General features: G+C 56.5%; 101 protein-coding genes, 2 tRNA genes, 1 pseudogene and 1 riboswitch (2 of these 105 only partly in view). Of the genes and pseudogenes, 63 read left to right on the top strand and 41 right to left on the bottom strand.

What is annotated here, in order from left to right; translation table 11 throughout:
* The 11 genes and pseudogenes from ctaD to rnhA all read left to right on the top strand — a co-directional run.
* Nucleotides 1-83, top strand: partial view of a cytochrome c oxidase subunit I gene (gene ctaD, locus FHW17_RS11680; RefSeq protein WP_112525012.1) — the 3' portion only. The gene continues 1,570 nt to the left of window position 1, outside the view; only the last 83 of its 1,653 coding nucleotides appear in the window; the start codon falls outside the window, past its left edge; the stop codon is at nucleotides 81-83.
* A 75-nt stretch (nucleotides 84-158) separates the two neighbouring features.
* On the top strand, nucleotides 159-1,103 hold the full coding sequence (cyoE, locus tag FHW17_RS11675) for a heme o synthase (protein ID WP_113097487.1): 945 nt from the start codon (nucleotides 159-161) through the stop codon (nucleotides 1,101-1,103).
* Nucleotide 1,104: 1 nt separating this feature from the next.
* Nucleotides 1,105-1,260 carry a hypothetical protein gene (locus tag FHW17_RS11670; protein WP_091880905.1) on the top strand — a complete coding sequence of 52 codons (156 nt, stop codon included), beginning with the start codon at nucleotides 1,105-1,107 and terminating at the stop codon, nucleotides 1,258-1,260.
* Nucleotides 1,260-1,901 carry a cytochrome c oxidase assembly protein gene (locus FHW17_RS11665; protein WP_091880904.1) on the top strand — a complete coding sequence of 214 codons (642 nt, stop codon included), beginning with the start codon at nucleotides 1,260-1,262 and terminating at the stop codon, nucleotides 1,899-1,901. Before FHW17_RS11670 ends, FHW17_RS11665 begins: the two co-directional genes overlap by 1 nt.
* Before the next feature lie 58 nt (nucleotides 1,902-1,959).
* A complete protein-coding gene (locus FHW17_RS11660; RefSeq protein ID WP_112525008.1) occupies nucleotides 1,960-2,838 on the top strand; it encodes a cytochrome c oxidase subunit 3 in 879 nt (292 codons plus the stop codon).
* 175 nt (nucleotides 2,839-3,013) lie between these two features.
* Nucleotides 3,014-3,115 (top strand): annotated as a pseudogene (locus FHW17_RS25450) (L,D-transpeptidase family protein); the annotation flags it as partial.
* On the top strand, nucleotides 3,112-3,507 hold the full coding sequence (locus FHW17_RS11655; RefSeq protein ID WP_113097485.1) for a DUF983 domain-containing protein: 396 nt from the start codon (nucleotides 3,112-3,114) through the stop codon (nucleotides 3,505-3,507). The pseudogene FHW17_RS25450 and the gene FHW17_RS11655, both read left to right, overlap by 4 nt.
* 7 nt (nucleotides 3,508-3,514) lie before the next feature.
* Nucleotides 3,515-4,282, top strand: a complete 768-nt coding sequence (locus FHW17_RS11650) for an SURF1 family protein (RefSeq protein ID WP_227987105.1) — start codon at nucleotides 3,515-3,517, stop codon at nucleotides 4,280-4,282.
* Nucleotides 4,283-4,334: 52 nt separating this feature from the next.
* Entirely contained in the window at nucleotides 4,335-5,342 is a 1,008-nt protein-coding gene (gene ispH, locus FHW17_RS11645; RefSeq protein WP_162700342.1) for a 4-hydroxy-3-methylbut-2-enyl diphosphate reductase, read from the top strand.
* Between the two features lie 2 nt (nucleotides 5,343-5,344).
* Nucleotides 5,345-6,325, top strand: coding sequence for a homoserine kinase (locus FHW17_RS11640; protein WP_182509904.1), 981 nt, complete (start codon nucleotides 5,345-5,347; stop codon nucleotides 6,323-6,325).
* A complete protein-coding gene (gene rnhA / locus FHW17_RS11635; RefSeq protein ID WP_182509903.1) occupies nucleotides 6,322-6,765 on the top strand; it encodes a ribonuclease HI in 444 nt (147 codons plus the stop codon). Before FHW17_RS11640 ends, rnhA begins: the two co-directional genes overlap by 4 nt.
* Here rnhA and FHW17_RS11630 read toward each other — a convergent pair.
* From FHW17_RS11630 to FHW17_RS11620, 3 genes are all read right to left on the bottom strand, one after another.
* Nucleotides 6,762-7,628 (bottom strand): rRNA adenine N-6-methyltransferase family protein, encoded by an 867-nt coding sequence (locus FHW17_RS11630; protein ID WP_182509902.1) that lies wholly within the window; start codon nucleotides 7,626-7,628, stop codon nucleotides 6,762-6,764. The genes rnhA and FHW17_RS11630 overlap by 4 nt on opposite strands.
* A gap of 150 nt (nucleotides 7,629-7,778) precedes the next feature.
* Nucleotides 7,779-8,264 carry a peroxiredoxin gene (locus FHW17_RS11625; protein ID WP_091880888.1) on the bottom strand — a complete coding sequence of 162 codons (486 nt, stop codon included), beginning with the start codon at nucleotides 8,262-8,264 and terminating at the stop codon, nucleotides 7,779-7,781.
* A gap of 81 nt (nucleotides 8,265-8,345) precedes the next feature.
* Nucleotides 8,346-9,149 carry a protein-disulfide reductase DsbD domain-containing protein gene (locus tag FHW17_RS11620; protein WP_182509901.1) on the bottom strand — a complete coding sequence of 268 codons (804 nt, stop codon included), beginning with the start codon at nucleotides 9,147-9,149 and terminating at the stop codon, nucleotides 8,346-8,348.
* 172 nt (nucleotides 9,150-9,321) lie between these two features.
* On the opposite strand from FHW17_RS11620, the gene FHW17_RS11615 reads away from it, so the two are divergent.
* On the top strand, nucleotides 9,322-9,924 hold the full coding sequence (locus FHW17_RS11615) for a YqgE/AlgH family protein (RefSeq protein WP_112524993.1): 603 nt from the start codon (nucleotides 9,322-9,324) through the stop codon (nucleotides 9,922-9,924).
* Nucleotides 9,925-9,954: 30 nt separating this feature from the next.
* On the opposite strand, the gene FHW17_RS11610 is transcribed toward FHW17_RS11615, so the two are convergent.
* The 4 genes from FHW17_RS11610 to thrC form a co-directional block, all read right to left on the bottom strand.
* The gene (locus FHW17_RS11610; RefSeq protein ID WP_246706814.1) at nucleotides 9,955-12,792 is read right to left on the bottom strand and encodes an EAL domain-containing protein; all 2,838 of its coding nucleotides are present in this window, start codon (nucleotides 12,790-12,792) and stop codon (nucleotides 9,955-9,957) included.
* A gap of 79 nt (nucleotides 12,793-12,871) precedes the next feature.
* Nucleotides 12,872-13,453 (bottom strand): GNAT family protein, encoded by a 582-nt coding sequence (locus FHW17_RS11605; RefSeq protein WP_091880884.1) that lies wholly within the window; start codon nucleotides 13,451-13,453, stop codon nucleotides 12,872-12,874.
* 13 nt (nucleotides 13,454-13,466) lie between these two features.
* Nucleotides 13,467-14,762: a pitrilysin family protein gene (locus FHW17_RS11600; RefSeq protein ID WP_182509900.1), complete on the bottom strand. Its 1,296-nt coding sequence runs from the start codon at nucleotides 14,760-14,762 to the stop codon at nucleotides 13,467-13,469.
* Nucleotides 14,763-14,772: 10 nt separating this feature from the next.
* Nucleotides 14,773-16,170, bottom strand: a complete 1,398-nt coding sequence (gene thrC / locus FHW17_RS11595) for a threonine synthase (protein WP_113097478.1) — start codon at nucleotides 16,168-16,170, stop codon at nucleotides 14,773-14,775.
* A 127-nt stretch (nucleotides 16,171-16,297) separates the two neighbouring features.
* Between thrC and FHW17_RS11590 the strand changes: the two genes are divergently transcribed.
* Nucleotides 16,298-16,891, top strand: coding sequence for a hypothetical protein (locus FHW17_RS11590; protein ID WP_246706797.1), 594 nt, complete (start codon nucleotides 16,298-16,300; stop codon nucleotides 16,889-16,891).
* A gap of 83 nt (nucleotides 16,892-16,974) precedes the next feature.
* On the opposite strand, the gene FHW17_RS11585 is transcribed toward FHW17_RS11590, so the two are convergent.
* The gene (locus FHW17_RS11585) at nucleotides 16,975-17,661 is read right to left on the bottom strand and encodes an HAD family phosphatase (protein ID WP_112524987.1); all 687 of its coding nucleotides are present in this window, start codon (nucleotides 17,659-17,661) and stop codon (nucleotides 16,975-16,977) included.
* Nucleotides 17,662-17,880: 219 nt separating this feature from the next.
* Here FHW17_RS11585 and FHW17_RS11580 point away from each other — a divergent pair, with 219 nt between their 5' ends.
* Nucleotides 17,881-19,014 (top strand): site-specific DNA-methyltransferase, encoded by a 1,134-nt coding sequence (locus tag FHW17_RS11580; protein ID WP_112524985.1) that lies wholly within the window; start codon nucleotides 17,881-17,883, stop codon nucleotides 19,012-19,014.
* A gap of 87 nt (nucleotides 19,015-19,101) precedes the next feature.
* Here the strand turns inward: FHW17_RS11580 and FHW17_RS11575 are convergent, their stop codons facing one another.
* Nucleotides 19,102-19,713, bottom strand: a complete 612-nt coding sequence (locus FHW17_RS11575; RefSeq protein WP_182509899.1) for an HAD family phosphatase — start codon at nucleotides 19,711-19,713, stop codon at nucleotides 19,102-19,104.
* Entirely contained in the window at nucleotides 19,710-20,789 is a 1,080-nt protein-coding gene (mutY, locus tag FHW17_RS11570) for an A/G-specific adenine glycosylase (RefSeq protein ID WP_182509898.1), read from the bottom strand. Before mutY ends, FHW17_RS11575 begins: the two co-directional genes overlap by 4 nt.
* 87 nt (nucleotides 20,790-20,876) lie before the next feature.
* Between mutY and FHW17_RS11565 the strand changes: the two genes are divergently transcribed.
* The 8 genes from FHW17_RS11565 (at nucleotide 20,877) to FHW17_RS11530 (ending at nucleotide 33,269) form a co-directional block, all read left to right on the top strand.
* Complete coding sequence (locus tag FHW17_RS11565; protein ID WP_182509897.1) at nucleotides 20,877-22,187, top strand: O-antigen ligase family protein; 1,311 nt, start codon at nucleotides 20,877-20,879, stop codon at nucleotides 22,185-22,187.
* A 31-nt stretch (nucleotides 22,188-22,218) separates the two neighbouring features.
* Nucleotides 22,219-23,193 carry an SDR family NAD(P)-dependent oxidoreductase gene (locus FHW17_RS11560; RefSeq protein ID WP_112524977.1) on the top strand — a complete coding sequence of 325 codons (975 nt, stop codon included), beginning with the start codon at nucleotides 22,219-22,221 and terminating at the stop codon, nucleotides 23,191-23,193.
* 33 nt (nucleotides 23,194-23,226) lie between these two features.
* Entirely contained in the window at nucleotides 23,227-23,727 is a 501-nt protein-coding gene (locus tag FHW17_RS11555) for a DciA family protein (RefSeq protein ID WP_113097472.1), read from the top strand.
* 680 nt (nucleotides 23,728-24,407) lie between these two features.
* The gene (locus tag FHW17_RS11550) at nucleotides 24,408-24,710 is read left to right on the top strand and encodes a hypothetical protein (protein ID WP_182509896.1); all 303 of its coding nucleotides are present in this window, start codon (nucleotides 24,408-24,410) and stop codon (nucleotides 24,708-24,710) included.
* 399 nt (nucleotides 24,711-25,109) lie between these two features.
* A complete protein-coding gene (locus FHW17_RS11545) occupies nucleotides 25,110-25,823 on the top strand; it encodes a DsbA family protein (protein ID WP_112524971.1) in 714 nt (237 codons plus the stop codon).
* 72 nt (nucleotides 25,824-25,895) lie between these two features.
* The gene (gene smc, locus FHW17_RS11540) at nucleotides 25,896-29,354 is read left to right on the top strand and encodes a chromosome segregation protein SMC (RefSeq protein WP_182509895.1); all 3,459 of its coding nucleotides are present in this window, start codon (nucleotides 25,896-25,898) and stop codon (nucleotides 29,352-29,354) included.
* Between the two features lie 411 nt (nucleotides 29,355-29,765).
* Nucleotides 29,766-32,429 (top strand): pyruvate, phosphate dikinase, encoded by a 2,664-nt coding sequence (gene ppdK / locus FHW17_RS11535; protein WP_182509894.1) that lies wholly within the window; start codon nucleotides 29,766-29,768, stop codon nucleotides 32,427-32,429.
* A gap of 126 nt (nucleotides 32,430-32,555) precedes the next feature.
* Nucleotides 32,556-33,269: a polysaccharide deacetylase family protein gene (locus tag FHW17_RS11530; protein ID WP_227988183.1), complete on the top strand. Its 714-nt coding sequence runs from the start codon at nucleotides 32,556-32,558 to the stop codon at nucleotides 33,267-33,269.
* A gap of 246 nt (nucleotides 33,270-33,515) precedes the next feature.
* Here the strand turns inward: FHW17_RS11530 and FHW17_RS11525 are convergent, their stop codons facing one another.
* Nucleotides 33,516-34,553 (bottom strand): calcium:proton antiporter, encoded by a 1,038-nt coding sequence (locus FHW17_RS11525; RefSeq protein ID WP_227987091.1) that lies wholly within the window; start codon nucleotides 34,551-34,553, stop codon nucleotides 33,516-33,518.
* A gap of 321 nt (nucleotides 34,554-34,874) precedes the next feature.
* On the opposite strand from FHW17_RS11525, the gene gnd reads away from it, so the two are divergent.
* Nucleotides 34,875-35,897: a phosphogluconate dehydrogenase (NAD(+)-dependent, decarboxylating) gene (gene gnd, locus FHW17_RS11520; protein WP_112527594.1), complete on the top strand. Its 1,023-nt coding sequence runs from the start codon at nucleotides 34,875-34,877 to the stop codon at nucleotides 35,895-35,897.
* Between the two features lie 414 nt (nucleotides 35,898-36,311).
* Nucleotides 36,312-37,307, top strand: a complete 996-nt coding sequence (locus FHW17_RS11515) for an OmpA family protein (protein WP_112527596.1) — start codon at nucleotides 36,312-36,314, stop codon at nucleotides 37,305-37,307.
* A gap of 71 nt (nucleotides 37,308-37,378) precedes the next feature.
* Here FHW17_RS11515 and FHW17_RS11510 read toward each other — a convergent pair whose 3' ends face one another.
* Together FHW17_RS11510 and FHW17_RS11505 are read right to left on the bottom strand one after the other, a co-directional pair.
* The gene (locus FHW17_RS11510) at nucleotides 37,379-37,795 is read right to left on the bottom strand and encodes a hypothetical protein (protein ID WP_348643726.1); all 417 of its coding nucleotides are present in this window, start codon (nucleotides 37,793-37,795) and stop codon (nucleotides 37,379-37,381) included.
* 220 nt (nucleotides 37,796-38,015) lie between these two features.
* Entirely contained in the window at nucleotides 38,016-39,101 is a 1,086-nt protein-coding gene (locus FHW17_RS11505) for a citrate synthase/methylcitrate synthase (RefSeq protein ID WP_112527598.1), read from the bottom strand.
* Nucleotides 39,102-39,188: 87 nt separating this feature from the next.
* Between FHW17_RS11505 and FHW17_RS11500 the strand changes: the two genes are divergently transcribed.
* Nucleotides 39,189-40,337 carry a citrate synthase gene (locus tag FHW17_RS11500; RefSeq protein WP_112527600.1) on the top strand — a complete coding sequence of 383 codons (1,149 nt, stop codon included), beginning with the start codon at nucleotides 39,189-39,191 and terminating at the stop codon, nucleotides 40,335-40,337.
* 11 nt (nucleotides 40,338-40,348) lie between these two features.
* Here the strand turns inward: FHW17_RS11500 and FHW17_RS11495 are convergent, their stop codons facing one another.
* Nucleotides 40,349-40,750 carry a GNAT family N-acetyltransferase gene (locus tag FHW17_RS11495; RefSeq protein WP_246706813.1) on the bottom strand — a complete coding sequence of 134 codons (402 nt, stop codon included), beginning with the start codon at nucleotides 40,748-40,750 and terminating at the stop codon, nucleotides 40,349-40,351.
* A gap of 590 nt (nucleotides 40,751-41,340) precedes the next feature.
* Between FHW17_RS11495 and FHW17_RS11490 the strand changes: the two genes are divergently transcribed.
* On the top strand, nucleotides 41,341-42,699 hold the full coding sequence (locus FHW17_RS11490; protein WP_182509892.1) for an esterase-like activity of phytase family protein: 1,359 nt from the start codon (nucleotides 41,341-41,343) through the stop codon (nucleotides 42,697-42,699).
* Nucleotides 42,700-42,748: 49 nt separating this feature from the next.
* Here the strand turns inward: FHW17_RS11490 and FHW17_RS11485 are convergent, their stop codons facing one another.
* Together FHW17_RS11485 and FHW17_RS11480 are read right to left on the bottom strand one after the other, a co-directional pair.
* Nucleotides 42,749-44,143, bottom strand: coding sequence for an aminotransferase (locus FHW17_RS11485; RefSeq protein ID WP_182509891.1), 1,395 nt, complete (start codon nucleotides 44,141-44,143; stop codon nucleotides 42,749-42,751).
* Between the two features lie 91 nt (nucleotides 44,144-44,234).
* Complete coding sequence (locus FHW17_RS11480; RefSeq protein ID WP_227987085.1) at nucleotides 44,235-44,576, bottom strand: hypothetical protein; 342 nt, start codon at nucleotides 44,574-44,576, stop codon at nucleotides 44,235-44,237.
* Nucleotides 44,577-44,996: 420 nt separating this feature from the next.
* Here FHW17_RS11480 and FHW17_RS11475 point away from each other — a divergent pair, with 420 nt between their 5' ends.
* Nucleotides 44,997-45,797 carry a DUF1499 domain-containing protein gene (locus FHW17_RS11475; RefSeq protein ID WP_210275864.1) on the top strand — a complete coding sequence of 267 codons (801 nt, stop codon included), beginning with the start codon at nucleotides 44,997-44,999 and terminating at the stop codon, nucleotides 45,795-45,797.
* On the opposite strand, the gene FHW17_RS11470 is transcribed toward FHW17_RS11475, so the two are convergent.
* Nucleotides 45,782-46,687, bottom strand: coding sequence for an MBL fold metallo-hydrolase (locus FHW17_RS11470; RefSeq protein WP_182509890.1), 906 nt, complete (start codon nucleotides 46,685-46,687; stop codon nucleotides 45,782-45,784). The two genes, FHW17_RS11475 and FHW17_RS11470, sit on opposite strands and share 16 nt — an antisense overlap.
* A gap of 104 nt (nucleotides 46,688-46,791) precedes the next feature.
* Between FHW17_RS11470 and FHW17_RS11465 the strand changes: the two genes are divergently transcribed.
* From FHW17_RS11465 to uraH, 7 genes are all read left to right on the top strand, one after another.
* On the top strand, nucleotides 46,792-47,379 hold the full coding sequence (locus FHW17_RS11465) for a biotin transporter BioY (RefSeq protein ID WP_112527610.1): 588 nt from the start codon (nucleotides 46,792-46,794) through the stop codon (nucleotides 47,377-47,379).
* Nucleotides 47,380-47,590: 211 nt separating this feature from the next.
* Nucleotides 47,591-48,508 (top strand): allantoinase PuuE, encoded by a 918-nt coding sequence (puuE, locus tag FHW17_RS11460; protein WP_182509889.1) that lies wholly within the window; start codon nucleotides 47,591-47,593, stop codon nucleotides 48,506-48,508.
* On the top strand, nucleotides 48,505-49,005 hold the full coding sequence (locus FHW17_RS11455) for an ureidoglycolate lyase (RefSeq protein ID WP_112527614.1): 501 nt from the start codon (nucleotides 48,505-48,507) through the stop codon (nucleotides 49,003-49,005). The genes puuE and FHW17_RS11455 overlap by 4 nt, the downstream gene beginning before the upstream one ends.
* Before the next feature lie 253 nt (nucleotides 49,006-49,258).
* Nucleotides 49,259-50,674: a xanthine dehydrogenase small subunit gene (gene xdhA, locus FHW17_RS11450; protein ID WP_113097458.1), complete on the top strand. Its 1,416-nt coding sequence runs from the start codon at nucleotides 49,259-49,261 to the stop codon at nucleotides 50,672-50,674.
* Nucleotides 50,675-50,870: 196 nt separating this feature from the next.
* On the top strand, nucleotides 50,871-53,228 hold the full coding sequence (gene xdhB / locus FHW17_RS11445) for a xanthine dehydrogenase molybdopterin binding subunit (protein WP_348643725.1): 2,358 nt from the start codon (nucleotides 50,871-50,873) through the stop codon (nucleotides 53,226-53,228).
* Entirely contained in the window at nucleotides 53,215-53,718 is a 504-nt protein-coding gene (uraD, locus tag FHW17_RS11440) for a 2-oxo-4-hydroxy-4-carboxy-5-ureidoimidazoline decarboxylase (RefSeq protein ID WP_182509888.1), read from the top strand. Before xdhB ends, uraD begins: the two co-directional genes overlap by 14 nt.
* 10 nt (nucleotides 53,719-53,728) lie before the next feature.
* Complete coding sequence (uraH, locus tag FHW17_RS11435; protein ID WP_182509887.1) at nucleotides 53,729-54,085, top strand: hydroxyisourate hydrolase; 357 nt, start codon at nucleotides 53,729-53,731, stop codon at nucleotides 54,083-54,085.
* Between the two features lie 227 nt (nucleotides 54,086-54,312).
* Here the strand turns inward: uraH and FHW17_RS11430 are convergent, their stop codons facing one another.
* A complete protein-coding gene (locus FHW17_RS11430; protein ID WP_182509886.1) occupies nucleotides 54,313-55,485 on the bottom strand; it encodes a DUF2793 domain-containing protein in 1,173 nt (390 codons plus the stop codon).
* Nucleotides 55,486-55,737: 252 nt separating this feature from the next.
* Here FHW17_RS11430 and FHW17_RS11425 point away from each other — a divergent pair, with 252 nt between their 5' ends.
* Nucleotides 55,738-57,606, top strand: coding sequence for a nucleoside-diphosphate sugar epimerase/dehydratase (locus tag FHW17_RS11425; protein WP_182509885.1), 1,869 nt, complete (start codon nucleotides 55,738-55,740; stop codon nucleotides 57,604-57,606).
* Between the two features lie 88 nt (nucleotides 57,607-57,694).
* Complete coding sequence (locus FHW17_RS11420; protein ID WP_210275863.1) at nucleotides 57,695-58,618, top strand: glycosyltransferase; 924 nt, start codon at nucleotides 57,695-57,697, stop codon at nucleotides 58,616-58,618.
* Here FHW17_RS11420 and FHW17_RS11415 read toward each other — a convergent pair whose 3' ends face one another.
* Nucleotides 58,619-59,620, bottom strand: coding sequence for a glycoside hydrolase (locus FHW17_RS11415; RefSeq protein WP_210275862.1), 1,002 nt, complete (start codon nucleotides 59,618-59,620; stop codon nucleotides 58,619-58,621).
* A gap of 174 nt (nucleotides 59,621-59,794) precedes the next feature.
* Between FHW17_RS11415 and FHW17_RS11410 the strand changes: the two genes are divergently transcribed.
* Nucleotides 59,795-59,869: transfer RNA gene (locus FHW17_RS11410), tRNA-Gln, on the top strand.
* 61 nt (nucleotides 59,870-59,930) lie between these two features.
* Here the strand turns inward: FHW17_RS11410 and FHW17_RS11405 are convergent.
* Nucleotides 59,931-60,869, bottom strand: coding sequence for an NAD-dependent epimerase/dehydratase family protein (locus FHW17_RS11405; protein WP_182509884.1), 939 nt, complete (start codon nucleotides 60,867-60,869; stop codon nucleotides 59,931-59,933).
* 430 nt (nucleotides 60,870-61,299) lie between these two features.
* Here FHW17_RS11405 and FHW17_RS11400 point away from each other — a divergent pair, with 430 nt between their 5' ends.
* The 7 genes from FHW17_RS11400 to FHW17_RS11370 all read left to right on the top strand — a co-directional run bounded on the left by FHW17_RS11400 (nucleotide 61,300) and on the right by FHW17_RS11370 (nucleotide 68,528).
* Nucleotides 61,300-62,343, top strand: coding sequence for an autoinducer 2 ABC transporter substrate-binding protein (locus FHW17_RS11400; RefSeq protein ID WP_182509883.1), 1,044 nt, complete (start codon nucleotides 61,300-61,302; stop codon nucleotides 62,341-62,343).
* A gap of 223 nt (nucleotides 62,344-62,566) precedes the next feature.
* On the top strand, nucleotides 62,567-64,066 hold the full coding sequence (locus tag FHW17_RS11395) for a sugar ABC transporter ATP-binding protein (protein ID WP_182509989.1): 1,500 nt from the start codon (nucleotides 62,567-62,569) through the stop codon (nucleotides 64,064-64,066).
* Complete coding sequence (locus tag FHW17_RS11390; protein WP_112527634.1) at nucleotides 64,063-65,040, top strand: ABC transporter permease; 978 nt, start codon at nucleotides 64,063-64,065, stop codon at nucleotides 65,038-65,040. The genes FHW17_RS11395 and FHW17_RS11390 overlap by 4 nt, the downstream gene beginning before the upstream one ends.
* 10 nt (nucleotides 65,041-65,050) lie before the next feature.
* Nucleotides 65,051-66,046, top strand: coding sequence for an ABC transporter permease (locus FHW17_RS11385; RefSeq protein WP_182509882.1), 996 nt, complete (start codon nucleotides 65,051-65,053; stop codon nucleotides 66,044-66,046).
* A gap of 72 nt (nucleotides 66,047-66,118) precedes the next feature.
* Entirely contained in the window at nucleotides 66,119-67,048 is a 930-nt protein-coding gene (rbsK, locus tag FHW17_RS11380; RefSeq protein WP_182509881.1) for a ribokinase, read from the top strand.
* Nucleotides 67,049-67,064: 16 nt separating this feature from the next.
* Nucleotides 67,065-67,520, top strand: coding sequence for an RbsD/FucU family protein (locus tag FHW17_RS11375; RefSeq protein WP_112527640.1), 456 nt, complete (start codon nucleotides 67,065-67,067; stop codon nucleotides 67,518-67,520).
* 798 nt (nucleotides 67,521-68,318) lie between these two features.
* Nucleotides 68,319-68,528 (top strand): hypothetical protein, encoded by a 210-nt coding sequence (locus tag FHW17_RS11370; protein ID WP_182509880.1) that lies wholly within the window; start codon nucleotides 68,319-68,321, stop codon nucleotides 68,526-68,528.
* A gap of 240 nt (nucleotides 68,529-68,768) precedes the next feature.
* On the opposite strand, the gene FHW17_RS11365 is transcribed toward FHW17_RS11370, so the two are convergent.
* The 5 genes from FHW17_RS11365 to FHW17_RS11345 form a co-directional block, all read right to left on the bottom strand.
* Nucleotides 68,769-69,740: a LacI family DNA-binding transcriptional regulator gene (locus FHW17_RS11365; protein WP_182509879.1), complete on the bottom strand. Its 972-nt coding sequence runs from the start codon at nucleotides 69,738-69,740 to the stop codon at nucleotides 68,769-68,771.
* Nucleotides 69,741-69,796: 56 nt separating this feature from the next.
* A complete protein-coding gene (locus tag FHW17_RS11360) occupies nucleotides 69,797-70,798 on the bottom strand; it encodes an ABC transporter permease (protein ID WP_182509878.1) in 1,002 nt (333 codons plus the stop codon).
* Complete coding sequence (locus FHW17_RS11355) at nucleotides 70,785-72,344, bottom strand: sugar ABC transporter ATP-binding protein (RefSeq protein WP_182509877.1); 1,560 nt, start codon at nucleotides 72,342-72,344, stop codon at nucleotides 70,785-70,787. The genes FHW17_RS11360 and FHW17_RS11355 overlap by 14 nt, the downstream gene beginning before the upstream one ends.
* Nucleotides 72,345-72,414: 70 nt before the next feature.
* Nucleotides 72,415-73,350 carry a sugar ABC transporter substrate-binding protein gene (locus tag FHW17_RS11350; protein ID WP_091880811.1) on the bottom strand — a complete coding sequence of 312 codons (936 nt, stop codon included), beginning with the start codon at nucleotides 73,348-73,350 and terminating at the stop codon, nucleotides 72,415-72,417.
* A 603-nt stretch (nucleotides 73,351-73,953) separates the two neighbouring features.
* On the bottom strand, nucleotides 73,954-74,751 hold the full coding sequence (locus FHW17_RS11345; protein WP_182509876.1) for a hypothetical protein: 798 nt from the start codon (nucleotides 74,749-74,751) through the stop codon (nucleotides 73,954-73,956).
* 487 nt (nucleotides 74,752-75,238) lie between these two features.
* Here FHW17_RS11345 and cysD point away from each other — a divergent pair, with 487 nt between their 5' ends.
* Genes cysD through cysQ form a run of 3 tightly spaced genes read left to right on the top strand, consistent with a single transcriptional unit; the run spans nucleotide 75,239 to nucleotide 78,896 of the window.
* Nucleotides 75,239-76,144: a sulfate adenylyltransferase subunit CysD gene (gene cysD, locus FHW17_RS11340; protein ID WP_112527649.1), complete on the top strand. Its 906-nt coding sequence runs from the start codon at nucleotides 75,239-75,241 to the stop codon at nucleotides 76,142-76,144.
* Complete coding sequence (cysN, locus tag FHW17_RS11335) at nucleotides 76,144-78,081, top strand: sulfate adenylyltransferase subunit CysN (protein ID WP_210275861.1); 1,938 nt, start codon at nucleotides 76,144-76,146, stop codon at nucleotides 78,079-78,081. Before cysD ends, cysN begins: the two co-directional genes overlap by 1 nt.
* A gap of 5 nt (nucleotides 78,082-78,086) precedes the next feature.
* Nucleotides 78,087-78,896 (top strand): 3'(2'),5'-bisphosphate nucleotidase CysQ, encoded by an 810-nt coding sequence (gene cysQ / locus FHW17_RS11330; protein WP_348643731.1) that lies wholly within the window; start codon nucleotides 78,087-78,089, stop codon nucleotides 78,894-78,896.
* On the opposite strand, the gene FHW17_RS11325 is transcribed toward cysQ, so the two are convergent.
* From FHW17_RS11325 to FHW17_RS11300, 6 genes are all read right to left on the bottom strand, one after another.
* Entirely contained in the window at nucleotides 78,891-79,274 is a 384-nt protein-coding gene (locus FHW17_RS11325; RefSeq protein ID WP_113096632.1) for a type II toxin-antitoxin system VapC family toxin, read from the bottom strand. The genes cysQ and FHW17_RS11325 overlap by 6 nt on opposite strands.
* A gap of 11 nt (nucleotides 79,275-79,285) precedes the next feature.
* Nucleotides 79,286-79,522 (bottom strand): AbrB/MazE/SpoVT family DNA-binding domain-containing protein, encoded by a 237-nt coding sequence (locus tag FHW17_RS11320; protein WP_113096531.1) that lies wholly within the window; start codon nucleotides 79,520-79,522, stop codon nucleotides 79,286-79,288.
* Nucleotides 79,523-79,587: 65 nt separating this feature from the next.
* The gene (locus FHW17_RS11315) at nucleotides 79,588-80,580 is read right to left on the bottom strand and encodes an iron ABC transporter permease (protein WP_113096633.1); all 993 of its coding nucleotides are present in this window, start codon (nucleotides 80,578-80,580) and stop codon (nucleotides 79,588-79,590) included.
* 27 nt (nucleotides 80,581-80,607) lie between these two features.
* Nucleotides 80,608-81,555 (bottom strand): ABC transporter substrate-binding protein, encoded by a 948-nt coding sequence (locus FHW17_RS11310; protein ID WP_182509874.1) that lies wholly within the window; start codon nucleotides 81,553-81,555, stop codon nucleotides 80,608-80,610.
* Complete coding sequence (locus FHW17_RS11305; protein ID WP_182509873.1) at nucleotides 81,555-82,364, bottom strand: ABC transporter ATP-binding protein; 810 nt, start codon at nucleotides 82,362-82,364, stop codon at nucleotides 81,555-81,557. The genes FHW17_RS11310 and FHW17_RS11305 overlap by 1 nt, the downstream gene beginning before the upstream one ends.
* Nucleotides 82,365-82,494: 130 nt before the next feature.
* Nucleotides 82,495-82,848, bottom strand: a complete 354-nt coding sequence (locus tag FHW17_RS11300) for a DUF1636 family protein (RefSeq protein WP_182509872.1) — start codon at nucleotides 82,846-82,848, stop codon at nucleotides 82,495-82,497.
* A gap of 104 nt (nucleotides 82,849-82,952) precedes the next feature.
* Nucleotides 82,953-83,166, bottom strand: a riboswitch (cobalamin riboswitch).
* Between the two features lie 140 nt (nucleotides 83,167-83,306).
* Here FHW17_RS11300 and FHW17_RS11295 point away from each other — a divergent pair.
* The 12 genes from FHW17_RS11295 (at nucleotide 83,307) to FHW17_RS11240 (ending at nucleotide 101,517) form a co-directional block, all read left to right on the top strand.
* Nucleotides 83,307-86,639, top strand: coding sequence for a transglutaminase family protein (locus FHW17_RS11295; protein ID WP_113096534.1), 3,333 nt, complete (start codon nucleotides 83,307-83,309; stop codon nucleotides 86,637-86,639).
* A gap of 265 nt (nucleotides 86,640-86,904) precedes the next feature.
* Nucleotides 86,905-89,301: a circularly permuted type 2 ATP-grasp protein gene (locus FHW17_RS11290; RefSeq protein ID WP_182509871.1), complete on the top strand. Its 2,397-nt coding sequence runs from the start codon at nucleotides 86,905-86,907 to the stop codon at nucleotides 89,299-89,301.
* An 11-nt stretch (nucleotides 89,302-89,312) separates the two neighbouring features.
* Nucleotides 89,313-90,191 (top strand): transglutaminase family protein, encoded by an 879-nt coding sequence (locus FHW17_RS11285; protein ID WP_182509870.1) that lies wholly within the window; start codon nucleotides 89,313-89,315, stop codon nucleotides 90,189-90,191.
* A gap of 301 nt (nucleotides 90,192-90,492) precedes the next feature.
* Entirely contained in the window at nucleotides 90,493-91,602 is a 1,110-nt protein-coding gene (locus FHW17_RS11280; RefSeq protein WP_246706796.1) for an alanine--glyoxylate aminotransferase family protein, read from the top strand.
* A gap of 13 nt (nucleotides 91,603-91,615) precedes the next feature.
* Nucleotides 91,616-93,232 (top strand): ABC transporter substrate-binding protein, encoded by a 1,617-nt coding sequence (locus FHW17_RS11275; RefSeq protein WP_182509869.1) that lies wholly within the window; start codon nucleotides 91,616-91,618, stop codon nucleotides 93,230-93,232.
* A 445-nt stretch (nucleotides 93,233-93,677) separates the two neighbouring features.
* A complete protein-coding gene (locus FHW17_RS11270; protein WP_112527671.1) occupies nucleotides 93,678-94,658 on the top strand; it encodes an ABC transporter permease in 981 nt (326 codons plus the stop codon).
* On the top strand, nucleotides 94,655-95,473 hold the full coding sequence (locus FHW17_RS11265) for an ABC transporter permease (RefSeq protein ID WP_112527673.1): 819 nt from the start codon (nucleotides 94,655-94,657) through the stop codon (nucleotides 95,471-95,473). Before FHW17_RS11270 ends, FHW17_RS11265 begins: the two co-directional genes overlap by 4 nt.
* Nucleotides 95,470-96,276, top strand: coding sequence for an ABC transporter ATP-binding protein (locus tag FHW17_RS11260; protein ID WP_112527675.1), 807 nt, complete (start codon nucleotides 95,470-95,472; stop codon nucleotides 96,274-96,276). Before FHW17_RS11265 ends, FHW17_RS11260 begins: the two co-directional genes overlap by 4 nt.
* Entirely contained in the window at nucleotides 96,273-97,055 is a 783-nt protein-coding gene (locus tag FHW17_RS11255; RefSeq protein WP_182509868.1) for an ATP-binding cassette domain-containing protein, read from the top strand. The genes FHW17_RS11260 and FHW17_RS11255 overlap by 4 nt, the downstream gene beginning before the upstream one ends.
* Nucleotides 97,056-97,509: 454 nt before the next feature.
* The gene (locus FHW17_RS11250) at nucleotides 97,510-98,613 is read left to right on the top strand and encodes a diguanylate cyclase (protein WP_182509867.1); all 1,104 of its coding nucleotides are present in this window, start codon (nucleotides 97,510-97,512) and stop codon (nucleotides 98,611-98,613) included.
* Between the two features lie 320 nt (nucleotides 98,614-98,933).
* The gene (locus FHW17_RS11245) at nucleotides 98,934-100,289 is read left to right on the top strand and encodes an MFS transporter (RefSeq protein WP_182509866.1); all 1,356 of its coding nucleotides are present in this window, start codon (nucleotides 98,934-98,936) and stop codon (nucleotides 100,287-100,289) included.
* 67 nt (nucleotides 100,290-100,356) lie between these two features.
* On the top strand, nucleotides 100,357-101,517 hold the full coding sequence (locus FHW17_RS11240) for a M20 aminoacylase family protein (protein WP_182509865.1): 1,161 nt from the start codon (nucleotides 100,357-100,359) through the stop codon (nucleotides 101,515-101,517).
* Nucleotides 101,518-101,640: 123 nt separating this feature from the next.
* Here FHW17_RS11240 and FHW17_RS11235 read toward each other — a convergent pair whose 3' ends face one another.
* The 3 genes from FHW17_RS11235 to FHW17_RS11225 form a co-directional block, all read right to left on the bottom strand.
* Nucleotides 101,641-102,270, bottom strand: a complete 630-nt coding sequence (locus tag FHW17_RS11235; protein ID WP_182509864.1) for a hypothetical protein — start codon at nucleotides 102,268-102,270, stop codon at nucleotides 101,641-101,643.
* Nucleotides 102,271-102,297: 27 nt separating this feature from the next.
* Nucleotides 102,298-102,942, bottom strand: a complete 645-nt coding sequence (locus tag FHW17_RS11230; protein ID WP_112527687.1) for an FMN-binding negative transcriptional regulator — start codon at nucleotides 102,940-102,942, stop codon at nucleotides 102,298-102,300.
* A gap of 122 nt (nucleotides 102,943-103,064) precedes the next feature.
* The gene (locus FHW17_RS11225; RefSeq protein ID WP_112527689.1) at nucleotides 103,065-103,658 is read right to left on the bottom strand and encodes a TetR/AcrR family transcriptional regulator; all 594 of its coding nucleotides are present in this window, start codon (nucleotides 103,656-103,658) and stop codon (nucleotides 103,065-103,067) included.
* A gap of 126 nt (nucleotides 103,659-103,784) precedes the next feature.
* Here FHW17_RS11225 and FHW17_RS11220 point away from each other — a divergent pair, with 126 nt between their 5' ends.
* Nucleotides 103,785-104,249, top strand: a complete 465-nt coding sequence (locus FHW17_RS11220; protein WP_246706795.1) for a PaaI family thioesterase — start codon at nucleotides 103,785-103,787, stop codon at nucleotides 104,247-104,249.
* A 208-nt stretch (nucleotides 104,250-104,457) separates the two neighbouring features.
* Nucleotides 104,458-104,724 (top strand): hypothetical protein, encoded by a 267-nt coding sequence (locus FHW17_RS11215; RefSeq protein ID WP_227987057.1) that lies wholly within the window; start codon nucleotides 104,458-104,460, stop codon nucleotides 104,722-104,724.
* 30 nt (nucleotides 104,725-104,754) lie between these two features.
* Here the strand turns inward: FHW17_RS11215 and FHW17_RS11210 are convergent, their stop codons facing one another.
* The 3 genes from FHW17_RS11210 to FHW17_RS11200 all read right to left on the bottom strand — a co-directional run bounded on the left by FHW17_RS11210 (nucleotide 104,755) and on the right by FHW17_RS11200 (nucleotide 106,303).
* Nucleotides 104,755-105,339, bottom strand: coding sequence for a mobile mystery protein B (locus tag FHW17_RS11210; RefSeq protein ID WP_182509862.1), 585 nt, complete (start codon nucleotides 105,337-105,339; stop codon nucleotides 104,755-104,757).
* The gene (locus FHW17_RS11205) at nucleotides 105,339-105,803 is read right to left on the bottom strand and encodes a mobile mystery protein A (protein WP_182509861.1); all 465 of its coding nucleotides are present in this window, start codon (nucleotides 105,801-105,803) and stop codon (nucleotides 105,339-105,341) included. The genes FHW17_RS11210 and FHW17_RS11205 overlap by 1 nt, the downstream gene beginning before the upstream one ends.
* A 423-nt stretch (nucleotides 105,804-106,226) precedes the next feature.
* Nucleotides 106,227-106,303, bottom strand: a tRNA-Pro gene (locus FHW17_RS11200).
* Between the two features lie 246 nt (nucleotides 106,304-106,549).
* On the opposite strand from FHW17_RS11200, the gene FHW17_RS11195 reads away from it, so the two are divergent.
* Nucleotides 106,550-108,796 carry an AGE family epimerase/isomerase gene (locus FHW17_RS11195; protein WP_182509860.1) on the top strand — a complete coding sequence of 749 codons (2,247 nt, stop codon included), beginning with the start codon at nucleotides 106,550-106,552 and terminating at the stop codon, nucleotides 108,794-108,796.
* Here the strand turns inward: FHW17_RS11195 and FHW17_RS11190 are convergent.
* Nucleotides 108,793-109,434, bottom strand: a complete 642-nt coding sequence (locus tag FHW17_RS11190; RefSeq protein WP_182509859.1) for a TetR/AcrR family transcriptional regulator — start codon at nucleotides 109,432-109,434, stop codon at nucleotides 108,793-108,795. The two genes, FHW17_RS11195 and FHW17_RS11190, sit on opposite strands and share 4 nt — an antisense overlap.
* Nucleotides 109,435-109,519: 85 nt before the next feature.
* On the opposite strand from FHW17_RS11190, the gene FHW17_RS11185 reads away from it, so the two are divergent.
* The gene (locus FHW17_RS11185; protein ID WP_182509858.1) at nucleotides 109,520-110,713 is read left to right on the top strand and encodes a serine hydrolase domain-containing protein; all 1,194 of its coding nucleotides are present in this window, start codon (nucleotides 109,520-109,522) and stop codon (nucleotides 110,711-110,713) included.
* Nucleotides 110,714-110,747: 34 nt separating this feature from the next.
* On the opposite strand, the gene betB is transcribed toward FHW17_RS11185, so the two are convergent.
* The 3 genes from betB to betC all read right to left on the bottom strand — a co-directional run.
* Complete coding sequence (betB, locus tag FHW17_RS11180; RefSeq protein WP_112527840.1) at nucleotides 110,748-112,211, bottom strand: betaine-aldehyde dehydrogenase; 1,464 nt, start codon at nucleotides 112,209-112,211, stop codon at nucleotides 110,748-110,750.
* A gap of 172 nt (nucleotides 112,212-112,383) precedes the next feature.
* Nucleotides 112,384-114,033 (bottom strand): choline dehydrogenase, encoded by a 1,650-nt coding sequence (gene betA, locus FHW17_RS11175; protein ID WP_182509857.1) that lies wholly within the window; start codon nucleotides 114,031-114,033, stop codon nucleotides 112,384-112,386.
* A 9-nt stretch (nucleotides 114,034-114,042) separates the two neighbouring features.
* Nucleotides 114,043-115,343, bottom strand: partial view of a choline-sulfatase gene (gene betC, locus FHW17_RS11170; protein ID WP_182509856.1) — the 3' portion only. Its footprint extends 223 nt past the window's final position; the window shows 1,301 of its 1,524 coding nt (coding positions 224-1,524); the start codon falls outside the window, past its right edge — the gene reads right to left on this strand; its stop codon occupies nucleotides 114,043-114,045.

Genomic DNA, 115,343 nt, shown 5'->3' with positions numbered 1-115,343 from the left:
GTCCTGGTGCAACCACTCTGGAATGGCAGCTGTCATCACCGCCGCCCTTCCACCAGTGGGAACAGCTTCCACGCATCAAGTAAGTAAAATCCGGGCCGCTGAACCCCAGCGGCCCCGATACCTTCAAGTTGAAACGACTGAGTAACAAGACTGAGCGAATGGCCGTACTGAAGAAAAATGCAACTGTAGAAACCGCGATTGGCCTGTCTGAAGCCAGTGCGTCGGACTACATTGCCTTGCTCAAGCCGCGCGTCATGTCACTGGTGGTTTTCACCGCCGTTGTTGGTCTGATGGCTGCGCCCGGCCATATCAATCCTGTTCTGGCCGTTATCGCCATCCTGAGCATTGCCGTCGGTGCCGGTGCCTCCGGTGCGCTCAATATGTGGTACGATTCCGATATTGACGCGATCATGAAGCGCACCGCCAACCGTCCTATTCCAGCGGGCCGGATCACGCGCGAAGAAGTACTGACCTTTGGTCTGCTGCTGTCCGCATTCTCGGTGGTCACGCTTGGCCTCTTCGTCAATCTCCTGTCGGCTTTCCTGCTGGCCTTCACGATTTTCTTCTACGCGGTCGTCTATACAATGTGGCTGAAGCGCTCGACGCCGCAGAACATCGTTATCGGCGGTGCCGCCGGTGCGTTCCCGCCCATGATCGGCTGGGCCGCCGTGACCAATTCGGTCAGCGTTGAAAGCATTGTGCTTTTCCTCATCATCTTTCTGTGGACGCCGCCCCATTTCTGGGCGCTGTCGCTGTTCATGTCCGATGATTACGAGAAGGCGAAAATCCCGATGATGCCCAATGTGATGGGCGAAGCATCGACAAAATTCCAGATTTTCCTCTATACGCTTCTGGTGGTTCCTGTCGCGGTGCTGCCATGGATCATGGGTTTCGCCGGTATCGTGTACGGCGTCTTTTCCATCGGTGTGGGCGCCATGTTCACCTATTACGCTTGGACTGTCTGGCGCGTGCCTGTTGGTCCAGCAATGATCAAGCCTGCGAAAAAAATGTTCGCTTTCTCGATCTTTTATCTTTTCAGCCTTTATGCGGTGCTTCTTGGCGAGATCCTCGTGCGCAAGGCGCTTTTCCTGGCAGGTGCATGACATGAGTGATGATCGCGTAACACTGACACCAAAGCAGAAGCGCGCGCAGCGCAGCCGATCCATAGCACTGGCGCTGGCATTGGCGGCCTTTGTGATTCTTGTCTATGTCGGCACCTGGGCCAAGCTCGGTGCGAAGATTCTCGAACGGCAGATGTGATGAGCGCTCCAGTGGAAGAGAACCAGACACCAGCCACCGATAGCGCAGCAACGCCGAAGCGCCGGGTTTCGGACCGCACGATTGCGATCTCCTGCATTGCCTTCTTCTTCGGCATGGTTGGCATGGCTTTTGCGGCGGTGCCGCTTTACGCGATGTTCTGTCAGGTTACTGGTTATGGCGGCACGACGCAGCGCGTTGAGCAGATGTCCGATACGATCCTCGATAAGAAGATCACGGTTCGCTTCGATGCCAATACGTCAGATGGCCTGCCTTGGCAGTTCAAGCCGGTGCAGCGCGAAGTGACGATGAATATTGGCGAAACCAAGCTCATCCACTACGAAGCCAAGAATATTCTGGATAAGCCAACCGCTGGCCGCGCCGCGTTCAACGTAACGCCGCAGGCAGCAGGTGCCTACTTCAACAAGGTTGAGTGCTTCTGCTTTACCGATACGGTTTTGAAGCCGGGCGAAGACATGCAGATGCCCGTCGTGTTCTTCGTTGACCCTGATATCGTCAACGCGGAAGAATTGAAGGGCGTCAATACAATCACCCTGTCCTACACCTTCTTTCCGATTGCGATGCCGGCACCCGTTGCCGCCAGCGCCAATGTGAAGAAAGACAAGGCGTCAGGACAGCTTTGAACTTGCGCTGACGGTTTGTCAGTGATGAAACAGATGAATAGAACTTGCGGGGGTTAAAATGGCCGAAGCGCACACAAAGAACCACGACTACCATATCATTGATCCAAGCCCATGGCCGTTCCTCGGTTCGGTCGGCGCTTTTGTCATGGCTATCGGCGGCATTGCTTATATGCGCTACCACAATGGCGGTGAGTTGCACCTGTTCGGCCATAATCTGGCACAGCCCTGGCTGTTCCTGATCGGTCTCGCCATCGTTCTCTACACCATGTTCGGCTGGTGGTCGGATACGATCAAGGAGAGCAAGGAAGGACACCACACCCGCGTTGTCTCGCTGCATCTGCGCTATGGCATGATCATGTTCATCGCGTCGGAAGTGATGTTCTTCGTTGCCTGGTTCTGGGCATTCTTTGATGCCAGCCTTTTCCCCGGCGAAGCAGAGCAGGTTGCCCGTGCTGCCTTCACTGGCGGTATCTGGCCTCCCAAGGGCATCGAGGTTCTCGACCCGCTCCACCTGCCGCTTTACAACACGATCATCCTGCTTCTGTCAGGCACAACCGTGACATGGGCGCACCATGCCTTGATCCACAATGATCGCAAGGGTCTGATCAGCGGTCTTACACTCACCGTCCTGCTCGGCATGCTCTTCTCATTCGTGCAGGGCTATGAATACGCACACGCACCGTTCGCGTTCAAGGATTCGATCTACGGCGCAACCTTCTTCATGGCCACGGGTTTCCACGGCTTCCACGTAATCATCGGAACGATCTTCCTGCTGGTTTGCCTGCTGCGCTCCATGCGCGGTGACTTTAGCCCGCAGAAGCATTTCGGCTTCGAAGCTGCCGCCTGGTACTGGCACTTCGTGGACGTGGTCTGGTTGTTCCTGTTCTTCTCGATCTATGTGTGGGCCTCATGGGGCGCACCGATGGCTGTTGAATAAACAGGTCATCAGATCAGGACATTACAGGGGGCGGTTATGGCAACATGACCGCCCTCATTCTTTTGGCGCAATCCTACATCATGCATTGGATATGATAAGGCATCTGATTATATCGTCGGCATTGCTCGTGGCACTGTTCCCGCTCTTTGCGGCAAAGGCGCAGGCGATACTCTAACTTATCGACTGGACAGATGGGTGTATTGCCGTCACTAATCGCGAAATGGATGAAATCTGGGCATTGGTCCAGGATGGAACACCGATCGAGATCAACCCATGACTGAAGATAAAGCCCTTTATCCGCCAGTTGACCCTTTCGCGGCTGGTGTAAAGGCACGCTGCCCCCGCTGCGGACAGGGGAAACTCTTTGACGGTTTCCTGACGCCCGCAAGACAGTGCTCAAGTTGCGGCCTCGATTATTCCTTTATTGATTCGGGCGATGGTCCGGCGGTGCTGGTGATGCTGCTTATCGGCTTTATCGTTGTCGGGCTTGCGCTGTGGATGGAAGTAACGCTTGATCCGCCGCTATGGGTCCATTTCATCCTGTGGATTCCACTGGCGCTGGTGCTTTGCCTGTTGGCCCTGCGTTGGATGAAAGGTGTTCTGATCGCCCTTCAATACAGAAATAAAGCTGCGGAGGGGCAGCTTGATATGCCCGCTGCTCATGAGTGATGTTACAATGCCCGTAAGACCAACCCGGTTTCCATGGATCACCCTGATCCTCAGCACGCTTCTCTTCGCCATCCTGATCGGACTTGGCACATGGCAGGTGGAGCGCCTGCAATGGAAGGAAGCGCTGCTGGCGACCATCGCCGCACGGACCCATTCCGCGCCGCAGCCGCTGGCTGATATCGAAAAAATCTGGGCGCAGGAGCATGATGTCGAATACCGTCCGGTTACGGTTACCGGGCGTCTGCTCAATGATCGCGAGCGGCATTTTTTCTCGACCTATGATGGTTACTCCGGCTACTTCGTCTATACGCCCCTGCAACTCGACGATGGGCGAGCCGTTTTTGTTAACAGGGGTTTCGTGCCCTATGACCAGAAGAATTCCTCAACGCGCCAGCAGGGTGAAGTTGCGGGGCCAGTGACAGTCACCGGGCTTGCCCGCAACCCGCTCGATGGAAAGCCATCCTCGATCTTGCCGGACAATGATCTCGTCAAGAACATCTACTTCTGGAAGGACCTGCCTACCATGGCAGCGCAGTCCAGCATCAATCCGGAGCAGTTGGTGCCGTTCTTTATCGATGCGGACAAAACGCCCAACCCCGGCGGTTTTCCCATTGGCGGCGTCACGATCATCGATCTGCCCAACAGCCATTTGCAATATGCGGTGACCTGGTATGGGCTTGCTGCGACTTTGCTGGCGATTGTCATCATCTCCATGATCAGGCGAAAGCGGGTTGCCGAACCACAAACTGAACCTTCGGACTTGACTTCCCGCTGATTGCCGCCCAATTCCAAGGTGCATATCAAAAGCTTTGAATTCCGCGAGACCTGTGACCATGGCTGACAAGAAACCACTGACAATCCGCCTGTGCGGACCGCGCGGATTCTGCGCCGGGGTGGATCGCGCCATTCAGATCGTGGTTCTGGCGCTGAAGAAATACGGTGCGCCAGTCTATGTCCGGCATGAGATCGTCCACAATCGTTATGTGGTGCAGGGTCTACAGGCGCGCGGTGCCGTTTTCGTCGAAGAACTCGACGAAATCCCGGCAGAGCACCGCAGCCAGCCCGTGGTCTTCTCTGCTCACGGCGTACCGAAATCGGTGCCTGAAGATGCAGAGCAAAAGAATTTGTTTTATCTCGATGCGACCTGTCCGCTTGTCTCCAAAGTGCATAAGCAAGCCATGCGCCATCAACGGCTTGGGCGGCATGTCATTCTGGTCGGCCATTCCGGTCATCCTGAAGTCATCGGAACGATGGGACAATTGCCTGAGGGCGCGGTAACTTTGATCGAGACCATCGAGGATGCCGAGAATTATCAGCCTGCTGATCCGAAGAATCTGGGCTTCGTCACGCAGACGACGCTATCCGTCGATGACACTGCGGGTATCATCGCTGCCCTGCAGAACCGGTTCCCGGATCTGACGGCACCGGCAGCCGAATCCATCTGCTATGCCACGACAAACCGGCAGGACGCGGTGAAGGCGGCAGCGCCGGGCTGCGACCTGTTTCTGGTGGTTGGGGCGCCGAATTCATCCAACTCCAAGCGTCTGGTGGAAGTGGCTGAGCGCTCGGGTGCCTCGCAATCGCTTCTCGTGCAACGGGCGGTGGATATCGATTGGGATGCCATTGGCGATATTTCGACGGTTGGCCTTTCCGCCGGTGCATCTGCACCTGAAATCATTGTCGATGAAATCATTCAAGCCTTTTCGGAGCGCTATTCCGTGTCGATCGAACTTGCCGAAACAACCATTGAAACCGAAAATTTCCACGTCATGCGCGATCTGCGCGATGTGGAACTGACCAGTGGCGATATGGCTTTCGTCAACGGAACCCACTGATTATGGCTGTCTATACCGATATCAACGAAATCGATCTCGCGCATTTTCTCAAGAACTATGACATCGGCGAACTGCTCTCTTACAAGGGCATTGCCGAAGGCGTTGAGAATTCCAATTATCTGGCTCACACCGGCAAAGGCTCGTTCATCCTGACGCTGTATGAGAAGCGGGTGAACAGCAACGACCTGCCGTTCTTTCTGGGCCTAATGCAGCATCTTGCAGGAAAGGGGATCAGCTGTCCTTTGCCCGTGGTGCAGAAAAGCGGTTCCAGCATTGGCGAGCTTGCAGGACGCCCGGCGGCGATTGTGACCTTCCTTGAAGGTATGTGGATGCGCAGACCCACCGTGCAGCATTGCCATGCTCTGGGCGAGGCGCTGGCGCGTATGCATCTGGCGGGCGCGGATTTCCCCATGCGCCGCAAGAATTCGCTCTCCGTCGATGGCTGGCGGCCATTGTGGAACAATTCGAAGGACAATGCGGACCGCGTTGAACCCGGACTGGCAAACGAGACCGAGGCAGACCTCGCATTCTTCGAGGCGCATTGGCCAAAGCATCTGCCAACCGGCGTCATCCACGCCGATCTCTTCCCGGATAATGTTTTCTTTCTCGGTGACAAGCTTTCCGGCCTCATCGATTTTTATTTCGCCTGTACCGATCTGCTCGCCTATGACGTGGCGGTCTGCCTGAATGCCTGGTGTTTTGAAAAGGACCATTCGTTCAATCTGACCAAGGGCACCGCCTTGCTTCGCGGATATAATTCCGTGCGCCCGCTTTCGGCAGAGGAAGCGGAAAGCCTGCCGATCCTTGCACGCGGTTCGGCCCTGCGTTTCATGCTCACACGGCTTTATGATTGGCTGACGGTTCCCGAAGGCAGTTTCGTCGTCAAGAAAGACCCGATGGAATATGTGCGCCGCATGCGCTTCCATCGCCAGATCAGATCAGCCGAAGAATATGGCCTGCTGCCGGTGAGTGCTGCCTCGTGAAGTCCATCCAGATTTTTACCGATGGTGCCTGCTCAGGCAATCCCGGCCCCGGCGGCTGGGGCGCGGTATTGCGCTGGAACGGCAATGAGAAAGAGCTTTCGGGCGGCGAAGCGGATACAACAAACAACCGTATGGAGCTGATGGCCGCCATTGCTTCGCTCAATGCGCTCAAAGAGCCATGCTCCGTCGATCTCTATACGGACTCTGTCTATGTCCGCGATGGCATTTCCGGCTGGATTGAAGGCTGGAAGCGCAATGGCTGGAAAACAGCGGCCAAGAAGCCGGTGAAGAACGCCGAGCTGTGGCAAGCCCTTGACGAGGCGCGCAAGCGCCACAAGGTCATCTGGCATTGGGTCAAAGGCCATGCGGGGCATCCGGAAAATGAACGCGCTGATGAGCTTGCCCGCGCTGGCATGGCGCCGTTCAAGAACAAGTCCTAGTCATAGGCGAGGGACCAGCCGGGCGCACGAACCCAGCACCGTTCTGCCTCTATATCATCCGTCCGGTAGAGGCGCGTGACCCGCGTGTAATCGCCCTGCTCGAATGCCCTGGCGAGAGCCTTTTCCGATGCCTCGTCGCGCATGCCGACGCAGGGAAATATGCCGACGGGCGATATCCATTTGGCGCGGAACTCATCCGCTTCGCGTGTTATCAGAAACATGGCGCCGCGCTGTTTGATCTTGCTCCAGTCGCTGCTGAAACCATTGTCGGTTGTCAGCGGCAGGATCAGCCTTCCGCCTTCTTTGAGGTTGTCGAGCCAGTTATCAGCGGGCCGCGTCGCTCCGGCGTTCACGTAGATCAGGTCGGCAGCGTCGAATGCAACAGTGCTTCCGTCACCTTGGACCACAGTCACATTGGAATAGGCGGCAAGGTTTGCGCGTGACTTTTCAGCTAGTTCCGGATCATATTCAATGGCCGTGACTTTGCCCGAGGGGCCGACCAATTGCGCCATGATTGCCGAGTAATAACCCACGCCAGCACCCACATGCACGACATGCTCACCCTGCCGGGGAGCACCCTGCGCAAGCAGGAAAGCATGCAATGATGGTTCGCCATTGTTGATGTGCCGTTCGGGCAGGATGCCAACAAGGTCATTGGTATAAAGATAAACCGGATCGGCACTTGGTGTTGGTGTGTAGGAGCGGCGTTGCCAACGCAGGATTTGCCATGGCCCCCGCCCAAGGAACGCCTCACGCGGCACCTTGGCGAAAGCGTCTTCCACGCCTTGGTCAGCAGCCCCGGCAATGGCCGCGATCTGCATTGCATAGGCACGGCGTACGATCTTCAACTCATCTGGTGTCATCGGTGCGAACACTCCCAAGATATGAAAGTGCGATTGTACGCGGCAGCATTCCCAAATCAAATGACATCGTGGGAAGGAGGCCTAAAATTCTTGCCGAAATCAAAAAGGGCCGGAAAACCGGCCCTCTGAATATCCCGTCAATGCAGTTGATTAGAGCTGGCCGAGCAGGGTCGCCGCGCTCGAAGTTACCGCCTGACCCGGCGAATCCTCGATGTTCAGTTCCTTGACCACACCGTCTTCAACGAGCATGGAATAGCGCTTGGAGCGCACGCCCATTGTGCCTGCAGCAAGGTCGATATCGAGGCCGACAGCCTTGGTGAAAGTTGCATTGCCATCGGAGAGATACTGGATCTTGCCTTCGCCATTGGTGGCCTTGGCCCATGCGCCCATGACATGCGGATCATTCACGGCAACAACGGCAATGGTATCCACGCCCTTTGCCAGAATGGCATCGCGGTTCTCAAGATAACCGGGCAGGTGATTCATGCTGCAGGTCGGGGTGAAAGCACCCGGCACGGCAAACAGCACGACCTTCTTGCCCTTGAACAGCGCATCGGAGCGCACTTCGCTGACACCGTCATCGGATTTCGTCTTGAACGTGGCGTCCGGCAAACGCTCGCCTACCTTGATTGTCATGAATTGGCTCCCTGATGAAATGAGGAATTGAGACCTAAGGCAGATAGGGTGTGCGGGGCGAAAAGTCGAGGGCGTTTGGTGCTATTCCTGCGCGTCGAGTTTACCCGAAACAGCCTTTTCCCCCTGAACCAGCGTATAGTTCAGCGTGACAGACTTCTTGTCCTTGCCCGAAAGAACAGGAACGGAAAACACGGCGCTTGAGGCTTCGTGGCTTTTCAGCTTTGCCATGCCGAATGTAACACCGCCTTCGCCGGCAACGAAAAGGTCCGTTGGCGGCTGATCCACCGGAAGCTGGACTGTTACCTTGACGTGATCATCTCGGCGCACCGCGCTTTTGATACCGAAGGCGGCAGAAGCCTTGTCAGGCAAAGCGGCAAACGCATCGCTGACGAGCGTCTTGGTCAATGCATCTGTCGGGTCATTGTCAACGGTAATGTCAAAATCAGCCGTAACCGGAATGCAGATTGCTTCGCAGATACCGAGAAATGCGTGGCCCTTCAATTGCGCCGGTTTGGATGGATCAGTCAGCGTCAGAATAACCGGAAAGGAAACGGACTTTTTGTAGCCAGCCGATTTCGCTCCACCATTTTCAAACCGGTGCGGCGCCGGGAAGCCCAGCGAATAGCTCTTGATATTGCCTTCCTGCGAAAGTGCCAGTTCCGGCGGCACACCCGCATCGCCGGGTTCGCGCCAATAGGTTTTCCAGCCCGGATCAAGATTGATCTGGACGGCACCACGCACCTCGCTTGCACCCTTCTGCGGATTATCGACAATCAGCCGGACACTGCCGCCGGCTGTCCTTGTCCAGTCCGAATTTCCGGCAAGTGTTGGCGAAACAAAAGCCAGCATGGCAATGGCAGCTGTAAAAATTATGTTCATTTTCATGCACGGACATTTGCAGGGCTTCAGGGCCTTATCAAGGATATGATAGAATTTGCTCATCATTTCTGTGTGAGGAACGTGTTATTTGGAAGCGGAAAGGGCCCGGATTGGGCTCTTTTTACATTTCCTTGCGCAAGACCGTTGTCATTTACGCAATCCTTGATACCTTTATTTGATGGAGATTTTCAGAACGGCGAACAAAGAGACCGGATTTCTGAATGGTCAATTCCTTCTGGCGATGCCGGGAATGGATGACAGCCGGTTTGCGCGCTCGGTCATTTATGTCTGTGCGCACTCGGAAAAGGGGGCGATGGGACTGATCATCAATCGCCCGCAGGAAATGGAATTCTCCGAAATTCTTGTTCAACTCGGCGTTCTTGATGAGCATCAGGCGATCATGCTGCCAGATTGCACGCGGGATTTCATCGTGCGCAATGGCGGGCCGGTTGAGATGCGCCGTGGCTTCGTCCTGCATTCCGACGATTATCTGACCGATTCAACCATGCCCGTCTCGGAAGAGATTTGCCTGACCGGAACGGTGGATATTTTACGCGCTATATCAGGCGGTCGTGGTCCGCGCTGTGCCCTGATGACATTGGGCTATTCAGGCTGGGCTTCAGGCCAGCTCGAAAACGAGATTGCCAATAATGGCTGGCTGACCTGCCGTGCGCCGCAGGATTTGCTTTTTGATACGGATCTTGAAAGCAAATATGATCGGCTTCTGGCGCATATGGGCGTTGACCCTTCGCGCCTTGCCACCGTGGCGGGACACGCTTGAGTGGCCGGACACGCCTGATCCATTAATTTCCTAAGAAGCCTTCGACTGCTGGAACTGCTCGCGCAGCAGCTTTGTTGCCACATCAAGCGTCAATGGCGGGCTGAACATGAAGCTCTGGGCATATTCGCAGCCCATCTGGCGCAGTTGCAGCGCATCGCTTTCGTTCTCGATACCTTCCGTGACAACCGAAAGCCCAAGGTCATGCGCCATGCTGATCATGGAGCGCAGCAGCGTCACCTTCTGTGGCTGTTCGGCCTTGAGGAACGACCGGTCGATCTTGATCATGTCGAAGGGGAACGAGGTGAGATAGGAGAGGGACGAATAGCCCGTGCCGAAATCATCCAAGGAAACACCGACGCCCATCGCCTTGATGCTCGAAAGCACGTGGGCGGAACGCTCAGGATTTTCCATCATCAGGGATTCGGTCAGTTCGAGTTTGAGGCTCGCCGGATCGATCTGGGTTTTCGTTAGCACCGACCGCACATCGTCAATCAGGTCCTGACGGATCAGCTGGCTGCTCGAAATATTCACCGAGACGAACAGCGGCGTCGCGCCAATGGTGCGCTGCCAATTGACGAGATCTTCGGTCGCGTGCTGCATGACAAACAGGCCAAGCTGCACGATTAGGCCGGAACTTTCGGCAATTGGGATGAATTCGGACGGTGGTATCGAGCCCCGGCGCGGGTGATCCCAGCGCATGAGGGCTTCAAACCCGGCAATCGTATTGTCCTCAAGCCGCACGATCGGCTGGTAGGCAATGTGAATTTCGCTGCGTTCCAGCGCCCGGCGCAGATCGGATTCCAATTGCAGTTTGTCACTGCCAACAGCGCGGAAGGCGGGGCGGAATGGCTCGATCCGGTCGCCGCCAAAGCGTTTTGCCTGGAACATGGCAAGCTCGGCATCTTTCACCAGATCCTCAGGCGAGGCGGAACTGCCCGATGTCCAGGTGATCAGACCAAGCGAAGCGGTCAGCACAATCTCGCGCTTGGCAAAGGCAATCGGTGCGCGGATCGCCTGTTTGACCGCTTCGGCAAAGGCGGCAATGCGCGCCGGTTCAACTTCCGATACCAGAATGAGGCCGAACTGATCGGCGGACAGGCGGCTGAGCGTGTCCTGCGGGCGCAACAGACGATGCAGGCGGCGTGATACGGTCAAAAGGAACGTATCCCCAGCTGACATGCCAAGCCCGTCATTCACCTGCTTGAAGCGGTCAATGTCGATGATGAAGACAGTTGGGCGAATCTTGCTTTCGGTCTGCGCCATGGTGATGACAGAACCAAGGCGATCAAGAAACAGCTCGCGGTTGGGCAGGCCGGTCAGATTGTCATGCACCGCATCGTGCAGCAGGCGTTCTTCCGCCTTTTTCTGCTCGGTCACATCAATCAATGTGCCTACACAACGGACAATTTCACCATCCGAACCGATAACAGGCCGGGCTTTCAACGTGTACCAGTAATAATGGCCATCATTGGCGCGCAGGCGGAATGTCTGCGAAATGCGCCCGCGCCGGTTTTCAAGAATGACATCGAGCGTGGTGCGAAACCGGTCGCGATCATCGGCGTGCAAGGTCGGCAGCCAGTTGCGTACAGCGCCATGCAGTGAGCTTGCCGAAGCACCGAGAAAATTGGTGAGATCAGGCGTGGTGACAACGCGGTCGCGCGGTACATCCCAATCCCAGACGATATCGCCCGAACCGATAATGGCGAGCGCCTGCCGCTCCACATCGGAGAACAGACCCTGCTGCAGAGCGCCGCCGGAAAAGGCGTGTTGCATGACCGTGAAGCCAATGAGCAGGACGATCAGCACCAGACCGCCGCCAAGTGCAGGCTGGACAATATCATTGGCGAGAATACCAGATACGGTCAGCCAGCTTCCCATCATCCAGACAAGCAGAAGCAGCCATGTCGGTATGAGCATGATTGCCCGGTCATAACTTCGGAACGAAAAGAAGCCGATCAGCACAATGCCGGCAATAATGGTCAGCGCAAACGAGAAACGCGCGATACCCGAAGCAATGGGCGGATCAAAAATCGCCACGCCGGAAAGGATACCAAGACCTAAAATCCACGTCAGAGCGCCATAGCTGAAATTGTCATGCCATCGGTTGAGATTGAGATAGGTGAACAGGAAGATCACCAGTGTCGCCGCCAGCGCCACTTCGGTGCCCGCTCGCCACATCTGCTCATTGCCGGGTGTTATCTCGATAAGCTTGTTCCAGAAGCCGAAATCCACGCAGATATAGGCAAGAACCGCCCAGGCCATGGCCGCAGTCGCCGGGAAAAGCGAGGTGCCCTTGACGACGAAAAGGATGGTCAGGAACAGCGCGAGAAGACCGGCGATGCCGAGCAGGATACCGCGATACAGCGTATAGGAATTGACCGTATCCTTATAGGCATTCGGCTCCCACACATAGACCTGCGGCAGGTTTGGGGAAGCAAGTTCAGCGACAAAAGTAATAACCGAACCGGGATTGAGCGTGACAAGAAAGATGTCGGCATCTTCACTGGCCTGCCGGTCAAGCGCAAAGCCCTCGCTCGGGGTAATCGAGGTGATACGCGTCGAACCAAGATCGGGCCAGATGAAACCCGATCCGACCAAACGGAAATGCGGCGCGACGATCAGACGGTCGATCTGTTCATCGGTGGGATTGGCCAGCGAGAATGCCGCCCAGTCACCCGTCGAGCGGCTGTCATTGGCCTGCACCTCGATGCGGCGGACAATGCCATCCGTGCCGGGGGCTGTAGAAATCTGGAAGGTCTCGCCCTGATTCCGGTAAATCTCCACGGCCTTGGAGAGATCGAGAGCGGTGCTTTCCTTGGTGATCTTGATGGTTTCGAACGCGTTGGCGGCGGAGAGCATGGACGTCATCAAAAAGATGAGGACAAAAATCCTCGATAAGCCTTTCAGCATGAGTCCGGTCAATGATGCCACGAATGTAACCTTTATTTTAGCGTCGCACATCGTCTTCTAAGAGCGAGAAGAGCAGATGGTCTTGCCACATACCATTTATTTTGAGGTAGGAGCGTAGCAGTCCTTCCCTCTGAAATCCGGCTTTTTCGAGAAGGCGGATCGATCTTTCATTGCTTGGAATACAGGCCGCTTCCAGCCGGTGCAACCTTACTTTGGTAAAAGCATGGGATATCAGCAGGCTCAGGGCCTCGCCCATATAGCCCTGTCCGGCATAGGGCGCGCCCGTCCAGTAGCCAATCATGCCATTCTGGCCGACACCACGGCGGATATTGCCAAGCGTGATGCCGCCGAGAAGACGTGAATCAGAGTTGTGGAAAAGGAAAAAGGGATGCGCCGTTCCTGCCGCCGCCTCTTCGTCGTAGTGACGGATACGGTGCCGGAATGAACTGCGCTCCAGATCATCATCGGCCCAGAGCGGCTCCCACGGCGTCAGAAAATCCCGGCTCTGGGCGCGCAGATGGGCCCAGGCCCGATAGTCGGAAACCTGCGGGGCTCGCAAATAAAGCCTTTCGCCCTGCAGTGAGAGCGAAGCGCTTTTCAGGAAGGGCAGGGCGATCATGGCGCTTGAGCCGTTAGACCGCTATTTTTCGCTGGCTCGGCGTTATCGGTGCCAACCCATGACGAATATCCTGATATTTCATCAAAGGTGCGATGGGACCAACCGCAGCCAAGGTCGGCGACGAGTCGATGAAAAGCCGTCCGGCAAGATCGGTCAGGCGCTCGGTCGTGATCTTGGACAGGCGCTCCACCAGTTGTTCGGTCGAAACCGCATGACCGTAAAGCAGCAACTGGCGGGCAATCTGGCCGGCGCGGCTTGCAGCGCTTTCATGCGACATCAGGAGGCTGGCACGATATTGCGCCCGCGCACGGTTTAGCTCGTCCTGTCCGATATTGCGGGCCGCTTCGTGCAGCTCATTGATGATGACAGGCACAAGCTTCTTCAGGTGATTGCGGCCCGTAGCCGCGTGGATACCGAATACGCCGGTATCCGAGAAGCCCCAGTGGAAGGCATAGACCGAATAGCAGAGCCCGCGCTTTTCGCGCACTTCCTGAAACAGCCGCGATGACATTCCGCCACCAAGGATCATGGCGAGAAGTTGCGAGGCATAGAAGTCGCGCACATGATAGGCACGGCCCTCAAAGCCGAGAACGACCTGAGCATCCATCAATTCGCGCTGTTCGCGGAAATCACCACCGACATAATGCGCGATATCCGGCTCTGGCGCCGTTGTCTTTGCCCGGAAAGAGCCAAGACGGCTTTCGACTTCGCGGACAAAATCATCATGTTTGACGCCGCCTGCAGCGACTACCACCATGCGCTCGGCGCTGTACTGGTCATCCATATAGCTGCGCAGATTGGCGGAGGAAAAGGACTGGACGGTTTCCGGTGTGCCGAGAATGGTCCGGCCAATGGTCTGATTCTTGAATGCGGTTTCGGTGAACCGGTCGAAAACAACATCATCGGGCGTGTCATGCGCCGCACCGATTTCCTGCATGATGACGTTTTTCTCGCGTTCCAGCTCTTCCTCATCGAATTTGGAACTGTTGAGAATGTCGGCGAGAATATCGATCGCCAATGGCATGTCATCGCGCAGAACGCGGGCGTAGAAGGAGGTTGTTTCAACGCTTGTAGCGGCATTGATCTCGCCGCCCACATCTTCAATATCCGCGGCTATTTTCCAGGCGGAGCGGTTTTCCGTCCCTTTGAAAGCCATATGTTCGAGAAGATGGGCAATACCGTGCTGATTGCTCGCCTCGTTACGTGATCCTGCCTTGACCCAGATGCCAAGGGCTACACTCTCCACATGCGGCATCGTCTCTGTCGCAATCGTCAGACCGTTGGAGAGGCGACTGATTTCAACGCCCATGCAATGCTCCTTACTTCGCCGCTCTTGAATGACGGCTTACATACTCTTCCACATTTTTAAGGTCGTTGGGAAGTACCGTATAGTGTTCTTTTCGCTGCATGAGGTCGCCAAGCCAGAGCGGAAGCGCCGGATGGATGCCGCTTGCAGCCTCAACAGCATCCGGAAATTTGGCCGGATGAGCGGTCGCAAGAACGACACTCGGTGTTCCAGATTGAACCTTTTCACGCGCGACTTTGATGCCGATCGCCGAATGCGGATCAAGCAGATAACCTGATTGATCGAGAACATCCTTGATAGCCACAGCCGTTTCGGCCTTTGTCGAGCGTCCCGCGTCAAATTCGGCGCGGATTTTGTTCAAAGGCGCATCAGCAATGGTGAAACTGCCCGATTGCGTCAGCCCACCCATCAGGCGGCGCAGCGCTTCGGCATCCCGGTCATGGGCTTCAAACAGGAGACGCTCAAAATTGGAGGAGACCTGAATGTCCATGGACGGAGAGGTCGTGTGCATCACACCGCGTGTTTCATATCTGCCTGTTTCCAGTGTCCGGGTCAAAATGTCATTATCGTTGGTGGCAATCACCAGCCGGTCGATGGGAAGGCCCATGCGCTTGGCAACATAGCCAGCAAAAATATCGCCGAAATTGCCCGTGGGAACCGTGAATGACACCTGACGTTCAGGACTGCCGAGGGAAACAGCCGCAGTGAAATAATAGACGATCTGCGGCATGATGCGCGCCCAGTTGATCGAATTCACACCGGACAGCGAAAGCGCATCACGGAAATTCAGATCATTGAACATGCCTTTGACCAGTGACTGGCAATCGTCAAAATTGCCTTCAATAGCCAGTGCATGCACATTCGACGCAGCGGAAGTCGTCATCTGGCGCTGCTGTACCGGCGAAACGCGATTGTGCGGAAACAGAATAAAAATATCGGTGCGGTCACGATTGGCGAAGGCTTCGATGGCAGCGCCGCCCGTATCGCCAGATGTGGCACCGACAATCGTCGCGCGCTGGTCACGTTTGGTGAGAATATAATCCATCAGCCGGGCGAGAAGCTGCATCGCCACATCCTTGAAGGCAAGGGTAGGGCCATGGAAGAGTTCAAGCACGAATTCATTGTGATCGGTCTGGACCAATGGGCAGACAGCGCTGTGGCGGAAAGTGGCATAGGCTTCATGCACCATGCGTTCGAAATCAGCCTGGTCGATATCACCTGCAATAAACGGAGTCAGAACGCGGATGGCGACTTCTTCATAGCTTTTTCCGCGCAGGGCGCGAATCTCATCTGCGGAAAACTGTGGAAATTCCTGAGGCAGATAAAGACCGCCATCACGCGCCAGACCAGCCAGAAGGGCATCGGAAAAGCCTAAAACAGGCGCTTCTCCACGAGTACTTGCATATTTCATATCATTCGCCTTTTGTACCGCGCTTGCGAGCCAGCCAACTCCTGTGGCAGAAAGCTGGAAAGCACCGTCGTATTCTTACCTTACCGTTGGTATAGAACAGGTTCGTTCGTCAAGGAAAGTTCAGTTCATGAAGTCAGAAACACATAAATCTCTGCCCTTCTATCAACTTTGCGGCATGATTTTCGCTGTGGGGCTTGCAGGCTGCTCCACAAGCGGTCAGAAAGATCCATCAAAGGACCCGGCCGTGGCAGAAGCGCAGGCCCGTATCACGGCCACGGAACTGACCGCCTACTGCCCGCCGGTAACGATCCGCGAAGGTACAGCGATTTTCAACAATTACGGCAAGGCACCAAAAGCACCGGAAAATCTGATCTATCAGGCGTCGGTTGCGGACCAGAGTCGTTCTTGCAAGCGTGCCGACGGCGCGCTCACCATGAATGTCGCCATATCGGGCAAGGTGGTTCCGGGACCGAAATTCAGCCCCGGCACACTGACCATGCCGATCCGCGTCGCAGTCATGCAGGGCTCGAACGTCGTCTATTCCAAACTGTACAGGCAGCCGATTTCCGCAACTGACACATCCGCTGCAGCACAGTTCATTTTTAACGACCCCAATGTCAGCTTCCCGGAACCGTCAGCCAAGGATGTTCAGATTTTCATCGGATTTGATGAAGGTCCGGATGACACGCAGGCAAAGACGAAAACCAAAAAGAAGAAGTAAAAAACAGGCGGCCGATTGGCCGCCTTTTTCTTTGGTGAAGGCATCGCTTTTGAACGGCGCCAGTTTATTCTTTGCACATCAGTTCAAACAGCCTCGGACCAGACGGCCATCGCGTCGAGAACGGCGGGCAGGTCGCGGTGACGGCTGATGACGGTTTCCGCGCCCGCATCGGTCAGCTTGTCCGCATGACCCGGATAGGTGTGGGCACCGCCGGTAAAACCGATAACACGCATTCCCGCAGTTGCTGCCGCATGGACGCCGTGCGACGAATCTTCGATCACGATGCAGCGGGCGGGTTCGACATTGAAATGCTTTGCCGCAAACAGGAAAACGTCAGGGGCAGGCTTTGGCTTCTGGCTTCCCACTTCGCGTGCCGAGAAAATGTTCGGGGCGAAGAGGTCATAGAGCGTGCTCTGCTCCAGCATCATCTTCAATGCAGCGCTGGTCGAGTTCGACGCTATGCATTTGGGATATTTCAGAGCGGCAACGACCTGCTCGATACCATCGATGACATTCAGTTCATTGCGCAGCTTGTGATCCATCTGGCGCGTTGTTTCTTCAATCAGCGAGGCGGAGATGGGTACACCGGATTCTTTTTCCACCTGAATGAGAATGTCGGTCCAGGTCAGTCCGGCGAAGCGTTCGGCAAGAACCTCCGGTTCGATCGGATAACCCGACTCTGTCAACAGTTTCGATTCGACTTCAGCGGCGAGTATCTCTGAATCGACGAGCACGCCATCGCAGTCGAAAATAATCAGCTGGGGTTCCATTCCGTCATACCTGTTCGTGAAAAATAGCTGCATTGAGCAGCTTTGGGTCAAGCTTGGGGGATTACCGGCATCGACTACACTCTTATTGCCGGGGCGTCAAAGAAAAGCGCACCGGTCAGAGATATCGCGGGAGATATCGATTGGCTTTAACGCGATGTTTACCCTGCTCGGTAACCATAAGGACAGTTCAGTAACGCGTCTCCAGTAATCGAGTATCCCATGTCCGTTGTTCGTCTCGTCAATGACCTGCCCCAGGCTGCACCGCAATCGTCCTGGCTCGACACGATCCTCAAAGGCGACTGTGTTGCCGCCCTCAATCGTCTCCCTGACCATTCGATTGATGTTATCTTTGCCGACCCTCCCTATAATCTGCAGCTTGATGGCGATCTGCATCGCCCGGACCAGTCGAAGGTTGATGCTGTCGATGATCATTGGGACCAGTTCGACAGTTTTCAGGCCTATGATGCCTTTACCCGCGCCTGGCTGCTGGCCTGCCGCCGCGTGCTGAAGCCGAATGGCACGATCTGGGTTATCGGCTCATATCACAACATTTTTCGCGTTGGTGCGATCATGCAGGATCTCGGATTCTGGATGCTCAATGATGTCATCTGGCGCAAGAACAACCCTATGCCGAATTTCCGTGGCCGCCGCTTCCAGAACGCGCATGAAACCATGATCTGGGCGTCGCGCGACCAGAAGGGCAAGGGCTACACCTTCAACTATGAAGCGATGAAGGCTGCCAATGACGATCTGCAGATGCGATCAGACTGGTTGTTTCCCATCTGCACCGGTGCGGAGCGTCTGAAAGATGAGAATGGCGACAAAGTCCACCCGACACAGAAGCCGGAAGCCCTCTTGGCCCGTGTTCTCATGGCTTCATCCAAACCCGGCGATGTCATTCTCGATCCGTTCTTCGGATCAGGAACAACCGGCGCGGTCGCGAAACGCCTTGGCCGCCATTTTGTCGGCGTTGAACGTGAGCAGAAATATATCGACGCGGCGATGAGCCGGATTGCCTCGGTTGAGGAACTCGGCGGAGCCGAACTCAAGGTCATGACCGGCAAGCGCGCCGAACCGCGGGTTGCCTTTGGCAGCATCGTTGAAGCGGGATTGCTCAAACCGGGTGTGGTTTTGAGCGATGCGCGCCAGCGTCACGCCGCTATTGTACGGGCCGACGGCACTGTTTCCAGCAATGGCGATGCGGGATCAATTCACCGCATGGGCGCCAAGGTGCAAGGCTTTGATGCCTGCAATGGCTGGACGTTCTGGCACTATGAAGAAGACGGCAAGCTGAAACCCATTGATGAACTGCGCAAGCAGGTCCGCGACGGAATGGCGTCCGCTGGCATCTAACCCTTAATCTGATCGGACGAGACCTCCAGTGCCGCTCTGATCTCGAAACGCCCAAGGTTGCCGCCTTGGGCGTTTCGTCGTTCTGGTTCACACGCGAATGCCGAGACGATCGAGGTCTGCGCGCAGCGTCTGCGGATTGATGAACTGCACTGACTGCCAGCCGGCAGCCTGCGCGCCAGCGACATTCTTCGCGCTGTCATCAATGAAGAGCGTTGCAGCAGGATCAACCCCAAACGTTGCAACATGGTGGTCGTAGATCGCCTTGTCAGGCTTGATCAGACCGATATCACCGGAAATGGTCACGCCGCGGCTTTCGGTCAGGAAGGGGAAGCGCTGCCAGGCTTCACGCAGCGTATCGGACGCAAAATTTGTCAGCATGGTCACATCATGCCCGTTAGCGATCAGCTTGCGCATGATCACGACGCTATCATCAATCGAACCGGTGATCATCTGGTGCCAGTTCTGCCGGAAAGCGCGAATATGATGTTCCCGGTCAGGAAAATCGGCAATCAGCAGCGCTTCGGCATCAGCCCATTTGCGGCCACGATCCTGTTCAAGGTTCCATTCATGGGTGCAGATGTTTTCGAAAAACCATTTACGCTCGGTTTCATCAGGGATGACACTGCGAAAAGCAACATCGGGATCGTAGTGAATTAGAACCTGTCCGATGTCGAAAACGATGTGTTTGACGGGTGTCATGCCTCTTTCCTTCTCTTCTCGAAAGCATCCGGTATCGCGGCAGCAATGGCCTTTTTCATGACCGTCGGCAATGCCTCGCCGCCCAAATTTTCAATGCGTACCCACCAGCCATCATTGCTGGCCTGTTTTTGAATATTCTCTGCTCGAAAGATCGTCAGCCGCAGTTCGAAATGCGTGAAAATATGGGTGATCGAACCGCTGGGCAACCATTTTGCGTTGAACGGCGCAGCCTCGACACCGGTTTCGCCGTCGACCCGCGATGTCCATTCTGTTGTCGGTACTTCAGCCATACCGCCGAGCAATCCCGTTTGTGCTCGTCCACGCAGATAGACTTCACCTTCGGTTGAAATTGCCACGAACGCCGCGCCAAGACGAACTGGCTTGTTCTTTTTGGGTGCCTTTACAGGGAAAAATTCCGGATCGGTGGTTTTAAGCGCCTCGCAATTGTCATTGAGCGGACAAATCACGCAGGCCGGGCGCCTGGGTGTGCAAATCGTCGCACCGAGATCCATCATGGCTTGCGCAAAATCGCCGGGGCGCTTGTCCGGCGTCAGCAATTGCATCAATCGCCGGATATCGGGTTTTGCGGCGGGCAACGGCGTGGCCAAGGCATGGAGCCGTGTAATGACGCGCTCGACATTGCCGTCAACAACCGCAATCGGTTTGTCAAAGGCGATGGATGCAATGGCGGCTGCGGTATAATCGCCAATTCCCGGCAATGATTTGAGCTGGGCAAGATCATCAGGAAAATGCCCGTCAAAACTGGCCGCAATAATATCGGCGCACTTCTTCAGGTTGCGGGCGCGGGAATAATAGCCAAGCCCGGCCCATGCCCGCATCACATCGTCCTGAGTGGCCGCAGCGAGGTCCCTAACGCTTGGCCATTTGCTGGTAAAGGCAAGAAAATAGGGCTTTACGGCCTCAACGGTTGTCTGTTGGAGCATGATTTCCGACAGCCAGATGCGATAGGGGTCCGCCACAATTCCTGACTTGTGATCATCAGGCGTTATGCGCCAGGGTAAAATTCGATGGTGGGAATTATACCATAGTAGCAGTTTAGTCGTTATAGGTTGCATCAATCCAAAACTGCTTTACAGGGAAGTGGTGTGACATTTCTTATGAAACGGTTGCGATCGCAAATTCAAGAATATTCGGATTCATAGATGTTTCCAGTTCAGTTGACCAACGCCCTGCTGCTTCCCACAAAAGGGCGCTTGATCGGTATCGACAGGAACAATCGTATATTCACGTTTCTGTTCGCGCTTTTTCCGGGTTTGCTGGTCAGTGGAACATCGGTGACACTGGTTTGTGCATTCCTCTGGGCGATCATCTCGCTGAGCCTGAAGCGCTATCCGTATCAGATGACGCGGCAGGATCGTGTCATTGCATGGATTTTCACCACCTATGTCCTGATCACGGCTCTCACCGTTGTTCTCAGCCCCAATCTGGCAAAGGGCGGCGAATATCTCCTGAAAATGATCCCGTTTCTGGCGGTATGGGCACTTATCTCTCGTCTCAGGGTGAGTTTGCAGGGACGTCTCATACCGTTTTTCGTCACAGGTGCAGGCATCGGGATGATAGGGGCTCTGATCTACAGCATTGTTCAAGTGCTGTTTATTGAGAGCCGGGCAGCAGGCGGTGCAGGCAATGCTGCTGTGTTCGGACTTTTCGCAGTTCTTTTCGGCAGTATTTCACTGCTCAATGTCCATTCAGAAAGCAGAACCGAACGCATAATTGCAATTGCCGGTTTCACCTGCGGTATAATTTGCGCGTTTCTCTCCGGAACCCGTTCCGCATGGCTGGTGATGCCCGTTCATTGCGCCATTCTGTTTTGGTATCTGCGCGGTCAGACATTGCCGACGATCAATAAAACGGCAAAAGTTCTGATGGTACTTTTGCTTGTTGTGGTGGCCTTGGCCGCGATACCCAAAATCCTTGACCGTTACCGCGCCTTGCAGATTGATATCGTCCAACTCGACGAAAAGCCTGACAATATGAGTTCGCTGGGCGCCCGGATTCAGCTTTGGAGCGGTGCCGAGAAGGCATTTCTTGCTTCACCCCTTATCGGGCAGGGTCCGCAAAATCGCATGCGGTCTGTCAATGAAGCTCTGGAACTGCCTGTTGAGAAATACATGACCTTCACCCATGTCCATAATGGGTTTCTGAATGCTGCTGTTGACGGTGGCGTGTTAGGTATCCTCGCGCTGCTCCTGTTGTTATCTGCGCCTATTGTTGCGGCAAGGTTAAAAGAACCCGGACCGGGGCGTGATCTGATGACGGCGCTTTCGCTGCTGCTCGTTACCAGTTATGTGATAACGGGCATGTTCGGCATCATGTTCGGTCACGATGCCACTGATGCGGTTTTCATCTATATGACGCTTCTCATTTCTTCGGTTTCCGGCACTATGCCCTATCTGTCGATGCGGGAAATCGCCGACCGTGCCGAAGATGACAAGGCCGCTCTGGCTGCATAATAATAATGGGTGTTTGGGATAAAGTATTGAAATGAAAGCGATTGTTACCGGAGCGGCAGGCTTTATCGGCTTTCACGTGGCAAGGCGGCTGGCCAGTGAAGGTTTCGAGGTCGTCGCCATCGACAATCTCAATGATTACTATCAGGTCGCTCTCAAGGAAACGCGCCTGTCAGCGCTCGAAGGTCTGCCCGGTATCCGTTTTATCAGGGCCAATATCGCTAAACCTGAAGAATTGCGTGCCGCCATTGCCAGGGACATGGATGCGGATGTCATCGTGCATCTGGCGGCTCAGGCTGGTGTGCGTTACTCGGTTGAAAATCCTGCTGCCTATGTCGATGCCAATGTGCATGGACAGGTGACGGTTTTCGAACAGGCGCGCGTCATGCCAAAACGCCCGCCTGTTGTCTATGCCAGTTCATCATCGGTCTATGGTGCCAATACCAAAGTGCCATTTTCCGAAAGCGATCCGGTTAACAACCCGGTTTCCGTCTATGCGGCGACGAAGCGGTCGGCGGAATTGCTGGCCTATTCCTATGCCCATGTTCACAAGGTCGCGTCCACTGGTTTGCGGTTCTTCACCGTCTACGGCCCCTATGGCCGCCCCGATATGGCGCCATGGCTCTTTACCGATGCCATTTCAAAGGGCGAACCGATCAAGGTCTATAATCACGGCAAGATGGCGCGCGATTTCACCTTCATCGACGATATTGTCAGCGGTGTACTGGGTGCGATCAATCGCATCCTGACCAATCCCGATGAGACCGCGCCGGTTTATAATCTTGGCAATAATAATCCGGTGGCCCTGCTGCGCTTTATTGAGATCATCGAACAGGCTGTGGGCCGGGAAGCCATCAAAAAGTTCGAACCAATGCCGCCAGCTGATGTCGAGCGCACGTTTGCCGACATCGATCTTGCCACGCGCGATCTGGGCTTTTGCCCGAAGACGACGCTGGAAGAGGGTATTCCTTTGTTTGTTGAGTGGTTTCGCGGCTATAATGGCCGCTGAAACATTCATACAAAGCGCAAGGCAAACAACATAATGAGCGATGACCGCAGGCAAAGAGGATTCCGGCCACTGGCCGATCCCGCATCGGGCATCCTCGATCCTGTCCTGCGTAAGCGCGCCGGTATCACGATTGAACTCGTTCAGGCGTGGGAAGAAGTGGTTGGCCCCGCCCTTGGCGATCAGTCACGCCCGCTGAAACTGCTCTGGCCACGCCGCGCGCATGAAGACGACCCGTTCCAGCCCGCAACGCTGGTGATCGCCTGTCAGGGCTTTACGGCCATGCGTATGCAGCACGAAACGGGTGAAATCATCAGCCGCGTCAACGCATTTTTGGGATTTGCCGCCGTTGGCCGCATCAAGATCGAGCAGAAGGCGATCACCATGCCCGCGCCCAAGCGGCGCGCCCTGCCACCTGTTGATGCTGCCACCAAGGGCAAGATCAGCCGCGTGGTGGAAGCCATCGAGGATGACAGCCTGCGCGAAGCACTGGAACGACTGGGCCAGAGTATCCACGCGGAAAAGATCAAGCGCTAGTTTGATGGAGGCGTTGGGGCGCGTGGTTCGTGGTTCGACATAATAACCATGAGGGGCTTGGGTGGATGCAACGCTAGTCGCAGAGATTGCAGCACATAAAGGTGTAGCGCAATAGTTGCAGAACTTGGCTCCCTGCAACCCACCCCTCTCCGTCATCCTCGGGCTTGACCCGAGGACCCATGATCTAAAAGCGCGAGCAATCAAGTCCATTGGAACTCTTTAACCGTGGGTCCTCGGGTCATCCTCGGGTTAAACCCGAGGACTGAGGATGACGGAGAGATGTGAGTTGCGGCAAGTCAAGTTCTGCAATCTTTACGATTATCGTTGCATCCACCGCACTCCCTCATGGTTGTTATGTCGAACCACGAACCACACGCCCCGCCCACTAATAACCCTGCGAACTGATACTCTAACCTCTTCCACCCGTTCATCTTTCCCACTATGGTCTGCAATGAGGCCGGTCGAAATGGATTGGTCTTGGAGCGTAGAAACTCCTCTCACGGCGGTCGGTGTCGACCGCAAAGACACCTCCTCAGTCGTATGGCCGGGGAGGCTGCGACGTATGTCCAGAGCTTCGGCTTAAAGGTCGTGGCGGTCGTCCGTGGGCTGCTTTCTAACTCTCCCGGTCACCAGAGGATAATCCTCGGGTGACCACTTTCCTCTTGGATAAGGGAGTGCGCATGACCGATTATAATTTCTGGCAGGATTTTTTCGACACATACCAATCACTCTCGGACTTGCTGAAAGTGCTGTGGCTGATCGTGCCACCAGCTTTCATGCTGGGGATAGTGGCGCTGACGTTGCGGTTCAGGATTGACAGCAAGCGGGCAGGGCTTGATGGCGAACTGGTTTATTCCGTGCATCGGGATAAACAAAACCGGGTTCATATCATCAGCCATGTAAAGCAGATCCACCACTGCTATTCCTTCTTGATCAGGAACCAAGCGAACCGTTTGAATATGCAGAAGGCAAATCACCTTTAAAGCGCTAATCACAAAGGTTGCAGAACCACCTAAGTTGCAGAATGTGGCTCTCTTACCCTCCCACTACGTGGGGAGGGTCGCTGCGCAGCAGCGGGGTGGGGGGTAACTGCTCGGACATCACGATTCAACAGATGTGCCAATTCATCCCCCCACCCCGAACCTGCGGTCCGACCCTCCCCACCTTGGGGGAGGGTGAGGTGATGCCTCCTGCGTAGTCTTTGTTTAATCAGCCCACCGTCTCCAACCCAACCGCCACCCGATATCGCATTGACTTGATTTTATTCCCGTCCAGATCACGAAAAATTCAAAGACAGAATGCAAGCTCTGCCTTAAAGAGACTGCCATGGGGCTCTATTGAGTCAATCAACGCATAATCAACACCGGAGACAGGTGATCCTTATGACCGAAATGCTGACACGCCGAAACATTCTGACCCTCGCGGCCGTATCGACGGCGGCGCTCGCTGCAACTGCGGGCAACCAGGCATGGTCAGAAGATGCGGCAAAGCCCGCTGCTGCCGCTTCGACACCTGTACCATCCGATGTGAAAATCCCTGAGGCTGCCGGGAAGATCGATCCGGCCAAGCTTCTGGAGCAGGGCCCGCTGAAAGATATCGTGCTGGGCAAGGCCGAAGCGCCTGTCACCATCATCGAATATGCATCCATGACCTGCCCGCACTGCGCGCATTTCACCGTTGCAACGCTGCCGACCATCAAGGAAAAATACATCGACACCGGCAAGGCAAAGCTCATCCTGCGCGAATTCCCGTTCGATCCGCGTGCTGCCGCTGCCTTCATGCTCGCCCGCTGCGCCCCCGAGGACCGCTATTATCCGCTGGTTGATGTGCTGTTCAAACAGCAGGAACAGTGGGCTGCATCGGCAAATGCGGTAGAACCTTTGCTGCAAATCTCCAAATTGGCCGGTTTTACACAGGAGTCGTTCAACGCTTGCTTGACGAACCAAAAACTTCTGGATGATGTGAATGCATCGCGTGACCGCGGAGCCAAGGATTTCGGCGTGAATGCCACACCGACATTCTTCATCAACGGCACGAAGTATGCAGGAGCCCTATCGGTTGACGAAATGTCAGCGATTATCGACGGTCTACTCTGATAGCTGCCTGTTGAAATCTGGCGGACGCCTTACTGCATCCGTTCCTATGGCGTTTTGGGGAAGGGCCGTCTGATGCGCTTCACAAAACTCCGCCTTCTTGGTTTCAAATCCTTTGTCGAGCCCGCCGAATTCGTCATTGAAGGTGGGCTGACAGGTGTTGTTGGCCCCAATGGTTGCGGCAAGTCCAATCTGGTCGAAGCCCTGCGCTGGGTTATGGGCGAAAACTCCTATAAGAACATGCGCGCATCCGGCATGGATGACGTCATTTTCTCCGGTTCCGGCACGCGCCCATCGCGCAATACGGCTGAAGTGACGCTTTTTCTCGACAATCAGGACCGGAGCGCCCCGGCAAGCTTCAACGATGCCGATGAATTGCAGGTCTCGCGCCGTATCGAGCGCGAAGCGGGATCGGTCTACCGCATCAATGGCAAGGACGCCCGCGCCAAGGACGTGCAACTGCTGTTTGCTGACCAATCAACCGGCGCCCGTTCTCCGTCCATGGTCGGGCAGGGCCGTATCGGTGAACTCATTCAGGCCAAGCCGCAGGCACGCCGTGCGCTTCTGGAAGAGGCCGCAGGCATTTCGGGTCTGCATACCCGTCGCCATGAGGCGGAATTGCGCCTGCGGGCCGCAGAGCAAAATCTGGAACGGCTGGAAGACGTCGTTGGCGAGCTTGAAACTCAGATTGAGAGCCTGAAACGGCAGTCGCGTCAGGCCAACCGTTTCAAGAGCCTGTCGGCGGATATTCGTCGTTCGGAAGCCATTCTTCTGCATCTGAAATGGGCTGTTGCCAAAAATCAGGAAGCCGAGGCGCAATCGGCCCTATCAGCTGCAACGTCAGGCGTCGGCGATTTTGCGCAGGTTCAGATGAATGCGGCCAGGGAACAGGCGATCGGCGCGCACAAACTGCCCGATCTGCGTGAGGCGGAGGCCAAGGCCGCTGCGGCATTGCAGCGCCTGACCATTGCCCGCTCACAGATCGATGAAGAAGCCCAGCGCATCCGTGCCCGCCAGTCGGAACTGGAAAAGCGCCTTGCCCAGCTCACATCCGATATTGCCCGCGAAGAACAGATGGTGCGCGACAATGCGGATATTATCGCTCGTCTCGATGCCGAAGAGCGCGCGCTGAATGAAGACAATGCCAATGCGGGTGAGCACGAGCTGGAAACCCGTGCTGATTTTGAGCGGGCCGATGCCAAGCTGAGGGAAAGCGAGGCTGCACTTGCCAAGGTGACAGCCGAGCGCGCCGAGGCGACCGCAGAACGGGCACAGGTTGAGCGCAATCTGCGTGAAAGTGCCGAGCGCCGCGAGCGTCTCGTCCGTCAGATGGGCGATGTGGAGCGTGATCTTGCTGGGATTACCGCGCAGATCGCCGCCCTTGCCGATCCCATCGAAAAGCAGGCATTGGTCGAAACGGCGGAAGCCACGCTCGAACATGCTGAGGAAGCTGCGCTGGCCGCTGAAGCTGCCGTTGAAACGGCGCGCCGCGATGAAGCGCAGTTGCGCCAGCCCGTGCAGGATACCCGCAGCAATTTGAACCGCATTGAGACCGAAGCCCGGACTTTGGCAAAAATGATCAATGTCGGTGGTTCCGATCTGTTTCCCGCTGTCGTTGAGGCGGTCAAGGTTGAAAAAGGCTTTGAAATCGCCCTTGGTGCGGCTTTGGGTGAAGATCTGGACGCGCCTGTTGATCGCAGCGCCCCGGTTTTCTGGGGGGATGTGGATGGGGCTGGCGACGATCCCGCCTTGCCGTCAGGTCTCAAATCGCTTGCGAGCGTGGTCAAGGCACCGCGCCAGCTGGCTCGCCGCCTTGCCCAGATCGGTATTGTCGACGAGGCAGACGGCGCACGGCTGCAAACATCCTTGAAACCCGGACAGCGGCTGGTGAGCCAATCAGGTGCGCTCTGGCGCTGGGACGGATATACGGCGAGCGCCGATGCGCCGACACCCGCCGCACAGCGTCTGGCCCAGAAAAACCGCCTTGCCGAACTTGATATCGAAGTGGTCGAGGCAACGAAGCACTTGCGTGCGGCGGAAGCAGCTATTGCCGCAGCGGAAGCTGCCGTGCGCCAGTCCGTCGAAAATGAGCGCACCGCCCGTGACCATTGGCGTGCCATGCAGCGTGGTGTCAGCGATGCGCGCGAGGCACTGGCCGCTGCCGAACGCGCTGCAGGGCAGCTTTCCAGCCGCCGCGCTGCTCTCGAGGAAGGCAAATCACGCCTCGCCGAGACCTTGGCCGAAACGCAGGAGCAATTCCTTGAAGCCGAGGATCGTTTGGCCCGCGCGCCGGATCTTGAAGAAGTCAACATACGGCTTGCGCATCTGACCACCGAGGTCATGACGGATCGTGCCACTCTTGCTGAGGCGCGTGCTGCGCATGAAGGGTTGCGCCGCGAAGCCGAGAACCGTATGCGGCGGCTTGAATCCATCGGTTTTGAGCGCAAAAGCTGGAATGACCGCGCGCAGAATGCCGATCGTCAGATTGAATCCCTGACCGAGCGCCGCCAGGAAGCCGAAGAAGAATTTGCCGATCTGGTCGATGCCCCCGATGAAATTGCCGAACGCAACCGGGCGCTGCTGTCGCAATTGTCGCAAGCCGAAGCCCTGCGCAAGGAAGCCGGAGACCGGCTTGCCGTTGCCGAGGCACGCCAGCAGGAGCTGGACCGCGCCGCCACCGATGCCATCCAGTCGCTTGCCACGGCGCGCGAGGGCCGGGCGCGGTCGGAAGAGCGCCTTGCCGCCGCGCAGGAACGCCGCCAGGACGCCGAAACCCGTATTGCCGAGGCGCTGAATTGCGCCCCGCACGAAGCAATGAAGTTGACCGGCCTTGGCCCCAATGATCCGTTGCCCGATGTTGATGCGACGGATCGCAATCTGGAGCGGCTCAAGATCGAGCGCGAGCGCCTTGGCGCGGTCAACCTGCGTGCCGAGGAAGAACAGGAAGAGCTGTCATCGCGGCTTGAGGCGATTGTCAGCGAACGCGAAGACATTATCGAGGCGGTCAAAAAACTGCGTCAAGCGATCCAGAGCCTCAATCGCGAAGGCCGCGAGCGGTTGCTTGCGGCGTTCGAAGTGGTGAATGCCCAGTTCCAGCGGCTCTTCACCCACCTTTTCGGTGGTGGTACGGCAGAGCTGCAACTGATCGAATCGGAAGATCCGCTGGAAGCCGGCCTCGAAATTCTCGCTCGCCCGCCCGGCAAGAAGCCGCAGACCATGACGCTGCTCTCTGGCGGCGAGCAGGCACTGACGGCCATGGCGCTGATCTTTGCGGTGTTCCTCACCAACCCCGCACCCATCTGCGTGCTCGACGAGGTGGATGCCCCGCTTGATGACCACAATGTCGAGCGCTTCTGCAATCTGATGGACGAGATGGCTGCGTCAACCGAGACGCGTTTTGTTGTCATCACCCACAACCCGATCACCATGGCCCGCATGAACCGCCTGTTCGGTGTCACCATGGCCGAGCAGGGCGTCAGCCAGCTGGTATCGGTCGATCTCCAGACTGCCGAACAACTGCGCGAGGCGAGTTAAACAAGCCCCATCTCCGTCATCCTCGGGCTTGACCCGAGGATCCACAATCTAACAGCGTGGAGCATTCAGACTTGTTTGAACGCCTTAGTGGTGGGTCCTCGGGTCAAGCCCGAGGATGACGGAGCAGGCGGTTTGCAGGGAGTTAAATTCAGCAATCTTTGCGATTATCGTTGCATCCTCACTCTCCCTCATGGTGAGCTTGTCGAACCACGAACCACGAACCACGAACCACGAATTCACTCACACTGCTTCAAGCTTGAAATGACGAAGGATTTCAAAGATTAACGCGGATTTACCCTGCTAATCGATTTGAATGGTGCAATGCAGCATTTTTTGATGGTGCTTGCCTTTTCTATCGAATAGACCTTCATCAGTGCTTTGCGGCACATGGACGGCGGCAGGGAGGCTGCAATGGTGAAGTGGGTCTACACATTCGGTGACGGCAAGGCGGAAGGCTCCGCCGGTGATCGCAATCTTCTTGGTGGCAAAGGTGCCAATCTGGCGGAGATGTGCGCGCTTGGTCTACCGGTCCCCCCTGGGTTTACTATTACGTCCGAGGTGTGCAGCTGGTTTTATGACAATGGCCGCCGCTATCCCGATACGCTTGAAGCCGATGTCAAAAAAGCGCTTGGCCACATTGCCAAGGTGACGGGTCGCGATTTCGGCGATAAAGCAAAACCTTTGCTCGTTTCAGTGCGCTCCGGCTCGCGCGCGTCCATGCCCGGCATGATGGATACGGTGCTCAATCTCGGCCTCAATGACGAGACGGTGGAAGCCATCGCCCGCGAATCCGGCGATCCGCGTTTTGCCTATGACAGCTATCGCCGTTTTATCCAGATGTATTCCGATGTGGTGATGGGGCTTGACCATTCTGTCTTTGAGGAAATCCTTGAGGATACCAAGGCCAATCTCGGCGTCGAGATCGATACGGCACTTACAGCCGATGACTGGAAGGGTGTTATCGATCTCTACAAAGCCAAAATCGAGGAAGAGCTGGAAGAACCATTCCCGCAGGACCCGGAAAAGCAGCTGTGGGGTGCTATCGGTGCCGTATTCTCCAGCTGGATGAATGCCCGCGCGATCACCTATCGCCGCCTGCACAATATCCCGGAAAGCTGGGGCACGGCGGTTAATATTCAGGCCATGGTGTTCGGCAATATGGGCGAGCGTTCGGCAACGGGCGTTGCCTTCACACGCAATCCGTCCACTGGCGAAAAGAAGCTCTATGGCGAGTTTCTGGTCAATGCGCAGGGCGAAGACGTGGTTGCGGGCATCAGGACGCCGCAAAATATCACCGAAGATGCGCGCATTGCGGCAGGTTCCGACAAGCCTTCACTGGAAAAGCTGATGCCGACTGCCTTCGCCGAATTCTGCGCCGTGTCGGACCGGCTGGAAAAGCACTATACCGACATGCAGGATCTCGAATTCACCATCGAGAACGGCAAGCTGTGGATGTTGCAGACGCGCTCGGGCAAGCGCACCGCCAAGGCGGCGCTTAAAATCGCGGTTGAAATGGCCAATGAAGGCCTGATCAGTCAGGCAGAGGCAGTGCTGCGCATTGATCCGGCGTCGCTGGATCAGCTTTTGCATCCGACCATCGACCCGTCAGCCAAGCGCAATGTCATCGGCAGCGGCCTTCCGGCCTCGCCGGGTGCGGCCACAGGCGAGATCGTGTTCTCGTCCGAGGATGCCGAACAGCTGAAATCCGAGGGACGCAAGGCCATTCTCGTGCGCATTGAAACCAGCCCGGAAGATATTCACGGCATGCACGCCGCCGAGGCTATCCTGACCACACGCGGCGGCATGACCAGCCATGCGGCTGTGGTGGCGCGTGGCATGGGCAAGCCCTGCGTTTCGGGTGCGGGCTCGCTTCGTGTCGACTATCGCAATGAAACGCTGCTCGCCGCCGGTGTCCTCCTGAAAAAGGGCGATATCATCACCATTGATGGCGGTATCGGACAGGTGCTCAAGGGCGCTGTGCCCATGCTGCAGCCCGAGTTTTCAGGCGATTTTGCCAAAATCATGGAATGGGCCGACCGCACGCGCCGCATGAAAGTGCGCGCCAACGCCGACACGCCGACCGATGCCCGTATGGCGCGGTCATTCGGTGCAGAAGGCATCGGCCTTTGCCGCACTGAACATATGTTCTTTGATGGCGACCGGATTCTTGCCATGCGCGAGATGATCCTTGCAGACAATGAAAAGGGGCGCCGCGCGGCACTCGACAAGCTGCTGCCGATGCAGCGCGCCGATTTCAAGGAACTTTTTGAAATCATGAACGGCTTGCCTGTTACCATACGCCTGCTTGATCCGCCGCTGCACGAATTCCTCCCGAAAACCGAGGAGGAAGTCGCCGATGTTGCGGCTGTCATGAAGATCAGCCCGCAAAAATTGCAGGAGCGAACCGACAGCCTGCATGAGTTCAATCCGATGCTCGGGCATCGCGGCTGCCGCCTTGCCATTTCCTATCCGGAAATTGCCGAAATGCAGGCGAGGGCAATCTTTGAAGCGGCCATACAGGCTGCCGAAGCCACCGGCGCGCCTATCGAGCCTGAAATCATGGTGCCACTGGTCGGCCTTCGTGCTGAACTTGATTTCGTCAAGGCCCGCATTGATGCGGTTGCTGCCGATGTGATGAAGGAAGCGGATATCAAGATCAACTATCTTGTCGGTACGATGATCGAGCTGCCGCGCGCCGCTGTTCGCGCCCATTCGATTGCCGAAGTGGCGGAGTTCTTCTCCTTCGGCACCAATGATCTGACGCAGACGACCTTCGGTATCTCGCGTGACGATGCCTCCTCCTATCTGATGACCTATCAGATGAAGGGCATTATCGAGCAGGACCCGTTCGTTTCCATCGATGTGGATGGCGTGGGCGAACTGGTGCGCATCGGCGTGGAAAAGGGCAGGGCAACCCGCCCGGATATCAAGCTTGGTATCTGCGGCGAACATGGCGGCGATCCGGCTTCCATTCACTTCTGTGAAGAGACGGGCCTCGATTATGTGTCCTGCTCGCCATTCCGTGTGCCGATTGCCCGTCTGGCCGCTGCACAGGCATCAGCGAAGAAAAAGTAGTGTTATTGGCCCCGCTCGTGGGGCCAATGCCGCATTTTGGACGCGATCTGCGCGTGTAGCTGCGCGAAATCCTCATTATTGGTAGATATTGTGCGCTCAGCTTCTGCAATCATCGCTGCTCTTCTTCTGGTCGCCCCTGCGGGTATTGCAACGGCCAAGGATCAGGCGTCGTTCGTCGAGCCAAAACTTTACATTGCCAAGGGAGGCTCTGCTTCGCCGCAGGTGGCTTTGACACTCGACGCCTGTTCGGGCCAGACGGACCTGCGCATCTTGAATACGCTGGTTGAAAACCGCATTCCGGCAACCATCTTTGTCACTGCCCGCTGGATGCGGCGCAATGCCGAGGCGCTTGCCGTCATGAAGGCGCACCCTGATCTGTTCGAGCTTGAAAACCATGGGCTGAACCATGTTCCAGCGATCGATAACCAGCCGACCATGTTCGGGCTGAAAACCGCCGGATCGGAAGCGGGTATCCGCAGCGAGATTCAGGGCGGCGTTGATGCCATGTCGAGGGCGTCGGTCGCCAAGCCGGTCTGGTATCGCGACGCGACGGCGCGTTACAGCGAAAACGGTATCCGTATCATCCACGACATGGGCTACCGCGTTGCCGGGTACTCGCTCAATGCCGATATGGGCGCTTCGCTGATGGCGGGGCAGGTGGAAAAGCGCATTTCCGCCGCCAAGGATGGTGATGTCATCATCGCCCACATCAACCAGCCCAGCCGTGTCGCCGGTGAAGGTGTTGCCAAGGGCGTTCTCGCCTTGCAGAAAAAAGGCTTCCGCTTTGTGCGCCTGCAGGATGTGACGGTGTCTGCCCAACCTGTTCATTCAGGGGTTTGAGCAGTTACAGCTGATTTGAGTATTGGTTGGTGCAGGTTGTGTGGCGCGTGAGCGTGGTTCGTGGTTCGACAAGCTCACCATGAGGGAGAGGGGTGATGAAGGGAGCAAGTTCTGCAACCCTCGTGATCCGCCATCTCTGCGGTTAGCCTTGCATCCTCACTCTGCCTCATGGTGAGCTTGTCGAACCACCAACCACGAACCACGAACTTGCACATAACCCCCGCAACAATTTTGATCTTACCCCGATCAAGGGCTGAAGATCAGCACGAGATAGACAAAGAAAATCATCAGATGCACAGCGCCCTCAAGAACGGTTGTGCGCAGACCTGAGAACGTCAGCGTGCTCAGGATCAGCGTGACCGCGAGCAGGGTCATCTCTGTCGAAGACAGGCCAAGAATGGCCGTTTGTCCGGTGAACAGGCTGATGGCGAGCACTGCCGGTACAGTAAGACCGACTGTCGAGGTGGCCGCACCGAGGCACAGATTGACGGCGCGTTGCAGCTCGTTGCTCGATACGGCGCGCAGCGCTGTAATGGCTTCCGGCGTGAAGACGATAGCAGCGATCAACAGACCGCCAAGCGCTGTTGGCGCGCCGAAGCTTTCAATGCCGTGATCAAGCAGCGAAGCCAGACTTTTCGACAGCAGCACAATCGGCAGAATGTTGAGGATAAGCAGCAGGGTGTGACGGCCAATAGCGCCAGCGGCAGGCTTGGCGTGTGGCGCTTCCGCCTCCGGTGCAACGGCGGGTAACACTTCATCACCCTTTGGATAGACAAAGAAGCTGCGATGCCGCCCGGTCTGCAAGACGAGGAAGATCACATAAAGCGCGATGGTGAAGATCGAGAAGAATACCGACTGGACCACGGTCAATGAACCATTGCTGGTCGAGGTTGTGAAGTTCGGCAGGATCAGCGGGATAACGGTCAGTGGAATGATGACGATGAGATAGGAAGCCGCACCTTGCAGATTATAACCCTGCTGGCCATGGCGCAGCCCGCCAATCAGCAGACCAAGCCCGACGACGCCGTTCAAAACGATCATCAGCACCGCAAACATCGTATCGCGCCCGAGCGTCGGCGCATCGGAACTCAACATGACAGCGCTGATCAGCACCACTTCGATGATAACAATAGAGAGTGTCAGAACCAGTGTCCCGAGCGGTTCGCCCAGCAATTCCGCCAGTTCCTCCGCCTCATGCACCACGCCAAAGGCGGACCAGATGATGACACCGAACAACCAGACAAACAGAAGTGACGCTTTCATCACCGAGCTTAGATCGGCCATCCAGCCATATCCGAAGATGAGAAAGACACCCACGGTTGCCCAAGCTATGATTAGTCTGATCCATCCGGATATCATCGGTCCTCCTTCATCTGGCTGAACTATCAATTCGTCTTGCCAAACCTATACAGGAAATTATCGATGATATCGCGATTTTCTCATGCTTATCAACGATTTCGCCGTCTCATCCAGTGCCGTGGCTGCATAATCACGCCCTTATGACGTATCGCTTGCTTGTGTCTGCGGCCCGCTCTGCCTAACTTGCACCTGACGAGGGACCTGCGGGTTCCCGCGATGGATTGCAAACACTCCAAGGAGAATGAAATGCAGCTTGGCATGATTGGGTTAGGGCGCATGGGCGCCAATATGGCGCAGCGCCTGATGAAGCGCGGCCACGCTCTCGTCGTCCACGATACCCGCGCCGAAAGCATGGCGGATCTGCAAAAGCAGGGCGCCACCGGAACTATTGTGCTTGAAGAGTTTGTCTCGCTGCTGGCCAAACCGCGCGCCATCTGGCTGATGCTGCCCGCTGCTGTCGTTGACAGCGTGATTGCCAAGCTCGTGCCGCTGCTCGACAAGGATGACATCATCATTGATGGCGGCAATTCCTATTATCATGATGATATCCGCCGGGCGGGCGAGTTGAAGGCCAAGGGTCTGCATTATGTCGATGTGGGCACCAGTGGCGGCATTTTCGGGCTTGAACGCGGCTATTGCCTGATGATCGGCGGCGAAAAGGATATCGTCCAGCATCTGTCACCGGTTTTTGCCTCGCTGGCACCGGGTGGTAATGATCCCGCCGCTCCCGTTGTAACCACGCCCGGCAAAAGCACGTCGGAGTTCGGCTTTCTTCACTGCGGCGCCAATGGTGCCGGGCACTTCGTCAAGATGGTGCATAACGGCATCGAATATGGGCTGATGGCGGCCTATGCGGAAGGTCTCAATATCCTGCGCAATGCGGATATCGGCCTGCGCAAGCATGAGGTCGATGCGGAAACGACACCGCTGCTGCACCCAGAACATTATCAGTACAGTTTCGATCTGCCGCAGATTGCCGAAGTCTGGCGGCGGGGCAGCGTGATCAGCTCATGGCTGCTTGATCTGACTGCTGACGCCTTGCACGATGACCCAACCTTGTCGAATTTCCAGGGCCGTGTTTCGGATTCCGGCGAAGGCCGCTGGACCGCAATCGCCGCTATTGACGAGGCCGTTCCGACCCCGGTTCTCAGCGCCGCATTGCAGGAGCGCTTCAGTTCACGCGGCAATGCCGATTTTGCCAATAAGGTGCTTTCGGCCATGCGCAGCGAATTCGGCGGACATGTCGAAAAGCCTGCACCCAAAGGCTAGCATTCACTACATTACGAAGGCGGCCCTAAAAAACGGGCCGCTTTCACTATACCGTCATATGCCAGTATCCATCATTCCATGCTTTTGCTTGATACGCGTCACCCGTTGAGACTCTAACTGGAGACGAGGAAATTCGTGCGCTTGCGGCCCAAGTCGCCGATTGCACTTTATTCAAATATCTAGTGTGTTTTGTAGCTGTATCGGTCCGGTATTCGGACAATGCGCTATCCTGTAAAACGCCTTTATATGTTGGATATTCTCCCTCCGTCATTGATCATTTCGGCGTAACACTTGATATGTTTTGTGTATTGCAGGATGTGTTTTGTGTTTTTATAAAGCAATCGATTTGCATCTGTTGGTTCCGAATTTTCTGGCCAGCGATGCAGTATCGGTCAGGTCATTTTGGAGATACTCATGACATCGAAACTCTTAGGTGGAGTCTTCGCGGCTATCGCAGTGATGGCGCTATCCATCTCATCCCATGCATTTGCCGCCGATAAGGAAGGTTGCAAGGATTTTCCGGGTATCAAGCGGTTCGAGGGTTCATCAATCGAGCTTTGCGATCATAGAAACTTCGCAGAATATACGTTGGCGACCGGAAAATGGACCAAGAATGAGGATGAGCCTGAAAAGTCAGATTTTGCCAGCAAGGAAGCGCTGGAAGGCCGCTTGACGCAGAATGTCTATTCCGTCCCCGCCGGGCCGTCGTCTGCCGAAGTGTTCCGCAATTATATGAATGATCTGCAATCTGCCGGTTACAAGGTATTGTTTCAGGCAAAGCAGGACGAAACATACAATCTTGAGAGCATTTTCGGCGAAAAAGGTCCCGGCGGTCAGCTGTTCGGCTATAGCCCTGACGAAGCCCGCTACGTGGCTGCCGTGAAGGAAGAGAACGGCGTCAAAACCTATATCGCTCTTTACGTCATCGAATTCGAAGGTGGTTATGTGCCTGAGTTCGAAGCCGTCAAAGGCCAGGTCTATGTGCGTCTTGACAGCCTTCAGGTTGGCGAACTGAAAAACCAGATGGTTCTGGTAACTGCATCGGAAATCACCAAGGCGCTCGATACCTCGGGCAAGGTGCTGCTTTACGGCATTCACTTTGACTTCAACAAAGCATCGATCAAGCCGGAATCACGCCCGAGCCTTGATGAAATCGGCAAGTTCCTGAAGGACAAGACTGACGAGAAGCTTTCTGTCGTTGGTTATACCGACAATATCGGCGGCGCGGATTTCAACATGCAATTGTCCAAGGCGCGCGCCGACGCGGTTGTCGCCGATCTGGTCAATACCTATGGTGTTTCGCAGAGCCGTCTCAAGGCAAGCGGTGAAGGCTTGCAGTCGCCGGTTGCATCGAATGACAATGAGGATGGACGGGCGAAGAACCGCCGCGTGGAACTCCATCGCCAGTAACATACGCTCATGGCGTACAATATCGGAAAAGGCGGCTCATCCAGCCGCCTTTTTCGCTTCTGTGACAAGTATCAGTTCGGCCGCACGCTTGCTTCGCGGTTGCAATCGCCGCCGCAGGCGTCAGGAGAAGCGAACTGCATGGTGAAAACCTGTCCACCTATGCCTTGGGCGAGGTCCGACGAGAATGTCAGTGGTGTGCAATCCTTGACGGCGGAGATTGCCGCGTCGATGAATGATTTGCGGGCTGTTGCGTCCTTGCCCGGAAAATCAATCGCAGCCGTTGTCGGCGGGCCGATCAGCGAGCCATCACGTTTGAAGCTGAAACGCAGTGTTACGGTTGATTTTTGCACACCCTGCGGCGCGGTCCAGCACGCCTGAAGCGCCTTGCCGACATCGTCCATGGTATTCAGCGGTCCGGCTACCGCATAGGGAGAGGTGAAAAGTGTAACGGCGAGTGCGAGGGATACGCGATTGAGAAGTTTTGTCATGATCCCAGTTGCTCCTTTTGAATGTCCAAAGATGGCGCACTTGAGTCCGCAAACAGAATAGCACCAAAACCGCTTTTGCGGGTGCCAAAATACCGTCGCAGGTGGGGACATTATCGGGACAATTCCCAGTATTTACTGGGTTTTCGCCATGCTCACACGAACATGTGATGGTGGGCCGCCATCTCAGGCAGTGCCCACCATCATTTTACTTGGAAAGAGGTCAGGCCGCCTTGATCGGGCGTGGTCCGACATAAAGCGATTGCGGGCGGATCAACCGGCCATGCTGGGTCTGCTCACGGGCATGGGCAATCCAGCCGCCAACCCGGCCCATGGCGAAGACGCTGGTGAAACTTTCTCTGGGAAAGCCAAGTGTTTCCAGAAGCAGCGCCGTATAGAACTCCACATTTGTCTTGAGCGGCCGATCCGGCTTGCGCCGCGCGAGAATGCGTAAGGCCGCCGCCTCGACGCTTTCGGCCAGCTTGAAGCGGCCAGCACCCTGATTATCCCCGGCAAGCCGCCGCAGCGCCTGCATCAGCGCATCGGCTCTGGGGTCGCGCACCCGGTAAATGCGATGGCCAAAACCCATCAGCCGCTCGCCATCATCCAGCGCCTTTTCCAGCCAGCTTTCCGCATTGTCAGGTGTGCCGATGGCATCCAACATATCGAGAACCGGTCCCGGTGCGCCGCCATGCAGCGGACCTTTGAGCGCTCCGAAGGCGGCAAGCACCGAGGAAACCAGCCCCGCATGGGTGGATGCGACAACGCGGGCAGCAAAGGTCGAGGCGTTCATGCCGTGGTCGCTGACAGTCACCAGATAGGTATCGAGAGCGGCGGCCTGCTGCGGCGATACGCTACGGCCATGCAGCATATGCAATATGTCGGCGGCATGGGCGAGTGAGGTATCGGGTGCAACCGGTGCTTGACCATTTTTCAGCCTGATCACCGCCGGTGTAAACACGGCGGGTGCCGCGATCAGGCGCAAGGCTGTGGCAAGGTCATCACCATCGGCAAACTGGGCGGTGAGGGCGCGCACGGCATCGGTGACAGGCAGTTTCAGCAAAGATGTTGTGGCGTCGGACACCGTGCGGAAAACCTCCTGCCGGGCGACACCGATTTTCTGCCGCAAACCATCAGCATCAAGCTTTTCAAAGGCATCCGACAAAAGCAGCGCCAGCAGTTCCTCATAGGTAACGACGCCGGCCAACTCGTCCAGCGATCGGCCGCGAATGATCAATATGCCCCCGATACCATCAACATCCGACAGCATGGTTTCCGTGGCGACAACATCATCAAGACCGTTTTTCATGGCAAACTCCAGTTTTTGTTTCCATGGCAAGATGGTGTGCGCTATGATTGACGTCAATCTTGACGTAAATAATCAATGTGAGATCAAATGGCTTGGTTGACGGCATCACAGGCATTGGCCGCCCTCGGGGTTCAGCCGCAAACCCTTTATGCCAATGTCAGCAGGGGGCGCATTCAGGCAAAGCCCGATCCGCAGGACCCGCGCCGTAGCCTTTATAAAAGTGAGGACGTGAAGCGCCTTGCCGGACGCAAGGCTGGCCGGCGCACGGTTGCCAATGTGGCCGCCGAGGCAATCGGCTGGGGCGATCCGGTCCTGCCATCAAGCGTCTCCACCATTGTTGATGGGCGTCTATGGTATCGCGGCAAGGATGCCGCCGAGCTGGCGGCAACATCGACGCTGGAGCAGATCGCGGCCTTGCTGTGGGAGGCAGAGCATATTTCGCTGGCTCCTCCTGCCGGGACCGTGCCGATCCCGGAGCAACCGCTGGAGGCAGCCTTGATCACGCTGGCGCGCCGCGCCGGAACGGACTTGCCTGCCTATGGTCGCTCCCGCGCCGTACTCGTGGTCGAGGCGACCACCATCTTCGGCGAAGTTGTTTCCGCCATGCTGGGCGCTGACAGGGCTGATGCAAGCCACGTTCACACGCGTCTGGCCCGCGTCTGGACGGCACCGCAGGCGGAGGATTGCATCCGGCGGGCACTGGTTCTGCTTGCTGATCACGAACTCAATGCGTCAACCTTTGCTGCGCGGGTCGCTGCGTCCACCGGTGCGCCACTGGCCGCAAGCATGCTCGCTGGCCTTGCCACACTGACCGGACCGTTGCATGGGGAAGCCTATCTCAGTGTCCAGGCACTGGCCCGGACGGCGCAGACCAGCGGTGCAGATTTTGCGATCCGGGATTTGCTGGCTCAGGGCAGGGCCGTTCCCGCGTTTGGACATCCGCTCTATCCAAATGGTGATCTGCGCGCCAAAGCATTGCTGGCCCAGTTCAAGCCGGGAGATGTTTATCAGGAGATTGGCGAGATGACGCAGATGTTGACGGGCGAATACCCCAATATCGATTTCGCCCTTGCGGCGATGACCGACGCTTTTGATTTGCCACCGTCAGCGCCGGTCATACTCTTCGCCATTGCCCGGTCTGTCGGCTGGATCGCCCATATTTTCGAACAGCAATCGATGAACCAGCTGATCCGCCCCCGTGCCCGTTACACAGGTCCGCCATTGACCATGTCCTGATAAGGTTCACCCTATATGGAAAGCTTCATGCCTTCGTGGCTCGCAACAAATCCGAGCGCTTCATAAAACCGCGCCGCATCGGGGCGGGTCTTGTCGGTGGTCAATTGTACCAGCCCGCAACCACGCGCCCGGCAGGCCTCAATCGCCCATTCGAACATGCGCCGACCAAGGCCACCGCGCCGGTGGGTCTCGGCAATCCGCACGCTTTCGATCTGCCCGCGCCACATGCCGGTGCGCGACAGGCCGGGAATAAAGGTGATCTGGGCACAGCCGATAACGCTGTTGTTTTCATCCGCAACAATCAGCAGCTGGTTCGGATCATTGTCGATGGCTGCAAAGGCCGCGAGATAGTGGGTATCAATGGGATCAGAGATGATCTCGCGTTGTTTGCCCAAGGGATCTTCAGCAAGCATGGCGATAATCGCCGGAAGATCGGTGGCGTTGGCCTGGCGGATGAGGGGGGTGGTCAAAGGTGGTCTCCCAAGTCTTAGATTCGGAGCAGGATACTGCCAAGATGGATTGCAAAACCAGTATGCGTTATTCGACAAAGCAACCATGAGGGGGCTGCAAGATAATCGGAAACGTTGCAGAACTTGGCTCTGCGTACCCCCACCGTCATCCTCGGGCTTGACCCGAGGACCCATAACTTAAAAGCACTGTATATCCGGATTCATCTGATCTCCTTAGCCATGGGTCCTCGGGTCAAGCCCGAGGATGACGGTGGGGTGGGTTATGAAGAGCCAAGTTCTGCAATCTTTGCGATATGCACCCTTTGGCATAAGCAACCTTTGTGATCTGTAATCTCTGCGATTAGCATTGCATCCTCACTCTCCCTCATGGTGAGCTTGTCGAACCACGAACCACGAACCACCTCCACGCACACTGATTTTGCGTCAAACTTTAGTCTGACGTCATCAAAACTTCACACAACAGTCAAACGGCAGAGATGCACGGCACCTAATCCTTCAGGCTCGACCCACGAACTCGAACCTCTGGTGATCCCATGCGACCAATATTTGCCGCTCTGCTCTGTGCTTCCTTTCTGGTTCCGGCCTCAGCCTTTGCTGCCGATCAGGAATTCAAGGCGAAACTCGTCTCCCATGCCATTCTGCCCGCCAACACAATTATCAAAGCGCCTGAAAATGCCCCCGAACATTTAAAGACTGCGGGCAAATTCACCACGGCAGACCGCAAGCGTGCGGAAGGTCTGGGCACTGTTCCGGGCAAGGATGGTGTGCGGTTGACTGGCCTCAGCCTGCCATTCGACGGTCAGGCAGTTCAAGGCTTTTCCGGCATCAAGGCTGTTGGCGATGGTACCTACTGGTCGCTATCCGATAATGGTTTCGGCACCAAGCTCAATTCACCCGACGCCATGCTGATGCTGCATCACATTGCTTTTGATTGGGACAAGGGCACAGTTGACCGCAAGGAAACCGTTTTCCTGCGCGATCCGGACAAGAAAGTACCATTCCCGATTGTCATGGAAGGCAGTGATACCCGATATCTGACCGGCAGCGATCTTGATGTGGAATCAATCCAGCCTGTTGCCGATGGTTTCTGGATCGGTGAAGAATTTGGTCCCTATCTCGTCAAGGTAACGCGCGATGGCAAGGTCACGGACGTCATTGCAACCAAGGTTGGCGACCGCGCCGTCCGCTCGCCTGACAATCCCGCGATCACGCTGCCAGCCAACCCAACGCTGAAAAATCCTGCTTTCAACCTCAAGCGCTCCGGCGGCTTTGAAGGTCTGGCCCAGTCGAAAGACGGCAAGAAGCTTTATGCTCTGCTTGAAGGCCCGCTGTTTGGTGATGATGGCGTCGTTGAAAAGGTCGATGGTCAGCCAGCCCTGCGCGTCATCGAGTTCGATATCGCGTCAAAGAACTGGACCGGTCGCAGCTGGCTTTATCCGCTGGCACAGGGCGGCGAGGCAATCGGCGACTTCAACATGATCGATGATACGACGGCGCTGGTGATTGAACGCGACAATGGCGCGGGCACTGCCGCCAAGGCCTGTGCTGATCCGAAGACGCCAAAGCCCGATTGCTTTGATGTGCCATCCAAGGTCAAGCGCATCTACAAGATCGAAATGACCGATCAGAATGTCGGCGCTGCCGTGCGCAAGATTGGCTATATCGACCTTCTGAACATTGCTGATCCTGACAAGAAGAAGCGTCAGGGCGGCGGCGAAGGCTTTTATGATATGCCGTTCGTCACCATCGAAAATGTCGATGTGGTTGATGCCACCCACATCATCGTTGGCAATGACAACAATTTGCCATTCTCCGCGGGGCGCGCTGTCGACAAAGCTGACGACAATGAATTCGTGATCCTTGAAGTCGGTGACTTTCTGAAGGCTCGCTAAAAACAATCCGGGGCGGTGAAAACCGCCCCGAACCTCTCATGCCTCTGCTTTAAACCGCGCGCAGATTGTTTTTCGAAACGTGCTCTTCTGTGTCGGCCAAAGCCAGTTCGAAGCGGTTGAAGAGTTCGTTCAATTCGGCTTCCGTGATGATCATGGGCGGGCAGAAGGCGATGGAATCGCCGATGGCCCGCAATACCGCGCCATGACTTTCAAGGAAACGCGCAAGCTGCGCGCCGACGCCATGTGCCGGATCGAATGAACGCTTGGTCGCCTTGTCGGCCACCAGTTCGACAGCGCCCATCAGGCCGGAATTGCGCACTTCACCAACCAGCGGATGGTCGATGAGCTTTTTCAGCCGCGCTTCGAAGGTGGGCGTCAGACCACGCACATAATCGACGATGTTGCGGCGCTGGTAGATCTCGATGGCCTTGACACCGAGCGCACAACCAAGCGGATGGCCGCCATAGGTGAAGCCATGGCCGAATGTGCCAATCTGGGCGCTGTGATCCACATAGGCCTGATAGACGTCTTCAGGAACCAGAACGGCACCGAGCGGCGCATAGGCCGAGGTCAGCTGTTTGGCCGCTGAAATGGTTGTTGGTGTCATACCCACGGCCTGACTGCCCCACCAATGGCCGGTACGGCCAAAGCCGTTGATGACCTCATCGGAAATGATCATGATATCGTGCTCGCGCAGGATTGGCTCGATGGCGGCGAAATAGCCCGATGGCGGCACCAGCACACCGCCCGCACCCATGACAGGCTCGGCGATGAACGCGGCAATCGTGTCAGGGCCTTCGCGCTCGATCATATCACGCAGCGAATCGGCAAGGCGGGAGACGAATTCCGCTTCGCTTTCGCCTTCCTGACCGAACCGGTAATAATGCGGGCAATCCGCGTGCAGGATGCCTGCCACCGGCAGATCCCAGCCCTTGTGGTTATAGGGCAGGCCGGTCAATGAGGCGGCCATGATGGTCACGCCATGATAGGCTTTGACGCGTGAGATGATCTTTTTCTTGTTCGGACGGCCCAGCGCATTGTTGTAGTACCAGGCGAGCTTGACCTGCGTGTCATTGGCTTCCGAACCTGACGAGGTGTAAAAAACCTTGGAAATTGGAACCGGCGCGATTTCCTTGAGCTTTTCCGCCAGTTCAATGGCGGGCTCCATGCCCTTGCCGCCAAACAGGTGATAATAGGGCAGGGTGCGCAACTGCGCGGTTGCCGCTTCGATCATTTCCTCATCGCCGAAGCCAAGACCGGCGCACCACAGGCCCGACATGCCCTCGATATATTCCTTGCCCTGCGTGTCATAAATATAGACACCCTTGCCGTGGCCCATCACCACCGGACCCTGATCCTTCAGCTTGTGAAGGGGCGTATAGGGATGCAGGATCGAATCGATATCGCGCTGCTGGACATTCGTAAGGGGGCGGCTGCTCGCCATTTTTCAACTCCGTTTGATAGGGATATGGCGAGCTTAGACACAGAGCAGGCAAAGAGCAAAGCGGCTTGAAAAGAAAACGCAAAATGCGCGATTATTCCGGGCGCAGGCCCTTCATCACGGCGGCATAATCCTTGCCAAGCCGGGTGAGCAGCGTGTTTTCGTCATCCTCGGCTGAAACCGTCAGGCTGGTCCCATCATTGCCGAGCATGACATAGACGATCTGGTCGACAGCACCGTCGGATACGGAAATGGCGGCAATGCGCTGCTGGTCGCCGTCCTCAGGTGCCCGGATATTGAAAAGCACTTCGCCGCTCACCAGCGCCGCAGCCTTCTGCAAGGCGCCTTCGAACCCGTCGGCAACCATATCCTGTGCGCCAAGCGCCAGTTCAATTTCGACAACTTCAAGCGAAACCGCTTTGCCAGCCTCAGGCATTTTGTTCGGCCTCGTCATTTGGTTGTAAAAGCGATTTGTTACCCGCCTTCTGTTTCCTGCCCTGAATCACAAGAGCGATGATGTCAGCTATGTGACAGTCGATCTACTCATAAAGTGTAAACGGTTGAGATGGTCCGATGGGTTCGTGGTTCGACAAGCTCACCATGAGGGGCATGGGTGGATGCAACGCTAATCACCAATGTTGCAGAACTTGGCTCCCTGCCATCACCCATCTCCCTCATGGTGAGCTTGTCGAACCACGAACCACCGCTCTTGCAGCTTATAAATGATACGGTTGGCCCTTGGTTTGGAGAGAGAAGGCAACGGCATACCTATCGTACCCGGCTCGGCAGGCTTGTCTCATGGCGAATTTGCGATTAGCTGTTTGCACCAGCCACTGACCAGCAATGCCAGGATTCAATGCGACACCACATTCGACGCCGCCAATCGATTTCCGCCAAATGGTCGGTGCGGATCGCGTTTCTGTCGGCGATCCTGTTTGTCCTGTCGGCGCTCGGACACCGGTTTGAGCGGATCGAGACGCCGGAGTTTCTCTGGCTGCTCGCCATTGTTGCCGGGCTGGCGCTTCTGGCTCTTCTTCTGAGCATCAAGGGTTTCACCAGCCTGTGGCGACGTGGTGATCGGGGTGGCCCGTCGGCTTTTTGGGGCGCAGTGATCGCGCTTATCGTGCTTGGGCCGTTCATCACGACGGTCTATCAGGCAATGACCTTGCCAGCGATTTATGATGTTTCCACCGATCTGACTGACCCGCCTGCTTTGTTTGCCCTTGCCGGTCAGAGGACGGACCGGATGAACCCGCTGGTCAATGATCCGCACAGCCGCGCATTGCAGGCCAGTGCCTATCCCGGCGTGACGGGTCGCCGTTATGAGGGCTCGCCGGATCGCATTCTGGATGCCGTGGTGTCGGTTATTGCCGATGATGGCTGGACCATCACCGAGCAAAAGGGCGTGCCCGGCGATGATGAGGAAATTCTGGTTGAAATCGTGGCCCGAACCTGGCTGCTCGGTTTCACCAGCGATGTGGTGATCCGTTTGAGCGATGAGGGCGAAACCACCTATGTCGATATGCGTTCCGTTTCACGCTATGGCATTCACGACCTAGGCGAGAATGCCGACCGCATCATGCAGTTCATGACGGCGCTCGACACGCAGATCCAGAGCGCTCAGCCTGAGGAAGACACCACTCAGCCCGCCCAGTAGACACCATCGATGGAAGGGTTGCCTTCCGTGTGAACTTTGCCGCGCGCAACAAGATCTTCAAGATGGGCGAGCACCGAAAGCCCGGCAGCACCGTGCAGACGCGGATCGGTTTCCCGGTAGATCACCTTGACCATCGCGGCGATGGTGCGGTCGCCCTGCTTGACCCGTTCAAGAACCGCCCGTTCGCGCATCTTGCGATGGGCTTTCAGGCCGCGCACAAACGTTTTTGGTTTGGTCACAGCGCCGCCATGACCGGGCAGATAAACCCGGTCATGCCGCTCCAGCAGCCGGTCGAGCGAAGCCATATAATCCGACATCGAGCCATCAGGCGGCGCGACGATTGACGTGGCCCACGCCATCACATGGTCGGCAGAAAACAGAATATCCGTTCCCACCAGCCCGAAAACCACATGGTTTGCCGTGTGGCCGGGTGTATGAATGGTTTGCAAGGCCCAGCCATCGCCCTCAATGATGGAATTATCCGCAGCCACGATGTCAGGCACAAAATCATAATCACCGCTGGCATCAAGCAGATTGACTTCGCCGGTATAAAGGGCACGGGCAGGGCGGTGCGGCCCTTCGGCGACCAGCTTGGCACCAAGTTCATCTTTCAACACCGTGGCGAGCGGCGAATGATCCCGGTGCGTATGGCTGACAAAAATATGGCTGACCGGCCGCCCGTCTATCGCCCGCAGCAATGTGGCATGATGCGCGTCATCAATCGGACCGGGATCGATCAGCGCCAGCGTATTGCTGCCGATCAGATAGCTATTGGTGCCATAAAAGGTGAAGGGGCTCGGATTATTGACCGTGATACGTTTGATATCAGGCGCAATCTCAACCGCTTCGCCATAATGCGGCGCAAAAGAACTGTCGAAAACGAGGGACATGGGGTTATGCAGGCCTTTATGGGACTTCAGATGTATTGCGAAGCGGCGTCATCCCCAATATACCCTTTTCAACGCGTGGTGAAAGCCGATCCGGAGGATAGAAAATGATAACTGCCCAGACCCGTTCCCTTGCCGAAACATTTCAGCCGGAAGGCCAGCTTGCCAAAGCCGTATGGTTTGTCTCGCTTGCCCTCATTGGCACGGCGCTGATGACCCTTGCTGCCAAGATCAAGATTGACATGGTTTTCGTCAATGTGAGCATGCAGACCTTTGCCGTTTTCGCCATTTCCGCAGCTTTCGGCTCACGTCTGGCTGTCGCCACCATGGCGCTTTATCTGCTGGAGGGCGCGCTCGGCATGCCTGTGTTCACCGGAACGCCGGAAAAGGGCATTGGCCTTGCCTATATGGTCAGCACCACAGGTGGATATCTCATCTCCTATCTCGCGGCAGCCTGGGTTGTTGGCCGTGCCGCTGACAAGGGTTTTGCCCGCAACCCTGTTGTTATGGGCGTTGCCATGCTGGCCGGTGAAGCGATCATCTTGAGCCTCGGCTTCCTCTGGTTGGCCTACCTGCTCGGCTTCGAAAAGGCTTTTGCCTTTGGTGTTGGCCCGTTCATCGTTGCCGATATCCTGAAGGTTGCTCTGGCCGCAGCCATCGTTCCGGCAGTCGGTTCGCTTCTCAAGCGTCGCTGATTTTATATTTGGCACCCCCTCTGTCCTGTCGGACTACCGGGGCGAGCCACGGGTTTAGCCCGTCCTTCGGCCCCCCCATAAGGGGGCACATTGGCATCAACGCCTTTGCACAACCGGAACAATTTGAGATTGTGCAAAGGCGGTATTGAAGGCTGATCTCACCCCTTGTGGGGGCTGCACCATACCCTGCCATATTGTGGAGGCGCATTCCTTGTCAGACTACCCCCGCGATCTGATTGGCTTTGGCCGTTCTACACCCGACCCAAAATGGCCTGTCAATGCCCGGATCGCCGTGCAATTCGTGATCAATTACGAGGAGGGCGGTGAGAGCTGCATTCTCGATAATGATCCGGCATCGGAAAATCTGCTCTCGGAGATTGTTGGCGCGGCGGCATGGCCCGGCCAGCGCAATCTCAACATGGAATCCATTTATGAATATGGCTCGCGCGCCGGTTTCTGGCGGCTATGGCGTATTTTCACCCGCCGGAACCTGCCGGTCACGGTTTACGGTGTGACACTGGCCATGGCGCGCAACCCCGAAGCGGTTGCTGCGATGAAAGAGGCCGATTGGGAAATCGCCAGCCACGGCTTGCGCTGGCTGGAATACAAGGATTTCCCGGAGGAGATCGAACGCCAGCATATTCTCGAGGCTGTCCGGCTGCATATGGAAATCACCGGCTCGCGTCCGCTTGGTATCTATCAGGGCAAGCCGTCGGACAATACGCTGAAGATCGTCATGGAAGAGGGTGGTTTCGTCTATTCCGCCGACAGCTATGCGGATGAGCTGCCCTATTGGGTCAAAGGCCCGAAGGGGCCCCACCTGATCGTGCCCTATACGCTTGACGCCAACGATATGCGGTTTGCCACGCCGCAGGGCTTCAACACTGGCGACCAGTTTTTCACCTATTTAAAAGATACGTTCGATGTGCTCTATCGCGAAGGGCAGGAGGGCGCGGCAAAGATGATGTCCATCGGCCTGCATTGCCGCCTTGTCGGGCGTCCGGGACGCGCGGCAGCGCTGGAGCGGTTTCTTGATTATGTGCAGGGGCATGAGGGCGCGTGGGTGACGCGGCGCATCGATATTGCGCGCCATTGGCATGAAAACCACCATCCGGACAATGCCGCATGACCATCATTCCGGTTGTCGTTCAGCCGCTGACACCTGCGGCGTTCAAACCCTTTGGCGATGTCATCGAAACGGATGGCGCGGAGATGCGCCTCATCAACAATGGCACAACACAAAGATTTCATGATCTCGCCAACGTGAATGTGACGGGCGAAGACGCGCGCGTTCTCATCAATATTTTTCGCGGGCAGGCATTCGCGCCGCCCATCGATATCATGATGCTCGAACGCCATCCGCTGGGCAGTCAGGCATTTTATCCCCTGCAAAACAGGCCGTTTCTGCTTGTCGTGGCCGAGGATGATGCAGGCCGTCCCGGTGTGCCGGTGGCGTTTTTGGCGGGAGGGGATCAGGGCGTCAATTACAGCCGCAATGTCTGGCACCACCCGCTGATTTCACTCGAAGATGTGTCGGATTTTCTTGTGGTCGATCGCGGTGGCGCGGGGGATAATCTGGAAGAGTATTTCTTCGAGGGTGTGGTTTACCGGGTAGAGGCGGTCTGACTATGTACTAGCTTTCCGTCTTTTGACACACTCCTCTTTCCGTCATCCTCGGGCTTGACCCGAGGACCCATGGCAAAGTTGGCAGAAGTTCTGTTGCAACGTTAATGCTTCTTGGCTGTAGGTCCTCGGGTCAAGCCCGAGGATGACGGAGGAAGTGAGGGAGGTGAGGGAAGTCAGGGAAGCGAGAACCAACCTGCCACCCCCTGTTGTATGCCCCTTGACGGCTTAGCGTTGCCGGATGAAGCTGCGTGTCATGTCTCATACGATCAAATTTTTTCTCAATGGTCAAAAACAGGAAGCCTCTGTCCGGCCTGATATGACAGTGCTTGACTGGCTGCGCAGTGCGCCGCGCCTGACGGGAACCAAGGAAGGTTGCGCTGAAGGCGATTGCGGTGCCTGTTCGGTGCTTATTGGCGATCCCCGTGGTGATTCGGTGCAATACCATGCCGCCAATAGCTGCATTCTGGCCATGGGCCAGATTGATGGTCGTTCGCTGGTGACGGTCGAGGGCCTCAAAACCGAGGTGCTGCATCCGGTACAGGCGGCGATGGCCGAAAATGGTTCGTCGCAATGCGGTTTCTGTACGCCCGGCATTGTCATTTCGCTGGCGGGTCTTGCCGCCAACAATGCCACGCCTGACGACCACGATATTCACGATGCGCTGGCGGGTAATCTTTGCCGTTGCACGGGCTACCGGCCCATTGTCGAGGCCGCGCGCAAGGTTGCGAGCGCGGGTGGTGCTGGTATTGCCGGACCGCTGGTTACGGCATTTGCAGAGATAGAGCCGCAAGCGGCCATATCTGCAGATGGGTCGACTTTCCATCAGCCGCAAACGCTGGCGGAGCTTTTGCAGTTGCGCAAGGAAAAGCCCGATGCCCTGCTTCTGGGCGGCGGTACTGATCTTGGCGTTGCGCTGGCCGATTATCATTCCGATTGGGACGAGGTGATCTCGCTGGCGCATGTGCGCGAAATGCGTGCTATCGGCGAATCCGACAATCATTTGAGCTTTGGCGGTGCCGTGACGTGGGAAGAGGTGCTGGCGCGTGTTGCCGGTTCTTATCCGTCCTTTGCCACGCTCATTCGCCGTTTTGGCTCCACCCAGATACGCTCCATGGGCACCATTGGGGGCAATATTGGTACTGCGAGCCCGATTGGCGATGGTCCGCCCGCATTGATTGCCCTGGGCGCGGATGTGGAACTGGCCTCGCTGAATGGCCGAAGGTTCATGGCGCTTGAGGATTTTTTCCTCGACTATCGCAAGACGGAACTGCGCGCAGACGAGGTGATAGCATCGGTTTCTATTCCCAAGCCAAAACCGGGACAGGAATTCCGCGTTTACAAGATTTCCAAACGCTATGACCAGGACATCTCGACCGTTTGCGGGGCGTTTTCCATCACCCGCGAGGATGGTCAGGTCCGCAATGCGCGCATTGCCTTTGGCGGCATGGCGGCAATACCGCGCCGGGCTGTGGAAGCCGAGCGGGCGCTTGTCGGGACAGAGTTCGATGCGAAGGCGGTTGAAGCGTGTGCGGTGGCAGTCATGGCTTCGTTCAAACCGCTGAGCGACTGGCGCGGAACGGCTGAGTATCGCCTGCAGGTGGCCGGCAATCTGGTTGAGCGTTTCTGGCGGGATGTATCCGGCGAGACTGTTGAGGTGATGGCGCTATGATGGGATATCTGGGTATCACCCCCCTCTGTCCTGTCGGACTCCGGGGCGAGCCACGGGTCTCGCCCGTCCTTCGGACCCCCCACAAGGGGGGAGATCACATTGACATGAACGCCTTGCACAACCGGAATCGTTGCAAATTGTGCAAAGGAAGTAATACAGCTGATCTCCCCCCTTGTCGGGCAGAGGGGGGTGAAGCGTGACCCAAGCCACTCCCCAAGCCACCCCCCATACTGTCCAGCGGACCATCGTTGGCAAGGGCATTGCCCATGATTCTGCCGCGCGCCATGTGGCAGGTGCGGCGAACTACATTGATGATATGCCCGAACTGCCCGGCACGTTGCATGCGGCTTTCGTACTCTCGCCCGTTGCCCATGGGCGGCTCAAATCCATCGATCCAACGCAGGCGCTCGCCACGGCAGGTGTTGCCGGGGTCTGGTGGGCCAAGGATGTACCGGGGCATAATGAGGTTGGCCCGATCCTCGAAGGTGAAACCCTCTTCGCCGAGGATATTGTCGATCACGAAGGGCGCGTGATTGCTGTTGTGGCGGCCTGCGATTTCGAAACCGCCTATCGTGCGGCCAAGAAGGTGAAGGTGGATATTGAACCGCTTGAACCGGTGCTGGACATAGAAGAAGCGCATCGGCGCAGGAGCTATGTGCTGCCGCCGCAGGAAGTGATTGACGGCGATGTTGAGATGGCACTCGCCAGCGCCCCGCATGTCTTATCGGGCACGCTGCATATGGGCGGGCAGGACCATTTTTATCTGGAAACCCAGATCGCCTATGCCATACCGGGTGAAAACGGCGAGATGCTGGTGCATTCCTCGACCCAGCATCCAACCGAGGTGCAGCACCATGTGGCGCTCATTCTTGGATTGCATGCCAATGCGGTGGAATGTCAGGTGCGGCGCATGGGTGGCGGTTTTGGCGGCAAGGAAAGTCAGGCAACGATCATTGCCGGTGCCGCCGCGCTGGTGGCAGCCAAAACGGGAAAACCCTGCAAAATGCGGCTGAAACGCCGCGATGACATGGCGGGTACGGGTAAGCGGCATGATTACGTCGCCAACTGGAAAGTCGGCGTTGATTCCCGTGGCCGTATCCTCGGCCTCGATGTGGAATATCTCGCACGCGCCGGCAACCTGCCTGATCTGACCGGTCCTGTCATCACCCGCACCCTGACCCATACGGACAATGCCTATCACATCCCCCATGCGCGCTTTACCGGCCATGCCTGCAAGACCAACACCGTGTCCAACACGGCCTTTCGCGGCTTTGGTGGACCGCAGGGCATTCTGACCATCGAGAACATCATCGATACCATCGCGCGGGAGCTGAAACTTGATCCCAATCATGTCCGCGCCATCAATTATTACGGCGATGCAACCGGGGAGGTGACACCCTATGGCCAGCCCGTGGAAGACAACCGGCTGATCGAGGTGACAGAGGCTGTGCTGGCTTCATCGGATTGGCAACAGCGCCGCGCCGAAATCGATGCGCATAATGCCACCAATCCGGTCATTCGCCGGGGTCTGGCGATGATGCCGGTGAAATTCGGTATTTCCTTTAACCTGACCTCGCTCAATCAGGCCGGTGCGCTGGTGCATGTCTATCTCGATGGTTCGATTTTCCTCAACCATGGCGGCACGGAAATGGGGCAGGGCCTGTTCGTCAAGGTGGCGCAGGTCGTGGCCGAGGTGTTTCAGGTCGAGCTGGATATGGTGCGCATTTCCTCCACCGCGACGGGCAAGGTGCCGAACACCAGCGCAACGGCGGCGTCGACAGGGTCTGATCTGAATGGCATGGCAGCCTTCAAGGCGGCGACAGCGATCAAGGCGCGCATGACCACGGTTGCCGCCGAGCATTTCGGCGTCGAAGAGGAAGTGATCACCTATCGCGAGGGCCGTGTTCACGCGGACAATGAGTCCGTGTCATTCGGCGAACTCGCCAAAATGTCATGGCTCAAGCGGGTGCAACTGTCCGAAGCCGGGCATTACGCCACGCCGAAAATCCATTGGGACGGCAAGACCATGAAGGGGCGGCCGTTCTTCTATTTCACCTATGGTGCGGCGGTGGCGGAAGTGGCTGTCGATACGCTGACCGGCGAATCGCGCTGTCTGCGCGCCGATATCCTGCAGGATGTCGGCTCGCCGCTGAATCCGGCGATTGATCTTGGCCAGATCGAGGGCGCCTTCGTGCAGGGCATGGGCTGGCTTACCTGCGAGGAACTCTGGTGGGACAAGACAGGCAGGCTACGCACCGTCGGTCCGTCCACCTACAAGATTCCCGGCTCGCGCGATGTGCCGCCCGAGTTCAATGTGCGCATTCTCGAAAATGCGCCAAACCGCGAAGAAACGGTGTTTCGCTCCAAGGCCATTGGCGAGCCGCCGCTGATGCTCGGTGTTTCCGTCTGGCTTGCCATTCGCGATGCCATAGCCTCGCTGGCCAAGGGCGGCGCAGCGCCGCAACTCGATGCGCCCGCCACGCCTGAGAATGTGCTGCGTTCGGTGAACGCACTGAAACAACGCTTGAAGAAAGGTCTCGATGACTCTCGATGAACTGAACAATGCCGATCCGGAAACTTTTGTCACAGCGCTGGGCGGTATTTTTGAGCATTCGCCCTGGGTGCCGGAAGCAGTGGTGCCGCTGCGTCCCTTCGCCAGTGTCGAACTCCTGCACGCGGCTATGGTCGGTGCGGTTGATAAGGCGGGACAGGTGGCACAGCTTGGCCTTATCCGCGCTCATCCTGATCTGGCTGGTAAGGCCGCGCGGCAGGGTAGTTTGACCACCCATTCCACCAGTGAACAGAAGGGCGCGGGGCTCGACCGTCTGACTGACACGGAATTCAACGAGTTTCACCGGCTGAACGATGGCTATCAGGGGCGGTTCGGCTTTCCCTTCATCCTTGCGGTGCGCGGCCATGACAAACATTCGATTCTGGCGGCATTCCGGACGCGGTTGCAGAACAATGCGGGTGAAGAAGTAACGGAAGCTTTGCGGCAGATTGCGCTGATTGCCCGTTTCCGGCTCGATGATCTGATTGTGTGAGAGGCAAATCATGGGAAAATTATCCACACATGTGCTTGATACGGCGGCAGGGCGTCCTGCACCCGGCATGAGGTTGACCCTGCATCGCATCGATGCGGATGAGATCAGGCATTTGCTGAAATCCACAGTCACCAATGCCGATGGCCGCACCGATGAACTGTTGCTGTCACCGGATGAAATGGTGGTTGGACGCTATGAAATCAGCTTTCTTGCCGGGGAATATTTCAAGGCAAAGGGTGTGGAGCTTGCGGAACCGGCATTTCTGGATGTCGTGCCCATTCGTTTTTCCATTGCCGATGTGGGGGCAAATTATCACGTACCGCTGCTCGTTACGCCTTGGTCTTATTCCACCTATCGCGGGAGTTGAGCTGGGCAGACTGCGCGCGTTGCGGTGGGTGGTTCGACATAACAACCATGAGGGAGATTGGTGGATGCAACGATAATCGCAGAGGGTGCCGACCACAAAGGTTGCAGAATATAGCTCCCTTTCATCACCCCTCTCCCTCATGGTTGTTATGTCGAACCACGCACGGATAGGTATGCCAATCCCCTTTATAAGGCGAAGATAAGCGGTGTTATCTGTAGCGCCAAAAATCACCCATAAACACCAATCACATTGAATAACCTGCGCTCCTCAGCCTTGAAGCAGATGAGATTGCTTGATGACACCGGTGATGCAATCGAACAAGCGAGTGTCATCCCCCCGGCAGCTCCACCATTAAGCACCACACCATCCTGCGCAAATATAGTGCCAAGCTGGCTGTACATAAGCGGTGAGATATCGACAGCAATCGTCTGGTTAACCGGATCAGCTGTCTGAAGATTATCGCCAGCCACCCACTGTCCGATATGATCAGCGCTGCTCACCTGCAACTGGTCGGCACCCGTATCCCATTTCACCCAGGCGGATTGGGCCGGAGATTTGCTGACATTCCAGATGCGCACCATCGCCATGCCGCGCATTGTGGAAGCAAAGAGTGTCGAAGCGACCTGGCTTTTCAGTGAAAGCAGGTCCGCGGAAACCGACGCGCAGACCGCGGTACCAGCCATTGGCTCAAGAATGGCAATGTTGCTATCAGGCAGAAAGATCAGGCCGGAGAGTTTTTTACCAGTTCTGGCCTGAACCACGCCGCCGGGAAACTGAACCATCCCGGTCTTGCCATCGGCAATCATGACCTCACGCCATTGCTTATTATCCGCGCTGACCTTGATGGAGAAATCCCTGTTCCAGATCGTACCGATCTCGGCTCTCCCTTCATAACCGGACTGAAAGAGAATCGAGGCGAGTTTCTGGTCGCCCGCCTTGTTGATTTTCAGTTGGTGCCCTTCACCCGCATGGTCAAACAGGGAAGCGGGGCTTTTTATACTGAGACGGTTTGTATCATCCGCGCGCGTGTTGATGCCGACGTGGTCGACAGGATTTGTCCCCGTTTTGATATCAGTCCAATGTCCCTGACTGAAAACGGCAAGGCAGTTCTCCGCGGCAATCCATGCATGCCAACCATCCACAGGTTGAAAGAAAGCCCATGCGCCGTCCTGCCACGCCGCAATGTGCCCGTCCTTGCCATTCCATCCCGCTATGGCACCAGACGAAACAATGTACCGCTCGCCCTCTTTGGCGCTTGCCGGAGGCTCTTTCAATGATCTGCTGATTACTGAAAGCTGCACCAGAGCGTCCAAAGCCCTGATAGCTTCATTGTGGATGACATGTTTTTGCGCCTGGGATGGGGCAATGTAGGGAAGTTTGAGGTTTGACGTCTGTTCCATGGCTTGTTGATCCGTTGTTTGGGAAAACCAAGGATAAATGCTGCCAGACTGTGTTGGATAAAGTAGCGGAAAAGAAAGTAGTTTACTAATCATCAGACGATCATTGCATTTGTGTAACCCTATGTTACTGGTCTCCAACACAATTAGGGTTCTAAGGATGAGCAGCGCAATCTCACAAATGCCTCAAATTGGACTTTAAGGAAAATCGCAGTTTCTCATATTACCCACGCATTCCGTAAGCACCGAGGATCAATGAAATTGGAAAATTTTCGGCAAAGCATCTCGATGATGCCGCGTCGTTATAAACAGGTGCTCCTTGTCAGCTTTGACGTGGTGGTGCTGACGTTTGCGGCCTGGTTCAGCTATGTGCTGAGATTCAATACCCTTTTCATGCCCAATACCGAGCAGGCGATGCTGATGATTGCTGCGCCGCTGATCGCTTCTCCGGTGTTCATCCGCTTTGGCCTTTATCGGGCTGTCATCCGCTATCTGCCTGACAAAGCCATCTGGACAATGATTCAGGCCGTGACCTTTTCGGTCATCATCTGGGTGGTCGTTGCGTTTCTCACGCAAATGACCGGTGCAGAAGGCGTGCCTCGCGCTGTTCCATTTCTTTATTGGGTTCTCAGTGTCGTTCTGATCTGCGGCAGCCGTTTTGCCGCGAAATGGCTCCTGTGGAGCCCGCTTCGTGAAAAACTACTGTCCCGTCAGTGCCTTATCTTCGGCGCGGGGGATGCCGGACGGCAATTGGCCAATGCGCTTAAAGCGCAGAACGAAGTTTTTGTTGCAGGTTTTATTGATGATGATCGCAGCTTGCAGGGCATGGATATCCTCGGCATTCGCGTTTATCCGACATCCCAGATCGAAACGTTGATTGATAATTTTGGCATCAACGAAATGATTGTGACCACGTCGTCCCTGAGCGGCAGCCAGCGCCGTTTGCTGATCGGCAAGCTCAAGGTGCTCAATGTCAAGGTTCGCATTCTGCCTGCCATTTCCGATCTGACCGCCGGAAAATATATCGTCAGCAATCTGCGCGATATTGATATTGACGATCTTCTCGGTCGCTCGCCTGTGCCCGCCGATCCTGATTTGCTCGACAAGACGGTTGAAAACCGCGTTGTTCTGGTGACAGGCGCTGGTGGATCAATCGGCTCGGAACTCTGCCGGACCATCGTCAAGCTGGCTCCGGCAAAGCTCGTGCTTTTCGATGTGAACGAACACAGCATGTATCAGCTTCAGCGGGAGCTTTCGGGTATCAGCGATTGTGTTCTGGTGCCTGTGCTCGGTTCGATCAGCGACGGTCCCTTGCTCAAGGTGGTGCTTGAACAGCACAAGGTCGAAAACGTCTACCATTGCGCAGCCTATAAACACGTTCCTCTTGTCGAAGAGAACGTCGTTGAAGGCGCGCGCAACAACGTCATCGGCACTGATGTGCTGGCAGCGGTTGCCCGCGAGGCAGGGGTGCGCAATTTCGTCCTCATCTCGTCCGACAAGGCGGTGCGGCCATCCAACATTATGGGTGCAACCAAGCGCTGGGCCGAGCTGATCGTGCGTTATCACGGCGACGAGGCAAAGAAGCACGGGACGGGCCAGATTTTCACCTGCGTGCGCTTTGGCAATGTGATCGGGTCCAGTGGTTCCGTTGTGCCTCTGTTTCGTGAGCAGATTGCCCATGGCGGTCCGCTTACCGTTACGCATGATGAGATGACCCGCTATTTCATGTCCGTGCGCGAAGCGGCAGAACTGATCATTCAGGCCGGTGCCCTTTCCGAAGGCGGCGATATCCTGCTTCTGGAAATGGGTGAAGCGGTGCGCATCCGCGATCTGGCGGAAAACATGATCCTGCTCGCCGGGCTTTCCGTGAAGGACGCCCAGAACCCCGATGGCGATATCGAAGTGGTCACGATTGGGATTCGGGACGGGGAGAAGCTGCACGAAGAGCTTTTCTATGATCCGACAGGTGTTTCCGAAACGAGCCATTCCAAGATCTTACGGGCGAAACGGCGTGTTGCACCTGTCGATCATTTGCCGGCAGCCGTAGCCGAACTGCGCAAACTGATCGCAAAGCAGGACCCCGATGGAGTGCGGGTTCTGCTTTTCGACAAGGCGACGAGTTAAGGCGCCGACCTCAATCTTGGCCATATTCATGTGCAGAAACAACGGCACTGATTGACCGACGGAAACCATCAAGCGGGATTGCGGGCTGTTGAAAAGGGCACCATCATCAGGGACAGTGGCTGTCCTCTTGGCAACATTCAACGGCGCGGCATTTCTCAATGAGCAACTGGCTTCGATTGCCGCGCAAACCTATCCGGATATCGATCTATGGGTGTCCGATGACAGATCGACGGATGAAACGCGGGCGATCCTGCAGCAATGGGCAAAGCGCTGGTCGAAGGGGCGTGTAACCCTCTTATCCGGCCCCGGCGATGGCCGGGCCGAGAACATCCGGTCGCTGATTACCAACCCGGCCATTCAGGCGGAATACTATGCCTTTGCCGATCAGGATGATATCTGGGAGCCGGAAAAGCTCGCGAACTCCATTCGCTGGATCGAGCACAATGCTTTTGCCGTTCCGTCGGTCTTTTGCTCGCGAACGCTCAAAATAGCGCGGAATGGCGCAATTGTCGGCTCATCGCCGCTCTATGCGCATCCGGCGGATTTTCGCAATGCGCTTGTCCAGAATATCGCCACCGCCAATACGATGCTCTTCAACCGGATGGCGCATGATCTTCTCGCCCAGTCCTGCCTGACGACGCCATTCTCCAGTCACGACTGGTGGCTTTATCTGATTGTGTCTGGCGCAGGCGGTGTGGTGCATTTTGATCCGCAACCTCTGGTGCGCGACCGTCAACCGGATCATGGCAAGGGCTGGCAGGGGCAACTTGCGGCAGCACGCTCATTGTTGTCAGACCGTTTTGCCGATCAGGCGGATATGAATATTCAGGGACTGGTGCGCAACCGGGACCTGTTGAGTCCCGAGGCTCAAGCCATCTGCGATCTCTACTGGAAGGTTCGATCCGATAATTTCATCCGCCGCATTCTCGCCCTGCATCAGTCGGGTGTTCACAGGCAGACGATACTCGGCCAGATCGGGCTTTATCTTGCAGCGATTTTCCGCCGCCTCTGATTATCTGGATTTCTGTTTGCGAAAGCGCAACAGCACAGCCGTGACGCTGACAACCGCAACCGCAATACCGATTACACGCATCGGAATATTGGTCGAACCCGCTGCGAGCGCGCAGATGCCAAGAACGATATTCAGGGCGGCTACGGTCAGGACCACCTGCCAGACGCTCCAGCCGGATCGTTTGGCCACCTGATAGGCGTGTTTTGAGTGGGCGGCGAAAATATTATCGCCTTCCAGAAGCCGCTTGATCAGCGTTGTCGTGGCGTCAGCGATGAAGAACAGGGGTAGAATGAACCCGGTTGCAATGCGCATGTCGCGGGCGACCATGAAGAAGGCGAGGCCGCAGAGAAGCCCGAGCGGCAGACTGCCGGAATCGCCCAGAAACACCGTAGCCCTGGGCCGGTTGAACAGCGCAAAGCCGAGAAGTCCTCCGGCGATGGCCGCCGCTATGCTTCCCGAGGCCATACCAGCCAGACCGAAAGCTGCAAACCCGGCCAGAAAGGCGAGGGGAATGCCCATCCCTGAAACCATCATCATGTCGAGCCCGTCCATGAAGTTGGTCAGGTTGATGAAGTAGACGAGTGCGAGAACGAGCAGGCCTTTCTCGATAATCTCAGGCAGAAAATCCGGCAGGAGGCGAAAATCGGGACCGAGGCCATAAGTGCAAAGGCAGGAGGCAATCAGCTGCGTGGCGATCCTGATGCTCTCCGGTAGGTGACGGCGATCATCAAGCATACCCGTTATCCAGAGGATGAGCGCGCCGATGGATGCGGTCACGAGAAATCGCTGGTCGAGGCCAATCTGCGCGCCAAATATCCAGAGCAGCACCACAACCACGGGCACAATGGCAAGGCCGCCAAGCTGGCGCGCGGGCTGCGTATGATTGGAGCGCTCATTGATTCCTGCGGCGAGGAAATGACTGGGCAATAATTTGAAGAGAATGCCGAGAAGCACGGCGCTGGCAACCGCTGCGGCAAGGACAAGGGAGAGAATGAGAGGCAAGAAAATGTCGTCCTCAATTTACAAAGCTGTCGAATGATCCACCCTTGTCATGAAAATAATGCCGAAACAATTGTGAAGAGCGACAAACTGGCCAATCATTCACGTTGCGCAAGCCGGAACCAGAGGTTATAAGGCCGCGCTGTCATGCGGTGGAACACACCTGCATCGGCATTTTGGGGCGTAGCCAAGTGGTAAGGCAGCGGTTTTTGGTACCGCCATCCCCTGGTTCGAATCCAGGCGCCCCAGCCACCACAATAAATCACCTAAATTATTGATTCTGTTGGTATATACCGAACATTGCCCTGTTCGGTTATATTGCTTTGGACAAAACCGATTGCTGAATCCGTAAAGCGGAATCATCGGTTGGCTTCCAGCCGGTTGATTCCAGCAATGCAGCACGCGCCACAAGATTGCCGTTGAGTGTCTGCCAGCGCTGGTTCTGGCCGGTTATCAACGCGGCGAGATGCAGAAGCGGTGCGGGCAGGGTGAACAGACCCGCATCCCATCCCATACCGCGCCGGATGGCGCTGACAATTCCCGCCGCTGTCATCGGTTCCCTGTCCGCGACGATATAGATACCGCCATCGGTATTCGTGCTTTGCAGGCTGTGCAGAATGGCACGGCAAAGGGCGGAGCGGTCAAGCACGGAACGTTGTCCCGCCAGCGATTTGAGCGGCAGCGGAATTTTCAGCGCCGCCAGTTTGATCAGTACAGCCATATTGCCCTTCACACCGGGGCCATAGACGAGAACCGGTCGCAGGATGGTGAAATTGCGCCTTGGCAAGGCCCTGCCTATCTCAGCCTCGGCGGCAAGCTTTGCCCGGCCATAATCATCGGTTGGCTGTGGAGGCGACAGCTCGGTGACGGTCCCGTCTTGCGTTGGGCCCGACTGCGCCCGGATCGAAGACAGGAACACGAACTTCCCTGATAGGGTTTTATCAGCCGCGCGCGCCAGTTTGGCCGCAAGCAGGCAATTGACATCGTGATAAAGCTTTGCGGCATCGGGCAGGTGCGTATGGGCAATTGCCGCCAGATGCACCACATGGTCATAACCTGCAAGAATCTGTTCGAACGCTTCGTTTGGCGCGTCGGGCGAGGGCAGGTGTACCACATCGACAGGTTGGGTCGTCCGATTGCCCGCCGCACGCGACGCGCCTGTCACCTGATAACCGGCGGCCTTGAGGTAAGGCACAAGCTCCTGTCCTATGAACCCGGAAGCGCCTGTTACGAGCACCTTGCCCTTTACCATCGTATGAAACCTCATTTCTGAAAGTCACTCATACCAAGAGGTATCCTCGCGGATCAATGCGCCTGACAATATTCCCGTGGCGACCGATAGTTTTTTGCCAATCACCCGGCAAAATTTAGCAACAAATCAATATTCCAATAAACATTTGTTCAATACACGCCGAGGCGTATTGACAAGTCCCATATGATCCGAAATGTTAAATGAAACGTTTCATCGAGCATGAATCGCAGGGAGAAGCACTTTTGCAGCGGTTTGGGAGAACCGGCGAGCAAATGGATTGGTCAAGTTTTGGCGTCACATAACGGCATCCATCATGGGCGAGCCGGTTTTGATGCACATCGTCGCGCCAACCGCTTTTTCCGCAATTTGAGAAGAATTTCAGGGGCACAATCCTGAAAATGACTGGGCAAAACCAAGGGAGGATTAACCTGTGAAGAAACTGCTCGCATCACTCGCCATTATCGCGGCATTGGCGGCACCGGCTATGGCCGACAGCGCCATCGATACATCCAAGGTGAAGAAGGAATATGTCACCTCCGCCAGCGGCAAGAAATACACTATTGCCACTGTGGTGAAGGTGGATGGTATCGCCTGGTTTGACCGTATGCGCACCGGCGTTGAGCAATTCAAGTCTGAAACCGGCGCAGATGTATGGATGGTCGGCCCCAGCCAGGCGGACGCCGCCGCGCAGGTGCAGATTGTTGAAAATCTCATTGCGCAGGGCGTTGATGCCATCTGCATCGTGCCATTCTCGGTGGAAGCGGTTGAGCCGGTTCTGAAAAAAGCGCGGGATCGCGGTATCGTTGTTATCGCCCATGAAGCTTCCAACATCGTCAATGTGGATTATGAGCTGGAAGCCTTCGACAACAAGGCCTATGGCGCCAAGCTGATGGAAGTCCTGGCCAAGGACATGGGCGGCAAGGGCAAATACCTCGCCACCGTCGGCAGCCTGACCTCGAAATCCCAAATGGACTGGATCGATGGTGCCATCGAATACCAGAAGAAGAATTTTCCTGAAATGTCGCTGGCAACCGAACGTCTGGAAACCTATGACGACGCCAATCAGGACTATACCAAGCTGAAGGAAGCCATGACGACCTATCCTGATGTCAAAGGCATTCTCGGCGCACCGATGCCGACATCAGCCGGTGCTGGCCGTCTGATCGCGGAAGGCGGCCTGAAGGGTAAGGTTTTCTTTGCTGGAACCGGTCTTGTTTCCGTTGCCGGTCAGTACCTGAAGAATGGCGATATCCAGTACATCCAGTTCTGGGACCCCGCTGTTGCTGGTTATGCCATGAATGAATTGGCTGTGATGGCGCTGGAAAAGAAGACCGGCGAGATCAAGGCCGGTCTTGATCTGGGTCTGCCCGGCTATAACAGCCTGCTGGTTCCTGATGCCTCCAAGCCAAACCTGCTCTATGGCGCAGGCTGGGTCGGTGTAACCTCGGCCAATATGGGCGATTACAACTTCTGATAATTTTAGCACCCCCCTTACCCTCCCCCTTGTGGGGAGGGTCGGACCGAAGGTCCGGGGTAGGGGCTGTGGAGTGAAACGCCGGGCTGGTTTTTCGGTTAAATCCCCCACCCCGCCGCTGCGCAGCGACCCTCCCCACAAGGGGGAGGGTGGGAGCTTGGCACATCCGCCTTCGGCTCCAGCCAAGAGATAGATGTCGGCCAGTGACGTTCGAGAGCAAATGATGAGTGAACACCTTCTGGAACTAAAAAACATCGGCAAGCGCTTTGGCGGTCTTGTGGCGCTGGATGCTGTGTCGCTGTCGATCAAGCCGGGTGAAATTCACTGTCTGGCCGGTGAAAACGGTTCGGGCAAATCGACAATCATCAAGATCATGGCGGGCGTGTATCAACCAACCGATGGTGAAATCCTGATCGATGGCAAGCCGGTCTCCGGCATGACGCCAGCCCAGTCGGTGCAGCATGGCATTCAGGTCATCTATCAGGATTTTTCCCTGTTCGGAAATCTGACCGTTGCGGAAAATCTGGCGCTGAACACATTGCTTCTGGAGGGCGGGCGCGCCGTCAACTGGCGCCGGGTGCGCGAACTTGCCGAAAAAGCGCTGGCACGGCTTGGCGTGACGATGGACCTTGACGCCGATGTCGAGACACTCCCCACATCAGGCAAGCAGATTGTCGCCATCGCCCGCGCTGTCATGGCCGATGCGCGGTTAATTATCATGGATGAGCCGACAACGGCACTGACCCGTCATGAGGTGGATGCGCTGTTCAGCATTGTGCGCGATATTCAGGCGCAGGGCATTGCCGTGCTCTTCGTCAGCCACAAGATGCGCGAAATGCTTGAGATCAGCGAACGCCTGACGGTCCTGCGCAATGGCAAGAAGGTCGCCGAAGGCCCGATCAGCGATTTCGACGAACCGGCGATTACCCGCGCCATGACCGGACATGATCTGACCGATCAGGCCTATCGCTGGCAGCAGCCCAAGGGCGACAACCTCCCGCGTCTTGACGTGCGTAATCTGAACATTGCAGGCAGTCTTGAGGATATCAATCTGACCCTGCATGCGGGCGAGATAGTCGGCCTTTCCGGGCTCATCGGTTCGGGCCGCACGGAACTGGCGCTGGCGCTGTTCGGCATGAATTCCAAATTCACCGGCACGGTCAAAATCGATGGCGACAGCGTCCATCCGAAGACGGTTCAGGAAGCCATCGCCAGCGGGCTTGCCTATGTGCCCGAGGACCGGCTGACCGAGGGGCTGTTCCTCACCCAGTCGATCGAACGCAACATGCTGGCGACCTCCTTCGACAAATTTGTGCGCGGCCTGTTCATCGACCGCAAGAAGACCGCCGAGGCAACCACCTCCATGTTCGGTGCGATGCAGATCGCCGCGCCCGGACCCGCGACGCCCGTGAACCATCTCTCCGGCGGCAACCAGCAGCGCGTGGTGCTGGCGCGCTGGCTTCTGACCGGCGCGCGCATCCTCATCCTCAACGGCCCGACTGTCGGTGTCGACGTTGGTTCCAAGGCGCAGATCCATCGCAAGATCCGCGAGCTTGCCACCGAGAACGGCCTTGCCGTGCTGATGATTTCCGATGATGTGCCGGAGCTGGTGCAGAACTGCAACCGCGTGATTGTCATGCATCGCGGCCGTTTCGTTGATGAAATCGGACCTGATGTTTTGAATGAAGACGCTTTAAACGACCGCCTGAAGGCCTTGAAATGACTCTGTTTCGTCGATCGGAATTCATCATCGCGTGCATTCTTTTTGCCGCCATGATCATCATTGGATTGATCAACCCGGCCTTCTGGTCGCTTGATAATCTGTTCGGGCTGCTCCGAAGCAATGTCATCATCGGCATCATGGCGCTTGGCGTTCTGGTGGTGATGATCTCAGGCGGCATCGATGTTTCGTTCACCGCCTTTGCCGCCGCGGCCATGTATCTGACCATCAAGTTGATGATCTATACGGGCTATGAGGGCGTGTTTCTGCCCTTTGTAGCCGCAACGCTGATTGGCCTTTTCCTTGGCGCGTTCAATGCGTTTTTCATCCACACTTTCAGGATGATCCCGCTGATCGTCACGCTCGGCACCGGTAGCGTGGTGCGCGGCTTGCTGCTCGGACTTGTTGGCACCAGCGTTATCAATATCGACAAGATGCCCCAGCAATTGATTGCCTTTGCCAAGACTGATCTGGTCAGCCTGACCTCCGCCACCGGCACTAATTTCGGCCTGACGGCGATGATCCTGATCTATCTCGGGCTTGCGCTCGTCACCCATCTTTTCCTCACTTACACCATGGCTGGCCGCAGCATTTTTGCACTCGGCGGCGCACCGGAGGCGGCGAGCCGTGTCGGCTTCAACACCCGCCGCACATTGTTCTTTGTCTATTGTTTTGCCGGGGCGCTGGCGGGCTTTGCCGGTCTGTTGCATGGCTCGATGATCTGGCTTGCCAACCCGCGCGATTTTGCCGGTCTGGAGCTTGACGTCATCGCCGCCGTGGTGCTGGGCGGTGCCTCGATTTTCGGCGGGCGCGGCAGTGTCATCGGCACGCTGCTCGGCGTCTTCATGCTTGTCATGGTCAAAAACAGCCTGATCATCATGAAGGTCGACACCACATGGCAACGCGTCGTCGTTGGCCTGATCATTATCGTTGCGACAGCGATTACCGCCTGGCGCGACCGCAAGAAACTGGTTTGAGGGCGTCATCATGCAAAACAGCTCATTCGCCAAACGCATTCTCGGGCAGGACCGCAATATCCTGCAACTGCTCGTCATCACCGTGCTCGTCTTCGCGCTGATGTCCTATCTCAACCCGGACAAATTCCTGCGCTACTATAATTTTGAATCCATCACCTACATCATGCCGGAACTCGGCATTCTCGCCATTGCCATGATGATTGCCATGCTGACAGGCGGCATTGACCTTTCCGTTGTCGGTATCGCCAATCTTGCCGGTATTCTGGCGGGTGTGTTTTTCCATTCGGTGATTGTCGGCACAAGCCAGTCGACGGGCATGGTGCTGCTCTATACCGGCATTGGCGTGCTGATGGCGCTCGGCATTGGCCTGCTGGCCGGGGTGCTCAATGGCTTTCTCATCTCCAAGCTGCGTATCACGCCCATTCTGGCGACGCTGGGTACCGGGCAAATCTTCACCGGCCTTGCCGTGGTGCTGACAGGCGGCCCGGCCATTGTCGGCTTTCCCGATGCGTGGAATTTTATCGGCAATGGCAAAATCCTTGGCATTGCCACGCCATTCATCCTGTTTGTTGTGGTTGCGGGGGCGGTGGCGGTCTTGCTGACGCGCACCACGCTTGGCGTCAACCTCATGCTCATCGGCACCAATCCGCGCGCGGCAATTTTTGCCGGTCTGCGCAAGGACCGGATGATTTTTTACTCATACATGATGACGGGGCTTTTGGCCGCCATCGCCGGTGTCATTCTGTCAGGGCGCACCAATGCGGCGAAATCCGATTACGGCGCGTCATACCTGTTGCAAGCCATCCTGATTGCCGTTCTCGGCGGCACCAACCCGGCTGGCGGTAAGGGCAGGGTGCTTGGGGTTTCCATAGCCCTGATCGCGTTGATGCTGCTCTCTTCGGGTTTCCAGATCCTGCGCTTTTCCAATCACCTCATTGATTTCATCTGGGGCGGCTTCCTGCTCCTGGTCATTGCGCTGAATGCCTTCAGAAACAGCGAGAGGTGAGGGCATGTTTCTTTCCCGAAATCATTGATATAGACCAGTTTCGAACGTTACGAATAAGACAAGGAAAATAGCATGGCTCGTCGCATTGCAGTCGTTGGCAGCAACATGACCGATCTCGTCACATCGATCATCCGCATGCCAGCGCCCGGCGAAACACTGGAAGCACCGGCATTTGCCATGGGGTTCGGCGGCAAGGGTGCCAATCAGGCCGTCGCCGCTGCCCGATTGGGCGCTGATGTGATGATGGTCACAAAGGTCGGCGACGATGTGTTCGGCCAGAGCACGATTGCCAATCTGAAAAGCAATGGCATTGATATCAGCCATGTCGGCACTGTCACCGGTCAATCGAGCGGTGTCGCACCAATTTTTGTCGATGAGACGGGCGAAAATTCCATTCTGATCATCAAGGGTGCCAATAACGACTTGAAGCCATCGGATATTGATGCGGCAGCGGAGGATTTGAAGAGCTGCGATCTGATCCTGATGCAGCTGGAAGTGCCGCTGGAGACGGTTTACTACACCGCCGCTTTCGCCGAAAAGCATGGCATTGAAACCATCCTCAACCCCGCGCCCGCCGCCCCTGATCTCGATGCTGCAAAAGTCGCAAAAGTCACGTTTTTGGTGCCCAATGAAAGCGAACTGGCGCTGCTGACCGGCATGCCCACCGAAACGGATGAACAGATTGAAAAGGCGGCTCATTCGCTGATTTCGCGGGGCATCCGCACGGTTATTGTCACGCTGGGCTCGCGCGGCGCGCGGCTGATTACATCTGATAAGTCGACCATGATCGAACCGGTCAAAGTCAAGCCGAAGGACACGACAGGCGCAGGCGATGCCTTTATCGGCAGCTTTGCCCGCTACTATGTCGAGAGCAAAGAGCTTGAGGCGTCGTTGAAAAAGGCGGCGCTCTATGCGGCTGACTCCATCACCCGGCCCGGCACGCAGAAAGCCTATGCGACGACAGCAGAATTCGAAGCCTTCATCGCCGCGAACAAAGCCTGAGAATAAGGAAACAACCGTGCTGAAAAATCTCGATCCGCTGTTGAATGCCGATGTGCTCTATGCGCTGAAATCCATGGGGCACGGCGACCGTCTGGTCATTTGCGATACGAACTTTCCCGGCGATTCCATCGCCCGGCAGACGCGCCTTGGCCGCCTGCTGCGTATTGACAATGTAAGCGCCCCACGCGCCGCCCGCGCCATTCTCTCGGTCATGCCGCTCGACACATTTATCGATGACGCCGCCGCCCGCATGGAAATCGTCGGCAGCCCCGATGAGATTCCCGCTGTGCAGAAGGAAATGCAGGTGGAAATCGATGCGGCTGAGGGCAAGCATTGGCCGATGGTCTCCATTGACCGCATGGCCTTTTACGAACACGCCAAGAACGCCTATTGCGTCATCGCCACGGGCGAACGCCGTTTTTACGGCTGTTTCATTCTGACCAAAGGCGTGATTCCGCCAGAGGCCGATTAATACCAACATTTATGACAGGCACCACCTCACCCTCCCCCTACGTGGGGAGGGTCGTTGCGTAGCCGCGGGGTGGGGGCTAAATGTTCCGAATGATGATTGAGCGGGTTTGTGTATTCATCCCCCACCCCGGACCTGCGGTCCGACCCTCCCCACGTAGGGGGAGGGTGAGGTGGTGCCTCCAGCTATTGTGCGCGGGTAGTGGTTCGACATAACAACCATGAGGGGCTTGGGTGGATGTAATGTGAATCGCAAAGGTTGCAGCGCAAAGGTTGCAGATTGTGGCTCTCCATCATCACTCTCCCCACTCCGTCATCCTCGGGCTTGACCCGAGGACCCACGGTTAAAGAGTTCCAATGAACTTGATTGCTCGCGCTTTCAGATCATGGGTCCTCGGGTCAAGCCCGAGGATGACGGAGAGATGTGAGTTGCGGCAAGTCAAGTTCTGCAATCTTTACGATTATCGTTGCATCCACCGCTCTCCCTCATGGTTGTTATGTCGAACCACGCACCACGAACCACGAACCACCCCCCACCCACTAATAACCCTGCAAACTGACATTCTAACCCCTTCCACCCGTTCATCTTTCCCACTATGGTCTGCAATGAGGCCGGTCGAAATGGATTGGTCTTGAGGCTTCATAACCTCTCTCACGGCGGTCGGTGTCGACCGCAAAGGCACCTCCTCAGTCGTATGGCCGGGGAGGCTGCGGCGTATGTCCAGAGCTTCGGCTTAAAGGTCGTGGCGGTCGTCCGTGGGCGGCTTATGAACTCTCCCGGTCACCAGAGGATAATCCTCGGATGGCCGCTTTCCTGCGGTTCAGGATTGACAGCAAGCGGGCAGGGCTTGATGGCGAACTGGTTTATTCCGTGCATCGCGATAAACAAAACCGGGTTCATATCATCAGCCATGTAAAGCAGGCGGGAGATAATCCACCACTGCTATTCCTTGATCAGGAACCAAGCGAACCGTTTGAATATGCAGAAGGCAAATCACCTTTAAAGCGCTAATCACAAAGGTCGCAGAACCACCTAAGTTGCAGAATGTGGCTCTCTTACCCTCCCACTACGTGGGGAGGGTCGCTGCGCAGCAGCGGGGTGGGGGGTAAAATATCCGAATAATGGTCAATGGGGTATGGGCTTGTGCAGTCACATCCCCCCACCCCGGACCTGCGGTCCGACCCTCCCCACCTTGGGGGAGGGTAAGTGGTGCCTCCTGTTCGGGCTTCTTCATTGCACCACCACTCTCCCTCATGGTGAGCTTGTTGAACCACGCACCACCAGCGTTGCTTCAAAGAGTTCGTCCTGCAAAGGCACGTTCTCGCTGCCGGTGGCGGCGGCAACTGCCCGCGCGGCAATCTGCTCCACCGGCTGGCTGATCGTGGTCAGGCGCGGCGTCACCAGATTGGCCAGCGGAATATCGTCGAATCCGATGATCGACACATCATCCGGCACCCTGAGTTCAAGATCGCTGGCGGCGCGCAACAGGCCGATGGCCTGCTGATCGCTGGCCGTGGCAATAGCGGTCGGGCGCTCATGTGCGGGACGGTCGAGCAAGAGGCGTCCCAGCGTCTCGCCCGAAGCATAATCGAAATGCCCCTCGACAACCTCGCACCGCGCACCCGCTGAGGCGAGCGTGTTGAGAAAACCGGCCCGCCGCTCACCCGCAACGGGTGCATCGACCGATCCGGCAATATAGGCAATGCGCTCATGGCCCAGCGACATCAAATGCACGGCTGCAAGACCTGCACCCCTGTAGTGATTGACCGAGATCAGGGGAAAGCCCGCGCAACGCCTGTCGACAGCCACGGTTGCCACATCGCTGCTCCAGCCCTTGGAGGCGCCGTATTGTGTGGGGACAACAATGAGGCCGGTGGGGTAGCTCTTGAGCAGGCTGTCGATCTGCGCACGCTCGATCTTCGGATCATCATTGGTGATCGACAGAAGCACCGACAATCCAGCGCGGGAGGCAATCGCCTCCACATGCTTTGCCAGTTCGGCGAAGAACGGATTGGTAATATCAGGGATGACAAGGCCAATCATATCGGTGCGGCTGCGGCGCAAACCGCGCGCCACGCCATTTGGCCGGAAGTTCAACTCGCGGATCGTGGCTTCCACCAGTTCGCGCAGCTCTTTGCCGACTGTCTCGTTCTTCGCCAGTACGCGTGAGACAGTGCCTACGGAAACATTGGCCTTTGCGGCTACGTCCTTGATGTTTGCCATCTTCCCATGCCTGACCTGTTGCGGATGCCAACCTTGGTTGACACTATCATTTCCCCTTATGCTTTCGTCAGCCTTTCACGATATTTGTCAAGGATTACTGCAAGGATAATCACAAATCCGGTGATCATCTGCCGCATGAAATCGCTCAGACCCAAAAGAATAAGACCATTGGCAAGCACGCCGATGATACAGGCGCCAAGCAGCGTGCCGACAATGCTGCCACGCCCGCCACTCAGGCTCGTGCCGCCAATGATGACAGCGGCAATCGCATTGAGTTCAAAGCCGATGCCGATGATCGGGCTCGCAATGTTGAGGCGGGCCATGTAGATGATCGCGCCGATGCCGACGAGTACGCCGCAAATGGTAAAGGCGGCGACCTTGTAGAAGAATACATTGTGCCCGGCGAGGCGGGCCGCTTCCTCATTGTTGCCAATGCCGTAGAGCACGCGGCCGAACACGGTTTTGGTAAGGACAAACCAGCCAATTGCCACCAGCACCAGCGCAATCAGGAACAGCAGCGGGATGCCGTAGAAGGTTTTCGAACCGAAGGCATTGAACGCTGCCGGGAAGGAATAGATCGTGGAGGCATTGGTCACCTGTAACGCCGCACCGCGCGCGATGTTGAGCGTACCAAGCGTGACGATGAACGACGGAATGGCCCAGTAGGCGCTGATCAAGCCATTGAGCAGGCCGAACCCGATGCCCGCAAGAATAGCGCTGATGGTTGCCAGAAACACCGCCATGACAGGATCAAGCCCCGGCAGGGTCATGACCGTGCCCGCCACCACGGCGCAGAAGGACAGGACAGAGCCGACGGAAAGATCAATGCCACCGATGAGGATGACGAAGGTCATGCCGATGGAAAGCACCAGATTGATCGTCACCTGCGTCAGGATATTGGTGACGTTGCTGGAGGACAAAAAGTGCGGCGTGAAGGAAAACACGATGATCAGCGCGATCAGCGCAATGCCGATACCCGCCTCGCGCAACACTGTTTTGGTCGTGGTTGCGATGGTTCTGCTGCCCGTGGGCGCCGTGGTCAAATCAGTGGTGTCCATGGTTGCGTTCGTCCTTATAGGCAAAGTTCAAAATGCGCTCTTCGGAAAAGTCCGCGCGTGCCACTTCACCGGCAATGCGGTGTTTCGACATGACAAGAATCCGGTCGCTGAGCGTGATAAGTTCAGGCAGTTCCGACGAAACGATAAGAAGGGCGAGACCTTTTTCCGCAAGGCCGCGCAGCAGCGCATAGATTTCCGCCTTGGCGCCCACATCAACGCCGCGCGTCGGTTCATCGAGCAGCAGGATTTTCGGATCGTTCGCCAGCCATTTGGCCAGCACCACCTTTTGCTGATTGCCGCCGGAAAGGGTCGAAACCGCATCGGAGGCGCCGCCATATTTCAGCTTGATCTCGCCGCCGAGCTTTTGGGTCAACAGCGTCTCCGCGCGCTTGTTGAGAAGGCCGAGGCGCGAGACTTTGCGCAGGCTCGCCAATGTCACATTGGCTGCTATCGCCATATCAAGGATCAGACCCTCTTCCTTGCGGTCTTCGGTGACAAAACCGATACCGTCGCGGATTGCCTGCTTGGGGTTCTGGTAACGGCGCGGCTTTCCATCCCGTTCCAGCGTGCCGGAAAGGGGCAGATCAGCGGCGAATATTGAACGCAAAAGTTCCGTGCGGCCGGAGCCGACGAGCCCGGCAATGCCAAGAATTTCGCCATAGTGCAGATCGAAGGAAATGCCTTCCGCATGGGGTGAGGCGGGGTGGCGCAAACCGCGCAAGGAGAGGGCGGTGCGGCCGGTTTTATCCAGATCACGCGCGGCGGCCATGGCAGCGGCAAGCTGGCGTCCAACCATATTGGTAACAAGCTGATCCGGTGTGGTGGCTGCAATATCCGTCGTCATAACCGATTGGCCATTGCGCAGCACCGTCACCCGGTCGCAGATGGAGAATACTTCATTGAGATGATGCGAGACAAACACCACAGCCACGCCCTTGGCCTTGAGAGCAGCAATAATCTCAAAGAGCCGCTCAGTCTCGCGCGCAGTCAGCGTTGCCGTTGGCTCATCAAGAATGAGAATGCGGCTTTCACCCATCAGGGCGCGGGCAATTTCAACGAGCTGGCGATGGGCCACGCCAAGGGATTCCACCGGACGGCGCACATCGACATCACCAAGCCCGATGGCATCGAGCGCCTTGCGCGCTCTGGCATAGAGTGTCGGGAAATCGACCATGCCGAATGCTTTGCGTGGCATGTCCTCAAAGCAGATGTTTTCGGCAACAGAGAGATAGGGCAGGAGATTGAACTCCTGATGCACCACCTGAATGCCTGCCTTCTTGGCATCGCCAGGTGTATGCGGATCATAGGCCTCGCTATCAAGCGCAATTGTGCCCGCATCGCGCTGGATGATCCCGCACAGGATCTTGATCAGTGTGGACTTGCCCGCACCATTTTCGCCAACAAGCGCATGGACTTCGCCCGGGCGCAGCGAAAAGCTGACGCCATCAAGCGCGACCACGCCGCCAAAGCGCTTTTTGACGCCCGATAGCTCAAGCACCGGTTTTTCGGCAGCATCCGCCAATGCCGGGGCCGTCGCACCTGCCATTTGCACATTTTCCATGATTTTTGACCCGGCTGGCGGCTGCGCAGATGAGCACAGCCGCTGTTTGACCGTGTTACTTCACATCATCAGAGGTGACGAGTTTGATCTCGGTCTTGACCCAGCCTTCCAGCGGCTTGCCGCCAGCCACAACGCCGAGTGCCTTGTCGATGGCATTGGCGGCCATCTGCTGACCAAACTGGTCAACGGTGGCCAGCAGCTTCTTTTCCTTCAGGAGCGGCTGTACGGCAGGGATATTGTCAAAACCAACGACTTCGATCTTGCCGGTTTTACCAGCCGCTTCAATGGCCTTGACCACACCAAGCACCATGGAGTCATTGGCAGCCATCACACCCTGAATGTCAGGATGGGCGGTCAGCATGTTGGAGAAAACCGTATTGGCTTCTTCAGTTTCCCAATGGGCGGTGCGCGAGTCCAGAAGATCAAGCTTGCCCGCAGCAACGGAGTCCATGAAACCAAGCTTGCGCTGGGCGGCATTGTCAGCACCGGGATTGCCTTCGATAATGACGACCTTCGCACCGGCACCCAGCTTCTTGGCCAGCGCATCACCGGCCATCTTGGCGCCTTCGCGATTGTCAGGGCCGACAAAAGCCAGCTTCAGGCCAGCTTCTTCCTTGGCCTTGTCGTCCAGCGCCACGTCGAAATTGACCACGGTAATACCGGCATCGACAGCGCGTTTGATTGGCGGAACGAGGGCGCGGGAATCGGACGGCGCAACAACAATGGCATCAACCTTCTGGGTGATGAAGCTCTCGATCGCGTTGATCTGCGTCTCGACATCGGTCTCGGACTGCATGCCAACGGCTTTAAGCGTATAATCGCCACGCTTGGCCTCATGCGCCTTGGCACCCTCAAGCATGTTCTTGAAGAATTCATTGGCAAGCGATTTCATCACCAGCCCAACAACAGGCTTGTCAGCAGCAAAGCTTGCGGCAGGCATGGCGAGCGTGCCGACCAGAATGCTGGCGGCAATAAGATGTGCGAATTTCATTGTATTCCTCCCAGAATAACAAAAGACGTTCAATTGTTTGCCATGTCCTCCAACAGGGCGATGAAACGTTTCATCAAATGAATGGAATGAGAAACGCCTCGCGATAATAGGAGCCCGAACATCACGATCTTGTCAAGATGAAACGTTTCATTTGGTCAAATCAGCAGTTTAGCAGGTGGTTTGCATGAAAATGGTTCGTGGTTCGATATAAACGACCATGAGGGGCGTGGGTGGATGCAATGATAATCGCTGAGGGTGCAGAACTTGCCCCCGTACCTCACCTCTCTCCGTTATCCTCGGGCTTGACCTGAGGACCCACGGCAAAAGAGATCAAACCAAACTGAATGCTCGCGCATTTTAAATTATGGGTCCTCGGGTCAAGCCCGAGGATGACGGAGAGGTGGGTGCCCGAGGATGACGGAGAGATGGGTGCTTGGGGTGACGCAGAGAGGTGAGGTACGAGGGCAAGGCCCGCACCCTTGACGATGACCTCAGCGTTGCATCACCCCTCTCCCTCATGGTGAGCTTGTCGAACCACGAACCACGAACCAAGAACCACGCTCGATTGATCTGCCAACCACCCTCAATCAGGTAGGGGGCAAGTCAAAGATAATCAGCCACGCGATTAACCGCCCAGTGGTAAAAACTGCCCTCCAGCGGAGGCTGATTTGTCGGGCCCTTTTTATGGATGTGGAATCCGATGAAATCAGGATGATTGATCGGCTCCAGACCATAGGCGGGATCAAAAATCTTGAGGGCGTCGCGCCCGGTCCAATAGTAGAAGTTTTCCTTCGGCGCGGCATTCTTGAAGAAACCGTAGCGCTTGGCCATGCGCGATATGCCGTCATTGGCAAACGCGGTAATACCGATGGTTGCGGGTGTGATCTTCTGACCAGTCAGGCGGAACCATGCGGGGCGCAGGACGCGGCGGCGAAAGCCAAGCCATGGCGGAACGATGACCGTTCCTTCCATATATTCGTCGAACTCCCTGATGACAGGATTATCCGGCGGCAGATACATGGCTGATACACCAAGGCGGAAATAGTTTTCCCGCGCAAGGTAAGGCTTGTCGGTATCGGGGTGAAATTGCTTCAGCAGATAAATGTCCGTATCGAGCCAGAAACCTTGCTGCTTCTTCATCAGCGTGACGCGAAACAGATCGCTGAACTGGCCGATGACGCGGCTGGCTTTTGCAATATTCGGAAAATCCGGGTCGATACGCTGGAAATACTTTTTATCCAGAATGGTCGCGGCATCGTGAAGCTCGACACCCTTGGGCAGGTTTTCGATTTCTTCAAACGCGTAAAGTTTCACGCGTTGCCCGGTCATCGCCATGGATGCCAGACAGACCCGATCAACTTCCCGCAGGCGCGGCCCATACCAAAAAGTACAAATGTCCATGAAATCAATTCCGGAACTTCTGGTGAATTCAAATTCATTAATTTTCACAAGCATCTAGGAGAGATGATCATTTCGGTCAATCGTAATGTATGTGTAATGTTTGGCTAAAACGACTACCGCCGACGGCGTCCTGATATAAATGATCTCTGATTGGCGGTTCCGGCAGTGAATTTTGCTGGATCAATTTTCCACAGATCGGCTTTTTTGAAAAAGTCAGACTCTTGCTTTCAACTTCGCTGGAATGATGTTCTTATATTTCAGACGTTCGCAGCAATAAATTGGCGTGAATTTGCCTTGCCTTGTGAAACCATCCTTTTCTTCATGCAGGGCGTTCCACTATGGTTGCCGCACGGTTCGGCAAGTCGTAAGAAGCCGAAAAATTGGATCGATATTTGTTGCGGTGAACATCTGGAAATCGAAGCGGAAACCGGGGCAACCCGGAGGTTTTCGAAACACAGTGGCCCGAAAAGCAGTGGATAGTATTTTCATGACCAAGAGCCTGACGCACCTTCAGCGTCTTGAAGCCGAAGCAATCCATATTTTCCGCGAGGTTGCCGCGACATTTTCCAAGCCGGTGATGCTGTATTCCATCGGTAAGGACTCTTCCGTCATGCTGCATCTGGCGATGAAGGCCTTCTATCCGGCCAAACCGCCATTTCCTTTTTTGCACGTCGACACCACTTGGAAATTCAAGGAGATGATCGCGTTTCGTGATTCAGAAGCAAAGCGTCTCGGCTTTGATCTGCTGGTTCACAGCAATCAGGAAGGCATCGATCAGGGCATCAGCCCGTTCGTACATGGGTCGAACACCCACACCCACATCATGAAAACCGTTGGCCTGCGCCAGGCGCTCGACAAATATGGCTTTGACGCAGCCTTTGGTGGTGCGCGGCGCGATGAGGAAAAGTCCCGCGCCAAGGAGCGTATTTTCTCGTTCCGCAATGCCCAGCATTCCTGGGACCCGAAGAACCAGCGTCCTGAGATGTGGAAGATCTACAATACCCGTGTTGCCAAGGGCGAATCCATCCGCGTTTTCCCCATCTCCAACTGGACCGAACTCGATATCTGGCAGTACATCCTGCAGGAGAATATCCCGATTGTTCCGCTCTATTACGCGGCCAAGCGGCCGGTGGTGGAGCGCGATGGTATGTTGATCATGCGTGATGATGAGCGCATGCAATTACTCCCCGGCGAAGTGCTTGAGGAAAAGCTCGTTCGCTTTCGCACGCTGGGCTGCTATCCTCTGACCGGTGCAATTGAATCCGATGCGGTGACGCTGCCGGAGATTGTCAGCGAAATGCTGATCGCCCGCACATCCGAGCGGCAGGGACGTCTGATCGACAAGGACGAAGCGGGATCAATGGAGAAGAAGAAGCGCGAGGGCTATTTCTGATGAACACTATTGCCCCAATCAAGGCTTCCGCTGCCGAGGAAATCCGCGCCTATATGGCCGAGCAGGAAAAGAAATCGCTGCTGCGCTTTCTCACCTGCGGTTCAGTTGATGATGGCAAGTCGACATTGATCGGCCGTCTGCTTTATGACACCAAGCTGATCTTCGAGGATCAGCTTGCCGCGCTGCAGAATGATAGCCGCAAGCACGGCACCAATGGCGAGGATATTGACTTTGCGCTGCTGGTCGATGGGCTTGAGGCCGAGCGCGAGCAGGGCATCACCATTGACGTTGCCTACCGCTTTTTCTCGACGCCGAAGCGCAAGTTCATTGTCGCCGATACGCCGGGCCATGAACAATATACACGCAACATGGCAACCGGCGCGTCCACTGCTGATCTTGCCATTGTGCTTGTCGATGCGCGGCAGGGCATTTTGCGGCAGACACGCCGCCACAGTTTCATCGCTTCGCTGCTCGGTATCCGCAATATCGTGCTGGCTATCAACAAGATCGATCTGGTTGACTATTCCCAGGAGATTTTCGACAGGATCGTTGCCGATTATCAGGAGTTTGCCGATAAGCTCGGCTTCCAGTCGATCCAGCCCATTCCGCTGTCGGCGCGCTTTGGCGACAATGTGATCTCCGCCTCCGCCAACATGCCCTGGTACAAGGGACCGGCGCTGCTTGAGCACCTCGAAAATGTGCCGCTTGCGGATGCGGATGAAGAGCGTCCGTTCCGTTTTCCGGTGCAATATGTCAACCGGCCCAATCTCGATTTCCGCGGTTTTTCCGGCACCATAGCTTCGGGTGTCGTTGCGCCGGGTGATGAGGTTGTCGTAGCCAAATCAGGCAAATCCTCGCGGGTGAAGCGCGTTGTCACGCAGGATGGCGATCTCGACCGTGCGGTTGAAGGGCAGGCGGTAACGCTGGTGCTGGAGGATGAGGTTGAAGTCTCGCGCGGCAATATGCTGGTAGCGCCGGGTGCGCGTCCTGAGGTGGCGGATCAGTTTGCCGCGCATCTCGTCTGGTTCTCCGAACATGCGTTGATTCCGGGCCGCTCCTATATCCTGCGCACGGAAACCGATCAGGCGACGGCGACGATCACCGATCTCAAATACCGAATCGATATCAACAGCTTCGCGCAGGAGGCGGCCAAATCGCTTGACCTCAATGAGGTGGGCGTCGTCAATATTTCGGCGCAGGAGCCGATTGCGTTCGATCCCTATAAGTCGAACCGCTCCACCGGTTCTTTCATTCTCATCGACCGCCTCACCAATGCGACTGTTGGCGCCGGTATGATCGACTTCGGCCTGCGCCGTGCATCCAATGTGCATTGGCAGGCACTTGATGTCAGCAAGGCCTCGCGCGCCGACCAGAAGAACCAGAAACCCGCGGTAATCTGGTTCACCGGCCTGTCCGGCTCTGGCAAATCGACCGTTGCCAACCTCGTTGAAAAGCGCCTCTCATCACTCGGCAAACACACCTATATTCTTGATGGCGATAATGTGCGCCATGGGCTTAACCGTGACCTTGGTTTCACCGAAGAAGACCGGGTGGAAAACATCCGCCGCGTCGGCGAAGTCGCCAAGCTGATGGTGGATGCGGGCCTGATCGTGCTCGTTTCGTTCATCTCGCCTTTCCGGTCGGAACGCCGCATGGTGCGCGAGCTTCTCGGTGATGGCGAGTTTTTGGAAGTCTTCGTCGATACACCATTCGAGGAATGCGCCCGCCGCGATCCCAAGGGGCTCTATGCAAAAGCCTTGCGCGGCGAGATCAAGAATTTCACCGGCGTCGACTCGCCCTATGAAGCGCCAGAAAATCCTGAACTGCACCTGCATACGGTTGGCCGCACGACCGAGGCTCTTGCATCGGAAGTGGAAAAGCTTTTGACCGACCATGGTATTATTTTCAACTACGATCAAAGTTCGTGGTCGATTTAGTGGTGGTGCCAAGCTTGACCACCATCAACCACACCACTCTCCTTACCATCCTCGAAACCACCGCCATATCAGCCGGACAGGAAATTCTGCGCATTTACGCTGAGGGTTGCGACTTCGAACTGAAGGACGACAAATCACCGGTGACGAAGGCTGATCATGCCGCCGAAGCGATCATTCAGGCGGCGCTCATTAAAGCAACGCCCGATATTCCTGTGGTTGCGGAAGAGGAAATCTCCGGCGGCCATGTGCCCGGTGATCTTGGTGCGCGTTTTTATCTGGTCGATCCGCTTGATGGCACGCGTGAATTCGTCAGCCGCAACGGCGATTTCACCGTGAATATCGCGTTGATTGAAAAAGGCGCCCCGGTTCTGGGTGTTGTCTATGCGCCTGTTCGCGGCGTTCTGTTCACGGGTGGAGACACCGGTGCGCAGGAGGTAACGGTGGGCGAGGGCGGTAGCATTACTGCACGCAGGGCAATTTCCTGCCGCCAAGTGCCCGACACGCTGATTGCCGTCGCCAGCCGCTCGCATCGCACGCCGGAAACCGATGCCTATCTTGAAAAGTTCAGCGTGACAGACTGTGTTTCCGTCGGCTCATCGCTGAAATTCGGGCTGTTGGCGCGGGGCGAGGCGGATATCTATCCGCGTTTTGGCCGGACGATGGAATGGGACACGGCAGCCGGTGATGCAGTTTTACGCGCGGCGGGCGGTGTCACACTGACGCTTGACGGCAATCCACTAACCTATGGCCGCCGCAATCAGGCCGATGATGCTGATTTCGCCAATCCAAATTTTGTCGCTTGGGGAAAGCTATAGCCAGTTTTCGATTTGGAGACCGGGGACGCGGTTGAACTCTTTCATATTGTCGGTCACCAGTACCGTGCCGGTCGCGCAGGCGTGAGCTGCAATCAGAAGATCATTGGGGCCGATCGTCTTTCCTGCCGCCTCAAGCTCATTGCGGATGCGGGCATAATGCATGTCCGCAGGGCCTTCAAACGGCAAAACGTCGATAATCGACAGCAATTCTTCAATGCGCGCGCGCAAATGTACGGAGCCCTTCTTGTCTACCCCATAGCGAAGTTCTGCTGCCACGATAATGCTCGTGCAGACCGTTTTGCTATGCTGCCTGACCTTCTCCGTTAAATGGCTGTTTTGGTGGCGTATCAAACCTGAAATCATATTGGTGTCGAGCATGTGGGTATGCGTCATAGGTCGATCTCACGCAGTGGGAGCAGCCCTTCGTCGACATCAGGAAACTCGTCAGCGAGTGGTTCGAGATTTGCCAGAAATTCAATCAAGGACCGTTGTTTCACAGGCTCGATAATCAGCCGGTTGCCCTCACGGTGCATGATTGCGGTATCGCCCGGCATTTCAAATTCCACCGGGATTCTCACAGCCTGATTCCTGCCATTGCGAAATAATTTTACCTGTCGTTCCTGCATGGTGGAATCTCCTTTTCTGGCATATGCCTAAGCATAGGCCTAGATAGGCAATTTTGCAAGAATTGCTACCCCGGCCGTTTCCTCAACAGCACCGTCACCACAAAAAACGCACCGATGGAACTGGTGACAATACCGATGGGTAGTTCCTGTGGTGCCAGCAGCAAACGCGCGGCGAGGTCGCTCAGGAGGATCAGCGTTGCACCCAGCAGGGCGCAGGTCACAATCAGCCCCGCATGCAGTTGGCCCGAAAAACGCCGGGCAATATGCGGGATCATCAGGCCGACGAAACCGATGACACCGGCAACCGACACAAAAATCGCGGTTGAGAAAGCGCAGACGATGAACACCGTGTTGCGGATGCGTGTCACCCGGATGCCAAGGCTTTCCGCCGTGTTTTCGCCCGCCAATAGCGCATCCAGATTGCGGTGGTTGTAAAGCGCGTAGATGAGGATCGCCGCAAGGCCGACAAGCGCCAGCGGCAGGTTTTCCCAGCGGGCAAGGCCGAGGCCGCCAAGGGTCCAGAACATCACCGAATGGGCGGCGCGCTGATCACCGGCAAACACCATATAGTTGGTCAGCGCTGCAAAGAGGAACGAGACGGCAAGCCCCGCAAGGATCAGCCGTTCCGGCCCCTGTCCCTGCACGCGCCGCACCAGCATGAGCACGACAATGGCCGCCAACATGCCGCCGCTGAATGCGGCAATCGGCAGGGTCCAGATGCCGAACCGGTCGCCGATGATTGTAATCACGCAGACCGCTCCCGCTGCCGCGCCATTGGAAAGGCCGAAAAGGAATGGATCGGCGAGATCATTGCGGGTGACGGTTTGCAAGAGCGCACCGATAATGCCGAGCCCGGCGCCCACGCAAATGGCGAGGATCACCCGCGGCAGGCGCAAATCAACAATGATCTTGCCAACAGGACCCTGAACAGCGGTATCGGAGAGCCCGGAGGCATGGGCAAGCGCGCGCAGCACGTCACCGAGCGGGATAACCGTTGCCCCATAGGCAATGGAGATGAGGGCGAGAGCCAGAATGGCCATCACCCCCACGATAAGCATCAGATGCTGACGGATAGACGGAAGCACTCAGAATGCTTCCGGGTGCATCGCCTTGGTCATCTTGATGATTGCCTCGATATTGGCGGGGCCGGGCGTCAGTTCCGCATAGCGCAGGGCGACGAAGCGATTGTTCTTCACCGCGTCGGTTTCCTTCATCGCCGGATGCGATTTGAGGAAGTCGAGCAGTTTCTGGTAGCCCGCATCATCCTGATAATCGAGGAGCACGAGGAACTCAGGATTGCGTGTGGCCACGGTTTCCCACGAGGTGGTGCCCCAGCTTGTGTCGAGATCGGCCATGATATTGCTGCCACCGGCTTCGCTGATCATCGCCGTCGGAATGGCGAATTTGCCTGCGGTGAACGGCTTGTCCTCGCCTGAATCATAGAGGAACACGCGGGTGCCGCTCTTGTCGCCGATCTTGGTCTTGAGGCTGGCAAGCTCGGTCTTCCAGCCGCTGACCAGCTTGTTTGCGTCATCTTCCTTGCCGAAAATCTTGCCCAGCTTTTCCATGTCGCCGTAGAGCAGGTCCATGGTGGCGGCTGGCCGGTTCTTGTCGAGATGAATGCAGCTTTCGGTCAGCTCAAGCGTCTTGATGCCATGTGGCGCAAGCGTATCGGGCGTGACTTCGCCACCGGGTTTCATGCCGTAATTCCAGCCCGCAAAGAAAAAGTCGGGCTCAACGGCGACGAGATTTTCCAGCGTCGGATATTTGGGTGCAAGTTCGGGGATGGAACCCTGCTGCTTTTTGAAAGCGTCATCCAGCTTGTACCAGCCTGTAATGCCCGAAACCCCGACTATGGAGGGTTGCAGGTGCAGAGCAAAAGCCATTTCGCTCATATTGATGTCCTGAATGACCGCGCGCTTGGGAGCGACATCAAAGGTCAGCGGCTTGCCGCAGCTGTCAACGGTAACAGGAAACGCCCATGCGGGCGCAGATAGCGCCGACAAAGCGAGGGCGAGCAACGTTCTTTTCATCAAATTCTCCGTAGCTGAGCAGATTGTATTGTTGTTGTTGGTTCCGGTGCTTCGAACACCATGAGGTCGCGATCCTGCGATGGGTGGCGCAGGCGCAATACGTCGAGATCAAAGACATCGCTGACAATGCGCGGCGTCAGTGTTTCATCCGGCGTGCCAATGGCGACCAGCTGCGCGCTGTGCATGACAGCAACATGGGTGGCAAAGGGCGCGACAAGCGGCAGGTCGTGCAGCACGGCGATGACAGTCACGTCGAGCCCGGCGACAAGCGCCAGCAATTCGCTGCGCGCTTTCGGATCGAGGTGGTTGGTGGGTTCATCCAGAAACAGAATATCAGGCTGCTGGGCAATCGCACGAGCCAGTTGCACGCGTTGCCTCTCACCACCGGAGAGCGAACCTATGGGGCGGCGGGAAAACTGGGCAACCTTGGCACGCAGCAGCGCCTCCGCCACGATATCGCGATCTCCGGCCCTGGTCAGAGCGCCCATATGCGGAATACGGCCAAGCGAGACATAATCCTCCACCAGCAACTGATGGTCAGGCGCATCGGTCTGGCCGACAAAGGCGAAGCGTCTTGCCCTTTCTCTGGGTTTCAACCGGTCAATAGGTGTGCCTTCGATATAAACATTGCCGGAGGAGGGCCGTAGCAGACCCGCCAGCATGCGCAGCAGCGTGGATTTTCCGGCGCCATTCGGGCCGATAATGGCGAGCCGCGAACCTTGCTCAATATCGAGCGAGGTTTCGTCGACGAGCGTCTGGCCGGAGGTGCGAAATGTCACGTCGTCGGCGCGCATGACGATGTTGTTCATGGGCTGATGATGTCCGTGACTGCAGGCAAAACACATGGTGCTGGGTCCCAAATCGGTAAACTCTGTCGTGCCATATCAGGCACACTGTTCTCGTATAGTAACGTTATAACATTGGTCAATGCCTGCCGTGTCATAGATGTGCAGGAATTCGCGCGAGTGTCTTGTCGTAAAGGCCAGGCGGGCGCTGCGACGCCTGGGACCAGCCGTCATCGAGGCGCTGATACATCCGGGCAAAATCGATAAGGTCGGCAAAGTTGGCGTCGGGGCAGATATCGCCGAAGAGATATTGCGCCTTGTCAGGCGCGCGGAATGCCACGGTGCAGGGATGTCCGCAGCCCGCCATGCAGCCGACACCGCGTACCTCATAGGCGGGATCGCCATTAAGTTCCGCTGCAAGCCTGTCGACAAGGTCCTGCCCCGGTCGTGCGCCGTCGGAAGCCTTGCACAGGGTGCAGACGATAATCTGGTGGTTCGGCCTGCTCATGCCTGTCCATTGCCTCAAAGACAGGGGTTGGGGGAACGCAGCCAATGCACCATCGCGACAATGCGGGAGAGACATCGCATCGCTCCCGGCACACCCCGTCCGGTTCGAATTTCAATTGAGATGGCAGGTCTCCTGGCTCGCGGGTCTCAGCTTTGCCTTGCCTTCCCGGTCTTTCAACCAGTGGCATGTCAGGCATCGCTCACCGCTTACAGTTGCGGGGGCAGCCACGGTCTCGGTCCCTTTTGGGTACGCCTCACCGTGTTCCCTTTTCATCCCCGGCGTTGTCTTGCCGGAGAAACCATCGGCGCGGATGCTATGCGGCCAGCCCCGCCGTTGCAAGCACGTTTATGCGGCAATTTTTGACGCTGCCAAAATTTTTGGCAAATGAAAGATTTCAATTGGCTGACAACTCGGTAGAGTGCTTGGAGTATTTGTGGAATCGTAGCTTTTGAGGCGACATGGCAATTCACGCAGCAGTCTATCACCTGACGCACTACAAGTATGACCGGCCCATCATGCTCGGGCCGCAAATCATCCGGCTCCAGCCAGCGCCCCATTCGCGAACGAAAGTTCTCAGCCATTCCCTGAAGGTCAGTCCGGCCAATCATTTCGTCAATCTGCAGCAGGACCCCTACGGCAATTTCCTTGCCCGCTTCGTTTTCCCTGAACCGGTGACGGAATTGAAGATCGAGGTCGATCTCATCGCTGATATGACCGTCTATAATCCCTTCGATTTCTTTGTGGAGCCGGTCGCGGAGACGTGGCCGTTCAACTATCCGCAGGAAATCAGCGATGACCTGTCGATCTATATGAAGCCGGAACCAGTGGGGCCGCTGGTTTCGAACTTCCTCGCAACGATTGATCGCAGTCCGACCAATACGGTGAATTTCGTCGTCGATCTCAATGCGCGCATCCAGCGGGAAATCGGCTATGTCATCCGCATGGAAACCGGTGTGCAGGAGCCGGAGGCGACGCTTGGCCTGCGCTCTGGGTCGTGCCGCGATTCAAGCTGGCTGCTGGTGCAGGTCCTGCGCAATCTCGGGCTCGCTGCGCGCTTTGTTTCGGGCTATCTCATCCAGTTGAAGCCTGATCTCGTTGCCATTGATGGCCCTGCCGGGACAGACAAGGATTTTACCGATCTGCATGCCTGGTGCGAGGTCTATCTGCCCGGTGCCGGCTGGATCGGCCTTGATCCGACATCGGGGCTTCTGACCGGTGAAAGCCATGTGCCGCTGGCCGCCACCCCGCATTACCGCAACGCCGCGCCGATTTCCGGTATGGCGGAGTTTGCCAATGTCGAATTCGGCTTTGATATGCGGGTTGACAGGGTTTCCGAACATCCGCGCATCACCAAGCCGTTTTCGGATGAATCATGGAATGCGCTCGATGCCCTTGGCGAACAGGTGGATGCCATCCTCAAAGAACGCGATGTGCGGCTGACCATGGGCGGCGAACCGACATTCGTCTCCATAGATGATTTTGAGTCAGGCGAATGGAACACTGATGCCGTCGGCCCCACCAAGCGGGAAAAGGCCGACAAACTGATCCGGCGGCTGCGCGAGCGTTTTGCGCCCGGTGGCTTCCTGCATTACGGGCAGGGCAAATGGTATCCCGGCGAAAGCCTACCGCGTTGGACGTTCTCACTCTACTGGCGCAAGGATGGTAAGCCGATCTGGGTCAATCCTGACCTGATCGCGCCTGAGAACAGCACGGCAGATGTGAAGCCTGATGATGCCGGAAAGCTTCTGCTGGCGCTGGCGGATGAGCTTGGCGTTGAACAGGAGATGGTGGCCCCCGCCTATGAAGACCCGGCCGAATGGATCGTCAAGGAAGGCAATCTGCCTGATAATGTCGACCCCTCCAATTCCAAGCTGAAAGACCCCGAAGAGCGCAGCCGTATTGCCCGGGTTTTTGAACGTGGGCTCACCGAGCCAAGCGGTTTTGTGCTGCCGGTGCAGCGCTGGAACAGCCTTGCTTCCGGGCCGCGCTGGCGCAGTGAAAAATGGACGACGCGTCGCGGTAAGCTGTTTCTCGTGCCGGGGGATTCGCCCGTGGGCTACCGCCTGCCTCTCGGTGCGTTGCCGCATGTGCCGCCGTCGGATTTTCCATATATCGTTCCGGTTGACCCGTCAGTCGAGCGCGGTTCTCTGCCTGACCCGGCACCACGCGCCACGCAACGCGCGCCTGAACATCCACTGACCGTTGCGTCTTTCACAGCGGCTGAAGGCAATCAACAGGAGCGGGTGGAGCAGGAACTGGGCGAAATCGGCGGCGCAGTGCGCACGGCCATATCGGTTGAGCCGCGCGATGGACGCCTGAGCGTCTTCATGCCGCCGGTTGAGGCACTTGAAGATTATCTGGAACTGGTCGCCGCTGCCGAAGCTGCCGCGCACAGGCTTGGCCTGCCTGTGCATATTGAAGGTTACAGCCCGCCGCAGGATCATCGCATCAATGTCATCCGCGTTGCGCCTGATCCCGGAGTGATCGAGGTCAATATCCACCCCGCAGCCAACTGGCGCGACTGCGTGGAGACAACCACCGCGATCTACGAGGAAGCCCGCCAGACCCGACTGGGCGCTGACAAATTCATGATCGACGGTCGCCATACCGGCACCGGCGGCGGCAACCATGTGGTTGTTGGCGGCGAAACGCCCAATAACAGCCCGTTTCTGCGCCGTCCCGATCTTTTGAAAAGCCTTGTTCTGCATTGGCAGCGCCATCCATCGCTGTCCTACATGTTTTCAGGCCTGTTCATCGGTCCGACCAGTCAGGCCCCGCGCTTTGACGAGGCGCGGCATGACAGCCTGTATGAACTTGAGATCGCCCTGGCACAGGTGCCGCGACCGGGTGAAGGCACGCCGCCTTTGCCATGGCTGGTCGATCGGCTCTTCCGCAACCTCCTGGTGGATGTCACCGGCAATACCCATCGTTCTGAGATTTGTATCGACAAGCTGTTTTCGCCCGATGGCCCCACCGGGCGGCTCGGTCTGGTCGAGTTCCGTGGCTTTGAAATGCCGCCCAATGCGCGTATGAGCCTTGCCCAGCAATTGCTGATCCGCGCGCTGATCGCCCGGTTCTGGAACAATCCGATACAGGGCAGTTTCGTGCGCTGGGGCACGTCATTGCATGATCGTTTCATGCTACCCGCCTTTGTCTGGCAGGACTTTCTCGATGTGCTCGCTGATCTGCGCGAGAACGGCTTTGATTTCCGCCCGGAATGGTTCGAAGCGCAGCTGGAATTCCGCTTTCCCTTCTGCGGGGAAATCGAGAATGAAGGCGTCAAGCTGGAGATACGTCAGGCGCTCGAACCATGGCATGTCATGGGCGAACAGGGCGCGATCGGCGGCACGGTACGCTTCGTTGATTCATCCGTGGAGCGGCTTCAGGTCAAAGTCGATGGCTTTAACCCGGCCCGTTACAGCGTTGCCTGCAACGGGCGCGAAGTGCCGCTGAAAATGACCGATAAACAGGGCACAGCGGTGGCTGGCGTGCGCTACAAGGCATGGCAACCGCGCTCCGGCCTGCATCCCATGATCCCTGTCAATACGCCCTTGGTGTTCGACATTTACGATCAGTGGTCGCAGCGTGCCATTGGCGGCTGCGTCTATCATGTCGCACACCCGGGCGGGCGCAGCTATGATACGTTCCCGGTCAATTCCAACGAGGCTGAGGCGAGGCGGCTTGCACGTTTCGAGCCGCGCGGTCATACAACAGGTGGATATGAATTGCGCCGGGAGCAACCATCAGGTGAATTCCCCATGACCCTCGACCTGAGAAGGCCGCGCCATTGAGATTGTGGAATTGATAGTGACGAGGTTTTCACCCCCTCTGGAGGGGGTGAACGCTGAGGGTGCGTGGTTCGACAAGCTCACCATGAGGGAGAGGGGTGGTGAAGGGAGTCAAGTTCTGCAACATTGGTGATCTGCAATGCTGGCGATTATCGTTGCATCCTCACTCTCCCTCATGGTGAGCTTGTCGAACCACGCACCACGCACCACGCTTCAACAACACACCATCTCATGCAGCAATGAACAATTAGGAATATAAAGCACACCAATGTCACAAAGCGTGAAAGCAAGCCCTCTCTCCAGCCTCCTTTCCAGCTATAAACCGCTGGCGGGGGTGGCGGATGAGATGATTGATCCCAACGGTGCGGTACGCCCCGGTTGGGAAAAGCTGTTGCGTTCGCTCGATACGCTTGGGTCAGACAAGCTCGCCACCCGTTTTGCCCGTGCCAACCAGTATCTGCATGATGCGGGTGTGTTCTACCGTGTTTATGACGAAACCGGCACGCAGGAACGGGAATGGCCGCTTGCCCATATTCCGCTGCTGATCAATGAGGATGACTGGCGCGCCATCACCACAGGGTTGACCCAGCGTGCCGACCTTCTGGAAGATATTGTTGCCGATATATATGGCGATAACCGGCTGGTGCGCGATGGTTTGCTGCCGCCTGATCTCATCGCCTCCAACCCCGAATTTCTGCATCCCGTTGCCGGTGTCAAACCGGCGAGCGGGCATTTCCTGCATTTCTGCGCCTTTGAGCTTGGCCGCGCGCCCAATGGCCAATGGTGGGTGCTGGGGGACCGCACGCAGGCACCATCGGGTGCGGGGTTTGCGCTGGAAAACCGCGTTGCCACCACCCGCGCGCTTTCAGATATTTCCACGGCGATGAATGTTCATCGCCTCGCCGGGTTCTTCAAGGATTTCCGCGATTCCCTGCAAAGCCTGATCAATGATCCTGCTGGCCGCGCGGCGATCCTCACGCCCGGTCCCAACAACGAAACCTATTTCGAACACGCCTATATCGCCCGCTATCTCGGCATCATGCTGTTGGAAGGCGATGACCTGACTGTCAGCAAGGGCCGGGTGATGGTGCGCACCGTTTCCGGCCTGAAACCCATCGATGTGCTGTGGCGGCGCATGGATGCGGCCTATATGGACCCGCTGGAGCTGAAATCGGATTCGTGGATCGGCACACCGGGCATGGTAGGTGCGCTGCGCCAGCGTTCCGTTTCGCTGGTCAATGCGCTTGGCTCCGGCATTTTGGAAACGCGGGCGCTGCTTGCCTTTCTTCCAGCCATTTCCAAGGCGCTGCATGATCGCAGCCTTGCTTTGCCCAGCATTGCCACATGGTGGTGCGGGCAGGAGAAAGAGCGCCAGCAGGTCATCAACCGGCTCGACCAGATGATGGTCGGCCCGGCGCTGTCAACCCGCCTGCCGTTTGAAGATGTTCAGGCAACGGTTCTGGGCTCGGCGCTTGACGATACGGCGCGTCAGGCTCTGTTGCACAGGCTCAAAACCGATGGTCGTGGGCTGGTGGGTCAGGAAGCGGTGAAACTGTCGACGACGCCGGTTTATGTCGACGGCAAACTCGAACCGCGCCCCTTTGTTCTCAGGGTCTTTGCGGCCCGCCACAAGGATGGCTGGAGTTTTATGCCCGGCGGTTTTGCCCGCGTCGGCTTCACGCTGGATACAGCGGCGATCGCCATGCAGCGCGGCGGGCAGGCGGCGGATGTGTGGATCACCAGTTCGGCCCCGGTGCGCCACGATACGCTGCTGCCGCGCGAAGATGATGCTTTCAGGCGCAATGTACCCGGCACCCTGCCGAGCCGCGCCGCCGAAAACCTGATGTGGATGGGCCGCTATATCGAGCGCGCGGAAGCCACAGCACGTATCCTGCGCGCCTGTCATGCCCGCTATGCCGAGACGGCTAATGCAGAACTGCCGCTTTTGACAGAAATGCGCGATCAGCTCAAACCGCTCGGTATTGATCTGGATGAGGCCGTGCCGAAGGGTCTGTTGCGGTCGATTGATGGTGCCATGCTCAGCGCCGGGCGCATCCGCGACCGGTTCTCGCCCGATGGCTGGCTGGCACTGCGCGATCTGTCAAAGACAGTGCATCGCTTTCAGGATGTCGTCTCGCTGGGCGATGATGGCACCCGCGCCATGACCATTATCCTGCGCAAACTGGCCGGGTTCTCCGGTCTGGTGCATGAGAATATGTATCGTTTCACCGGTTGGCGTTTCCTCGAAATCGGCCGCCGGGTCGAGCGCGGTATCCAGATGGCCCGCATTCTGGCCAATCTTTCCCGCCACGAAGCGCCCGAGGGAGCGCTGGAAATGCTGCTTGAAATCGGCGACAGCGTCATGACGCACCGGCGGCAATATAGTGTCTATTCCGGCCGCATCAGCGTGCTTGATCTTCTGGCGCTTGATCCGCTCAACCCGCGCTCGATCATCTTCCAGCTCGATGCGCTGAAAACCGAGTTCAGCCTTCTACCGCAGCGTGATGCCGGGGCGCACATGTCCGCCTTTTCCAAGGATGTGCTGCGGCTGCACACGCAGCTTGCCATCATGGAAGCCGATGAGCTGACCCCTGATAAGCTTTATGATCTCGCCAATGAAATCGGCGCGCTGTCCGATACCATCTCCGACACCTATTTTGCCTGAGGGGATGATTGATGCTGTATAATATCCGTCTGCACCTGCACTATGATTATGAACGCTCCGCGGCGGGTGGCCGCCATCATATCCGCGTTATGCCGCAGACCCTGCCGGGCATTCAGCGCGTGGTGGCCTCGAGCCTGTCTTTCGATCCTTCGGCAGCGGAACGTTCGGATTTTACTGACTTCTTTTCCAACACCGTCACCTCCATCGTTTATCGCAACCCGCATGAAATGCTTGATGTGACCATGACAGCCCGCATCAACGTGGCGCGTCCCCAGAACATGCTGGATGTTTCGCCTGATCTTGCCGGGTTGACCAAGGAAATACGCGGTGTCTGGTCCGTGGCATCCGATGCGCCGCATCACTTTCTCACATCGAGTATGCAGGCCGCCATTGACCCTGATATCACCGGATATGCCGCGAAAAGCTTGGGAACGACACGCACGGTCATGGAGGCGGCGAGTGACTTTTGCAATCGCATCCATGCGGAGTTCGCCTATGATTCCGATGCCACCAATGTGCGCACCACAGCGCGCGAGGCCTTTGATCTGCGTGCCGGAGTCTGTCAGGATTTCAGCCATATCATGATCGCAGGCCTGCGCGGTATCGGCATCCCTGCGGGCTATGTCAGCGGTTTCCTGCGCACCATTCCGCCACCCGGCAAGGAACGGCTGGAAGGCGCCGACGCCATGCATGCCTGGGTACGGGTCTGGTGCGGGCGCGAGGCGGGCTGGCAGGAGTTTGATCCCACCAACGCGATGATGGCCGGCAATGACCACATTACCGTGGGCTATGGCCGGGATTATGCCGATGTGTCGCCCATTGTCGGTGTGCTGAAAACCAGCGGCTCACAGGAAGCCAAACAATCCGTGGATGTGATTCCGCTGGAGTAGGTGGTTGGGGCGCGTGTGGATGGTTCGTGGTTCGACAAGCTCACCATGAGGGAGAGGGATGATGAAAGGGAGCCACGTTCTGCAACCTTTGTGATCCGTCATCTTTTTGATCTGCACTCTTTGCGATTAGCCTTGCATCCGCGCTCTCCCTCATGGTGAGCTTGTCGAACCACGAACCCATTTCCCACCCACTTTAAAATTATTGGAACAGTTTTTCTTGGTTTCCATCAAACGTGAGAATATGGTCTGCTATAAGTCCCATTTGCATCGGTAAATGGGATGAAATTTCGAAGTGCGATCCATGCTCCCCATACCCCCGATGATGCTGACCACAGGTCCGGTTCCTGCCTATCCGCAAGTGCTTGCTGCGCTTGGAAAACCTGTTCTTTACGACTATGACCCGGCGTTTCAGACCTTCTATGCCGGTGTCATCGAAAAGCTGCGGCTGGCGCTGCGGCAGGACACCGCGCCTGTTATCATGCAAGGCGAGGCGATCCTTGGCATTGAAGCAGCGGCTGCTGCGTTGATTGCGCGTGATGATGTGGTTTTGAACCTTGTTTCCGGGGTCTATGGCAAGGGCTTTGCCGGTTGGGCCGCGCGCTATGGCAAGGAAGTTATCGAGCTTGCCGTGCCCTATGATGATATTATCGATCCGCAGGCGGTGCGCGATATCCTGCGCAAGCGTCCGGATATCACAATTGTCTCACTCTGCCATCACGATACGCCCTCTGGCACGCTCAATCCGCTGCCTGAAATCGGTGCCATTGTTGCCGAACACGGGGCCTATCTGATCGTTGATGCGGTGTCGTCATTTGGCGGCATGGATGCGCATCCCCAAGCGCATGTCGATATTTTCATCACATCGCCATCCAAATGCTTGGGCAGCACGCCGGGCCTCAGCCTCATCGGGGTGAGCGAACGGGCATGGGCCAAAATTGAGGCCAATCCGGATGCACCGCGCGGTTCGTTCCTCAGCGTTCTCGGCTGGAAAGGCGCATCGGAACCCGGCAAGCCATTCCCCGTCACACCGTCTATTGCGGAAATTTATGCACTGGACGCGGCGCTTGATCTCTACGCACAGGAAGGCCCGGAAAATGTCTGGGCACGCCATGCGCAAACCGCTGATATCACCCGCAAAGGGCTGCTGGAACTTGGGTTAAAACTCTGGCCGAAAAAGCTGGAATACGCAGCTCCAACAGCCACCGCTTTCCGGCCACCGGAGGGTTTCAGCGATGTTGCCCTGCGCGACCGGTTGCGCGATGAACACGGCATTCTCCTGTCGCTTGGCCGCGCCGATACGGCGGGAAAACTGCTGCGTGTCGGCCATATGGGCGCGTCAGCCCGGCCGGACTTTGCCCGCGCCACGATCTCTGCTTTAAGTCAAATTCTGTCCCGGCCCATTAATTCGTAAGAGGATCGTCAGCATGTCCCGTATCCTGCTCAATCGGCGCAATTTTCTTCATCTGACCGCCAGTGCCGCCGCGCTGACCGCGCTGCCGGGCCTTGGGTGGGCGCAGGGCACAACGCCTGTCAAAGGCGGGCGTCTGGTTGTCGCCGGGGACAGCGAACCCGCCAATCTCAATCCGGCCATTGTCGCCTCCAATGGCGTATTCTTTGTCGCCAGCAAGATTGTCGAGCCACTGGCCGAACAATCTTATGATGGCACGGATGGCTTGTCGCCGCGCCTTGCCACCGCATGGGGGGGGTCTGCCGATGGGCTGACGGCCACATTCAAACTGCGTGAGGGCGTAACGTGGCATGACGGCACGCCGTTTACTTCGGCTGACGTGGCTTTCTCCGCGCTCGAAGTGTGGAAGAAACTGCAAAATCTCGGGCGTGTCGTCTTCAAAAATCTGGAGAGTGTCGAAACGCCGGATGATCACACGGCCATCTTCAAATTCTCTGAGCCAACGCCATTCCAGCTTATCCGCAATGCGCTGCCAGTTGTCACATCGGTTGTGCCGAAACATCTCTATGAAGGCACTGACATCGCCAAGAACCCGGCCAATGAGAAACTGGTTGGCACGGGGCCCTTCAAATATGGCGAGCACAAGCCGGGTGAATATTATCTCCTGAAGCGCAATGAAGCCTATTGGCAAAAGGACCAGCCGGCATTGGATGAAATCGTCTATCAGGTGCTCACCGACCGCGCCGCCGCAGGCAATGCGCTGGAAGCCGAGCAGATCCAGCTGGCTGCATTCTCGGCTGTACCGCTTGCTGACCTTGATCGAATTTCAAAGGTGCCGGGCCTGAAAGTCTATGCCAATGGTTATGAAGGGCTGACCTATCAGCTCATTGTCGAAATCAACCATCGCCGCAAGGAACTGTCCGACCCGAATGTGCGTCAGGCACTGGCCCATGCCATCGACAAGGATTTTGTCATCAAGACAATCTTCCTTGGCTATGCCAAGCCATCAACAGGACCTGTGCCAGCCTATGACAAGACGTTTTATGAGCCCGATGTGGCCGCCTATGCCTTTGATCCTGATAAGGCCGAGGCATTGCTTGACGAGGCGGGTTATAAGCGCGGTGCGGATGGCATTCGCTTTAAATTGAAATTGCTGCCAGCGCCATTTTTCAATGAAACCAAACAGTTCGGCGATTATCTGCGTCAGGCATTGGCAAAGGTTGGCATTGACGCGCAGGTGGTGAGCAATGACACGCCGGCACATCTGAAGGCCGTTTATACGGATCATGATTTTGATATCACCGTGGCAACGCCGGTTTATCGCTCCGACCCGGCCATCTCGACCACCATCCTGTTTGAAAGCGGCTTGCCCGATGGTGTGCCATTCTCCAACCAATATGGCTATGTCAACGCAGATATAGACGATCTCATCAAAGACGCGGCTTCAACTATTGATGGTGCCGAGCGCGCAGGCCTCTACAAACAGTTGCAGAAGAAGGTGGCCGAGGACCTGCCGCTGATTAATGTCGCCGAGTTCTCATTCATTACGGTCGCGCGCGATACGGTGCAGAATGTATCTGACAATCCACGCTGGGCCGTGTCCAACTGGGCCAATGTCTGGCTGAAAGGGTAGGGGCTGGAGAGGGTGCGGTTCGCTCTTCGACAAGCTCAGGACGCTCACCATGAGGGAGAGTGTTGGCTGGAACGATAATCATCGGTGTTGCAGGATATAGCACCCTGTCACCCACCCACCTCGTCATCCTCGGGCTTGACCCGAGGACCCATAATTTAAAAGCGCGAACGGCCACATTTGTTTGATTTCTTTTGCCGTGGGTCCTCGGGTCAAGCCCGAGGATGACGAGGTGGGTGGGTTGCATGGAACTGGGTTCTGCAACGTAGGCGATTAATATTGCATCCACACTCTCCCTTATGGCTGTTTTGTCGAACCACGAACCACGAACCACGAACCACGAACCACGCTTTTGCAAATCTCCCGTTGATGACAACAAACCCGTTTGTTTTCCCCAGCCAATCGCTCTAGTGTCCCACTCCATTCGCATGACCTGTCGGAGCCATATTTGCCGCCTCTCGCCTCCTTTTTTGTCAAGCGCCTGCTGGGGGCCATTCCGGTTCTGGGTGTGGTGCTGGTGGGCAGCTTTTTGCTGCTGGAGGCAGCACCGGGCGATGCTGTTGATTCCTATGTGGCGGGCTCCGGTGGTCTTGATGCCGGGCAACTGGCGCAATTGCGGCAGGATTGGGGGCTCGACCAAGGGCCGATGAACCGTTTCATCGCCTATATTTCCGCGCTTGCTCATGGGGATTTCGGCTGGTCAACGGCCTTTCAGCGTCCCGTGCTTTCGGTGGTTTTCGAACGCTTGCCGGTGACGCTGCTATTGATGGGCATTGCCACCGCGCTCGCTTTCTTTCTGGGCTCGCTGCTCGGCATTATCGCTGGTGCAAGGCCGGGCTCATTGCGTGACCGCTTCCTCTCCATCGGTTCTCTAATCCTTTACGCGGTGCCGGGTTTTTGGCTGGGTTTGCTGTTGATTATCATTTTCGCCGTCGATCTGCGCTGGCTGCCGGTTGGCGGCATTGAAACCATTGCTTCGGGGAAAACCGGATTGGCGCGGATGACGGATATTGCCACCCATCTGGTCCTTCCGGTTGCTTCGCTCGCGATGGTATATCTTGCGCTATACCTGCGGCTGATGCGCGACCGCATGAGCGAAATCTGGCGCGATCCTTTTGTGACGGGGCTCAAAGCGCGCGGGCTCAGCCGGCGCCGTATCGTCTGGCGGCATGTGGCGCGCAACGCGGTTCTGCCCGTTATTACCATGCTCGGCTGGCAGGCAGCGGTGATGCTCGGCGGCAGTGTCGTGGTGGAAAGCGTTTTTGCCATTCCGGGCTTTGGTCGTCTGGCTGCGGAAGCCGTCTCGCGCCGTGATACGCCGTTGCTGCTCGGTATCATCCTGTGCAGTGCGATCACGGTGATCATCGCCAATCTGCTGGTTGATCTGGCCTATGGCAAGCTCGATCCGCGTGTGAGGGTGGGGCGATGATGATCTGGCGGCGTCTTAACCTTGAAGGCCGGGCGGGCTTCGTGCTGCTTGTCGTGCTTGTGCTTATGGCACTGCTGGCCCCGTGGATCGTGCCGGGTGATCCGCTTGCTATTACCGGCGAACCTTTGCTGCGCCCCCTCACATCGGATGCGCATCTGCTGGGCACAGACCGGCTTGGCCGCGATGTTCTCTCCGAACTCCTCTACGGCACCCGCACGACGCTGCTCGTGGCGTTCTTCTCGGCTGCGGCATCGCTTGTCATCGGCAGTTTTGTCGGCACGCTTGCCGGGTTCCTCGGCGGCATTGCTGACGCGATCCTGATGCGGATAACCGAGGCATTTCAGACGGTTCCGGGTTTTCTGCTGGCGCTGGCAACAATCAGCGTCACCGGGCCAAGCGTTCCGACGCTGATCTTTGCCATCAGTATTGGCAACTGGACACAGGCTGCGCGCGTTACCCGTGCGGAAGTGCTTTCCCTGCGCGAGCGCGATTTCGTCGCTGCGGCCCGCACGCTTGGTATGCGTCCGCTCGAAATTGCATTCCGGGAAATCCTGCCCAATGCCTTTGGCCCTGCCGCTTCGCTGGCGGCTATTTCGGTGGCTGCGGCCATTCTGATCGAGGCCGCGCTGTCATTTCTCGGCTTCGGCGATCCGAACCGCGTGACATGGGGCAGCATGATTGCCGAAGGGCGCACTGTGCTGCGCACCGCGCCTTACCTTTCCATTGTGCCGGGTCTGGCGCTGGTTGTGACAGTCCTTAGTGTTCATCTGATTGGACGCGGATTATCGCGCAATGAGAGGTTGCTTCAGCCATGAGCGAACCATTCCTGCGCGTTGATCATTTCGGCGTTTCCTACGGCAAAACCGTCGCGCTGGCGGATGTCTCGCTGGAACTTCTCCGGGGAGGGCGGCTGGCGCTCATCGGTGAAAGCGGTTCGGGGAAGTCCACCCTCGCCATGGTCATAGCCGGATTGTTGCCAGAACAGGCGCAACAGACAGGATCGATCAGTTTTCCCGCCGCTTCGACGCGCCCACGCCTCGGCAGGGATATCGGCGTGGTGTTTCAGGACCCCGGCGGCAGCCTTGATCCGGTTATCAAGGTCGGCGACCAGATTGCCGAAATTATCCGCGCGCATGAGGACACAAGCTGGATTGCCGCGCGGGTGCGTGCCGCCGATCTTATGGACCGCGTGCATATTCCAAAGGCACTTTCACGGCTCAACAGCTATCCGCATGAATTCTCAGGCGGGCAGCGTCAGCGCATCGCGCTTGCCTTGGCCTTGGCGGCGGGTCCGTCAATGATCATTGCCGATGAACTGACAAGTGCGCTCGACACGGTGGTGCAGCGCCACATCGTCAACCTGCTGGATGAGCTGGTGCGCGAGGATGGGCTGACCCTGCTTTTCGTCACCCATGATATCGCGCTGGCGTCCGAACGTGCCGACCAGATCGCCGTTCTTTACAAGGGGCAACTGGTCGAGTGCGGCGGTGCGGCGGATGTTCTGGGCAAGCCCGTGCATCCCTATACGAAAGCGCTGATCGGCGCGCATCTGTCGCTGGATTCACCGCGCCAGCGACGCCTTGCCGAAATCAACCCCGACAGTCTGAGCCTGCCATGAGCGAAGCCGATTCCATCGTTCTTGATGTGCGCGATATCGCCAAACGCTTTGGCGACCGCAATGCATCGGGTCTCAGAGATATCAATCTTACCTTGGGGCGCGGCGAAACGCTGGCGCTGGTCGGTGCGTCAGGTTCCGGCAAAACAACGCTGGCGCGGCTTGTCATGCGGTTGAGCGAGCCGGACGCCGGATCAATTCATCTGTGCGGACATGATATCACCGCCATGCGTGGCGGGGCGTTGCGACTGTTGCGTCACCGCTTCCAGATGGTGTTTCAAGACCCGCTGGCGGCATTTAACCCGCGCGCCAATATCAGGCGGATTCTGGAAGACCCGCTGCGGCTGCATGATCTGGCTCCAAAGGAAAACTACAGCGAGGTTATCGCCGCCGCCCTCGAACGGGTGGGGCTGAGCCCCGATCTGATGCAACGCAATCCGCTTGAGCTTTCCGGCGGACAGCGCCAGCGCGTCGCTATTGCCAGGGCTGTTATGACCAGACCTGATCTGATTGTGCTCGATGAGCCGGTCTCGGCACTGGATGTTTCGGTGCGGGCACAAATCCTCAATCTGCTGCTCGACCTGCAGGAAGAGACTGGCGTGGCCTATCTCTTCATTTCCCATGATCTCGCCGTGGTCCGCGCGATTGCAGACCGCATGATTGTGATGGACGAGGGGCGGGTTGTCGAAAGTGGTGAAACGGAACGGGTTCTGGCTGCACCGCGGGCAGAAGCCACCCGGGCACTGATCGATGCGGTGCCGCGCCTGAAAAGCTGGGTCTGAATTATCTCGGCTTGTTCACAAAACATCAGGAAATACGGGGATTATCTGCTTTCGTGAACGGCCTGTTCGCGAGCGCGGAGGAAACGGTGGCACCAGTCCATATCCATATTGCAGCGCAGCAAGTCCGGGTTTAGTGCCACGCCAATGGTGGCAATCAGGCACCGTCGACAAAGTTTCCGGAGAGCCGCGGCTCGCCATAGATAAGTCTGAGAGGAGCCGGCACTGCCGGCTCTTTCCTGTTTCCAAACTTGTTGTGATTTCTGTTCCCGATAGCCTGATAGAGTTCTCACAGAAATTCATATTTGAAAAATGGGCTTCATGAATCGCTAAAAAATACAACCTAAGGTAGAATATTTATGTTAGACCCTCAGGTAGTTCAATTTTTACGGATGTCCTTCGTACGAAATTAGCCCGGCAAAGCTATAGTCGTAGGGAGTGGAATTGAGGTTGGTAATTGTACACTGAATATTTCCCCATCGTCGCGGATCTCGTCCACCGTCTTGGCCTCGTAGCGCTGGTCAGCATGGCCTATGGCTCGATTATTCGCGGCTTCCACACCCCGATGAAGCGTAGTTTCATGGTGGGGCTGTTGTTCGGCTGTTCGGCCGTTATCTCCATGCTTGATCCCGTTATCGTCGACCATGGTATCATTGTTGATGCCCGTTCCATTCTGCTTGCGCTCAGCGCGCCATTTGGCGGCGTGGTTGCAGTGTTGGTCTCTACAACTTTAACAATTATTTCCCGCATCCTCATCGGGGGTAATGGTGTTTATGCGGGTGTTGTCGGCATTGTGATCATCGGTCTGATCAGCCTGATCTTTACGCAGGTGTACCGGCCAAAAACCTATTCCTGGAAGCACTTCATTATCCTTGGTCTGACTGTTCCGCTCTACACGCTGAGCATATTTGTCCTGCCATTCGAACAGGCGCTGCCGATTTTCCAGCGTATTGCCCTGCCAATGCTGACGCTGAGTGTCACAGGGATCATTCTCATCTCCCTGTTCCTGCATCGCGAACGCCTGCGGGTTGATCGCGTGAAAACACTGGAGGTGGACGCCTACACCGACCCCTTGACCAATCTTGCCAACCGGCGACTGTTCGACAGGGTTGCGCGCCGTACCTTCCGCAAGGCGGCTTCAACGGGTGGCGATGTCTTTTCGCTTGTCATGATCGATATCGACTCGTTCAAGAGCATCAACGATCATTGGGGCCACTCCAACGGCGATCTGGTGCTCGTTGAAATCTCCACCATCATCCGCTCGCTGGTGCGCAAATCTGATCTCGTGGCCCGCTATGGCGGCGAGGAAATTGCCATCCTGATGCCCACGGCTGACGCCGAAGAAGCCATGGCCATGGCCGAAGCAATCCGGCGGCGGGTCAACGAAACCTTCTTCGATTTCGGGCGCACGCAAGCACATGTGACCGTCAGCGCCGGTGTTTCGACCTTCACCTCCCGGCACCAGTCTCTGACAGAGCTTATCGAAGAAGCCGATATCGCGCTTTACCGGGCCAAACGCCTTGGCCGTAACCGCATCGAACTGGCATCGATAGCGGCCTAGTATAAGGCACGGGGCGAGAGAAGATCTCGCCACCCGCGCGCCAGAATTGCACGCCCGTGTCGTTGCAATACCCCTCATACCAATTGCTTATAGAGGGCTCAGAAATATTCCTCTAATAATCGAATATAGTTTGCCGGTTACATTGATCGGGTAAAGTCAGCCTGAAATTTATCGCTTGTTAACAGACTGAAATATCTGCGGTTTTCCGCGTTATATTCGACAAAACTATCCAGAAAAACCGAAAAATTATCGGCCCTGCATCATTCGAAATCAATCAATTTTCATCTGCCAAAACATACTCAAAATAATAAAGGGGAACTATGACAAACGCTTTAGCTGCCCAAAAACCCAATTCCGGGCGTCCACATAACAATCAAACAAAAACTATCATAGCCGCCGTGCTTGGCAATGCCATGGAGTTCTATGATTTCGGGGTCTATGCGGCCTTTGCCGTGGTTCTTGGCCACGTATTCTTTCCGTCGGCAAATCCCAATACCAGCCTGTTGCTTTCGGTCGCAACATTTGGCGTTGGCTTTGTCGCCCGGCCGCTTGGCGCTATCCTGATGGGGGCCTATGCTGACCGTTATGGCCGCAAACCGGCGATGACGATGACCATCCTTTTGATGGCGTTGGGAAGCGGAATGATCGGGCTGCTGCCCACCTACCAGCAAATTGGCTATGCGGCACCGATGCTTCTGGTGATCGCCCGTCTGATTCAGGGCTTTTCGGCCGGAGGCGAACTGGGGTCGGCGACAACCTTTCTGATTGAAAGTGCATCTCGCGGCCGCCGCGGTTTTGCTGCAAGCTGGCAAATTTCAAGTCAAAATATGGGTACTGTACTATCCGGCACGGTCGGTATTGTTCTGGCGACGATGCTCCCCGCCGATGCGACAGAACAATGGGCTTGGCGTGTGCCATTTCTGATCGGGATTCTCATTGCACCGATCGGCTTTTACATTCGCCACAAACTCGAGGAAACCCTCGATGCAGAGGAAAGACTTGATACCATGTCGACGGTTCTGTCGACTGTGTTCAAACAGCATTGGCGGGCCATTCTGCTGTGTATGATGGTGACAACGGGAGGAATGGTATCTACTGCTTTCTTCCTTTTCGGAACAGCTTTCGCCATTGCCACCCTTGGTCTTCCTCAATCAACAGCAATGACAATTACCTTCACTGTGGGAACTGTGGGAGTTGTGTTTGCCCTCATTGGCGGGGTGCTGAGTGATCGCTTTGGCGTCAAAAATGTTCTTTTTACCGCGCGCATGATCTTCGTTCTTCTCCTCTATCCCGTCATGCACTTTATTCTATCAATGAATTCGCCAATCCTTCTGATTGCCGGTTTCGGTTTTCTGATGGCTGTTCATTCGATTGCATCCGGGGCAGGGATTAGTGTTTCGCCCAAAGCATTTCCGGTGGCTGTGCGCACCGTTGGTTTTGCGACGTCCTACGCTTTGGGAGTTACGCTGTTCGGCGGAACGGCACAGGCTGTCTTTACGGCAATTATCAGCGCCACGGGCGATAAGCTCTCCTGGATTTTGTACATTGTTGCAATGTGCTTTATCGGCCTGATCAGCCTTTGGTTTGTGCGTTTTGTGCCCGATGAGCCCGGCTTGGATAAGGCCTCCCATACGGAAAAAGTGAGCGCAGGCGTGCCGGTTGCGGCGGGTGCTTGAACGTCGTGCCCATCGCGCTCAAAGCGCGCTGGCATTTCAAAGAGGACGATACCTTAAAGGAATTGAAATGACTGTTCTGGAAAAAATCAACGCATACCAAGACGAACTTATCGCTATTCGCCGCGATATTCATCAGCATCCCGAAATTGGGTTTGAAGAGGTGCGAACTGCCGGGATCGTTGCTGCAAAACTGGCTGGCTGGGGGATCGAGGTTCATACCGAAATTGGCAAAACTGGTGTTGTCGGCATTCTCAAAGGCAGCAACGGCAATGGCAGGACAATCGGCCTGAGGGCCGATATGGACGCTCTACCGATGGACGAACAGACCAACCTTGCCTTCAGTTCAAGCATTCCGGGGCGCTTCCATGGCTGTGGACATGACGGCCACACCACAATGCTGCTCGGCGCTGCGCGTTATCTGGCGGAAAACCACGGCTTTGCCGGTACGGCTGTTTTCATCTTTCAACCGGCCGAGGAAGGTTTGGGTGGTGCCCGCGCCATGATCAAGGACGGGTTATTCGAACGCTTTCCCTGCGATGAAATTTATTTTGTTCACAATGCCCCGGCTGATGAACCCTACAAAATCGGTATTAAACCGGGACCGGCAATGGCAGGCAGTGATCGTTTTGATATGTATGTTCATGGTTGTGGAGGACATGGTGCAAAACCTGAGGCCTGTAAGGACCCCATCATTGTCGCCACTGCATTGGTACAGGCACTGCAATCCATTGTCAGCCGCAACGTACAGCCGTTGAAAGCGGCGGTGCTTTCCGTAACGCAAATCCATTCCGGCACGGCTTACAATGTCATTCCGCAGGAATCGAGGATATCAGGAACTATTCGGTATCTGGATCGAGAGGTGCAAAAAACTATCCATGAGCGCATGCGCACCATTGCTGCCGGGCTTGCTGCGAGTTTTGATGTGACAATCGATGTCGATATTCGCAACCTTACGGACGTTTTGGTCAATACGAACGCGCTTGTCGAGGGCTTTGCACAGGCAGCCCGCGACATTGTCGGTGCGGAAAATGTCTATCTGAAAGAACAGCCTGTGATGGGCAGTGAGGATTTCGCCGAGATGCTGCATCTGCGGCCGGGCGTTTACGGGACGATTGGGCATGGCGGCAATATTCCCGTTCACAATCCCGGTTTTGTCCTCGATGAAGGCGTTCTTCCGGTTGGGGCAAGCCTTCTTGCCCGGATTGTCGAACGGCGGCTTTCAGCCTGAATTGAGCCGCCATTATCTCCAGCCGTAAGGGGTCTTTGCGAACCAGCAAATATGACGATTTACCGGGCCAAGCGCCTTGGCCGCAACCGCATCGAACAGGCATCGATTGCGGCCCAGGCGCAATCACAGATTGATCTTCAGGCTTTTCCAGAACATGTCGATGACGGCACGTTCTTCCGCGGGGCCGTTATCCTCATTGAAGCGTGTCAGGATGACGATGCCTTTGTTGCCGTTGACGGTGGAGAATGCCTCCCTGATCAGATGGGTGGACTTTCTTCCGATCACCGCCTTCATGCCTTTAAGGGTTTTGCCCGATTCAAGTTTGCGCTCGGTTAGCGTTTCTTTGATCTTGGCTCCGGCCTTTCGGTCATCATTGGTGAATCCCTTGATCATCCGGGACGCGATGGCATCCGCGTCCGAGCGGTCATATTCCTGCACGATAACCGATGTTCCGGTGGCGGATGTCAGGAAATATTGTGTGATGCCCCGGCTGATTTCGGTTTTCGCGGGATTGAGATCCCCCGGATGATCAAAGGAGAACAATGCTCCCGAGGCCGTTGCAAATTTCGAACGCTCCAGCGATACCTTTACTTCCTTGCCGTCTCCGGTTGTGACGGTCACTGTCTCACCAACATTGATACCGGTCTGTTTGCCATCAATGGTGAGTTGAAATCCCTTGCCGTTCTCTGCCCACGCAGATTGCGTGGATATCGCCGCAAGGCACATGAATCCCGTCAGTAAAGCACTGCGCATGATATCCCCTCCTGTTTGGCAGCTTGCCTAATTGCCGCCGAGCTTCCCCCGTTCATCGACGATCCGCGCCATGGCCTCGGCTTCCGGGCCTTCCTGCCGCAAGCCTTCAGCCACGCCAGTTCGGTCAGCTTCGCCTCTGTTCTGGCTGACCTTCCATTTGCCTTCAATGCGCGTGATCGGGATTTCAATGCCGATAATGCCCTTGATCTGCCCGGCGATGAAATTCTCAGGCGCGTCCTCGACCGCCCATGGCTGCGCGCGGCCTGCTTCCTGCGTGCGCGTCAGGCTGCCGATCTGGCGGCGTAGCCACTCCGCGCCATCTTCGACGTGCGGCGTTCCCCAAGCCTGCACAACCACGTAATTCCAGGTAGGGACAACCTTGCCGTGTTCGCGCTTCGTCGCATACCACGAGGGCGTCACATAGGTGTTCGGTCCCTGAAAGATGATCATGGCTTCCGCCCCCGCCTGCAGCGCCGCAACCTGCTCATTGGCTTTGGCAAGATGGGCCCGAAGCGTGCCGTTTGGCGAGCCATCCGGGTCGATTTCAAACGGAATGAGGTTGGCCATCAACCCGTGCTCGCCGCCTGTCACCAGCATAGCCAGCGGGTGCTTGCGGATCAGATCGTGCATGACGTCGAGACGATCTTCGCGAAATGCAGGTGGCCTATACATGGTAGCTCCAGTCATATCTCTCATTGGGCATTGGCCTCTGGCCATGCCCGCGCGTTTGTTCGGAATGATAATGAAACAATATGTCTTCGCAAGGCGAATAGCTTGCTAGTCGATCATCGGGATCAGGCTTGCCGCGCCAGTGCAAGAGCGGCTTGCCGGCCCGAAGCCAGAATAGTCGCGGATGCTTCCTCGTCTGTCACCAGTCTTGCCAGTTGCAGGGTGCCGATCATTGAGGCCAATATCGCACGGCTTCTCTCGATTGCCGCTTCTTTTTCAAGATGCTTGGGCAATACTGACGCGATCAGATCAACAAGCGCATCGACGATCTCCACCAAACGTTCGCGTATTGCAGGCGAAAGGCGGCCAACCTCCGCGACCAGCGATGGAATGGCGCAGCCAAGCTCCGGGTGCTTCACATGTGCAGGGCGCAGATAGGCATGTATGATAGCCTCCATCCCGTCGGCACCGCGCGCCCGCGCGCTTCTTACCGCATGCACCAGATAATCCCGGGCTGAATCCACCGCCGCCGTGATGGATTCCTGCACCAATTGATCCTTGGATGAAAAATGCGCGTAAAAACCGCCATGGGTCAGTTCCGCATCAGCCATCAGCCGTGCCAGACCCGTTGCCTCGATCCCATCCTTGCGGAAGCGTTTTGACGCAACCTCTATAACGCGCTGGCGTGTCTCGGCCTTGTGGTCCTTGGAATAGCGCATCAGCCTACCTCGTCTACCAGTTGTATGGCGATTGACATATCATATGATGGTCATAATATGAAGCCTATCCAACCCGCCAGCAACCATTGCAGGAGCCAGATATGTCCGAGATGCTCAATACAACTTTTGGTTCCGCCCGAGGTTGCCGCCACGCTTTCCGGGCTCGATCTTCTGCAGGGATTGCTGGATGGCACCTATCCCGCACCGCCATTTGCTGAAACCACCGATCTTTGGCCAATTTCGGTTGAAACGGGCAAGGTTGTGTTTGAGGCGCGGCCATCAAAGCGGTTCTATAATCCCATGGGTTTCGTCCATGGCGGATGGATTTCCCTGCTCATTGATACGGTCATGGGCTGTGCGGTGCAGTCAACGCTGAAGGCGGGCCAGACCTATACGACACTGGAAATGAAAACGACATTCGTCCGTTCCGTGCTTGAAACGACGGGTAATCTGCGCTGCGAAGGCATTATGCTGCATTCCGGCAGCCGGACAGCGAGCGCTGAAGGCAAGATTTTTGACAGCAGCGGCAGGCTTGTCGCCCACGGTTCGGAAACCTGTCTCGTCATGGATGCGCTGAAAAAGGTGAGTTAACGGCTTCGCTGCCCGCCGCCTTTTCCCGGGCCGATCATAATAGACTGGCTCTTCTCCGCCGCGAGTTTCAATTGTCACAAATTATGCGGATATTTGCGCCGCTAAGAAAGATGCAGCCCGGAATGGAAAGGATTTCCATTTTCTGGCTTGCTATTTCCCGCTCCGTCGTAAGATGATTGAAAAAACAACTTGAGGTCCCAAGGGGCACATGATGGATGATGAAGAACCCGAACTGGTCGTGTCGCGTTTGTCGAAAGAGTTTACCCGCGACGGAATCACCGTGAGCGTCGAGATTTATCGCCTTGCAGAGCAGAGCGAATGGACGCTGGAGGTGGTGACGGAAGACAAGGACTCGATCATCTGGGATGATCCTTTCGAGACGGATCAGGCCGCATTTGATGAGTTCTTACGGGCCGTCGAAGACGAAGGCCTTGCAAGCCTCATCGATCCAGAGGGCGGAGAGACACTGCATTAGCGAGGCCGAAGATCGAAGGCCGTCGCAACATCATGCCCCCACAAAGATCAGGAGTGCTTCGAAATCTCCTGCATCCGCATTTCGCAAGGCTTTTAGATAGGTTGTTCGCCGCTCGTTATCGGCTTGCAGGTCAAATCCATTTGCCCATTGGATTGGCGAATGGTCGTAATAATCAGCCAGAAATACATCGGCAGCAATGCGTGTATGTCGACCGTTGCCGTTTGGGAATGGATGAATCTGAACCAAACGGTGATGAAATCGAGCCGCTGCCTCCAAGGGTGTGTAGACGGCATTTTCTGCCCAATGGCGGGCATTGTCCAAATGCATGCGAACTTGCATGGAAATGTGGAACGGATCGATACCAATGTTTTTTTCACTTCGCCGGTAGCTACCTGCCCAGTTCCAGACGTCGCCGAATAAACGAACATGCAAGGTCCGGATAAAGCTATCGGTCAGAATGTCGCCGCCACGTCGCCGCGCAAGCCACATGAGACCTTGCTCAATATTGGCTTGTTCCAATTCATCAAGCTCACCGCGTGTCGTGATGTGACTGAATTTAAGTCCATGAATTTCATCAGGTTCGAGGGGCGTGGCGCCTTTTGCTGCCTCGAACACTAAGTTTTTTCCCAAAAGTTGGGAGGCATATGCCGGATCATGCTGTCGGCGAGCCTATCAATCTCAATTTGTGTCTGTTCCGGAGATAAAGATTGCTGCTCCAAAGCCATGTGAGAACTTGCACGTCTGACAATACCTTCGGCATTCTCCAAAGCTTGAGCCTTGAGAACATCTTCAACCCTTTCATGAAGCACAACAGCATACACGAATCGTCCGCCAAGCGCCTCTGCCATTTTCTGCATCTGATTGAGGGTAATTGCTCCCTCGCGTTCATTGCGTTCAGCCTGATAAATAGCAGCTTTTGTTATGCCTGCTCTTTTTGCCAGTTGCGGACCGCTCATAGCCAGAGCCTTGCGCAATGTCGCGATCCACCCCTCAGGCGGCACAAGAAGCCCGCTAACCTGCTGTAGGCCATGATCGGCCAATTTTTTATATTGGCGCGCCACGGTGTCTTTTACACTCATGGTTTGTGTCCTGCGTATTTGAATATCAATAAATATCCCAAATAAGATAAAAAGGCAATGAATTGATATTCAACTGCGATAAAAAGAATATCAATAGATATGCATTAAGTGATAAAAAGGATATTAAAAGATATCCATTTTAATGGAAAGGCATTTAAAAACAACACTATTCGAGTCTGAGACAGGCGAGGTTTTCCTCGCCGATTTCATATCCTTCTGAATATAGGGTAGGGCAGGAACTGAATGAGAATTTCAACGTCGTTCGGCGGTAGTTTCTGGCCAAACTGAATTTCGATTATTAAGCTATTTCGATGAACTCAAATGTTTTATAGACACATCCGCCACCCTCTTCATTACGGAAGTGGTAAGGACACGGAAAAGGACACAAATTTTCAGTACAATAATTTTTTGTGATTTAAACACTGGTCGGAGTGAGAGGATTCGAACCTCCGACCCCGTCGTCCCGAACGACGTGCGCTACCAGGCTGCGCTACACTCCGTGACCAGCGATGCCGGGCTATATACCGCCGCGTTTTTGCGCCTGCAAGTCGTTTCGTCAGCACTTTTTGAATTATAGCGGTGCAAACATAAACCATGTTCTGGAAATGGCGGAACCGGTCTTGTGATCGTCAATGAAAGTCTTGTATCGATAAAACACAGGTGATGCGAGGTATCGCAAAGTCTGCCGAAAGATCGCGAATTGTATATCGGACGAGATATCGACTGAAACAATGAGGTTGCATGCAATGACGTCGGGAATGAAGCGTATTATCAGCTTTGTCATGAGTGGTGGTGTCGGTTCAAGGCTTTGGCCTTTATCGCGCGAAGACTTTCCAAAACAGTTTCATAATCTTTCCGGTCAGGGCTCCATGCTTTTGCGCACCGTCAAGCGCATGAGTGCGCGGGGCGGCGAAACCTCGGTTCCTGTCTATCTGCTGGCCTCCGAGCGTCATGCGGATAGAATCAGCCAGGATCTATCCGGCGTTGATCTGGCCGGTGGCCGTGCGATTCTCGAACCCATGGGCCGTAACACGGCCGCTGCGGTGGTGCTCGCAACCGAGATTACGCTGCGCGAGCATGGCGATGATCTCGTTCTTGTTGTTCCGTCCGATCATGAAATCACGACCGATCGCGACTTCTGGAATACGGTAGAGGCGGGCACCGACGCTGCCATGGCGGGACGAATCGTCGTCTTTGGCATCCAGCCTGATAGGCCGGAAACCGGTTACGGTTATATCGAGGTCGGCCCCGGGAATGACAATACGCGCGACGTGATCCGGTTCGTTGAAAAGCCCGATGAGAAAACCGCGATTCAATATTTGGAATCAAAGAACTTTCTCTGGAATTCCGGCATTTTTCTTTTCCGTGCCAGCGCCATGCGCGATGCATTCCGGGCGCATGCGCCGAAAATCTGGGATGGTGCCGTTGCGGCGCTTGATGAAGCGACAAGCAACATATCGGGGACATATCTGCCGCATGATCTTTATGCGGAAGTGCCGTCCATCTCAGTCGACTATGCCATCATGGAACATGCCAAGGATATTGCGCTGGTTCCTGCGCGCTTTCGCTGGAATGATCTGGGCTCGTGGCAATCGCTTCTGGAAGTCAGCTCGACCGATGGCAGCGGCAATGTGATTGTCGGCGATGTGGTCGCTATCGACTGCGAGAATAGCTATCTGCGCAGCAATGGCCGGCTGCTTTCTGCCATTGGCCTGCGTGATCTGGCTGTGGTGTCGACTTCAGATGCAACATTCGTTGCACCCGTCACCGAAAGCCAGAATGTCCGCAAGATCGTCGAGCAGCTGGAAAAGACAGGTCGGTTGGAAACAAAATTTACCCCGGCGCAGGACCGCCTGCCGCAGGTGGGCGCCTATGAAAAGCGCGTGCGCCACTGGCTGTTTGAAGAAACACTGCCGCTCTGGTCCACGGTGGGTGTTGATACGCGCTATGGCGGCTTTCACGAGGCGCTGACCTTCGATGCCACGCCGATCACCCGGACAAAACGCATGAGGACTACAGCGCGGCAGATTTATGCTTTTGCCGTCGCCCACGAAATGGGATGGGATGGTCCGGCCAATGATTTGATCGATCATGGCATTCGCTTCATCACCGCCAATGGCCGGACGAAGCGCGGCGGCTGGGTAAAAACCTTCAATCCTGACGGCACGGTTCTCGACGGGGCTGAGGATGCCTATGACCAGTCCTTTGTGCTTCTGGCGCTGGCCCATGCGCATCGCGCCGGTCATCCGCAGGCGCTGGGGCTTGCCACGGAAACCTTTGCCTTTATTGACGAATATCTTGCCGATTCAAAGCTGCGCGGCTTCCTTGAAATGCCGGGGGATACCGGCCTTCGCCGTTCCAACCCGCATATGCATCTGCTGGAATCATTTCTCGCCTGGTACGATGTCACCGGCAACAGGGATTATCTCCAACGTGCAGCGCGTATCGTCGATCTGTTCCGGCATCACTTTTTCGATGCGGAAACGTGGACGCTCGGCGAATTTTTCACCGATGACTGGGAGCGCGCACCGGGCGAGAAGGGCGAATGGACGGAGCCGGGGCATCATTTCGAATGGGCCTATCTGCTTTCCAATTTCGCCGCCGCGTCAGGCCAGAAAGATGTCATCCGCTATGCGCGCAAACTCTATGCTTCGGCCATCGCCAATGGTCTGAACCGGACCACGGAACTGGCCTATGGTGCGGTTTCCCGCCATGGTCTGCCGCTCGATACCAATTCACGCAGCTGGCCGCAGACCGAGGCTGTCAAAGCGGCTATCGCGCTTGATGGCAATGGTGGGCCGGATTTGAAGCCTGAGGTGGAAGCGCGGGTAGGGCGGCTGTTCCGCTGGCATATCGAACAGGCACCCAAAGGCCTGTGGATTGACCTGATTGATGAAAAGGGCCGGGCGCGGGCGGAAGATGTGCCCGCTTCGATCTTCTATCATCTGGTCTGTGCCCTGACGCAGTATGTGGATTATATCGGCAAGGCTTAGTCTGAAGCTTTTTCAGGCCAGGCGCTCATCGCCGTTTCCGCAATCGCCGTTAGCTCATCGACCGTCGCGCCATCATGCGCCTGCACCGACATGCCCTGAATGATGGCGCCGTAAAACCGCGCCAGATGTTGAGCATTGGTTGAGGTGGGCACCTCACCATCCGTTATCGCCCGTTGCACAAGGGCGGTGAGAACGCCAAGCGTGCCGCTGCGCATGGCCGCCACCTTATCCGCAACACCCTTGACATCAGGCGCGCAGGAAAGTGCGGCTGTCGAGATCATGCAGCCGCCGGGACCAAAGGTAAAACTGGAGGCGGCACCATGGAGCAGGCGCGATATGGTGCCTTTTGCCGTCTTTTCCTCGGCGAGTGCTTCGGTGAAGTAGGCACCGGGGCCGATCTTGTAGAGCGACAGCACCTCCATATAAAGCTCTTCCTTTGATCCGAACGCCGTGTAGAGGCTGGGCGGTGTAATGCCCATGGCCTCCGTCAGATCATTGATCGACGTGCCCTCATAGCCGCGCTGCCAGAACAGCATCATCGCCTTGTCGCGGGCCGTTTCACGGTCAAAGCTGCGCGGACGCCCACGCCTGCGGGCGGGCTCTTCAGGCGAATTGGCGGAGTCTTCAATTATTTTCATAGTGACCACTAATAAATTAGTTGACAGAAAGGAAGCGCGTGTTAGTTCTTTTATATAGTGACCACTATGAAAAAGGAACAGGCCTATGAACATACCAGTTGCCGCCTCCCTGACAACACTTTCTCCGATCACACCGACACTGGCCGTTGAGGCCAGTTTCAAAGGCCGCCTCGACAAGGTGATTGATGAGGCCATTGCCGACCAGACCATTGTAGGCACGGTCATTCTGGTGGCCGAGGATGGCAATATCGTCTATCGCCGCGCTGCCGGTTTTGCTGATCGCGAGGCAAAGACCCTGATCAAGGAAGATACGATTTTCCGCGTTGCTTCGCTGACCAAGCCGATTGTCGCCGTCACCGCGCTGCGATTGGTGGAAGAGGGCAAGCTGAAACTGGATGATCCTGTTACGACTTATCTTCCGGATTTCCGCCCAAAGACAGCCGATGGTCGGGAAGCAGTCATCACGATCCGCCAGCTGATGAGCCATACATCTGGTCTGACCTATGGCTTTCTCCAGCCCGCCGACGGCCCCTATCTGAAAGCTGGTGTTTCCGATGGTCTTGATCAGCCGGGTCTTTCCATCGAGGAAAATCTCCGGCGTATTGCCAGTGTGCCCCTGTCCCATGAACCCGGCACCGCATGGGGTTATTCGGTGGGCCTTGATGTGCTGGGCGCAGTTCTGGCCAAGGCAACGGGCAAATCCCTGCCGGAACTGGTGAAGGAAAATGTCACCGGCAAGCTCGGCATGGATGACACCGGATTTACCGTTACCGACATGGCAAGACTGGCCGTGGCCTATGGCGATGGCGAACCACCTGTGCGCATGGGCAAAGCCCATAGTGTGCCGTTCATCGATGGCGACGTGAGTTTTGCAACGGACCGGATATTTGATCCAGCTTCCTATGCGTCAGGCGGGGCGGGCATGGCCGGAACCGCCGATGATTATATCCGCTTCCTTGAAGCGCTGAGGAATGGTGGCTCGCCTCTGCTCAAGGCCGACAGTCTGAAACTTCTGGAAAGCAGCCAGATTGGCGATCTTGTTCTGGATGTCGCACCTCCCGGCACGGGTTTCAGCCTTGGGTTTTCTATCGTGAAAGACCCGGCAGCTGCAGGCTCACCGCAATCGGCAGGAACATGGAGGTGGGGTGGGGTCTATGGCCAGTCATGGTTTGTCGATCCCGTGCGCAAGCTGACCGTCGTCGCGCTGACCAATACGGCTTATGCGGGCATGATTGGCGCATTCCCCGATGGGGTGCGCGACGCCATTTACGGCAACTGATTGAAAAGGCGGGGCATGCCCCGCCTTTCGTTTTTCAGTAGGGGCTTTCGACCTTGCCCGTCTCCACATAGACGGATTTGATCTGGCTGTAGTGATAAAGTGCCGCCAGACCGTTTTCACGCCCAACGCCCGATTGTTTGAAGCCGCCAAACGGCATTTCCACGGGTGCCAGATTATAGGTGTTGATCCAGCAGGTTCCGGCCTTCAACTGGCTGATGACACGGTGGGCGCGGGAGAGGTCCTTGGTGAACACACCGGCTGACAGACCGAATTCCGTGTCATTGGCGCGGGCAACCACTTCGTCCTCCTCGTTGAAATCAAGAACCGCCATGACAGGGCCAAAGATTTCTTCCTGCGCGATGGTCATTGCGTCGGTCACACCGGTGAAAATCGTCGGCTCCACATAGCAGCCCGCCTCAAAGCCCTGCATTTTGGGAACGCCGCCGCCAAAGGCCAGCGTGGCACCCTCGGCCTTACCCTTTTCAATATAGGCAACCACCTTGTCGCGCTGGGCTGTATTGATCAGCGGTCCGAGATGGATTTCCGGATCGAGCGGATCGCCGAGACGGATCGCCTTGGTGCGGCTCACCAGCCGGTCGAGGAATTTTTCCTTGATACCCTTCTGCACAAAAACGCGGGTGCCGTTCGAGCAGACCTGTCCCGTCGAATAGAAATTGCCAAGCAGCGCGCCGCCCACGGCATTTTCCACATCCGCATCATCGAAAATGATCAGTGGGGATTTGCCGCCGAGTTCCATCGTTGCATGCTTCATGTGCGAACCGGCCTGCGCCAGCACTTTTCTGCCCGTTGGCACCGAGCCGGTCAGTGACACCTTTGCCACCAGCGGGTGATCAACAAGCTGCGAGCCGACATCGCCAAAACCCTGCAACACGTTGAAGAGGCCATCGGGGAGGCCAGCTTCCTTGTAAATCTCGGCGAGCGCCAGCGCCGAAAGCGGGGTGTTTTCCGAAGGCTTGAAGATCATGGCATTGCCTGCGGCAAGCGCTGGAGCTGATTTCCAGCCCGCACCCTGAATGGGATAGTTCCACGCACCGATACCAACGCAGACACCAAGGGCTTCGCGCCGGGTATAGGCATAGGAGCCGCCAAGCTCGATCATCTCGCCATTGAATCCGGCAATGATGCCGCCGTAAAACTCCAGCGCATCGGCGGCCGAAGCGGGATCGGCTACCAGCGTTTCCTGAATGGCCTTGCCCGTGTCGAGCGTCTCAAGTTCGGCGATTTCAGCATTGCGTTCGCGCAACAGATCAGCGGCACGGCGCAGGATACGCCCGCGCTCCACCGGCTTCAGCGCTGCCCATGCGGGCTGCGCGGCTGCAGCGGCTTGCACAGCCTGCTCGATCAGCGCAGGCGTTGCACCAAACAGTTTTGCAATGATCTCGCCGGTTGCGGGATAGATGACATCCAGCGGCTTGCCCGCCTTGTCCTCAACAAAGCGGCCATTGATAAAATGCGATGCCTTGGGCTGCGCGCGCATGGTGTTCTCCTTGGGTTTATTCATCGATAGCTTATTTCACCAATCCTGGTGGTAATTATCGCAAGTGTTGACGCCAGACATCTCCCTTTTGGGAACCGGAAGGCAAGCGTACTAGGCGCCGCCTTACTCTCCCCACGTTGGGGGAGGGTAAGGCGGCGCCATCTATACTCTTTCACCGGTCACTCACTTCCCAGCGCGGGTTGATCCATGGTTCCTGATTGGACCGCGGCAGGGGATTGCGGCCAAGAATATGATCGGATGCTTTTTCGCCGATCATGATGGAGGGGCCATTCAGATTGCCATTGGTCACACGCGGGAAGATGGAGGAATCGGCCACCCGCAGACCCTCGACACCAATCACCCGGCATTGCGGATCGACAACCGCCATCGGATCATCAGCCGCACCCATCTTGCAGGTGCCGCAGGGGTGGAAGGCGCTTTCCGCATGTTCCCGCAGAAAATCGTCAATCGCCTCATCCGACTGCACATGCGCACCCGGAGAAATCTCCCGGCCACGATAGGGCGTCAGGGCCGCCTGTCCGAAAATCTCGCGGGTCAGGCGCACCGCATGACGGAAGTCGGTCCAGTCATCGGGATGCGACATATAGTTGAAAAGAATTTTCGGCTTCTCGAACGGATCGGATGAACGCAGCGTAACGCTGCCGCGCGATTTGGACCGCATCGGCCCCACATGGGCCTGAAAGCCGTGCCCCTTCGCAGCCGCCTTGCCATCGTAACGAATGGCGGCGGGGAGAAAATGGTACTGAATATCAGGGTAATCAACACCGGGCTTGGAGCGCACAAAGGCGGCGGATTCAAAATGGTTTGTCGCGCCGTCACCCGTTTTGAAGAACAGCCACTGCGCCCCGATCCGCGCCTTGGAAAACAGCCCGAGCTTTGAGTTGAGCGTGATGGGTTTGAGGCTTTCCTGCTGGATATAAACTTCCATATGGTCCTGCAGGTTCTGGCCGACACCGGCGCGATCCGCGACCACGGCAATGCCATGTTCCTTCAGGTGCTTGGCCGGGCCAATCCCTGATAACATCAACAGCTTTGGCGAGTTGATCGACGAGGCCGCAATGATTACTTCACGGCGGGCGCGGATGATCTCGGTCTTGCCGCGCCGGGTGATTTCAACGCCGGTTGCCCGTTGATTCTCGATGACCACACGCTGCGCAAAGCCATTGACGAGGTTAACATTTCTGCGTTTGAGCGCCGGGCGCATATAGGCATTGGCGGTGGACCAGCGGCGGCCATTGTGGATGGTCTGCTCCATGGCGCCGAAGCCTTCCTGCTTGGCCCCATTATAGTCCTCGGTAACTTCGAAACCGGCCTCTCTACCCGCATCGACAAAGGCATGGAAAAGGGGATTGTCCCGCCGCCCGCGCTGCACATGCATTGGGCCATCCGTGCCGCGCCATCCGGCTTCGCCGCCATGGGAATGTTCCATGCGCTTGAAATAGGGCAGCACATCCGCATAGGACCAGCCCGTGGCGCCGCTCTCGGCCCAATGATCAAAGTCATGCGCGTGACCACGCACATAGACCATGCCGTTGATGGAGGAGGAGCCACCGATGACCTTGCCGCGCGGCGTTACCAGCGTGCGCCCGCCCAAATGCGGCTCCGGCTCGGAGGAAAACCCCCAATCATAGGTGCTCATGTTCATCGGGAAGGATAAAGCCGCTGGCATCTGGATGAACGGCCCGATATCCGTGCCGCCAAACTCGATGACGATGACCGAATGTTTGCCATCCTCCGACAGGCGGTAGGCCATGGCCGATCCGGCTGAACCGGAACCGATGATGACGAAATCTGCTTCCATAGCTCTCACCTATTCGCCGCGCGGAAAGCGCGCGTTTTCTTCCAGAACATTCAGATCCATGTGATTGCGCATGTAGCGCTCGGAGGCCTTTTGCAGCGGCTGGTAATCCCACGGATAATAGGAGCCATTGCGCAGTGCCTCATAGACAACCCAGCGCCGCGCCTGACTTTCACGCACTGCCGCATCATAAGCCGCCATGTCCCAGCGCGCTCTGGCCGCCGTCTGAAACTGGGCAAGCAGTTTCGCATGGGCAGGATCACCGGCAAGGTTGGACAACTCCTGCGGATCTGATTCAAGATCAAACAGTTGCGGCGGATCGATCTCGCAATGCACGAACTTGTATTGGCCATCGCGAATGCAGACGAGCGGGGCGTTGGAACCTTCAGCCGCATATTCCATCAGCACCGGGCCCTGCCGTTTGCCGCCCGCGATAACACTGCTCAAATCCTCGCCATCGGTCCAAGGTTTGACGGCGGCGATATCGATGCCAGCCAGCGCCGCCAGTGTCGGGTTGATGTCGAGCGTTGAGACCGGCTGGCTGATCCGTTGCGGCTTGATGCCATGACCCGCGATCATCAGCGGTACGCGCGCGGAGCCTTCAAAGAAGTTCATCTTGAACCACAGGCCACGCTCGCCGAGCATATCACCATGGTCAGATGTGAACACGATGATGGTGTTGTCGAGCATCCGTGTTGCCCGCAGCACGTCCAGTATCTCGCCCACCTTGTCATCCACATAGGAAATATTGGCGAGGTAGCCCCGACGCGCCTTGCGCACATTATCAGCTGTGATGTCGAACTTGGTATAGTCACAGGCTTGCATCAACCGCTGCGAATGCGGGTCCTGTGCCTCATAGGCAATGGGAGCAACAGCCGGTTCCAGCGCCGGGGAATTCTCATAGAGGTCCCAATATTTGCGCCGGGCCACATAGGGATCGTGCGGATGGGTGAAGGAGACGGTCAGGCACCACGGGCGCCGCGCCGCATCGTCTGACGTGCGCGACAACTGATAAAGTTTTTGCGTGGCATGAAACGCCACCTCGTCATCATATTCCATCTGGTTGCTGGTTTCGGCCACGCCCGCACCAGTGACAGAGCCGAGATTGTGATACCACCAGTCGATCCGCTCACCCGGCTTGCGATAATCAGGGGTCCAGCCGAAATCGGCGGGGTAGATGTCGGTGGTCAGCCGTTCCTCAAAGCCGTGCAACTGGTCCGGACCGACAAAATGCATCTTGCCGGATAGACCGGTATAATAGCCCGTCCGGCGCAGATGGTGCGCATAGGTTGGAATGTCAGAGGCAAATTCGG

The sequence above is a fragment of the Phyllobacterium sp. P30BS-XVII genome, from assembly GCF_014138335.1.
Taxonomy (GTDB): domain Bacteria; phylum Pseudomonadota; class Alphaproteobacteria; order Rhizobiales; family Rhizobiaceae; genus Phyllobacterium; species Phyllobacterium meliloti.
The sequence above is the reverse complement of the archived record's forward strand: the minus strand, read 5'-3'. Positions and strand labels throughout refer to the sequence as shown.

Bases quoted from the DNA above. Each gene is read 5' to 3' on its own strand.
- cyoE (WP_113097487.1), top strand. From the start codon at position 159: ATGGCCGTACTGAAGAAAAATGCAACTGTAGAAACCGCGATTGGCCTG.
- FHW17_RS11670 (WP_091880905.1), top strand. From the start codon at position 1,105: ATGAGTGATGATCGCGTAACACTGACACCAAAGCAGAAGCGCGCGCAG.
- FHW17_RS11665 (WP_091880904.1), top strand. From the start codon at position 1,260: ATGAGCGCTCCAGTGGAAGAGAACCAGACACCAGCCACCGATAGCGCA.
- FHW17_RS11660 (WP_112525008.1), top strand. From the start codon at position 1,960: ATGGCCGAAGCGCACACAAAGAACCACGACTACCATATCATTGATCCA.
- FHW17_RS11655 (WP_113097485.1), top strand. From the start codon at position 3,112: ATGACTGAAGATAAAGCCCTTTATCCGCCAGTTGACCCTTTCGCGGCT.
- FHW17_RS11650 (WP_227987105.1), top strand. From the start codon at position 3,515: ATGCCCGTAAGACCAACCCGGTTTCCATGGATCACCCTGATCCTCAGC.
- FHW17_RS11640 (WP_182509904.1), top strand. From the start codon at position 5,345: ATGGCTGTCTATACCGATATCAACGAAATCGATCTCGCGCATTTTCTC.
- FHW17_RS11630 (WP_182509902.1), bottom strand. From the start codon at position 7,628: ATGACACCAGATGAGTTGAAGATCGTACGCCGTGCCTATGCAATGCAG.
- FHW17_RS11625 (WP_091880888.1), bottom strand. From the start codon at position 8,264: ATGACAATCAAGGTAGGCGAGCGTTTGCCGGACGCCACGTTCAAGACG.
- FHW17_RS11620 (WP_182509901.1), bottom strand. From the start codon at position 9,149: ATGAAAATGAACATAATTTTTACAGCTGCCATTGCCATGCTGGCTTTT.
- FHW17_RS11615 (WP_112524993.1), top strand. From the start codon at position 9,322: ATGGAGATTTTCAGAACGGCGAACAAAGAGACCGGATTTCTGAATGGT.
- FHW17_RS11610 (WP_246706814.1), bottom strand. From the start codon at position 12,792: ATGACGTCCATGCTCTCCGCCGCCAACGCGTTCGAAACCATCAAGATC.
- FHW17_RS11605 (WP_091880884.1), bottom strand. From the start codon at position 13,453: ATGATCGCCCTGCCCTTCCTGAAAAGCGCTTCGCTCTCACTGCAGGGC.
- FHW17_RS11600 (WP_182509900.1), bottom strand. From the start codon at position 14,762: ATGGGCGTTGAAATCAGTCGCCTCTCCAACGGTCTGACGATTGCGACA.
- thrC (WP_113097478.1), bottom strand. From the start codon at position 16,170: ATGAAATATGCAAGTACTCGTGGAGAAGCGCCTGTTTTAGGCTTTTCC.
- FHW17_RS11590 (WP_246706797.1), top strand. From the start codon at position 16,298: ATGAAGTCAGAAACACATAAATCTCTGCCCTTCTATCAACTTTGCGGC.
- FHW17_RS11585 (WP_112524987.1), bottom strand. From the start codon at position 17,661: ATGGAACCCCAGCTGATTATTTTCGACTGCGATGGCGTGCTCGTCGAT.
- FHW17_RS11580 (WP_112524985.1), top strand. From the start codon at position 17,881: ATGTCCGTTGTTCGTCTCGTCAATGACCTGCCCCAGGCTGCACCGCAA.
- FHW17_RS11575 (WP_182509899.1), bottom strand. From the start codon at position 19,713: ATGACACCCGTCAAACACATCGTTTTCGACATCGGACAGGTTCTAATT.
- mutY (WP_182509898.1), bottom strand. From the start codon at position 20,789: ATGCAACCTATAACGACTAAACTGCTACTATGGTATAATTCCCACCAT.
- FHW17_RS11565 (WP_182509897.1), top strand. From the start codon at position 20,877: ATGTTTCCAGTTCAGTTGACCAACGCCCTGCTGCTTCCCACAAAAGGG.
- FHW17_RS11560 (WP_112524977.1), top strand. From the start codon at position 22,219: ATGAAAGCGATTGTTACCGGAGCGGCAGGCTTTATCGGCTTTCACGTG.
- FHW17_RS11555 (WP_113097472.1), top strand. From the start codon at position 23,227: ATGAGCGATGACCGCAGGCAAAGAGGATTCCGGCCACTGGCCGATCCC.
- FHW17_RS11550 (WP_182509896.1), top strand. From the start codon at position 24,408: ATGACCGATTATAATTTCTGGCAGGATTTTTTCGACACATACCAATCA.
- FHW17_RS11545 (WP_112524971.1), top strand. From the start codon at position 25,110: ATGACCGAAATGCTGACACGCCGAAACATTCTGACCCTCGCGGCCGTA.
- smc (WP_182509895.1), top strand. From the start codon at position 25,896: ATGCGCTTCACAAAACTCCGCCTTCTTGGTTTCAAATCCTTTGTCGAG.
- ppdK (WP_182509894.1), top strand. From the start codon at position 29,766: ATGGTGAAGTGGGTCTACACATTCGGTGACGGCAAGGCGGAAGGCTCC.
- FHW17_RS11525 (WP_227987091.1), bottom strand. From the start codon at position 34,553: ATGGCCGATCTAAGCTCGGTGATGAAAGCGTCACTTCTGTTTGTCTGG.
- gnd (WP_112527594.1), top strand. From the start codon at position 34,875: ATGCAGCTTGGCATGATTGGGTTAGGGCGCATGGGCGCCAATATGGCG.
- FHW17_RS11515 (WP_112527596.1), top strand. From the start codon at position 36,312: ATGACATCGAAACTCTTAGGTGGAGTCTTCGCGGCTATCGCAGTGATG.
- FHW17_RS11510 (WP_348643726.1), bottom strand. From the start codon at position 37,795: ATGACAAAACTTCTCAATCGCGTATCCCTCGCACTCGCCGTTACACTT.
- FHW17_RS11505 (WP_112527598.1), bottom strand. From the start codon at position 39,101: ATGAAAAACGGTCTTGATGATGTTGTCGCCACGGAAACCATGCTGTCG.
- FHW17_RS11500 (WP_112527600.1), top strand. From the start codon at position 39,189: ATGGCTTGGTTGACGGCATCACAGGCATTGGCCGCCCTCGGGGTTCAG.
- FHW17_RS11495 (WP_246706813.1), bottom strand. From the start codon at position 40,750: ATGCTTGCTGAAGATCCCTTGGGCAAACAACGCGAGATCATCTCTGAT.
- FHW17_RS11490 (WP_182509892.1), top strand. From the start codon at position 41,341: ATGCGACCAATATTTGCCGCTCTGCTCTGTGCTTCCTTTCTGGTTCCG.
- FHW17_RS11485 (WP_182509891.1), bottom strand. From the start codon at position 44,143: ATGGCGAGCAGCCGCCCCCTTACGAATGTCCAGCAGCGCGATATCGAT.
- FHW17_RS11480 (WP_227987085.1), bottom strand. From the start codon at position 44,576: ATGCCTGAGGCTGGCAAAGCGGTTTCGCTTGAAGTTGTCGAAATTGAA.
- FHW17_RS11475 (WP_210275864.1), top strand. From the start codon at position 44,997: ATGCGACACCACATTCGACGCCGCCAATCGATTTCCGCCAAATGGTCG.
- FHW17_RS11470 (WP_182509890.1), bottom strand. From the start codon at position 46,687: ATGTCCCTCGTTTTCGACAGTTCTTTTGCGCCGCATTATGGCGAAGCG.
- FHW17_RS11465 (WP_112527610.1), top strand. From the start codon at position 46,792: ATGATAACTGCCCAGACCCGTTCCCTTGCCGAAACATTTCAGCCGGAA.
- FHW17_RS11455 (WP_112527614.1), top strand. From the start codon at position 48,505: ATGACCATCATTCCGGTTGTCGTTCAGCCGCTGACACCTGCGGCGTTC.
- xdhA (WP_113097458.1), top strand. From the start codon at position 49,259: ATGTCTCATACGATCAAATTTTTTCTCAATGGTCAAAAACAGGAAGCC.
- uraD (WP_182509888.1), top strand. From the start codon at position 53,215: ATGACTCTCGATGAACTGAACAATGCCGATCCGGAAACTTTTGTCACA.
- uraH (WP_182509887.1), top strand. From the start codon at position 53,729: ATGGGAAAATTATCCACACATGTGCTTGATACGGCGGCAGGGCGTCCT.
- FHW17_RS11430 (WP_182509886.1), bottom strand. From the start codon at position 55,485: ATGGAACAGACGTCAAACCTCAAACTTCCCTACATTGCCCCATCCCAG.
- FHW17_RS11425 (WP_182509885.1), top strand. From the start codon at position 55,738: ATGAAATTGGAAAATTTTCGGCAAAGCATCTCGATGATGCCGCGTCGT.
- FHW17_RS11405 (WP_182509884.1), bottom strand. From the start codon at position 60,869: ATGGTAAAGGGCAAGGTGCTCGTAACAGGCGCTTCCGGGTTCATAGGA.
- FHW17_RS11395 (WP_182509989.1), top strand. From the start codon at position 62,567: ATGAGTGAACACCTTCTGGAACTAAAAAACATCGGCAAGCGCTTTGGC.
- FHW17_RS11390 (WP_112527634.1), top strand. From the start codon at position 64,063: ATGACTCTGTTTCGTCGATCGGAATTCATCATCGCGTGCATTCTTTTT.
- FHW17_RS11385 (WP_182509882.1), top strand. From the start codon at position 65,051: ATGCAAAACAGCTCATTCGCCAAACGCATTCTCGGGCAGGACCGCAAT.
- rbsK (WP_182509881.1), top strand. From the start codon at position 66,119: ATGGCTCGTCGCATTGCAGTCGTTGGCAGCAACATGACCGATCTCGTC.
- FHW17_RS11370 (WP_182509880.1), top strand. From the start codon at position 68,319: ATGGCCGCTTTCCTGCGGTTCAGGATTGACAGCAAGCGGGCAGGGCTT.
- FHW17_RS11365 (WP_182509879.1), bottom strand. From the start codon at position 69,740: ATGGCAAACATCAAGGACGTAGCCGCAAAGGCCAATGTTTCCGTAGGC.
- FHW17_RS11360 (WP_182509878.1), bottom strand. From the start codon at position 70,798: ATGGACACCACTGATTTGACCACGGCGCCCACGGGCAGCAGAACCATC.
- FHW17_RS11355 (WP_182509877.1), bottom strand. From the start codon at position 72,344: ATGGCAGGTGCGACGGCCCCGGCATTGGCGGATGCTGCCGAAAAACCG.
- FHW17_RS11350 (WP_091880811.1), bottom strand. From the start codon at position 73,350: ATGAAATTCGCACATCTTATTGCCGCCAGCATTCTGGTCGGCACGCTC.
- FHW17_RS11345 (WP_182509876.1), bottom strand. From the start codon at position 74,751: ATGGACATTTGTACTTTTTGGTATGGGCCGCGCCTGCGGGAAGTTGAT.
- cysD (WP_112527649.1), top strand. From the start codon at position 75,239: ATGACCAAGAGCCTGACGCACCTTCAGCGTCTTGAAGCCGAAGCAATC.
- cysN (WP_210275861.1), top strand. From the start codon at position 76,144: ATGAACACTATTGCCCCAATCAAGGCTTCCGCTGCCGAGGAAATCCGC.
- FHW17_RS11325 (WP_113096632.1), bottom strand. From the start codon at position 79,274: ATGCTCGACACCAATATGATTTCAGGTTTGATACGCCACCAAAACAGC.
- FHW17_RS11320 (WP_113096531.1), bottom strand. From the start codon at position 79,522: ATGCAGGAACGACAGGTAAAATTATTTCGCAATGGCAGGAATCAGGCT.
- FHW17_RS11315 (WP_113096633.1), bottom strand. From the start codon at position 80,580: ATGCTTATCGTGGGGGTGATGGCCATTCTGGCTCTCGCCCTCATCTCC.
- FHW17_RS11310 (WP_182509874.1), bottom strand. From the start codon at position 81,555: ATGAAAAGAACGTTGCTCGCCCTCGCTTTGTCGGCGCTATCTGCGCCC.
- FHW17_RS11305 (WP_182509873.1), bottom strand. From the start codon at position 82,364: ATGAACAACATCGTCATGCGCGCCGACGACGTGACATTTCGCACCTCC.
- FHW17_RS11300 (WP_182509872.1), bottom strand. From the start codon at position 82,848: ATGAGCAGGCCGAACCACCAGATTATCGTCTGCACCCTGTGCAAGGCT.
- FHW17_RS11295 (WP_113096534.1), top strand. From the start codon at position 83,307: ATGGCAATTCACGCAGCAGTCTATCACCTGACGCACTACAAGTATGAC.
- FHW17_RS11290 (WP_182509871.1), top strand. From the start codon at position 86,905: ATGTCACAAAGCGTGAAAGCAAGCCCTCTCTCCAGCCTCCTTTCCAGC.
- FHW17_RS11285 (WP_182509870.1), top strand. From the start codon at position 89,313: ATGCTGTATAATATCCGTCTGCACCTGCACTATGATTATGAACGCTCC.
- FHW17_RS11280 (WP_246706796.1), top strand. From the start codon at position 90,493: ATGCTCCCCATACCCCCGATGATGCTGACCACAGGTCCGGTTCCTGCC.
- FHW17_RS11275 (WP_182509869.1), top strand. From the start codon at position 91,616: ATGTCCCGTATCCTGCTCAATCGGCGCAATTTTCTTCATCTGACCGCC.
- FHW17_RS11265 (WP_112527673.1), top strand. From the start codon at position 94,655: ATGATGATCTGGCGGCGTCTTAACCTTGAAGGCCGGGCGGGCTTCGTG.
- FHW17_RS11260 (WP_112527675.1), top strand. From the start codon at position 95,470: ATGAGCGAACCATTCCTGCGCGTTGATCATTTCGGCGTTTCCTACGGC.
- FHW17_RS11255 (WP_182509868.1), top strand. From the start codon at position 96,273: ATGAGCGAAGCCGATTCCATCGTTCTTGATGTGCGCGATATCGCCAAA.
- FHW17_RS11245 (WP_182509866.1), top strand. From the start codon at position 98,934: ATGACAAACGCTTTAGCTGCCCAAAAACCCAATTCCGGGCGTCCACAT.
- FHW17_RS11240 (WP_182509865.1), top strand. From the start codon at position 100,357: ATGACTGTTCTGGAAAAAATCAACGCATACCAAGACGAACTTATCGCT.
- FHW17_RS11235 (WP_182509864.1), bottom strand. From the start codon at position 102,270: ATGCGCAGTGCTTTACTGACGGGATTCATGTGCCTTGCGGCGATATCC.
- FHW17_RS11230 (WP_112527687.1), bottom strand. From the start codon at position 102,942: ATGTATAGGCCACCTGCATTTCGCGAAGATCGTCTCGACGTCATGCAC.
- FHW17_RS11225 (WP_112527689.1), bottom strand. From the start codon at position 103,658: ATGCGCTATTCCAAGGACCACAAGGCCGAGACACGCCAGCGCGTTATA.
- FHW17_RS11215 (WP_227987057.1), top strand. From the start codon at position 104,458: ATGATGGATGATGAAGAACCCGAACTGGTCGTGTCGCGTTTGTCGAAA.
- FHW17_RS11205 (WP_182509861.1), bottom strand. From the start codon at position 105,803: ATGAGTGTAAAAGACACCGTGGCGCGCCAATATAAAAAATTGGCCGAT.
- FHW17_RS11195 (WP_182509860.1), top strand. From the start codon at position 106,550: ATGACGTCGGGAATGAAGCGTATTATCAGCTTTGTCATGAGTGGTGGT.
- FHW17_RS11190 (WP_182509859.1), bottom strand. From the start codon at position 109,434: ATGAAAATAATTGAAGACTCCGCCAATTCGCCTGAAGAGCCCGCCCGC.
- FHW17_RS11185 (WP_182509858.1), top strand. From the start codon at position 109,520: ATGAACATACCAGTTGCCGCCTCCCTGACAACACTTTCTCCGATCACA.
- betB (WP_112527840.1), bottom strand. From the start codon at position 112,211: ATGCGCGCGCAGCCCAAGGCATCGCATTTTATCAATGGCCGCTTTGTT.
- betA (WP_182509857.1), bottom strand. From the start codon at position 114,033: ATGGAAGCAGATTTCGTCATCATCGGTTCCGGTTCAGCCGGATCGGCC.